The sequence below is a fragment of the Clostridium aestuarii genome (assembly GCF_026735135.1).
GTDB lineage: Bacteria > Bacillota > Clostridia > Clostridiales > Clostridiaceae > Clostridium_H > Clostridium_H aestuarii.
On sequence record NZ_JAPQER010000002.1, the window covers coordinates 1 to 115343 of the forward strand.

104 protein-coding genes, 2 tRNA genes, 2 rRNA genes, 1 other RNA gene, 2 pseudogenes and 1 riboswitch (1 of these 112 running past the window's edge) are annotated in these 115343 nt (G+C 28.5%); of the genes and pseudogenes, 105 read left to right on the forward strand and 6 right to left on the reverse strand.

Annotated features, from left to right (window positions below):
* The 47 genes from OW763_RS04155 to spoVAE form a co-directional block, all read left to right on the forward strand.
* A 23S ribosomal RNA gene (locus tag OW763_RS04155) occupies nt 1-85 on the forward strand; the annotation flags it as partial.
* A gap of 91 nt (nt 86-176) precedes the next feature.
* Nucleotides 177-251 (forward strand) — tRNA-Asn (locus OW763_RS04160).
* Nucleotides 252-381: 130 nt separating this feature from the next.
* A 5S ribosomal RNA gene (gene rrf / locus OW763_RS04165) occupies nt 382-498 on the forward strand.
* Nucleotides 499-507: 9 nt separating this feature from the next.
* Nucleotides 508-584, forward strand: a tRNA-Ile gene (locus OW763_RS04170).
* A gap of 102 nt (nt 585-686) precedes the next feature.
* Nucleotides 687-3053: a U32 family peptidase gene (locus OW763_RS04175; RefSeq protein WP_268039825.1), complete on the forward strand. Its 2367-nt coding sequence runs from the start codon at nt 687-689 to the stop codon at nt 3051-3053.
* A gap of 58 nt (nt 3054-3111) precedes the next feature.
* Nucleotides 3112-5469: an endonuclease MutS2 gene (locus OW763_RS04180; protein ID WP_268039826.1), complete on the forward strand. Its 2358-nt coding sequence runs from the start codon at nt 3112-3114 to the stop codon at nt 5467-5469.
* A gap of 27 nt (nt 5470-5496) precedes the next feature.
* The gene (locus tag OW763_RS04185) at nt 5497-5952 is read left to right on the forward strand and encodes a 2-thiouracil desulfurase family protein (RefSeq protein WP_268039827.1); all 456 of its coding nucleotides are present in this window, start codon (nt 5497-5499) and stop codon (nt 5950-5952) included.
* Nucleotides 5953-6019: 67 nt separating this feature from the next.
* Complete coding sequence (locus OW763_RS04190; protein ID WP_268039828.1) at nt 6020-6850, forward strand: hypothetical protein; 831 nt, start codon at nt 6020-6022, stop codon at nt 6848-6850.
* Nucleotides 6851-6863: 13 nt separating this feature from the next.
* On the forward strand, nt 6864-7685 hold the full coding sequence (locus OW763_RS04195) for a hypothetical protein (RefSeq protein WP_268039829.1): 822 nt from the start codon (nt 6864-6866) through the stop codon (nt 7683-7685).
* Nucleotides 7686-7763: 78 nt separating this feature from the next.
* Nucleotides 7764-8366 carry a 50S ribosomal protein L25 gene (locus tag OW763_RS04200; protein ID WP_268039830.1) on the forward strand — a complete coding sequence of 201 codons (603 nt, stop codon included), beginning with the start codon at nt 7764-7766 and terminating at the stop codon, nt 8364-8366.
* 179 nt (nt 8367-8545) lie between these two features.
* A complete protein-coding gene (locus OW763_RS04205; RefSeq protein WP_268039831.1) occupies nt 8546-10288 on the forward strand; it encodes a phospho-sugar mutase in 1743 nt (580 codons plus the stop codon).
* 160 nt (nt 10289-10448) lie between these two features.
* Nucleotides 10449-11522 (forward strand): tetratricopeptide repeat protein, encoded by a 1074-nt coding sequence (locus OW763_RS04210; RefSeq protein ID WP_268039832.1) that lies wholly within the window; start codon nt 10449-10451, stop codon nt 11520-11522.
* Nucleotides 11523-11638: 116 nt separating this feature from the next.
* Nucleotides 11639-12556, forward strand: coding sequence for a UTP--glucose-1-phosphate uridylyltransferase GalU (gene galU, locus OW763_RS04215; protein ID WP_268039833.1), 918 nt, complete (start codon nt 11639-11641; stop codon nt 12554-12556).
* A gap of 268 nt (nt 12557-12824) precedes the next feature.
* Nucleotides 12825-14666, forward strand: a complete 1842-nt coding sequence (locus OW763_RS04220; RefSeq protein WP_268039834.1) for a polysaccharide biosynthesis protein — start codon at nt 12825-12827, stop codon at nt 14664-14666.
* Nucleotides 14667-14712: 46 nt separating this feature from the next.
* Nucleotides 14713-15816: a DegT/DnrJ/EryC1/StrS family aminotransferase gene (locus OW763_RS04225; protein ID WP_268039835.1), complete on the forward strand. Its 1104-nt coding sequence runs from the start codon at nt 14713-14715 to the stop codon at nt 15814-15816.
* A gap of 35 nt (nt 15817-15851) precedes the next feature.
* On the forward strand, nt 15852-17168 hold the full coding sequence (locus OW763_RS04230; protein WP_268039836.1) for a nucleotide sugar dehydrogenase: 1317 nt from the start codon (nt 15852-15854) through the stop codon (nt 17166-17168).
* Nucleotides 17169-17225: 57 nt separating this feature from the next.
* Nucleotides 17226-18326 carry a Gfo/Idh/MocA family protein gene (locus OW763_RS04235; protein WP_268039837.1) on the forward strand — a complete coding sequence of 367 codons (1101 nt, stop codon included), beginning with the start codon at nt 17226-17228 and terminating at the stop codon, nt 18324-18326.
* Between the two features lie 41 nt (nt 18327-18367).
* Complete coding sequence (locus OW763_RS04240; RefSeq protein ID WP_268039838.1) at nt 18368-19108, forward strand: N-acetyltransferase; 741 nt, start codon at nt 18368-18370, stop codon at nt 19106-19108.
* 29 nt (nt 19109-19137) lie between these two features.
* Nucleotides 19138-19842 carry an acylneuraminate cytidylyltransferase family protein gene (locus tag OW763_RS04245; RefSeq protein WP_268039839.1) on the forward strand — a complete coding sequence of 235 codons (705 nt, stop codon included), beginning with the start codon at nt 19138-19140 and terminating at the stop codon, nt 19840-19842.
* Nucleotides 19835-20881 carry an N-acetylneuraminate synthase gene (gene neuB, locus OW763_RS04250; protein ID WP_268039840.1) on the forward strand — a complete coding sequence of 349 codons (1047 nt, stop codon included), beginning with the start codon at nt 19835-19837 and terminating at the stop codon, nt 20879-20881. The genes OW763_RS04245 and neuB overlap by 8 nt, the downstream gene beginning before the upstream one ends.
* Before the next feature lie 25 nt (nt 20882-20906).
* Nucleotides 20907-22055 carry a UDP-N-acetylglucosamine 2-epimerase gene (gene neuC / locus OW763_RS04255; protein WP_268039841.1) on the forward strand — a complete coding sequence of 383 codons (1149 nt, stop codon included), beginning with the start codon at nt 20907-20909 and terminating at the stop codon, nt 22053-22055.
* 85 nt (nt 22056-22140) lie between these two features.
* Complete coding sequence (locus tag OW763_RS04260) at nt 22141-23121, forward strand: methionyl-tRNA formyltransferase (protein WP_268039842.1); 981 nt, start codon at nt 22141-22143, stop codon at nt 23119-23121.
* A 35-nt stretch (nt 23122-23156) separates the two neighbouring features.
* Nucleotides 23157-24206 carry a nucleotidyltransferase family protein gene (locus OW763_RS04265; protein WP_268039844.1) on the forward strand — a complete coding sequence of 350 codons (1050 nt, stop codon included), beginning with the start codon at nt 23157-23159 and terminating at the stop codon, nt 24204-24206.
* Nucleotides 24207-24226: 20 nt separating this feature from the next.
* On the forward strand, nt 24227-25222 hold the full coding sequence (locus OW763_RS04270) for an NAD-dependent 4,6-dehydratase LegB (protein WP_268039845.1): 996 nt from the start codon (nt 24227-24229) through the stop codon (nt 25220-25222).
* 51 nt (nt 25223-25273) lie between these two features.
* Nucleotides 25274-26377: a LegC family aminotransferase gene (locus OW763_RS04275; RefSeq protein ID WP_268039846.1), complete on the forward strand. Its 1104-nt coding sequence runs from the start codon at nt 25274-25276 to the stop codon at nt 26375-26377.
* Nucleotides 26378-26394: 17 nt separating this feature from the next.
* Nucleotides 26395-27846: an oligosaccharide flippase family protein gene (locus tag OW763_RS04280; protein WP_268039847.1), complete on the forward strand. Its 1452-nt coding sequence runs from the start codon at nt 26395-26397 to the stop codon at nt 27844-27846.
* Nucleotides 27847-27866: 20 nt separating this feature from the next.
* Nucleotides 27867-29591, forward strand: coding sequence for a capsular polysaccharide export protein, LipB/KpsS family (locus OW763_RS04285; protein WP_268039848.1), 1725 nt, complete (start codon nt 27867-27869; stop codon nt 29589-29591).
* Between the two features lie 21 nt (nt 29592-29612).
* The gene (locus tag OW763_RS04290; RefSeq protein ID WP_268039849.1) at nt 29613-31094 is read left to right on the forward strand and encodes an O-antigen ligase family protein; all 1482 of its coding nucleotides are present in this window, start codon (nt 29613-29615) and stop codon (nt 31092-31094) included.
* Between the two features lies 1 nt (nt 31095).
* Nucleotides 31096-32460, forward strand: coding sequence for a glycosyltransferase family protein (locus tag OW763_RS04295; RefSeq protein ID WP_268039850.1), 1365 nt, complete (start codon nt 31096-31098; stop codon nt 32458-32460).
* Nucleotides 32461-32473: 13 nt separating this feature from the next.
* Complete coding sequence (gene wecB, locus OW763_RS04300; RefSeq protein WP_268039851.1) at nt 32474-33532, forward strand: non-hydrolyzing UDP-N-acetylglucosamine 2-epimerase; 1059 nt, start codon at nt 32474-32476, stop codon at nt 33530-33532.
* A 25-nt stretch (nt 33533-33557) separates the two neighbouring features.
* Nucleotides 33558-34649, forward strand: coding sequence for a glycosyltransferase (locus OW763_RS04305; RefSeq protein ID WP_268039852.1), 1092 nt, complete (start codon nt 33558-33560; stop codon nt 34647-34649).
* Between the two features lie 11 nt (nt 34650-34660).
* On the forward strand, nt 34661-35692 hold the full coding sequence (locus OW763_RS04310; RefSeq protein WP_268039853.1) for a glycosyltransferase family 2 protein: 1032 nt from the start codon (nt 34661-34663) through the stop codon (nt 35690-35692).
* A 17-nt stretch (nt 35693-35709) separates the two neighbouring features.
* Nucleotides 35710-36888 (forward strand): DegT/DnrJ/EryC1/StrS family aminotransferase, encoded by a 1179-nt coding sequence (locus tag OW763_RS04315; RefSeq protein ID WP_268039854.1) that lies wholly within the window; start codon nt 35710-35712, stop codon nt 36886-36888.
* Nucleotides 36889-36992: 104 nt separating this feature from the next.
* Entirely contained in the window at nt 36993-38243 is a 1251-nt protein-coding gene (locus OW763_RS04320) for an O-antigen ligase family protein (RefSeq protein ID WP_268039855.1), read from the forward strand.
* Between the two features lie 23 nt (nt 38244-38266).
* Entirely contained in the window at nt 38267-38920 is a 654-nt protein-coding gene (locus OW763_RS04325; protein WP_268039856.1) for a sugar transferase, read from the forward strand.
* Nucleotides 38921-38949: 29 nt separating this feature from the next.
* The gene (locus tag OW763_RS04330) at nt 38950-39657 is read left to right on the forward strand and encodes a WecB/TagA/CpsF family glycosyltransferase (protein ID WP_268039857.1); all 708 of its coding nucleotides are present in this window, start codon (nt 38950-38952) and stop codon (nt 39655-39657) included.
* 109 nt (nt 39658-39766) lie between these two features.
* Nucleotides 39767-40882 carry a glycosyltransferase gene (locus OW763_RS04335; protein WP_268039858.1) on the forward strand — a complete coding sequence of 372 codons (1116 nt, stop codon included), beginning with the start codon at nt 39767-39769 and terminating at the stop codon, nt 40880-40882.
* 3 nt (nt 40883-40885) lie between these two features.
* On the forward strand, nt 40886-42445 hold the full coding sequence (gene murJ, locus OW763_RS04340; RefSeq protein ID WP_268039860.1) for a murein biosynthesis integral membrane protein MurJ: 1560 nt from the start codon (nt 40886-40888) through the stop codon (nt 42443-42445).
* A gap of 38 nt (nt 42446-42483) precedes the next feature.
* Nucleotides 42484-43056 carry a nitroreductase family protein gene (locus tag OW763_RS04345; protein ID WP_268039861.1) on the forward strand — a complete coding sequence of 191 codons (573 nt, stop codon included), beginning with the start codon at nt 42484-42486 and terminating at the stop codon, nt 43054-43056.
* A 167-nt stretch (nt 43057-43223) separates the two neighbouring features.
* Entirely contained in the window at nt 43224-43859 is a 636-nt protein-coding gene (locus tag OW763_RS04350) for a cyclodeaminase/cyclohydrolase family protein (protein ID WP_268039862.1), read from the forward strand.
* A gap of 35 nt (nt 43860-43894) precedes the next feature.
* Complete coding sequence (locus tag OW763_RS04355; RefSeq protein WP_268039863.1) at nt 43895-45655, forward strand: Eco57I restriction-modification methylase domain-containing protein; 1761 nt, start codon at nt 43895-43897, stop codon at nt 45653-45655.
* Nucleotides 45656-45852: 197 nt separating this feature from the next.
* A complete protein-coding gene (spoIIAA, locus tag OW763_RS04360) occupies nt 45853-46188 on the forward strand; it encodes an anti-sigma F factor antagonist (protein ID WP_268039864.1) in 336 nt (111 codons plus the stop codon).
* A 14-nt stretch (nt 46189-46202) separates the two neighbouring features.
* Nucleotides 46203-46631, forward strand: a complete 429-nt coding sequence (spoIIAB, locus tag OW763_RS04365; RefSeq protein WP_268039865.1) for an anti-sigma F factor — start codon at nt 46203-46205, stop codon at nt 46629-46631.
* A 58-nt stretch (nt 46632-46689) separates the two neighbouring features.
* A complete protein-coding gene (sigF, locus tag OW763_RS04370) occupies nt 46690-47442 on the forward strand; it encodes an RNA polymerase sporulation sigma factor SigF (protein WP_268039866.1) in 753 nt (250 codons plus the stop codon).
* 103 nt (nt 47443-47545) lie between these two features.
* Nucleotides 47546-48001, forward strand: coding sequence for a stage V sporulation protein AC (gene spoVAC, locus OW763_RS04375; protein WP_268039867.1), 456 nt, complete (start codon nt 47546-47548; stop codon nt 47999-48001).
* A gap of 24 nt (nt 48002-48025) precedes the next feature.
* A complete protein-coding gene (spoVAD, locus tag OW763_RS04380; protein ID WP_268039868.1) occupies nt 48026-49042 on the forward strand; it encodes a stage V sporulation protein AD in 1017 nt (338 codons plus the stop codon).
* A gap of 1 nt (nt 49043) precedes the next feature.
* Nucleotides 49044-49406 carry a stage V sporulation protein AE gene (spoVAE, locus tag OW763_RS04385; RefSeq protein ID WP_268039869.1) on the forward strand — a complete coding sequence of 121 codons (363 nt, stop codon included), beginning with the start codon at nt 49044-49046 and terminating at the stop codon, nt 49404-49406.
* A 36-nt stretch (nt 49407-49442) separates the two neighbouring features.
* Here spoVAE and OW763_RS04390 read toward each other — a convergent pair whose 3' ends face one another.
* Together OW763_RS04390 and hpt are read right to left on the reverse strand one after the other, a co-directional pair.
* Nucleotides 49443-52097 (reverse strand): transglycosylase domain-containing protein, encoded by a 2655-nt coding sequence (locus OW763_RS04390; protein WP_268039870.1) that lies wholly within the window; start codon nt 52095-52097, stop codon nt 49443-49445.
* A gap of 147 nt (nt 52098-52244) precedes the next feature.
* Entirely contained in the window at nt 52245-52772 is a 528-nt protein-coding gene (hpt, locus tag OW763_RS04395) for a hypoxanthine phosphoribosyltransferase (protein ID WP_268039871.1), read from the reverse strand.
* Nucleotides 52773-52909: 137 nt separating this feature from the next.
* Here hpt and hflX point away from each other — a divergent pair, with 137 nt between their 5' ends.
* The 18 genes from hflX (at nt 52910) to OW763_RS04485 (ending at nt 70631) form a co-directional block, all read left to right on the forward strand.
* The gene (gene hflX, locus OW763_RS04400; RefSeq protein ID WP_268039872.1) at nt 52910-54697 is read left to right on the forward strand and encodes a GTPase HflX; all 1788 of its coding nucleotides are present in this window, start codon (nt 52910-52912) and stop codon (nt 54695-54697) included.
* A gap of 31 nt (nt 54698-54728) precedes the next feature.
* Entirely contained in the window at nt 54729-56006 is a 1278-nt protein-coding gene (locus tag OW763_RS04405) for an amidohydrolase (RefSeq protein ID WP_336296882.1), read from the forward strand.
* A gap of 72 nt (nt 56007-56078) precedes the next feature.
* Nucleotides 56079-56615, forward strand: a complete 537-nt coding sequence (locus OW763_RS04410) for a hypothetical protein (RefSeq protein WP_268039874.1) — start codon at nt 56079-56081, stop codon at nt 56613-56615.
* A 132-nt stretch (nt 56616-56747) separates the two neighbouring features.
* Nucleotides 56748-56969 carry a hypothetical protein gene (locus OW763_RS04415; RefSeq protein ID WP_268039875.1) on the forward strand — a complete coding sequence of 74 codons (222 nt, stop codon included), beginning with the start codon at nt 56748-56750 and terminating at the stop codon, nt 56967-56969.
* A gap of 77 nt (nt 56970-57046) precedes the next feature.
* On the forward strand, nt 57047-57943 hold the full coding sequence (locus OW763_RS04420; protein WP_268039876.1) for a nucleotidyltransferase domain-containing protein: 897 nt from the start codon (nt 57047-57049) through the stop codon (nt 57941-57943).
* Between the two features lie 106 nt (nt 57944-58049).
* A complete protein-coding gene (gene pdxR / locus OW763_RS04425) occupies nt 58050-59453 on the forward strand; it encodes a MocR-like pyridoxine biosynthesis transcription factor PdxR (protein WP_268039877.1) in 1404 nt (467 codons plus the stop codon).
* Nucleotides 59454-59469: 16 nt separating this feature from the next.
* Nucleotides 59470-60144, forward strand: a complete 675-nt coding sequence (locus OW763_RS04430) for a HEAT repeat domain-containing protein (protein ID WP_268039878.1) — start codon at nt 59470-59472, stop codon at nt 60142-60144.
* Between the two features lies 1 nt (nt 60145).
* Complete coding sequence (locus OW763_RS04435; RefSeq protein ID WP_268039879.1) at nt 60146-60793, forward strand: YigZ family protein; 648 nt, start codon at nt 60146-60148, stop codon at nt 60791-60793.
* Between the two features lie 268 nt (nt 60794-61061).
* Entirely contained in the window at nt 61062-61802 is a 741-nt protein-coding gene (locus OW763_RS04440) for a YebC/PmpR family DNA-binding transcriptional regulator (protein WP_268039880.1), read from the forward strand.
* A 350-nt stretch (nt 61803-62152) separates the two neighbouring features.
* Nucleotides 62153-63781, forward strand: coding sequence for a vanadium-dependent haloperoxidase (locus OW763_RS04445; RefSeq protein ID WP_418921793.1), 1629 nt, complete (start codon nt 62153-62155; stop codon nt 63779-63781).
* A gap of 364 nt (nt 63782-64145) precedes the next feature.
* Complete coding sequence (locus OW763_RS04450; RefSeq protein WP_268039882.1) at nt 64146-65648, forward strand: sodium-dependent transporter; 1503 nt, start codon at nt 64146-64148, stop codon at nt 65646-65648.
* A 1-nt stretch (nt 65649) separates the two neighbouring features.
* A complete protein-coding gene (locus OW763_RS04455; protein ID WP_268039883.1) occupies nt 65650-65757 on the forward strand; it encodes a MetS family NSS transporter small subunit in 108 nt (35 codons plus the stop codon).
* 119 nt (nt 65758-65876) lie between these two features.
* Nucleotides 65877-65984, forward strand: a riboswitch (TPP riboswitch).
* Between the two features lie 78 nt (nt 65985-66062).
* Nucleotides 66063-66722 carry a thiaminase II gene (tenA, locus tag OW763_RS04460; RefSeq protein WP_268039884.1) on the forward strand — a complete coding sequence of 220 codons (660 nt, stop codon included), beginning with the start codon at nt 66063-66065 and terminating at the stop codon, nt 66720-66722.
* Between the two features lie 6 nt (nt 66723-66728).
* Nucleotides 66729-67481: an ABC transporter ATP-binding protein gene (locus OW763_RS04465; RefSeq protein ID WP_268039885.1), complete on the forward strand. Its 753-nt coding sequence runs from the start codon at nt 66729-66731 to the stop codon at nt 67479-67481.
* Entirely contained in the window at nt 67478-68221 is a 744-nt protein-coding gene (locus tag OW763_RS04470; protein ID WP_268039886.1) for an ABC transporter permease, read from the forward strand. The genes OW763_RS04465 and OW763_RS04470 overlap by 4 nt, the downstream gene beginning before the upstream one ends.
* A complete protein-coding gene (locus OW763_RS04475) occupies nt 68218-69231 on the forward strand; it encodes an ABC transporter substrate-binding protein (protein WP_268039887.1) in 1014 nt (337 codons plus the stop codon). The genes OW763_RS04470 and OW763_RS04475 overlap by 4 nt, the downstream gene beginning before the upstream one ends.
* 55 nt (nt 69232-69286) lie before the next feature.
* Complete coding sequence (locus OW763_RS04480) at nt 69287-69568, forward strand: ATP-binding protein (protein ID WP_268039888.1); 282 nt, start codon at nt 69287-69289, stop codon at nt 69566-69568.
* A 166-nt stretch (nt 69569-69734) separates the two neighbouring features.
* A complete protein-coding gene (locus OW763_RS04485; RefSeq protein WP_268039889.1) occupies nt 69735-70631 on the forward strand; it encodes an MBL fold metallo-hydrolase in 897 nt (298 codons plus the stop codon).
* 171 nt (nt 70632-70802) lie between these two features.
* On the opposite strand, the gene OW763_RS04490 is transcribed toward OW763_RS04485, so the two are convergent.
* Nucleotides 70803-71552, reverse strand: a complete 750-nt coding sequence (locus tag OW763_RS04490; protein ID WP_268040628.1) for a VCBS repeat-containing protein — start codon at nt 71550-71552, stop codon at nt 70803-70805.
* A pseudogene (locus OW763_RS04495) lies at nt 71550-71996 on the reverse strand (staygreen family protein); the annotation flags it as partial. The gene OW763_RS04490 and the pseudogene OW763_RS04495, both read right to left, overlap by 3 nt.
* 226 nt (nt 71997-72222) lie before the next feature.
* Here OW763_RS04495 and OW763_RS04500 point away from each other — a divergent pair.
* The 21 genes from OW763_RS04500 to OW763_RS04600 all read left to right on the forward strand — a co-directional run bounded on the left by OW763_RS04500 (nt 72223) and on the right by OW763_RS04600 (nt 91937).
* Nucleotides 72223-72864 carry a hypothetical protein gene (locus tag OW763_RS04500; protein ID WP_268039890.1) on the forward strand — a complete coding sequence of 214 codons (642 nt, stop codon included), beginning with the start codon at nt 72223-72225 and terminating at the stop codon, nt 72862-72864.
* Between the two features lie 177 nt (nt 72865-73041).
* Nucleotides 73042-73644 (forward strand): Holliday junction branch migration protein RuvA, encoded by a 603-nt coding sequence (gene ruvA / locus OW763_RS04505; RefSeq protein WP_268039891.1) that lies wholly within the window; start codon nt 73042-73044, stop codon nt 73642-73644.
* Nucleotides 73645-73656: 12 nt separating this feature from the next.
* A complete protein-coding gene (ruvB, locus tag OW763_RS04510; protein ID WP_268039892.1) occupies nt 73657-74652 on the forward strand; it encodes a Holliday junction branch migration DNA helicase RuvB in 996 nt (331 codons plus the stop codon).
* 24 nt (nt 74653-74676) lie between these two features.
* Nucleotides 74677-75702, forward strand: coding sequence for a tRNA preQ1(34) S-adenosylmethionine ribosyltransferase-isomerase QueA (gene queA, locus OW763_RS04515; RefSeq protein ID WP_268039893.1), 1026 nt, complete (start codon nt 74677-74679; stop codon nt 75700-75702).
* Nucleotides 75703-75777: 75 nt separating this feature from the next.
* Nucleotides 75778-76908, forward strand: coding sequence for a tRNA guanosine(34) transglycosylase Tgt (gene tgt, locus OW763_RS04520; protein ID WP_268039894.1), 1131 nt, complete (start codon nt 75778-75780; stop codon nt 76906-76908).
* Between the two features lie 21 nt (nt 76909-76929).
* Complete coding sequence (yajC, locus tag OW763_RS04525; RefSeq protein ID WP_268039895.1) at nt 76930-77223, forward strand: preprotein translocase subunit YajC; 294 nt, start codon at nt 76930-76932, stop codon at nt 77221-77223.
* Nucleotides 77224-77278: 55 nt separating this feature from the next.
* Nucleotides 77279-77656, forward strand: coding sequence for a TIGR04086 family membrane protein (locus OW763_RS04530; protein ID WP_268039896.1), 378 nt, complete (start codon nt 77279-77281; stop codon nt 77654-77656).
* A gap of 72 nt (nt 77657-77728) precedes the next feature.
* Complete coding sequence (gene scfA / locus OW763_RS04535; RefSeq protein ID WP_003375041.1) at nt 77729-77866, forward strand: six-cysteine ranthipeptide SCIFF; 138 nt, start codon at nt 77729-77731, stop codon at nt 77864-77866.
* Between the two features lie 60 nt (nt 77867-77926).
* A complete protein-coding gene (gene scfB / locus OW763_RS04540) occupies nt 77927-79297 on the forward strand; it encodes a thioether cross-link-forming SCIFF peptide maturase (RefSeq protein WP_268039897.1) in 1371 nt (456 codons plus the stop codon).
* An 89-nt stretch (nt 79298-79386) separates the two neighbouring features.
* On the forward strand, nt 79387-80652 hold the full coding sequence (gene secD / locus OW763_RS04545; RefSeq protein WP_268039898.1) for a protein translocase subunit SecD: 1266 nt from the start codon (nt 79387-79389) through the stop codon (nt 80650-80652).
* Between the two features lie 5 nt (nt 80653-80657).
* The gene (secF, locus tag OW763_RS04550; RefSeq protein WP_268039899.1) at nt 80658-81524 is read left to right on the forward strand and encodes a protein translocase subunit SecF; all 867 of its coding nucleotides are present in this window, start codon (nt 80658-80660) and stop codon (nt 81522-81524) included.
* Between the two features lie 129 nt (nt 81525-81653).
* Entirely contained in the window at nt 81654-82535 is an 882-nt protein-coding gene (locus tag OW763_RS04555; protein ID WP_268039900.1) for a DHH family phosphoesterase, read from the forward strand.
* A gap of 11 nt (nt 82536-82546) precedes the next feature.
* The gene (locus tag OW763_RS04560; protein WP_268039901.1) at nt 82547-83065 is read left to right on the forward strand and encodes an adenine phosphoribosyltransferase; all 519 of its coding nucleotides are present in this window, start codon (nt 82547-82549) and stop codon (nt 83063-83065) included.
* 168 nt (nt 83066-83233) lie between these two features.
* Nucleotides 83234-85420: a RelA/SpoT family protein gene (locus tag OW763_RS04565; protein ID WP_268039902.1), complete on the forward strand. Its 2187-nt coding sequence runs from the start codon at nt 83234-83236 to the stop codon at nt 85418-85420.
* A 136-nt stretch (nt 85421-85556) separates the two neighbouring features.
* Nucleotides 85557-86006, forward strand: a complete 450-nt coding sequence (gene dtd / locus OW763_RS04570) for a D-aminoacyl-tRNA deacylase (protein WP_268039903.1) — start codon at nt 85557-85559, stop codon at nt 86004-86006.
* 25 nt (nt 86007-86031) lie between these two features.
* A complete protein-coding gene (locus OW763_RS04575; protein WP_268039904.1) occupies nt 86032-86637 on the forward strand; it encodes an MBL fold metallo-hydrolase in 606 nt (201 codons plus the stop codon).
* Nucleotides 86638-86649: 12 nt separating this feature from the next.
* Nucleotides 86650-88077, forward strand: coding sequence for a coproporphyrinogen III oxidase (locus OW763_RS04580; RefSeq protein WP_268040629.1), 1428 nt, complete (start codon nt 86650-86652; stop codon nt 88075-88077).
* Nucleotides 88078-88184: 107 nt separating this feature from the next.
* Complete coding sequence (gene hisS, locus OW763_RS04585; protein WP_268039905.1) at nt 88185-89438, forward strand: histidine--tRNA ligase; 1254 nt, start codon at nt 88185-88187, stop codon at nt 89436-89438.
* Between the two features lie 76 nt (nt 89439-89514).
* On the forward strand, nt 89515-91299 hold the full coding sequence (aspS, locus tag OW763_RS04590; protein ID WP_268039906.1) for an aspartate--tRNA ligase: 1785 nt from the start codon (nt 89515-89517) through the stop codon (nt 91297-91299).
* A 64-nt stretch (nt 91300-91363) separates the two neighbouring features.
* Nucleotides 91364-91545, forward strand: a non-coding RNA gene (ssrS, locus tag OW763_RS04595) — 6S RNA.
* 119 nt (nt 91546-91664) lie between these two features.
* Entirely contained in the window at nt 91665-91937 is a 273-nt protein-coding gene (locus OW763_RS04600; protein ID WP_268039907.1) for a metal-sensitive transcriptional regulator, read from the forward strand.
* A gap of 40 nt (nt 91938-91977) precedes the next feature.
* On the opposite strand, the gene OW763_RS04605 is transcribed toward OW763_RS04600, so the two are convergent.
* Together OW763_RS04605 and OW763_RS04610 are read right to left on the reverse strand one after the other, a co-directional pair.
* On the reverse strand, nt 91978-92415 hold the full coding sequence (locus tag OW763_RS04605; RefSeq protein WP_268039908.1) for a threonine/serine exporter family protein: 438 nt from the start codon (nt 92413-92415) through the stop codon (nt 91978-91980).
* A complete protein-coding gene (locus tag OW763_RS04610) occupies nt 92412-93188 on the reverse strand; it encodes a threonine/serine exporter family protein (RefSeq protein WP_268039909.1) in 777 nt (258 codons plus the stop codon). The genes OW763_RS04605 and OW763_RS04610 overlap by 4 nt, the downstream gene beginning before the upstream one ends.
* Nucleotides 93189-93439: 251 nt before the next feature.
* Between OW763_RS04610 and glyA the strand changes: the two genes are divergently transcribed.
* The 19 genes and pseudogenes from glyA to fliM form a co-directional block, all read left to right on the forward strand.
* Nucleotides 93440-94675, forward strand: coding sequence for a serine hydroxymethyltransferase (gene glyA / locus OW763_RS04615; protein ID WP_268039910.1), 1236 nt, complete (start codon nt 93440-93442; stop codon nt 94673-94675).
* Nucleotides 94676-95111: 436 nt separating this feature from the next.
* Complete coding sequence (gene nifJ / locus OW763_RS04620; protein ID WP_268039911.1) at nt 95112-98624, forward strand: pyruvate:ferredoxin (flavodoxin) oxidoreductase; 3513 nt, start codon at nt 95112-95114, stop codon at nt 98622-98624.
* Between the two features lie 185 nt (nt 98625-98809).
* Nucleotides 98810-100399 carry a sodium:neurotransmitter symporter family protein gene (locus OW763_RS04625; RefSeq protein WP_268039912.1) on the forward strand — a complete coding sequence of 530 codons (1590 nt, stop codon included), beginning with the start codon at nt 98810-98812 and terminating at the stop codon, nt 100397-100399.
* 147 nt (nt 100400-100546) lie between these two features.
* Nucleotides 100547-100975 carry a hypothetical protein gene (locus OW763_RS04630; RefSeq protein ID WP_268039913.1) on the forward strand — a complete coding sequence of 143 codons (429 nt, stop codon included), beginning with the start codon at nt 100547-100549 and terminating at the stop codon, nt 100973-100975.
* A 379-nt stretch (nt 100976-101354) separates the two neighbouring features.
* Nucleotides 101355-101654, forward strand: a complete 300-nt coding sequence (locus tag OW763_RS04635; RefSeq protein WP_268039914.1) for a DUF1292 domain-containing protein — start codon at nt 101355-101357, stop codon at nt 101652-101654.
* Nucleotides 101655-101724: 70 nt separating this feature from the next.
* The gene (locus tag OW763_RS04640; protein WP_268039915.1) at nt 101725-102366 is read left to right on the forward strand and encodes an HAD-IB family hydrolase; all 642 of its coding nucleotides are present in this window, start codon (nt 101725-101727) and stop codon (nt 102364-102366) included.
* Nucleotides 102367-102379: 13 nt separating this feature from the next.
* Complete coding sequence (locus OW763_RS04645; RefSeq protein ID WP_268039916.1) at nt 102380-103195, forward strand: aminotransferase class IV; 816 nt, start codon at nt 102380-102382, stop codon at nt 103193-103195.
* A 40-nt stretch (nt 103196-103235) separates the two neighbouring features.
* The gene (locus OW763_RS04650) at nt 103236-104048 is read left to right on the forward strand and encodes a transcription antiterminator (protein WP_268039917.1); all 813 of its coding nucleotides are present in this window, start codon (nt 103236-103238) and stop codon (nt 104046-104048) included.
* Between the two features lie 107 nt (nt 104049-104155).
* Nucleotides 104156-106183 carry a PTS sugar transporter subunit IIABC gene (locus OW763_RS04655; protein WP_268039918.1) on the forward strand — a complete coding sequence of 676 codons (2028 nt, stop codon included), beginning with the start codon at nt 104156-104158 and terminating at the stop codon, nt 106181-106183.
* Between the two features lie 176 nt (nt 106184-106359).
* Entirely contained in the window at nt 106360-108294 is a 1935-nt protein-coding gene (locus OW763_RS04660; protein WP_268039919.1) for a flagellar assembly protein A, read from the forward strand.
* A gap of 15 nt (nt 108295-108309) precedes the next feature.
* Nucleotides 108310-108762 (forward strand): chemotaxis protein CheW, encoded by a 453-nt coding sequence (locus tag OW763_RS04665; RefSeq protein ID WP_268039920.1) that lies wholly within the window; start codon nt 108310-108312, stop codon nt 108760-108762.
* Between the two features lie 10 nt (nt 108763-108772).
* Nucleotides 108773-109258, forward strand: coding sequence for a chemotaxis protein CheD (locus OW763_RS04670; RefSeq protein WP_268039921.1), 486 nt, complete (start codon nt 108773-108775; stop codon nt 109256-109258).
* Nucleotides 109259-109314: 56 nt separating this feature from the next.
* On the forward strand, nt 109315-110367 hold the full coding sequence (locus OW763_RS04675; protein WP_268039922.1) for a protein-glutamate methylesterase/protein-glutamine glutaminase: 1053 nt from the start codon (nt 109315-109317) through the stop codon (nt 110365-110367).
* Between the two features lie 10 nt (nt 110368-110377).
* A pseudogene (locus OW763_RS04680) lies at nt 110378-111146 on the forward strand (CheR family methyltransferase).
* Between the two features lie 13 nt (nt 111147-111159).
* Complete coding sequence (locus tag OW763_RS04685; protein WP_268039923.1) at nt 111160-113241, forward strand: chemotaxis protein CheA; 2082 nt, start codon at nt 111160-111162, stop codon at nt 113239-113241.
* 12 nt (nt 113242-113253) lie between these two features.
* Nucleotides 113254-113859 (forward strand): chemotaxis protein CheC, encoded by a 606-nt coding sequence (locus OW763_RS04690; RefSeq protein WP_268039924.1) that lies wholly within the window; start codon nt 113254-113256, stop codon nt 113857-113859.
* A 15-nt stretch (nt 113860-113874) separates the two neighbouring features.
* Nucleotides 113875-114234, forward strand: a complete 360-nt coding sequence (locus OW763_RS04695; protein WP_268039925.1) for a response regulator — start codon at nt 113875-113877, stop codon at nt 114232-114234.
* 24 nt (nt 114235-114258) lie between these two features.
* A complete protein-coding gene (locus tag OW763_RS04700) occupies nt 114259-114660 on the forward strand; it encodes a chemotaxis protein CheW (protein ID WP_268039926.1) in 402 nt (133 codons plus the stop codon).
* A 20-nt stretch (nt 114661-114680) separates the two neighbouring features.
* Nucleotides 114681-115343, forward strand: partial view of a flagellar motor switch protein FliM gene (gene fliM / locus OW763_RS04705; RefSeq protein ID WP_268039927.1) — the 5' portion only. 333 nt of this gene lie beyond the right edge of the window; the window shows 663 of its 996 coding nt (coding positions 1-663); the start codon lies at nt 114681-114683; the stop codon falls past the right edge of the window.

Sequence of the window (115343 nt, forward strand, 5' to 3'; positions counted from 1 at the left end):
GAAGACTACCAGGTTGATAGGTCGGAGGTGTAAGCACGGTAACGTGTTCAGCTGACCGATACTAATAGGTCGAGGGCTTGATCAAATAAATATCACTGTGTAATTTTGAAAGAATAATTTCTTTCAAGGTAAGAGAAAATAGTTAGTTGTTAACTTTAAACTCTTAACTAAAATGATCCGCGATAGCTCAACGGTGGAGCACTCGGCTGTTAACCGATAGGTTGAAGGTTCGAATCCTTTTCGCGGAGCCATTTTAAAAAATGAATAAGTTAAAAGGAAACTCAGCTATGAGTTGAGTAAAAAACAAACAAATGAAACTCATTCAGCAGATCTGAAGAGTATCATATTTCTAAGAAATCAAAGATTTCAAGAACTATGATATCTGGTGGTTATGGCTTGAAGGTAACACCCGTTCCCATTCCGAACACGCAGGTTAAGCTTCAAAGCGCCGATGGTACTGCATTGGAGACGATGTGGAAGAGTAGGTCGCTGCCAGGTAAATCATATGGATCTTTAGCTCAGCTGGTTAGAGCAACCGGCTCATAACCGGTAGGTCCGGGGTTCGAGTCCCTGAAGGTCCACCATTTTAAACAGTCCTAATTGGGCTGTTTTTTTATTGTCAACTATTGACTAACTTTGATATAATGTATAATTAGGTGTAAGAATGGACTAAGGAGAGATAATAGATGAAAAAAATCGAGTTACTAGCTCCAGCAGGAAGCATGGAAAGTTTATATGCAGCAGTGCAAAATGGAGCAGATGCAATATACGTTGGAGGAACAAAGTTTTCAGCAAGAGCCTATGCTTCAAATTTTGATGAAGAAAATATGATTGAGGCAGTAGAATATTGTCATCTATATGATGTGAAAATTTATGTTACGGCTAATATCTTAATAAAAGAAAATGAAATTAGTGAAGCTATGGATTACATAAAATTTTTATATGAAATAGGAGTTGATGCTTTAATAATTCAGGATACAGGACTTGCAGAACTTATAAAAAGAAATTTTCCTGATTTTGAAATTCATGCATCAACTCAAATGACAGTTCATAATCCAGAAGGAGCATTGTTACTAAAAAAATTAGGGTTTTCAAGAATAGTACTTTCAAGAGAATTGTCTTTGAATGAAATTGAATATATATCAAAAAATTTAGGTGTGGAAACAGAAATTTTTACGCATGGTGCTTTGTGCATATCCTATTCAGGACAGTGTCTCATGAGTAGTCTAATAGGCGGAAGAAGTGGAAATAGAGGTAAATGTGCTCAACCGTGCAGACTTCCTTATACATTAATAAATAGGGATATTATGAAAGAAAAAAAAGGATATATATTAAGTCCTAAAGATATATGTACATTAGAAAATATTAAAGAGATAATAGAAAGTGGAACATCTTCTTTAAAAATAGAGGGAAGAATGAAGAGACCAGAGTATGTTGCTGGTGTTGTATCTGCATATAGAAAGGCTATAGACGAATTTTATGGTAGTAAACAATTAAAATCAAGTATGAAAAATTTTAATGTTAATAAGGAAAAGAAAAAGTTGCTTCAGCTTTTTAATAGAGAAGGTTTTTCAAGTGCTTATTTATTTGGTAATATAGGTAAAAATATGATGGCGTATAATTTTCCTAAAAATACAGGTGTTAAAATTGGTGAGGTGAATAAGGACTTAGCTCTTAAATTAGAGGAAAATTTAAGTGTTAAGGATGGAATTAGATTTGGTAATGATGGATTTGTAGTTTCTAAAATCATAAAAGATTGTGAAAATGTAGATGAAGCTTATGTAGGTGACGAAGTTAAACTAAAGCCTACTAAATACAAAATAGGTGATATACTATATAAAACTTCAGATATAAAGCTTTTAGAGAACCTTAGTAAGACATATAGCAATATATACGAAAGAAAAAATGGTTTAAATTTAATTGTGAAATTTAATGTGGGAGAACCATTAACATTAAGAACTTACTACAAGGATAAAGATTTTGAAGTGATTGGAGAGGTAGTTCAAAAAGCTTTAAAAAAACCTTTAGATAAGGAAAAAATAATTAAAAACCTAAATAAAACAGGAGATACAGCATTCCAATTCATAAATATTGATTTTGAGAGTTTTGAAGAAGGGTTTCTACCTGTGTCGTTAGTTAATTCTATGCGTAGAAAATTATTACAAAAAATAGTGGAATATATAATAAATAAAGATAAAAGAAGTATGCAAAAAGGTTTAAATTTGAACTTGAGTAGTAAAAAAGAAAAAAGAGATAAAATAGATAATCCTTTAGTTATAGTTACTACAAAAGATCAGTTAAAAGCAGTACAAGAATATCAAATAGAGAATATAGCAGTAGAATTATTTATGAAAGAGTGTGATATAGATATTACTGAAGTTAGGTGTAAAAATTTATATATAAAAACTGCTAGCATAATAAAGAATGAATTTGAAAGTGTATGTAATATTATTGAAGAAAATCTATCGCATATAAAGGGTATAGTTACATGTAATTTAGGTATAATAAAAAGATTTAAAGAAAAAACAAAAATAATAGGTGATTATAAACTTAATATATTTAATAGTTATAGTTTAGAGTTTTATAAGGATATGGTAGACACTGCTTCTATCAGTCTAGAGTTGAATAAAAAAGAAATAAGCAATTTAATGAGGAAAGCTGTTATTCCATGCTTATTAATAGTTTATGGAAAAACAGAACTTATGATTAGTGAACATTGTCCAATAGGAAGTATGTTTGGAAATAAAACTAATAACAATATTTGTAGTAGAGAGTGTGAAAATGGGAATTATGTACTTAAAGATAGAATTGGAGAAGAATTTCCACTAAAAATGGATAAATACTGTAGAAGTCATATATATAATTCTTCAGCTATTAATTTAATTCCTAACTTTGAAGAAATTAAGAAGTTAAACATTGATTTTCTAAGATTGGATTTTACAGATGAAAATTATGAAGATACATTAAAAATAATGAACGCATTTAAAGAGAAAAAATATGAAGGCGATTTTACAAAATATACAAGAGGACATTTTAAAAGAGGGGTAGAATAGGGGTAAAGTTGATATTTTGTAAAATGAAAATAAAACAATAAAAAGGTGGTTGAAATAGGTGAACGAAAGAGCTTTAAGAGTTTTGGAGTTTAATAAAATAAAAGAAGATTTAAAGAGGTATACTGTTACATCAGCATCAAAGGATATTATTGATGAACTTCAACCTTATGATAATATTTTTGAGGTTACAGAACATTTACAGGAAACTAAAGAGGCATTTGAATTATTAATAAAGAAAAGTGCGCCTCCTTTCGAAGGTATGTATGATGTTAGAGAAGGAATAAGTAGAGCTGAAAAAGGATTCATGCTTATGCCTGTTCAGCTTCTTAGAATTGCAAATCTATTAAGATGTGCAAGACGGTTTAAGTTATATATAAGTCATAAAGAAGAAGAGGAGTCTTATAGAGTTATAGAAGATATTTGTGAAGGACTTGTTGCTATAAAAAGTCTTGAGGATGAAATATTTTCAGCTATTATTTCAGAAGAGGAAATTTCAGATAAAGCAAGTTCTACTCTTTTTAATATAAGAAGAGCCTTGAGAGACAAAACAAGTTCAATAAAATCTAAAGTTAACTCACTAGTAAGAACGTATTCACAGTACCTTCAAGAAAATATATATACTATAAGAGGAGACAGGTATGTACTTCCTGTTAAAGTAGAATATAAAGGAACAGTTCATGGACTTGTACATGATCAAAGTTCTTCAGGAGCTACTCTTTTCATAGAACCCATGAGTTTAGTTAATCTTAATAATGAAATAAAGGAATTAAGACTTAAAGAAAAGGCTGAAATAGAAAGAATACTTCAGGATTTATCGGAAAAGGTTTATGATAATATAGTTATTGTAAAAAATAATTCTAAAATACTTTGGGAACTTGACTTTATATTTGCAAAAGCAAAATATGCTGGAAGTATTAATGGTATATGTCCTGAAATTAGTCAAGAAGGATATTTTGATATTATACAAGCAAAACATCCATTAATAGATACCAAGATAGTAGTAGCTAACGATATTTATTTAAATAAAGGAATATCATCAATAGTTATTACGGGACCTAATACAGGTGGAAAAACAGTTACATTAAAAACAGTTGGTTTATTACATATTATGGCAATGAGTGGGCTTATGATACCGGCAGGGGAAGGCTCTACTATAAGCTTTTTTAAAGAGGTATTTGCTGATATAGGAGATGAACAGAGCATTGAACAAAGTCTTTCAACTTTTTCATCTCATATGAATAATATAGTAAACATTATTGATAATGCAGATGAAAAATCCCTTGCTTTATTTGATGAACTTGGTGCCGGAACTGATCCTACAGAAGGAGCGGCGCTTGCAATTGCTATACTTGAAAACTTACGACAGAGAGGAAGCAAGGTTGTTGCTACAACACACTATAGTGAACTAAAAGCTTATGCTTTGAGAATTGAAGGAGTTGAAAATGCATCTGTTGAATTTGATGTAGAAACTTTAAGACCAACATATAGATTGCTAATAGGAATTCCAGGTAAATCTAATGCTTTTGAAATTTCAAAAAGGCTTGGATTACCAAATTATATAATAGAAGAAGCTAAGAAAGGAATTTCACGAGATACACTTCAATTTGAAGATTTAATCCAAAATCTTCAAGATAAAAATATAAAAGCACAAAAGGAAGTAAGAGAAGCTCAAGGTGTTAAAGAACAAGCCGTTAAACTTAAGACAAAATATGAAGAAAAGTTAACTAAGTTTGACAAAATCAGAGAGAAAGCAACAATAGAGGCTCAAAAGGAAGCTAAAAAAATTATAAAAGAAGCTAAAGAAGAATCAGATAAAATAATGAAAGACATAAGAGAACTTGAAAAGATGGGATACTCTTCTGATGTGCGTCAAAAATTAGAGGAAAACAGAAAAAAATTAAAAGAAAAATTAGAAAAAGTAGAAATTGATATTACTAAACCAAAAGAAAATGAAAAACCTTTAGAGAAGGTGTATGAAGGACAGGAAGTTTATCTTACAACTTTTGATAAAAATGTTATAGTACTTTCAAAACCTAATAATAAAGGTGAACTTCAAGTTCAAGCAGGAATTATGAAAATAAAAGTAAAACTCAAAGATCTTTGTGAAATAAAGAAGAATAAAGTTGAGAAAAAAGTTGCGAAGAAAAAGCAAATTAACTTGAATTTAAAACAGGTATCTTCTTCAGTAGATTTAAGAGGAATGGATTCGGAAGAAGCTATTTATGAAGTAGATAAATATTTAGATGATGCTTATATTGGTGGACTTGGAGAAGTTACTATAATTCATGGCAAAGGTACAGGAATACTTAGAAATGTTATAAACGATATGCTAAAAAAACATCATCATGTTAAGAGCTTTAGAGCTGGTGAATACGGAGAAGGAGGAAGCGGAGTTACTATAGCTGTACTAAAATAAATTCAAGATTAGAAAGGATGTAATATCTTGATAGTTATAAGTGCTTGTCTTTGTGGAGTTAATTGTAAGTATAATGGAAAAAATAATTTAAATGAGGAAATATTAAAATTTTTACAGGAAGGAAGAGCTGTGCTTATTTGTCCAGAACAAATGGGGGGTCTTGAGACTCCAAGAATACCTCATGAAATCTGTGGAGGGGATGGAGGCGATGTATTAGATGAAAAAACAAAAGTTATAAATCCAAAAGGTGGAGATTCCTCTTTACAATTTATTAAGGGTGCTCATGAATCTTTAAATATTGCAAAAAAAGTAGGGGCAAAAGTTGCTATTTTAAAAGCAAAAAGCCCTTCTTGTGGATGTGGTGAAATATATGATGGTAACTTTAGTGCTACTAAAATAAAAGGAAATGGTGTGACAGCAGAGTTGTTTTTAAGAAATGGAATAAAGGTGTATACTGAAAAAAACTTTCATAGTTTAAAATAAAATATTGTAGTTTCTCATTAGCAAACATATGTGTAATGGATTACAAAATTGGTTAGGAGGAATTTAGATGAGTATATATTCTGTAATACCAAGGGAGCTTTATGTTGTAGTAAAAGAGTATATGAGTAGAAAAGAATTCGCTAAAATTTCTGAGGGAATTGAATATAATAAAAAAGTGTATAAAGAAATTATATTTACCCCTAGTAAAAGAATGGTTGAGGAGTTTAGGGGATGTTTATATATAGATGAAAATAATGATACAGTAACTGATAAATCAATACAGATACAACTTTCTAAGTTAACGTATTATCTGAATGTTTTTTGTAATGAAAAAAGTAAATTATACATAAAAAAAGCACTAGAAAATGATGATGATATAAAGAATCAAAAAAATGATTTTTATGAAATAAATAAAGCTTTAGAAGCTTTAAATAGTGAAGGATTAAAAGGCATAGAAAAAGTAGAAGATATAATGGAAAAAATACTAGAATTAAGAATTAGAAGCAATGATAGAATAAAGGAATTATTATTAAAAGTAGATGAATATAAAAAAGATAATGATATTTATAGTGAAAGTATATTATATGAATTATGTCCAATTTATAGAGAAATTTTAATGATAAATTTTAAAAAAGTAAAATTAATAGAGTCTGGTAAAAAGTATTACGATAGTATAAAAATAAGCTGTAAAAAAAGAAAGAAATGGTTCGATATTTTTACTGGTAAAAGTAAAAATATACCTTTTATGAAATTATCTAATATTATAGGTGGATATGAGAAAATATTAAGTACATATGCTCCAATATTAAGTATGCATGAAAATCAGTATGAAAAGTTTTTGATAAAAAGAGAAAAAGATAATATAGATGCTAAAATGAAATTAATTAGAATCAAATAAAGGAGAGGTTAATATGGATATATATTCAAAGCCTTCAGAAAAATTATTAGAAAAAATTAAAAATTATTTAGAAAAAGATGAAACTGAAAGTGTATCTAAAGAATTTTTATATGAAGGCAAAATGTATAGACAGGTAATTATAACTAAAAAGAATGTAAAAAGGATAAATACAGAATTTTTGTATATAGATGAAGATGAAAATGTTATAGATGATATTGAAATAAAAAAACAACTTTCAAGACTTTCTTATTATTTAGATGTGTTTTTTAATGATAAGAGTGATCTAAATATTAAAAAAGCATTAAAAAGTGAAGAAATAAAAAATAGGGAGATAAAGGATCTAGAGGATGTAAGTCAAAGTTTAGATGTGCTTTATAAAGAGAATATAGAGGAAGCAAAAAAAGTTAGAAATATTACAAATCATATGATAGAGTTAATTAAAAAACATAACGAAAAAATAGAAGATGTAAATTTAAAAGCTGATAATTATATAAAAAAAGGCGAAGTGTTTAGAGATGAAATTATTACACCGTTATATAATATATACGAAGAAGGAATATTATTAAATTTAGATAAAGCTAAGCTTTTGGTTCAAGGTAAAACAGAATATGATATTGTAAAAAAAATAGTAAGCAAAAAAATGGTGTTTAAACTTTTTAATAAAAGAGTTAGAAAGTCGTTTACAAAGATTATATATACAATGGAATATTATAAAAGACTTGTAAATAGATATGAAAAGGCGTTAGACATGAGTATGGAACAATATAAAGATTATATTAAAGAAAGTCATGAAAATCAGATAGAAAATAGAGTGAAATTAATTAGAAATAAATAAAAATTATATAAAATAGTTTCAAAATATGTATATTATTAGTCTTTCTGTTAATACTAAAAAGGTATAGGAGGGATAATAATGGAAAATTTGAAATGCCAATTAAGAAACAAAAATAGATCACATTATCCTAAAAAGAAAAGATTAAAGGGAAAAATACCTGGAATTCTTTATGGAAAAGGAATGGAAAATATATTATTTGAGATAGGAGAATTAGAATTAAACAAAGAGATTGCTATACAAGGTGAGCATGGTACTATTAATTTAGAAATTAATAATCATAATCATAAAGCCTTAATAAAGGAACTTCAACGAGAAGCAGTAAATCATAATATAGTACATATTGATTTACAAGAAATAGATAATAAAGCTAAAGTTCATACAGAAGTACCTCTAATATTTACAGGAGAAAATTTAGTTAAAAAAGATGGAGGAATAATTCAAAAAGAAAAAAATAGTGTTAAGGTTCAAGGTAGATATGAAAATATTCCAAAGGCTATAGAAGTTGATATATCCAAAATGAAAGTTGGAGATGTTTGTAGAGTAGCTGATTTAGAAATTTCAAGTGAAATAACTTTTGTCGATGATATTGATACTGTGATTTTAGCAATAAGCAAATATAATACAAGTGCATTATCAGAAGAAGAAAAAGAAGAGGTTAATGAACCAACAGAAGAAGATTAATATATAATTGTAGCTTTATAAAAATTAATTATAAATTTATATTTTGTAATAAAATAAAAGACTATAAATGCAATAATTTTTGTATTTATGGTCTTTATTTTTATTTTATGAATAAATAGTATGGATATTTTTGGAAAAATATAGTATAATATTTTTAAATTTACATTAGGAGGTAAAAAATGGGATACAATAAAAGATATAATATGTGGTTAAATTCAGAACATATTGATGACAATACAAAAGATGAATTAAGAAATATGAAAAATGAAAAAGAAATAGAAGATAGATTTTATAAAGATTTAGAATTTGGAACAGGTGGACTTAGAGGAATTATAGGAGCAGGTTCTAATAGAATGAATATATATACGATTGGTAAGGTTACTCAGGGATTGGCTAATTATTTGAGAGATAAATACTCAGGAAAGTCTATTTCAGTGAGTATTGGATACGATTCACGAATAATGTCTAAAGAATTTTCAATGGCATCAGCTTTGATATTATGTGCAAATGATATCAAAGTAAATATTTTTGAAGATTTAAGACCAACTCCTATGCTTTCCTATGCTATTAGACATTTAAAGTCAAAAGCAGGAATTGTTATAACGGCTTCACATAATCCAAAACAGTATAACGGATATAAAGTATATGGAGAAGATGGTGGACAGGTTACGGATAAAGCTGCTAAAGAAATAATTAGTTTTGTGAAAGAAGTTGATGACTTCTCGAAAATAAAATCAATAAATTTAGATATAGCAAAAGAAAAAGGGCTGTTAAATATAATAGGAGATGAAGTGGACAAGTCCTATATACACAAAGTTAAAGAATTGACCATAAGAAAAGAGCTAGTTAAAGAAAATGCTAATGATTTAAAGGTAATTTATACTCCGATTCATGGTACAGGAAATATTCCTGTCAGAAGGGTTCTAAAAGAACTTGGATATGAAAATATCTTTGTAGTTAAAGAACAAGAGCTTCCTGATGGTAATTTCCCTACAGCAGAGTATCCTAATCCTGAAGAACCTAAAGTATTTAATATAGCATTAAAAATGGCAGAAAAAATAAAACCAGATATTATATTTGGTACGGATCCAGATTGTGATAGAGTAGGTGCGATTGTTAAAGATAGAGATGGAGAATATAAGATTTTAAGTGGAAATATTATGGGAGCACTGCTTACAGAATATATTTTAATGTCTCTTAAAGAGAAAAAAAATCTACCACATAATGGTGTTGTTATAAAAACAATAGTTACTACAGAATTAGCATCTAAAATATGTGAAAAATATGATGTTGAAATAATAGATGTGTTGACTGGTTTTAAATATATAGGAGAAAAAATAAAGGAGTTTGAAGAAGAAAAGGATAAAACTTATTTATTTGGATTTGAAGAAAGCTATGGGTATTTAGCTGGAACTTTTGTAAGAGACAAAGATGCTGTTATTGCTTCAATGCTTATATGCGAAATGGCATTATACTATAAGAAAAAAGGTATGAACTTATATGATGCTCTTATGGAATTGTATAAAAAATATGGTTTTTATACAGAAAAACTTTTTTCGATAAAGCTTGAAGGAAAAGAAGGAAGAGAAAAAATAAATAATGTTTTAGAATACTTAAGACATGCTATGAAACAAGAAATTAATGAAGCTAAAATAGTAACAAAAATAGATTATAACTTGAGAAAAAAGAAAGATTTAATTACTCTTACAGAACAAGAGATAGATTTACCAAAATCTAATGTACTTAAATTTATTTTGGATGATAATTCTTCGTTTGTAGTTAGGCCTTCTGGAACAGAACCGAAGATAAAAATATATATGTCGGTTGTAGGAAACAGCCTTGAAGATTCAAATGAAAAAATGAGCCAATTTGAAAAAAATATTACTAACATTATTAATGTTGCGTGTAATATTAATAAATAATATATTGAACCAATAATAATAACTGCAGTATAATAATATGCTGCAGTTATTATTATTTAAAGATTTACTTACAAAAAACAGTTTTTTTTATTATAATGAAAGGTAGCAAGTAAAGAATAAATGCTATAAATAAAATTGATAAGGTTGGTGAATAAGTATTATGGATATTAATACTCAATTTAAAAATAAACTTTCTAATTTGTTTTTTTTACAAATAAATAAGGAAAGAGCAGGTTGCATATTTAAAACAAATATATTTGAAGATATATACATGCCAATTGCTGCAGAAAGCATAGTAAATAAAATAAAAGATGGTGAAAATATTGAAAGTATTCCTGTAGTGTTTTTTATTGAAGGAATGACATATGTGTTAGGGGCAGATGAGAAATTTAAGTATAATGAAAGTTACAAAAAATTAATAAAAACATTTCCTGAAAGTGAAAAATTTATAAAAGGAAGAATTGCAGAAAGAATTAAAGATAATAAATTTGAAGATGCGTATATAATGCTTAAGGGGCTAAATAGGATAGAAAATAATAAAGAATATTATAATAAACTAATAATGCTTGCAGAAAGTTTAAGAACTAAAAATGAAGCATACATTGAAGAGGAACTAGTAGTAATTGATGAAGCAAAGAGCATAGAAAATTATGCTGAACCATATTTTTATGAGGCACATATAAAACAAGAAAAAGGTGATTATAACGGTGCATTGTTTTCTATAAATACATATATATCAAAAGGTGGAGAGGAAACTATAGAAATAACAGAATTTAAAAATTCTCTAAAAACTATAGCAAATTATGATGAAGCTAAGCAATTAGTTTATGAGGAACCTGAAAAGGCTTTGACTATTCTTATACCTTTATTAGAGGAATTAGGTGATAAAGCAGAGATATATTTTCATATTGCTGTGGGATATAGGATTTTAGAAAATTATGATAAAGCTATATATTATCTAGAAAAGTCTTTAGAAATAGATAGTTTCTATCCGGAAGTTTTTAATGAATTAGGAATAAATTATGCATCCCTTGAAAATTTTGAGAGTGCTATACATTATTTTAGAAAGGTATTTGAAGCTACCAAATCAATTGAGGTTTGTACTAATTTAGTTATGTGTTATCTCAATATAGGTGATAATAAACAAGCTAAAATTCATTTAGATATTGCAAAAAAAATAGATCCAAAGGATGAAATACTTCTTGAGTTAGAAGAAATATTAAAAAAGGCTTAAATAAACATTAAATAATTTATTAAAATTGTAGATATGAGGCATAATAAAATGTGTGTGCGTAATATATTTAAAATAGTACTGTTATGAATAGTTATGTTTGAAGGGAGATATACTTTATGAGAGTAAAGAAGGCTATAATACCTGCAGCTGGATTAGGAACAAGATTTTTGCCTGCAACTAAAGCTCAGCCTAAGGAAATGCTTCCAATCGTAGATAAGCCTACAATTCAATATATTATAGAAGAAGCAGTGCAATCAGGAATTGAAGAGATATTGATAATAACAGGAAGAAATAAAAGAGCAATTGAAGATCATTTTGATAAATCCATAGAACTTGAAAACCAGCTGGAGGCTAAAGGAAAAAAAGAACTTCTGAATATGGTTACGGATATATCTAATATGGTAAATATATACTATATAAGGCAAAAAGAACCTAAGGGGCTAGGGCATGCTATCAATTGTGCTAGAACTTTTGTAAGAGATGAACCTTTTGCAGTAATGTTAGGTGATGATGTCGTAGATAGTAAAGTTCCGTGTTTAAAGCAATTGATTGAATGTTTTAATGAATATAAAACTACTATTTTAGGAGTGCAAGAAGTACCTAAAAATGATGTTAGTAAGTATGGAATAGTTAAGGGGATGCATATAGAAGAGCAAGTTTATAAAGTAAAGGATCTTATTGAAAAACCTAAACTTGAAGAGGCACCTTCAAATATTGCGATATTGGGAAGGTACATAATAACACCTCAGATTTTTAATATACTAAGCAATACTGAACCTGGAAAATCTGGAGAAATACAACTAACAGATGCTTTGAAAACATTAATTAAACAGGAGGCTATGTATGCATATAAATTTAATGGAAGAAGATATGATGTTGGAGATAAGTTAGGATTTCTAGAAGCTACGGTTGAATTTGCACTAAAAAAACAAGAATTAAGAAAAAAATTTATGAAATATCTAATTACAATAAAAAATAATCCTGAATTTGTTGAACTATATTCTGAATTGTACAATGAAATAAATAAAAAATAATATATATTTGTGATATAATAAACATGTCTTGTGTAAAAAAATAAGTTTTTACAAGACATGTTTATTTTTTTTAACATCTACTAATAGATAACAAATTTATAAAGTGAAATTTGTTATTAATATGTATAATATAAGAGATGGGGATATTAACTTCTAAATATTAAAAGTGGATATTTAGAAAATGATTAACAAAAAGGATTGAATAATTTTTAAAATGATGTAAAATGATTTAGGACAGAAAAATAACAAACTTTAAGGGTGTGGTAGCATGAGAGAAAATAAAAGATTTTTAGTATATGATATAATTTTGGTAGCGCTTTCATTATATTTTGCGTTATTGTTAAGATTTGATTTTATTATTCCTAAAGAATATATTGTGTTTTTTAAAGTATCTATTATTCCGGTAATTTTAATAACGATTGTTTGTAATAAAATTTTCCATTTATATAATTTTATGCTTAAATATGCATCAATAGATGAACTGGTTTCGATTATATATTCTGTTTCATTATCAAATATAATTTTTATATTATATAGTTATTTAATTAGTCATAAAATATTAAAATTTGGTCATTATCGTTTCCCATTTACAGTGCATATAATATATTGGCTTTTATGTGTAATTGCTTTAGGAGGAACAAGATTTGTATACAGAATAATATCTAGATATAACAAAGTTGGAGATGCTAATAAAAAAAATGAAGTTAAAAGAGTATTATTAATAGGGGCTGGTGATGCCGGTGCAATGCTTATTAGAGAAATAAAAAAACATGAAGAATTAAATTATGATATTGTAGGTATTATCGATGATGATGTATCTAAAAAGGGAAAAGTTATAAATGCAATTAAAGTAATAGGAAATAGAAAAAATATAGTTAGTATATGTAAGGAAAATGAAATTAAAGAAATATTTATTGCTGTTCCGTCTATCCCTTTTCAGGAACGAAAAGAGATATACAATATATGCAAAACGACTAATTGTAAATTAAAAACTCTTCCTGGAATATACGAGATAATAAATGGAAATGTTAATATAAGTCAGTTAAGAGATGTAGAAATTAATGATTTACTTGGAAGAGCACCAATTAAACTTAATAATAAAAATATAAATAAATATATAAATGAAAATGTTGTATTAGTAACTGGTGGAGGCGGATCTATAGGCTCAGAATTATGTAGGCAAATAGTTAAGTTTAATCCTCAAAAACTAATAATACTTGATATATATGAGAATAATGCTTATGAACTTCAAATGGAATTACAAAGAAAATATCCAGATTTAGATTTAGAAGTTATAATTGCATCTATTAGAGATTTTAAAAGAATGAAAGAAGTTTTTGAAGAATATAGGCCTTGTGTAGTTTTCCATGCAGCTGCTCACAAACATGTACCGCTTATGGAAAATAATCCACAAGAAGCGATTAAGAACAATATAGTAGGTACATATAATGTAGTTAAATGTAGTCACCTTTATAATGTTAAAAGGGTTGTGCAAATAAGTACGGATAAGGCTGTAAATCCTACTAATATAATGGGAGCAACTAAGAGATTTTGTGAAAAAATAATTCAAGCTTTTGATAATGAAAGTAATACAGAATATGTAGCAGTTAGATTTGGTAATGTGCTTGGGAGTAATGGGTCAGTTATACCACTATTTAAGCAACAAATTAAAGATGGTGGACCTGTAACTGTTACTCATCCAGAAATAAATAGATTCTTCATGACTATACCTGAAGCGGCACAGCTTGTGATTCAAGCAGGAGCAATGGCTGAAGGAGGCGAAATATTCGTACTCGATATGGGTGAACCTGTTAAAATTGTGGATTTAGCTAAGGATTTAATAAGACTTTCTGGGTTAAAACCTGATGAAGATATTAAAATTGAATATACTGGATTAAGACCAGGAGAAAAATTATATGAAGAACTTTTAATTAATGAGGTAGCTGTTACATCAACTGAGCATGAAAAAATATTTGTAGAAAAGCCTAAACAATATAATATTAAGTATATTGAAGAATCGATAGAACAATTTAAAGAAATACTTAATAAGGATGTAGATGATATTGTTAGACTTATTTCAGAAAAAGTCCCAACATATAAAAGGAAATAATATATTAAGATAAACAATATAAAAATGCTGAAAGGGAGAGATGACTTTGAAAATAAATTTATTAGATTTAAAGGCTCAATATGATACAATAGAACATGAAATCAATAAAGTGGTAAAAGAAGTTTTAGAATCAACTCATTTTATAATGGGACCTAATGTGAAAAAATTAGAAGCAGAAATTGCTGAATATACTGGAACTAAATATGGAATAGGTGTGGCAAATGGAACAGATGCATTAATGCTCACTTTAAAGGCACTTGGAATAGGTGAAGGTGATGAAGTAATAACTACACCATTTACGTTCTTTGCTTCTGCAGAGACTACATCAGTTGTTGGAGCTACACCTGTTTTTGCTGATATAGAAAAGGATACATTATGTATAGATTGTGATAGCATAGAAAAAAATATAACAAAAAAAACTAAAGCAATTATTCCTGTGCATATTTTTGGACAAATGTGCGATATGGATAGAATTATGGAAATTGCTGAAAAGCATAACTTAGTAGTAATAGAAGATGCTTGTCAAGCTATAGGAGCACAATATAAAGGTAAAAAAGCAGGTTCAATAGGTCACGTGGGATGTTATTCATTTTTCCCAACAAAAAATTTAGGTGGCTATGGTGACGGTGGAATGATTGTAACTAATGACGATGAGTTAGCTGAAAAAATAAAACTACTAAGAGTTCACGGCAGCAAGGTTAAATATCATCATGAAGTTATAGGTCACAATAGCAGACTTGATGAAATACAAGCAGCTATACTTAGAGTTAAATTAAATTATATAGATAAATGGAATGATGCAAGAAAAGAGCATGCTCATATTTATAATGAACTTCTAAAAGATGTAGATGTTCAATTACCAACTGAAAGAGAAAATTGTAAGCATGTGTATCATTTATATACAATTCAATCTTTGAAAAGGGACGAACTTGCAGCTTATTTAAAAGAAAATGGAATAGCAACAGGAATTTATTATCCTATACCAGTACATTTTCAAAAGGTATATGAGTATTTAAACTATAAAAAGGGAGATTTAAAAAATGCTGAAGATGCTTGTGAAAAAACATTTGCTCTTCCATTGTATCCTGAAATGACAAAAGAACAACAAGAATATGTTGTATCAAAAATAAAAGAATTTTTTGAAAGATAAACATACAGAATTTCTTATATTTAGGAGGAAATATTATGTCACAGTTAAAAGAAGAACTTTTATCAAAATTTCAAAATAGAACTGCAAAGCTTGGAGTTGTAGGTTTAGGTTATGTAGGATTACCTCTTGCAGTTGAAAAAGCTAAAGCCGGGTATGAAGTTATAGGGTTTGATGTACAGGATAAAAAAGTAGAAATGGTTAATGAAGGACATAATTACATAGGAGATATTATAGATAGTGATTTAGAAACTTTAGTTAAAGAAGGAAAATTAAAAGCAACAACAGATTTTTCTTTTGTGAAGGATGTAGATGCAGTTGCAATAGCTGTTCCAACTCCTCTTGATAAATTTAAACAACCAGATGTATCTTATGTTATTGCTTCTACAAAAAGTGTTGCGGAATATCTACATAAAGGAATGTTAGTAGTACTTGAAAGTACTACTTATCCAGGAACTACTGAAGAAATAGTAAGACCTATTTTAGAGGAATCAGGTTTGAAATGTGGAGAAGAGTTCTTTTTAGCATTTTCACCAGAGAGAGTTGATCCAGGTAATAAGCAATTTAAAACAAAAAATACTCCAAAAGTAGTTGGAGGATGTACGTCAGAATGTACTGAAGTTGCAGCAGCACTTTATGCAACTGTTTTAGAAGGTGAAATACATCCAGTTTCTTCACCAGCTGTTGCTGAAATGGAAAAGATACTTGAAAATACATTCAGACATATAAATATAGGACTTGCAAACGAAATGGCTGTACTTTGCAAAAAAATGGGTATAGATATTTGGGAAGTAATAGATGCAGCAAAGACAAAACCATACGGATTTATGGCATTCTATCCAGGTCCAGGTCTTGGAGGACATTGTATACCACTAGATCCTTTCTACCTAACATATAAAGCTAGAGAATTTGATTATCATACAAGACTTATCGAAACCGCAGGAGAAATCAATGATTTAATGCCTGAATTTGTAGTAGATAACGCTATGAAACTTTTAAATGGACATAAAAAATCTCTAAATGGTTCTAAAGTTCTTTTAATGGGAGTAGCTTACAAAAAAGATATAGATGATATGAGAGAATCTCCAGCACTTAAAGTAATTGAACACTTAGAAAAAAATGGTGCTGAAGTAATATATAATGATCCTTATGTACCAGAATTTAAACATAACGGAAAAGAATATGTATCTGTAGAATGGGAAACTGCAATAAAAGATGCTGATATTGTAATAATAACTACAGACCATACAGACTATGACTATGAAGAAATAGTTGAAAATGCTAAATTATTATATGATACTAGAAATGCTACAAAGGATGTTAAAAATAATAGACAAAAAATAAACAAACTTTAAAGTTAAATAGGATAGACCTTAGGGTTTATCCTTTATTATAATTAAGGAGTGATTGTGATGCAAAAATTGAGATTTGCTATAATTGGATGTGGAAGAATTTCTTACAAACATATTGAAGGATTAGTATATAATAGAGAAGAAGCTGTGCTTGCAGCTACTTGTGATGTAGATATAACTAAAGCTGAAGCTAAAAAAGAAGAATACATGGAAAAAATGCAAGAACAACTTGAAGTAAATGTATACAAGGATTATAAAGAAATGTTAGAAAAAGAGAAAATAGATGTAGTAACGATAGCAACGGAAAGTGGATATCATCCAGAAATAGCAATATATTGTATGAATAAAGGAAAACATGCAGTGGTTGAAAAACCAATGGCTCTTTCCATGAAAGATGCTAATGAAATGATAAAAGTAGCTAGAGAGAATGGGGTTAAATTATCAATATGCCACCAAAACAGATTTAATAAACCAATTCAACAGCTTAGAGAAGCTATTGAAGAAAATAGATTTGGAAAATTAATTAATGGAACGGCAAGAATACTATGGAATAGAAATATGGGATATTATGAACAAGCTCCTTGGAGAGGTACTTGGAAGCTTGATGGTGGAACTCTTATGAATCAATGCATACATAATATTGATCTTCTTCAATGGATGATGGGAGGAGAAATTGATACTGTATATGCACAATGTGATACTTTTATAAGAGATATTGAAGCTGAAGATTTTGGTGCTGTAATTATACGCTTCAAAAATGGTTCTATAGGCATAGTAGAAGGAACTGCGTGTGTATTCCCTAAAAACTTAGAAGAAACATTAAGTGTTTTTGGACAAAAAGGAACTGTATGCATAGGGGGTCTTGCTGTTAATAGAATAGAAAACTGGAGATTCGAAGACAATAAAGATAGTGAAGAAGATATATTAAAAGCTCAAGAGGGAGATCCTGATAGTGTGTATGGAAGTGGACATGTACCATTATTTAAAAATGTTATAGATGCAATAAAAAATGATACTGAACCGTTAATAAGTGGAAAAGAAGGTAAAAAAGCCATGTCAATAATTCTTGCTGCATACAAGTCAAGATTAACTGAGATGCCTGTAAAATTCCCATTAGAAGATTTCTCTACTTTAGATATGGAAAAAGAATTATCTAAATAGAAACTATAGCTTTTAAGTACGGATAAAATGGAGGAAAAAATATGAACTATATTTCTAAAAGTTCTAAAATAGGGAAGAATGTAAAAATAGGACATTTTGCTGTTATTGAGGATAGTGTAGCAATAGGAGATAACTGTATTATTGGACATAATGTAGTAATCCATGAAGGAAGCAAAATAGGAAATAATGTTAGAATAGATGATAATACTATAATAGGAAAAACTCCTATGAGAGCTGTAAATAGTATATTCAAAGACGATGAAGAATATACACCTTGCAAAATAGAAGATGAATGTTTAATTGGAGCAGGTACAATAATCTACTGTGGATGTACTATAGGAGAAAAAACTCTTATTGCAGACTTGGCTACCATAAGAGAAAATGTTAGCATTGGAGTTAAAACAATAATTGGAAGAGGAGCTACGGTTGAGAATTTTTGTAAAGTAGGATCTAATTGTAAAGTACAAACTAATGTTTATATAACAGCTTATTCAGAAATTGAAGATTATGTTTTTATAGCCCCTTGTGTTGTTACTTCAAATGATAATTATGCTGCTCGCTCTAAGGAGAGATTTAATAATTTTAAAGGAGTAACTATAAAAAAAGGTGGAAGAATTGGTGCTGGAGCAGTAGTGTTGCCAGGAAAAATTATAGATGAAGATGGATTTGTGGCAGCAGGCAGTGTTGTAACAAGAGATGTAAAAAAAGCTGAAATTGTTGTAGGAAATCCAGCCAAAAAATTTAGAGATGTACCACAAGAACAATTATTAAAAAATCAATAGCCCAAATATAGAAGGGAAGACATATTGTTATGTATAAGGATAAAAAAATTCTAGCTATAATTCCAGCTAGAGGAGGGTCAAAAGGAATACCTTATAAAAATATAATGGATATTTGTGGTAAACCGTTGATAGCATATACTATAGAAGCGGCAAAAAAATCTAAATATATTGATTATACAATGGTTTCAACAGATGATAGTAAAATAAAAGAGGTTTCTTTAAAACATAAAGCTAGTGTTCCATTTTTAAGACCTGAACAAATATCAAATGATTCTGCAAAATCAATAGATGTAGTTATACATGGAATAAATTTTTTAAGTGAAAAGGGAGAATGTTTTGATTATGTTATTCTACTTCAACCAACTTCTCCCCTTAGAAATTGTAATGATATTGATAATGCAATAGAAGTTCTTATGAATAGTAAAGAGGATTCTCTGATAAGTGTGTGTGAAGTAGACGAAAATCCTGCTATTATGAGAACAATTAAGGATAATAGATTAGAGCCTATAATAGAATTTACTGGTGATAATTTGAGAAGACAGGAATTACCTAAAGTATATATCTTTAATGGTGCACTGTACATAAATAAGGTAAGAATGTTATTAGAGGAAAAAAATTTCTTTAATGAAAAAACTTTGCCATATATAATGAAAAGAGAAAAATCTGTTGATATAGATAGTATGTTGGATGCAAAATTAGTAGAACTTATTTTAAAGGAGAATAGTGATGATTAAAATAGGGAGTAGAATTATTGGTAATAATTCACCATGTTTTATAATAGCTGAAGCTGGAGTTAATCATAATGGAGATATAAAACTTGCTAAAAAACTTGTGGATATGGCAGTATATGCAGGAGCAGATGCAGTTAAATTCCAAACTTTTAGAAGTGAAAAGCTAGTAACAGGTTATGCTAAAATGGCTAAGTATCAAAAGGATAACATAGGAATTGAAGATAGTCAGTTTAATATGTTGAAAAAGTTAGAATTATCATATAGTGAGTTTAAAGAACTTAAAAAATATTGTAAAGATAAAGAAATAATTTTCTTATCAACACCTTTTGAATTTGAAAGTGCAGATTTTTTAAGTTCTATTGGAATTGAAGCTTTTAAGATAAGTTCGGGTGATTTAACTAATATTCCATTATTAGAGCATATAGCTGATATGAATAAGCCAATAATTTTATCCTCTGGAATGGCTGTGTTGGGAGAAATTGAAGAAGCACTTATGTGTCTAAAAAATAAAGGAATAGATGATATTGCAGTGCTTCATTGTACATCAAATTATCCAGCAGCTCTTGAAACAGTAAATTTAAAAGCTATGAATACTATAAAAGAAGCTTTTGGGGTAGTTGGTGGGTACTCAGATCATACGGAGGGAATCACAATACCTATTGCTGCAGCAGCTTTGGGAGCAAATATAATTGAAAAGCACTTTACTCTAGATAAAAATATGGAAGGACCTGACCATAAAGCTTCTTTAGAGCCAGAAGAACTTAAACAGATGGTTGATGGAATCAGAAGTGTAGAAATTTCTTTAGGAAATGGAGTAAAGAGGTTTAGTAAAAGTGAAATCAGTACTATGCAGGTTGCTCGTAAGAGTATAGTAGCTTTTAGAAATATAAATAAGGGTGAAATAATAAAACTAGAAGATTTAGATTATAAAAGACCAGGAGATGGACTTAGTCCTAAATATTATAAGAGTTTAATAGGTAAAAAAGCTAATAAAAATATTAATAAAGATGAACAATTAACTTTTGGTGTTTTTGAAGATTAACAATTTATAGAGAGGTTTGGAATTTATGAAGAGAAAAATTGCAGTTGTAACTGGAACTAGAGCTGATTACGGTATATATTATTCAGTTCTTAAAGAAATAGAAAAAAATCCTAATTTAGAATTACAATTAATTGTTTGTGGTATGCATCTTTGTCCAGAATTTGGAATGACAGTTAATGAAATTGAAAAAGATGGTTTTTTTATAGCTGAAAGAATAGAAACTATTTTGGCTTCAGATACAGGAGCTTCTATGGCAAAGTCTATTGGGTTAACTATTATGAATATGACTCAAAGCTTAGAAAGACTAAAACCAGAAATTCTATTAGTATTAGGAGATAGAGGTGAAATGCTTGCTGCGTCTATTACAGCTACTCATATGAACATTCCTGTAGCACACATTCATGGTGGAGAAGTTACAGGAACAGTAGATGAGTCTATAAGACACGCTATTACTAAACTTTCTCATATACACTTCCCTACAACAGAAGATAGTAGAGAAAGAATTATAAAAATGGGTGAACAAGAAGAAAATGTATATGTAGTAGGAGCACCTGGTATTGATTATATTAAGAATACTGAATATATTTCAAGAGAAGAAATGTTAAAAAAATTTAATTTGGAAGATAGTAAAATTTTTATAATGACTCAACACCCAATAACTACAGAAAGAGATTTAGTAAAATGGCAGATAGAACAAACGCTACAAGCAGTAGTAGAGTGTGGTGTGCAAACAATTATTTCATACCCTAATAGTGACAATGGTGGAAGAGAAATAATAAAGGTAATAGAAGAATACAGAGAAAAATATGATTTTTTAAAGGTTTTTAAAAACCTTTCACAAGTTGAATATTTGAGTCTTTTAAATATTGCTGATGCAATGATAGGAAATTCTTCTTCAGGAATAATAGAAGCGTCTAGCTTTAAGTTGCCAGTTATAAATATCGGTACAAGACAAGAAGGAAGACTTAGGGCTTGTAATGTAATAGATGTTGGATATGAAAAAGAAGAAATACTAAAAGGAATTAATAAAGCACTATATGATGATAAGTATAGAGAAGAATTAAAGTCATGTGTTAATCCTTATGGAGATGGCAAAGCTGGGGAAAGAATAAGCAAACACTTGGATGAAATTGAAATCACTAGAGAATTAATTCAAAAAAGAATAACGTATTAAAATAAGGCTTTGTTATTTTAATTACAATAACAATGTGAGTATATATAAATAAATTAGTTCTATGAGAAGGAAGTGTATTAAGCTTATGAAAATTTTATTTTATGGAGATGGTCCATGGGCGCAACTATCTTTAATAAAAATATTAGATGCAGAAGATATAGAGGTAAAAGGGGTTATACTAAGATATAGTTCACAAGATCCAGTGCTAAGAGAAATTGGTGAGAGTGCAGATATTCCTGTTTATGTTGAAAAGAATGTTAATAGTGAGAAATTTGTGAAATTTGCAAAAGAATTAAATCTTGATTTAAGTATATCAATGTCTTTCGATCAAATAATAAAAAAAGAACTACGCGAAACTTCTAAAAATGGATTTATAAATTGTCATGCAGGTAAATTACCTAACTTTAGAGGAAGGAATATCCTTAATTGGGCTCTAATTAATGATGAAAAGGAAATTGGAATAACAGCTCATTATATTGATGATGGAATAGATACAGGAGATATAATTTCACAAGCAGTAATTCCTATTGAAGAAAAAGATACATATAATACCCTATTGAAAAAAACACATAAAAAATGTCCAGAAGTTTTATTAGATGCTGTATATAAAATCAAAGAAAATAGAGCCGATGTTATAAAACAAAGCCATATAAAAGGTTCATATTTCTCTTATAGAAGAAATGGTGATGAACTGATTGATTGGAACTGGACAAGTAGAAAAATACACAATTTCATTAGAGCTTTGGCAGAACCGTCTCCAGGAGCTCAGACTTATTTAAATGATGAAAAAATATATATTTGGGAAAGTGAAGAACAAGATTATTCTAAATATATTTCTACTCCAGGAGAAATAATAGGAAGAGTAGAAGATGGTATAATTGTGAAAACTGGAGATACAGCAATAAAAATCAAAAAGATTTCAAACAATATAGATGAGGAAAAATATATTCCTAGTATTCCAGTTGGACGAAGGCTAGGTATAGATTTATATAAAAAAATATTTGAATTGCAAAATAGAATAGTTGAATTAGAAGAAAAGTTAACAGATGCTGAAAATAAAAAATAATGAATCAGTAAAAATAATAAAGTGTAGGTGGTTTGGTGAGATTTTCAAATGATGCATACTGTATAAATTTCAGTTCCACAATAAAGAATGCTATGGAATGTATAGATAAAAATTTAACTGGAGCTGCTTTAGTAGTTGATGAAGAAAAGCATGTTCAAGGAATTATTACAGACGGTATTATAAGAAGAGCAATACTTAAAGGAAATAGAATTGAGGATAACATCAAGGAAATTTACAGCAAAAAATTTAAATTTGTAAGTAAACTTACAAGTAAGAAAAAAGTTAAGGAGTTAATGCTAAAATACAAAATAAGGCAGGTACCACTTTTGGATGAAGAAGGCAAGCTAATAGATTTATATTTTTTAGATGATATAATTTCGTATGAGGAAAAGAACAACTATGTATTTATACTTGCTGGAGGACTTGGAACTAGACTTAGACCTCTTACAGAAGATGTTCCAAAACCAATGCTTAGAGTAGGTAAAAAACCTATATTAGAAAGAATTATAGAGCAATTTAAAGAATATGGATTTAAAAATTTTATAATTTCTATTAATTATAAAGGAGAAATTATTGAAGAATATTTCAAGGATGGCAAGGAATTTAATGTTAATATTGAATATGTAAGGGAAACTAAGAAATTAGGAACAGCTGGTTCTATAAAATTAGTAGAAGAAAAGCTGAATAAGCCTTTTATTGTTATAAATGGTGATATATTAACTGGTGTAGATTTTGATTCTCTTTTAAATCATCATGTAGAAAATAAATTTGATATTACTGTTGGATCAAGAAATTATGAGATGAAAGTTCCATATGGTGTAATGGTTACCGATGGTTTACAGATAAAATCATTAGAAGAAAAACCAGTGTATAAATTTTATATTAATAGTGGAGTTTATGTATTAAGTGAAGATGTTGTTAAATACATACCTAAAAATAAAGAATATAATATGACTGATCTTATAGAAAATATTATTGAAAACAATGGTAAATCAGGGGTGTATCAAATTACGGAGTATTGGTCAGATATTGGTCAGATGGAAGATTTTAAAAGAGCAAATGAAGATGTTAAGAAATTTTTCTAATGTGAAGGGAGTATAAATTTATGAACTGGAAGGGTAAAAAGGTTTTAGTAACAGGATCGGAAGGATTTATAGGAAGTCATTTAACTGAGAGATTAGTGAAACTAGGTGCAGATGTTACAGCACTTGTACAATATAATTCTTTTAACAATTGGGGATGGATTGATACTTTTGATAAAAATGTTAAAGAAAGTTTAAATGTTATAACTGGTGATGTAAGAGAATATGATAATGTGAAAAGAATGGTAAAAGGACAGGAAGTTATAATGCATCTAGCTGCACTTATAGCTATACCATATTCGTATTTATCACCAATGGCATATGTAAGAACGAATGTAGAAGGAACTACTAATGTTTTAGAGGCGTGTAGAGAAGAAGAAAATATAGAAAAAATTATACATACTTCAACAAGTGAAACATATGGAACTGCATTGTATGTTCCTATAGATGAAAAACATCCTATGCAGGGTCAATCACCTTATTCAGCTTCAAAAATAGGAGCAGATAAGATGGCAGAGAGTTTTTACAAATCTTTTAATTTACCTATAGCTACATTAAGACCTTTTAACACATATGGTCCAAGACAATCAGCAAGAGCTGTAATACCAACAATAATTTCTCAAATTCTTGCTGGGAAAACTGAGATTAAATTAGGAAGTTTAACTCCAACAAGAGATTTTAACTATGTAAAAGATACGGCAGAAGCATTTATTAAAGTAGCTGAAAGTGATAAAACTATTGGTGAAGTAGTAAATGCAGGTTCAAACTATGAAATAAGCATAGGAGAATTAGTGAAAAATATAATTAAACTATCAGGTAAAGATGTTAAGATAATTTGCGATGAACAAAGAATGAGACCGGAAAAGAGTGAAGTTAATAGATTGTGGGCTGATAATACAAAAATCAAAGAATTGACGGATTGGACTCCAAAATATACACTTGAGGATGGACTTAAAGAAACAATAGAATGGATTAAAAATAACATGCAGTACTTTAAAACAGATATTTATAATGTGTAAAGAAAAGTGCTTTGCACTTTTCTTAAATTTTTTATTAGGGGAGTGAGTAAAATGATACCTTTATGTATACCTGAAACAAGAGGAAATGAATGGAAATATGTTAAAGAATGTATAGATACAAACTGGGTTTCTTCAGTAGGAAGCTATGTAGATTTATTTGAAGAAAAATTTGCTGAGTATGTTAAAGCAGAAAAAGCTGTTGTTACAATGAATGGTACGGCGGCACTTCAGCTTGCACTTATAACTTTAGGTATTGGAGAAAAAGATGAAGTTATAGTGCCATCTATGACATTTATATCTCCAGTAAATACTATAAAATATGTTGGAGCAGTACCAGTGTTTTGTGATGTTTGCAGAGACACTTTTGTTATGGATGCAGAAAAAATAGAAGAACTTATAACACCAAAAACTAAAGCTATAATTCCAGTACACATTTACGGACATCCTGTTGATATGGATAAAGTTATGAAAATTGCAGAAAAATATAATTTATATGTTATAGAAGATGCAACAGAAGCTTTAGGTTCTACATATAAAGGTAAAATGGCGGGTACTATAGGACATATAGGTACTTACAGCTTTAATGGGAACAAGTTAATTACAACTGGAGCAGGTGGAATGCTTGTAAGTGATAATTTGGAATATGGTAAAAGAGCAAAATATTTATCTAATCAGACTAAAACAATTTTAGATAATAAAGGTTGTTACCATGAAGAAGTTGGATATAATTTTAGAATGCCAAATCTTTTAGCAGCTTTTGGTGCTGCTCAGCTTGAAAATGTAGAAGAATATTTAAAAACTAAGAGAGAAAATGCAGCTTATTATAATCAATTACTAAAAGGCGTAAAGGGAATAACTATTTCTTCAGAAAAAGAATGTGTTAAAAATTGCTATTGGTTATATTCTGTATTAGTTGAAGATGATTACGGTATAAGCAGAGATGAACTAATTGCAAAATTCGAACAAGAAGAAATTCAAACAAGACCATTCTTTATGCCTGTACATGAAATGCCTCCATATAAAGAATGTAAGCATGGAGATATGAGTGTAACTAAGGAAATATGCAGCAGAGGGATTAATCTGCCAAGTTCAGTTTCTTTAACAAAAAAACAGATAGAAGCAGTATGTAATGTTATAAAGAAATACAGCAAGTAAAATATTGAGGAGTATATATGATCAAAGAAATAACATCAAAGTTATATAAAAATAAACTAGTAAAAAGCGGATTTTGGTATACTATAGGAACTTTGTTTTTACAGGGAATTTCGTTTTTAACTGCACCTATATTTATTAACATATTAACGACATCTGAATATGGAGTTGTTCAAAAATATAACGCTTGGTTTGCAATATTTACTATTGTCGTAAGTTTAGGGCTTGTATCAAGTGTAAGTAGATCAAAATTTGATTTCGAAGATAAATATGATGATTTTCTAAGTTCGGTGTTACTACTTGCTAGTATAGTTTTTGTAATATGTTTAACTATAGGTATGCTGTTTAGAAATCAAATTGCAGGGGTGTTGTTTAATAAAGGCATTGCTCAGATTACTACAGAAGATACGGTGTTAGTATTATTTTTAATAATTCAAGGTTTTTTTACTTTTATAATTAATTTTTGTAATACTAAATTTACTGTATTATACAAGTATAGAGAATATCTTTTTGTAGCAATAACTAGTGCCTTAATGAATGTAATAGTGTCAATTATATTTATTAAAAATTTAAGTTGTAGTAGATATATGAGTAGAATTGGTGCTGTGGTTTTGGTGAATGTATTATATGGTATGTTTTTATATGTTTTCACCATAAGAAAAGGTAAAATATCTATAAATAAAGAATATTGGAAATATGCATTAGGAATATCTATACCATTAATTCCTCATGTCTTATCAGCTGTAATACTTTCATCATTTGATAGAATAATGTTAGGAAATATGATAGATGATAAAGCAGCAGGTATATATAGCTTTGCATATACTGTTGCAGGTATATTATATGTAATTTGGACAGCTTTGAATAAGGCATGGGTTCCTTACTTTTTTGAAAATATGAAAAAAGAAAATTTTAATGACATCAAGAAAAAATACAAGAATTATATTATGATATTTTCTTTAATAACATTTATGATGATTTTTGTATCACCAGAAATAGGGAAAATTATAGCTTTTAGGTCTCCAAATTATTGGAGAGGTCTTAATCTTATTCCAATTATATTATTTTCAAATTACTTTGTATTTTTATATAGTTTACCATCTAACTTGGAATTTTATATGAAAAAAACTTACTTAATTTCAATAGGAACTATAAGTGCAGGTATACTTAATATAATTTTAAACTATATATTTATTCCCAAACTAGGATATATAGCAAGTGCATGGACTACGCTTATATCATACATAGTGCTTTTTATATATCATTATATTATGGCTAATAGAATGCACAGTAAAAAAATTTTTGAAGCCAAATATTTTGGGTTGAGTATAGTGTTCATGTTGTTTGTGTGCGGAGTGTTTTATTTTATAAAGGATAATTGGTTAATAAGATATATTTTTGTTTTGCTAATTTTTAGCATATTAGCATATAAATCTAAAAATTTTATAAAAACGTATTTAAGACAATATTAATAAACTAGGAGAAGATAATTATGGCGAAACTCGTTTATACTAATTCTAAAAAAACGGTGGTATTTAAAGATAAAGAAATTAGTATAGATACCTATATTGATGATATAGACATAGACAGAGAAGTCTTTTCATACCTTGAATTTCTTGAAAGCCAAGAAATTCAAGGTATGAAGTTAGAAGATTTTTATTTATACGATAATATAACTATGTATTATTTTGAAAGGCATCCTATTTATGAAAAATTAAAAAGGGTTTTTTTATGCTTTTTAATATTAGAAAATGTAATAAAGAATATTGATGAAAACATAGATGTAGAAACAGATAATGAGATTTTATTTTATATTAGTGAAAAAATATTTAATTTAGATACTAAAAAAATAGTTGATGAAAATTCTGTATATAAGAAGAGAAGTTCAAAGATTAAATTAGCATTTAAGCTGTCTTTAAGAATATTTAAAGGTATAAAGGGTTACTTGAAATTTAAAATTAATTTTAAAGGTAGAGAAAATTTCCTTTCAATTTCTAATACTATGAATATAAATAAAGTAAAACTTAACGGTAAGGATTCTGTAATTGATACTCAATTAGGTATAGTTATTGATAAATTAGAGAATAAATATAATATGTTTAATATACAATGTTTATTTAATTTTGATTTAATCGATAAATCTTTAAAATATGAATACGATTATATACCTTTTGAATTTTTTGTTTTAAATAAAAAATTAAATAAAAGTAAGTATATGGATAAAAAATTAATAAAGAATAGTTTAGATAAATTATCTTTACTTAATTTTAACTATAACGAATATGATTTAAAAGATGTTGTGTTTAAATATGTTTTTCAAGACATAAAAACTAGATATATAAATGATATAATAGAGATGTCTGCTGCAAGAAATTTAATAAGAAAACATAAAATTAAAAAGTGTATAGTAGTAGATGAAGGGGATAGACCAAGAGAATTTATAGTGGCTGCGAATATAGAAAATGTCAAAACATATGCTGTTCAGCATGGAATTATAAATTCAATGTCTCCAGCATATATAATAAATTCTAAGTATAAAGATATAATTATACCTAAATATACATTTGTATGGGGAAAAAAATATAAAAGAATTCTAGTTAATAATACAAATATTTATGATGATAAAAATGTTATAGTAGTTGGACAGAGTAGGACAGATTTATTGAAGCAATATAATACTCAAAAACAAAATAAAGATAGAAAAATAAAGATTTTATACGCTACCCAATACTTTAGAGATTTATTAGAGAGTGCAACGGAAATTTTATTTGAAGCACTGAGTTTGATGGATGAGGATTATGAAATTGTAATAAAGCTCCATCCAGCAGATTCGTATTATGAAATATATGAATCATTTATAAAAAAATATAATATTAGAAATGTTAGGATAGTAAAAGATGGGGATTTATATGAACTTATAAGTTGGTGTGATGTTGTTGTTAGTGTCCATTCAACTGTTGTTGTTGAGGGTGCCATGTTAAATAAACCCTCAGTATGTATATTACTGCCTAAATATAATGATGCTGGTAATTTTGTTAGAGATGGTGTGTCCATAGGAGTTAAAGATAAATATAGTTTAAAAGAAAGTTTGGAAAATATTAAAGAATATAAATTTGATGAAAAATTTAAAAAATATATAGAAGATAATTTTTATAAAGTCGATGGTAAGGTTACAAATAGAATAGTGAAGCTTATTAATAATACAAAGGATGAGTAATTACTATATCGGAGGTAATGTATGGAATTTATAAATGAATGTAAAGAATATGTAAGTTATTTAAAAAAGTATTTATTTTTAATATTGGGATTGTATATTTTGTCTGAAATATATATTTTTGTTAAGATAGGTAAGAGTAATATTTTTATGTTTTTAAGCAGTATATTTATTATTTTATTTATATTATGTAGTTTGTTTTTATGTTTTAAAGATTTTAGGACAACCATAAAAATATATATATTGTCAATTCCTATTATACCTATAATTCTTTACATATTTTTCAGATTGAATATGTCATGGATTGGTAATGGAGTATATTGGATTTATCTTGCGGTATTTGTGATTAATGGAGTTAAAGCATTAAGAAAAAACGAATTGGATTTTTCAAAAATATCAATAAAAAGAGGAAAATATAGAATATATGGGATTGTTTCTTTGATTCTTATAGGATTAGCGATTATATCCTCAGGACTGAGTATAAATAAATTAGAATCCTTTAGTTTAATAGGTGTGTCCTTGATATCTATGGTTATTGTAAGTGCGTTTATTTTGAGCTATAAAAATATGGATATGAATTTTATTAAAACAATTATAGCTTATTTATGTATAGGAGTTGCAATTTCATCTATTCCAGATATTGTTGTAGCAACATATAGTTTGATTTTTTCAGGAAAAAATCAACATTTATATGGAGTGCTAGGAAGTAACTTTATGTTAGGATATACAATAATGGTATTACCTTTTATATTGTTATATGCTGTTAATAAAAAGGTATGTACAAAATATAATAGCTTATTTAAGCTTTTACTATTAATAGAAATCATTAATTTATCTACTCAAATGTCAAGAGGAATAGTAATTGCTGTATTTATATGTTTTATTTTTGTGATGATGTTGGATAAAAAGAATTTTATTAAATATGTATTAGTGGGGGCCGTTGTTTTTAGCTGTCTTGGTTATAATGTTACTCATAGATGGGAGTTTAATGAAATAAGGCATGAAATAAAAATAGATGGAATCGAAGGTATAGTAGGAGAAGGAAAAGGAATTTTTAAAAAATTAATGGAGCAAACTAAAAGTAGAAGACCTATATGGACTATTGCTTTAGGTATGGTAAATGATAAACCATATTTTGGAGTTGGACCAGGACAGTTTAAAAATTATTACTTACAATATGGTGGAAAGCCTTCAAGAATGTATATAGATGCGCATAATATAATTTTAAATGTGGCTACAGAAGTGGGATTAATATTTACACTTGTGTTATTTGCTTTGAGTGTTAGTATTTTTATTAAAAGTTTTGTGTTTGGATGGAAAAATAAAAAGTATAGACATATACTTTTCCCAGGTGCAATTGGAATGGTAGCTTTGTTTTTATATGGTAATATAACTGGGCAAGCATTTATTACATCAAGATATCCAATAAGTATTGTACCAACTTTTGTATTTACTATAGTCAATACTATTTTAATAAAAACTACTAAGGAATTTGTGGGGGAATAATATGAAAAACATATTGATGATTGCATATTACTATCCGCCTAAAGGCGGAGCAGGGGTACAGCGAACAACTAAATTTGCTAATTATCTTAATAAATTAGGTTACAATGTAAATGTCTTGACAGTAAAGGAAGAAGCTAAAGGTATTGTTGACAAATCATTAAATAAGGATATTAGTGAAGGAATAGATGTTTATAGAAGTGATATAAAAGAAATTAATTTGATGAGTAATATGTTAAATGTTTTAAATAAAAAAAATTCAAATAATAATATTTCTGCAAAAGATAATAATATAACTACTGTTGATAAGAATAGCTTAAATACTAAAATGAAGAAGACTATAAAAAATATTTGTAAAAGTATGTTTTTTAATGTTTATAATATGATGTGTATACCAGATGATAAAAAAGGGTGGATTGATTTTGCAGTAGATGAAGGAAGAAAGATAATTAAGTGTAAAAAAATAGATTTTATTTTCACAACTTCAGGTCCGTATTCTTCGCATATAATTGGCTATAAATTGGCAAAAGAATTTCCAGTTAAATGGATAGCTGATTTTAGAGATCCATGGGTAAATAATCCCTTTGTAAATAATAATTTTGTTGTTGAAAGTATATATAAAAAATTAGAGAAAAAAGTTGTTCAAAAGGCTGATAAAGTTATTAGTGTAAGTCAACCTATTGTAAATGAGTTTTTAATAAGATATAAAAATGAAGATAGAGATAAATTTCATGTAATAACTAATGGATATGATGAAAAAGACTTTAAAGATTTAAATTTAGATTTAGCGTATAATAATGAAAAATTTTCTATACTGTATAATGGAACTCTATATGGAAAGCGTTCACCAAAAAAGATTTTAGAATCTATTGATAATTTAATAGAAACTAAAAAGATTGATAAAAATAAAATACAAATAAAATTTTTAGGTCAAATAGGTAATGAACATAAAGGAATAGTAAATTATTATAAAGATAAGTACCCTGATATCATAAAGAATCAAAGTTATGTTCCACATGAGGAAAGCCTGAAGGAACTGAGTAGAGCTAATTCAGTATTACTTATCATAGATGAAGGGAAAGGCAGTGAAGGCATATATACAGGTAAAATATTTGAATATATACGAACAGGTAAACCTATATTAGGGATTGTTCCTGATGGGGTAGCAAAAGAGCTTATATATGATACTAATACAGGTTATACTGCATATCCTTCTAAACAAGATGAAATACAAAAAATGATACATAGTGCGTATAGAGATTTTATTAATAAAAGCAATTTTATAAAACCTGATTTTGATAAAATTAAACAATATAGTAGAGAAAATCTTACTAAAAAACTTGTTGATATTATAGAACAAATAAAGTAAGGAAGTGAAAACAATGAAAATAATTACTATCATTGGAGCAAGACCACAGTTTATAAAGGCTGCAGCTGTTTCAAAAAAAATTAGAGAAAAAAATCAAGAAATAATTATACATACAGGACAGCATTATGATGAGAATATGTCTAAGGTGTTTTTTGAGGAACTTAATATACCATATCCTGATTATAACTTAAATGTAGGTTCAGGGGATCATGGAGCTCAGACAGGAAGAATGCTTGAAAAAATAGAAGAAATTCTTTTAAAAGAAAACCCAGATTGTGTTTTAGTATATGGAGATACTAATTCAACTATTGCAGGATCATTAGCTGCTAGTAAATTGCTTATACCAGTTTCGCATGTTGAAGCAGGACTTAGAAGCTTTAATATGAATATGCCTGAAGAGCAAAATAGAATATTAACTGACCATATATCAAGATATTTGTTTGCACCCACAGCAACAGCTGTCGAAAATTTAAATAATGAAGGATTAAAAAATAATGTTTTTAATGTTGGAGATGTAATGTTTGATGCAATTCTACACTTTGAAAATATTGCTAAAAATAAAAGCAGTATTTTAAAGGAGTTAAATTTAAAAAATAAGGAATATATATTAGCTACAATACATAGAGCAGAAAACACTAATGATATAAACAGAATGAAGAGTATAGTAGAGGCTTTAAATGAAAGTGGAGAAAAAATAGTATTGCCACTTCATCCAAGAACTAAAAAATATATTAAAGAATATAATCTAAAATTTAGTAGCAATATTAAGATTATTGATCCTATAGGATATTTAGATATGATAATGCTGGAAGCAAATAGTAAAAAAATAGTTTCAGATAGCGGTGGAGTTCAGAAAGAAGCATTTTTTATGGATGTGCCATGTATAACTTTAAGAGATGAAACTGAGTGGATAGAAACAGTTAAGAATGGATGGAATATACTTGTAGGTGCAGATAAACAAAAAATAAAAAATGCTATTTTGAGTTTTGCTCCTACTAATAAAAAATTAGATTATTTTGGAAATGGAAAAGCAGCAGATAAAATTATAGACATACTTGAGAAAAATATTTAGAGAAATACAATCGGAGGTATAAATAGTGGTGAAATTATGTGTTTTAGCAGATGCAGATAGTATCCATACAAGAAAATGGATTGATTATTTTTCAGAGTTAAATTATGAAATCCATTTGATTTCAATGAGAAAGACTCACTATAGATATTCAGATAATGTAAAAATATATATTTTAAAGCCTCCATTTAATAATAAATTAAGTTATTTTTTATTAATAAATAAGGTTAAGAACATAATAAATAAGGTAAAACCTGATATTTTACATGGTCATTATGCTACTAGCTATGGAATGCTTGGAAAGATGTCAGGCTTTCATCCATTTATAGTCTCAGCATGGGGAAGTGATATCTATGAGTTTCCTAACCGAAATAAGTTAAATGAAAAAATGTTAAAAAGTATTTTAAATAGTGCAGATGCAGTTTGTTCTACAAGTAATAATATGTCTTTAGAAATGAAAAAATACTATGATGGAGACATTATTATAACGCCGTTTGGAGTTGATTTATCTAAATTCAAACAAACAGATTCTATACTTAATAAAGATTATATAACAATAGGAGTAGCTAAAAATTTAAAACCAATATATGGTATAAATTATTTAATTGAAGCTTTTTCTGAGGTGAAAAATGAATTAAAGCATCTTAAATTTAGGCTTTTAATTATTGGAGATGGCAGTGAAAGAACAAAGCTTGAAAAACTTTGTGAAGAAAAAGGGGTTAGTTCAATAGTAGAGTTTACAGGAAATATTGATAACGACAAGATACCTGAATATATTAACTTAATGGATATTGTCTGCATTCCTTCTTTGAGTGAAAGTTTTGGAGTTGCAGCTGTTGAAGCCTGTGCATGTGGAAGACCAGTTATAGCTTCTAATGTGGGTGGACTTAAAGAAATAGTAATTAATGGGTATAATGGATATTTAGTTAAAGCTGCAGATGTAAATGATATAAAAGAAAAAATTAAGTTAATTCTATCGGATAGAGATAAATTAATAGAGTTTTCAAATAATGCTAGATTATTTGTAGAAGATAACTATAATTGGAGTAACAATAGAGAAATAATGAAAAAACTTTATGACAAATTCACAAATAATAAATTGTGTGTAAATGAGAATTAAGGAGTGGTAAAGTGAGGAAGGATAATAAAAATACAGTATCTGTAGTTATTCCTTGCAGAAACGAAGAAAAATATATTGGTGAATGTTTAGAAGCGTTTATGAAACAGACATATCCTAAAGAATTGTTTGAAGTTTTAGTATGCGATGGATTTTCAGATGATAAAACTAGAGATATAGTGAAGAAATATGGAAAAAAATATAACAACATTAAACTTATTGATAATAAAGGGCTTTCAGCACCAAAAGGTATGAATGCTGGGATTAAATACAGTAAAGCTGATATTATTATTATATTTGGCGCACATGCTTATCCTGATAAGGATTTTATAAAAAATAATGTTGAGGTACTTCAAAATAATGAAATAGGATGTGCCGGAGGACCTATTAAAACTATAAGTGAAAATGATGTAGGTAGAGCTATTGCGCTAGCTATGAGTTCACCTTTTGGAGTAGGAAATGCATTATTTAGATATGCTAAAAAAGAAATGTATGTTGATACCGTAGCTTTTGGTGCATATAAAAGAAGTGTTTTTGGTTCTATTGGATATTTTGATGAAGAATTAGTAAGAAATCAAGATGATGAACTTAATTATAGAGTTTGTAAAGAAGGATATAAAATATTATTATCTCCTAAAATAAAATCTACATACTATAGTAGAGGTTCCTTAAAAAAATTGTGGAAACAATATTATCAATATGGTTTTTGGAAGGTTAGAGTAATGCAAAAACATGGAAAAACAGCGTCTATAAGACACTTAGTTCCTATGAGTTTTGTTATTACAAATACTTTAGGGATAATTTTAGGAATATTTTTCAAACCTATATTGATTTTATGGTTGATAGAGATTATTATGTATTTAGCATTAGATACTATGGCTTCGATTAAATTAGTTAAAAATAAATTTAAACTTATAAGATATATACCATTTATTTTTCCTATATTACATATTAGCTATGGATTAGGATTTATAAACGGATTGATGGCATTTTATGTTTTCAAATCAAGTAAATTAGTAGAGAAAAATACTAAAATGTCTAGATAAATTAGGAGGAATAAAAAATGTCAAAAACAGAGCCAAGAAAAGAATTTTTACCTTATGCGTTACCTTTAATTGAAGAAGATGAAATAAATGAGATGGTAGACACATTAAAATCAGGGTGGATTTCTAAAGGACCTAAAACAATTGAATTTGAAAAGCAGTTTGCTGAATATGTAGGAGTAAAACATGCTATAGGAACTAATTCAGCAACAGCAGCTCTTCATTTAGCTTTAATAGCTGCAGGAGTTGGAGAAGGTGATGAAGTAATAACAACACCTATGACATTTGCATCAAGTGCTAATACTATAATTCATGTAGGAGCAACTCCAGTATTTGTAGATATTGATCCAGATACGTATTGTATAGATGCTAATAAAATAGAAGAAAAAATTACAGATAAAACAAAAGCTATAGTACCTGTACATTATAGTGGACATGCATGTGATATGGATAAAATAATGGAAATAGCTCAAAAACATAATCTTTTTGTTTCAGAAGATGCAGCACATGCTGTTTATACTCAATATAAAGGTAAGATGATAGGTGGAGGCATAGGAGATACAGCTTCTTTTAGCTTTTATGCTACTAAAAACCTTGCTACTGGAGAAGGTGGTATGCTTACAACTAATAGTGATGAAATTGCAGAGAAAGTAAGAGTAATGAGTCTTCATGGAATGAGCAAAGCAGCATGGAATAGGTATGGAAAAGGTGGTTCTTGGAGATATGATATAGAGTTTCCAGGATTTAAATATAATATGACAGATATGCAAGCAGCACTAGGAATTCATCAATTAAAGAAATTAGATAGAATGCAAGAGAGTAGAAGTGAAATAGCTTCTATGTATAATGAAGCATTTGGTGATATGCCTGAGATAATTATACCTAAAATAGCTGAATATACAAGACCTTCATGGCATCTATATGTAATTCAAGTTAATGATGAATTATTAAGTATAGATAGGGATAAATTTATAGAAGAGCTTGGAGAAGAAAATATAGGAACAAGTGTACACTTTATTCCTGTTCACTTACACCCATATTATAAGAGAACTTTTGGATATAAAGAAGGAGATTTACCAGTTTGCGAAAAAATGTTTAATAGAATCATTTCTATACCATTATATCCTAAAATGACAAAACAAGATGTTGAAGATGTAATTTATGCTGTTAAACGAATAGTTGAAAAATATAGAAAATAGTACTTAAAATTTAATTTGTAAAACTAGCACGCAAGTAAGCGTGCTAATTTTATGATGAATAAAAAATATAATTATGGCTACTTAATGAGTTAGAAGGAGATTATATGAATAAAAAACAAACATTTTTAAAATATATAATGGTTATATATATAATTTTGATGGCACTTCTTCCAAGTGATTTTAGAATTAAAGGTATACCGTTGAGAGGAGATATTATTTTTGGTTTATTGGTTGTTATATATTTAATGATGCTTTTTGTAGTAAGAGAAAGTAGAAAAAATTTTATATATGGTATAATAGATTTCTTTAAAGATTATTTAAGTATGTTTATGGTTTTATTATTTATTATTATGTGTATATCTATAAGTTACGCGGTAGATAAAAAAATAGCATTGAGTGAAAGTATAAGGTTTCTATCATATATTGTGTTTTATTTTATAATTAAATATGAAATGAGTAATGAAAAAATACTTGAAAGTATACTAAAATCTTATATATATGTTTGTTCGATAGTAAGTGTTTTAGGTATTTTGCAGTTTTTCACTAAAATAGGTCTTAGTGAAAAGTTCATATATTCAACTGGGGCTTTTAAAGTAAGAATAACATCAACTTTAGAAAATCCTAATAGTTTAGGTGCTTTTTTAATTTTAGCAGTATTCCCAATGATAATGCTGACTCTATATGAAACTAATAGAAAGAAAAAAGTTAGGTATATGTGTATATCTATTTTATTATTTACAAACATAATACTTACAGGTTCAAGAAATGCGTGGTTAGGATTTTTAGTAGGAAGCATAGTGATGATAGTAATATATAACTGGAAATTTATTGTACCATTTATTTTAGCATCAATAACATCATTATTTATTCCTATGGTAAGAAATAGAATAAAAGATTTTGGAAAAATATCTCAGGATGGTAGAGTTAATTTGTGGAAAATTGCTTTTGAAATGATAAAAGATCACCCTATTATAGGAGTAGGCAATGGTAACTATTATAGTTTACATGGAGAATATGTTAAAAAATATCCTCAATTTGACTACAATCATCATGAATATTTTCCAGTACATAATTCGTATTTAAAAATACAAAGTGAACTTGGTATTTTTGCAAGTATGTGTTTTGGAGGATTAATAATATCAATATTGATAAAAACAAAGCAGTTTATTAATAATTGTAATAATATATTTTTTAAAGCTTTTTATAAAGGATTTTACATATCCATATTTTCTTTTTTAGTAATGAATATGGCAGATAATTTATTTTTTGTACCAAAAATAACTGTGTATTTTTGGATTTTAGTGGCTATATCACAAGCGATGATTTATAATAATAAAAGAGAAAGCATAATATAATCAATTAGGTTATAGGAGGAATTATGAAAGCAAAAGATATAAAAATAGATAGAAAAAGAGATATACAATCAAAGCAGATACAATTTATTATTAAAAGAATAATGGATATAATTTTGTCATTAATAGGAATACTGATTTTAATACCACTTTATTTAGGTATTATTATATGGATTAAATTAGATTCTAAAGGACCTGCAATATTTAAGCAAGTAAGAATAGGAAAAGATAATGTTCCTTTTGTTATATACAAATTCAGAACTATGATTATAGATGCTGAAAGTAGAAAAGAACTTGCAGTTGATAGTGAAAATATTGAAAACTTTGTTTTTCAAAGTAAGAATGACAATAGAATTACTAAAGTAGGTGCTTTCCTTAGAACAACTAGTCTTGATGAAATACCGCAATTGTTTAATGTATTGATTGGTAATATGAGTCTTGTAGGTCCAAGACCAGAAATACCAGATGTAGTTAAATTTTATCCAGATCAATATAAGCAAAGATTGATTGTTTTGCCTGGAATAACTGGGCTTGCACAAGTTAGTGGAAGAGGAGAGATTGAGCTTGGAAAAACTATTTATTATGATCTAAGATATATTAAAAACTTTTCTATATGGCTTGATATAAAGATTTTGTTTAATACAGTTTTAAATGTGTTTAAACGAGAGGGTGCATTTTAGGTGTGCTTTAAGGGAGATGAATTATATAGATGTTTACACGAATTTTAGGTTATAAAATATTTAGTGGAACTAAAAAAGAATTACTTGGATATATAAATGATTTTGATAAGGTAAACATTATTTCAGGTAATCCCGAAATTTTATATAGTGGAATTAAAGACGAATTTTTAAATAGTGTTTTTACTGAAAAAAATTCTATTATAATACCTGATGGAGTGGGCACTGTATTAGCTTCAAAACTTGTTAAAAACCCTGTTAAAGAAAAAATTGCAGGAATAGAGGTAATGGAAGAAATATTAAGTAAATGTGAAAAAGAAAACAAGAGAGTATATTTATTAGGAGCTAAAGAAGAAGTATTGAAAGAATGTATAATAAATTTAATAACAAAGTATCCCAAATTAGTAATTATAGGAGCTCATAATGGGTATTTTGATTTAAATAATTGTGAAGATATAATTAATGATATAAGAGAAAAAAATCCGTATGCATTATTTATAGCCATGGGATGTCCAAGACAGGAAATATTTATAGCAAATAACATTAAGCATCTTCCATGTAAAGTTTTTATGGGAGTTGGAGGAAGTTTTGATGTTTTTGCAGGAACGGTAAATAGAGCACCTAGGTGGATGATAAATTTGGGATTAGAATGGCTTTATAGAGTAATTAAAGAGCCTTGGAGAATAAATAGATTGGGTGCTATACCTAAATTTCTATGGAAAGTACTTTTTTATAAATAACAATAATAATGAAAAAAGATGAGCAATAGGCTCTTCTTTTTTAGCTTTAGTTTCTAGTGAAAAATTTATATATTACATCCAATAGTTAAAATGGGAAGGATGATAAACGATGAAAGTTTTACATATTATAACTGGAAATGATAACGGAGGAGGAGGAATGCATGTTTTAAATATATGTAAATATTCCAACAACTTCAACAATATTCTTGGATGCATTGGTGAAGGATATTTATATAAAAAAGCTAAAAAAGAAAGGGTTAACACTATATTATTTGGAAATAAAATTAATAATAAACAAGTTGTAGAGTACATTAATGAAAATAAAATAGATATTGTTAATTTTCATGGAGCAAAGGCTTTCCTTATACATAGAGTTTTAAGAAACAAAATAAAAGCTTTTACTTTAGCTACTGTACATAGTGATTATAGATATGATTTTATGAATAATAAAATTAAACATTTATTATTTACACCTTTAAGCAAATATGGGCTTAAATCCTTTAATAATTATATGTGTGTATCAAATTATATTAAAAATATTTTAGAAGAAAATAATTTTTTAGGAGATAAATGTGTTGTAAATAATGGAATTAATTTAAATAACATTGAGATAACAAAAACTAAGGAAGAAATAAGAAAAAAATATAATATACCTGAAAATACTTTTATCTTTGTAATAGTGGCAAGGATGCATCCAGTAAAAAATCATAGTGGATTAATTAATGCATTTTGTAAATTTAGAGATACGGTTGGTGATGCAAAGCTAGTGGTTGTAGGAGAAGGTGAACTCAAAGAAAAACTTAAAAATCAAGTTATTCAATTAAAAATAGAAGAAGATGTAATTTTTACTGAATTTGTAGAAAATCCTATTGATATTATCAATGCTAGTGATATTAGCATGTTAACTTCTTTTAATGAAGGAGGCTCTCCACCAATAGTTATTCTTGAAAGTGGTGCTGTGAAGACTACGGTTATTTCTTCTAAAGTTGGCGACATTGAAAAAAACTTTAATGATAAAATGATATTTATAATTGATAATAATTCTGAAGAAGAAATTTATAAAAAAATGAAGGAAGCTTATTTAAAAAAAGATGTTATTGGGATAATGGGACAGGAGCTTTGTAAAGAGGTAACAAGTAATTATAATATAGAGAAATTCTGTAATACATATTATTCATTTTATAAAAAAATAATTGAAATTAATAAATCTAAAAGTGGAGTGTAATATATGCAGGATAAGAAGATTATAAAAAGTTCCTTTGTGATAATAGTACTAATTATTTTGGGGAAAATCATGGCATTTGTAAGAGATGCTCTCATTGCTTCAAAATTTGGAACTACATACATTACTGATATATATATGTTTTCTTTAGGTGTTGTAATGCTTCTTACAACTGTAGGATATGGATTAACTACAACACTTATACCAATACATACAGAGAATATAGAGAACAAAAGTCAACAAGAAAGAAATGTTTTTGTAAGCAATATTCTAAATATATCAGCTATATACACTATAATATTTGTAACTATTTCAATAATTTTAGCACCATATGTAATTTATGTATTTGCTCCAGGTTTTAGAGAAAATGCTGAAGTGTTTAATAATTCAGTATACATATTAAGAGTGATGTTTACATCGTTATTTTTTGTGTGTATACAAAGCATAATTACAGGTGTTCTTCAAGCACATAAAGAATTTAGTGCTCCAGCAGCGATGGCATTTGTATCAAATATCATATATGTTATATATTTGATTTCACTAAGCAATAAATTTGGTATCAATGGATTTGCAGTGGCTACGGTTACAGGATTTGCAGCTCAATTCTTAATAAATATACCTAAATTTAAAGAGTTAGGTTATAAATATATTTTTGTTATAAATTTTAAAGATGAAAACATAATACGACTTGTTAAATTAATGCTTCCTGTTATAATAAGTACGTCTATAATTCAAATTAATTTGTTTATAAGTAGATACTTTGCAACTACTATTTATGAAGGAGCTGTGGCAGCTTTAGATTTTTCAAATAAGATAAATATGCTTGTATATGAAGTGTTTGCAGTAGCTATATCTATGGTAGTATATCCAACACTTTCTAGTTATGCTGCTAAAAAAAGCAATAAAGAATATAAAAAAGCTCTTATTAGAGCTGTGAATGTAATACTTTTAATAATGGTTCCTGCTAGTATAGGAATTTTGATATTAAGAGAACCTATTATAAGTATTATTTTTCAAAGAGGAAAATTTGATGAAAAAGCTGTAAAAATAACAGCAAATGCATTAATGTTTTATACTCCTGCTATGGTAGCTTATGGAGTTAGAGATATATTATATAAAGCTTTTTATTCTTTACAGGATACAAAAAGCCCTATGATTAATAGTTTTTTAGGTATTATTATAAATATAATTTTAAGTTTAATATTTGTAAATAGTATGCAGGTATCAGGATTAACTTTAGCTTCTGCTACTTCAGCTGTAATTACTACATTAATATTAATTATTATATTAAATAAAAAACTTAACGGAATAAATATAAAATATTTTTTCAAAGTGTTTTTGAAAGTGATTGTTTCAGCGTTAACAATGGGATTTATTATAATTAATGTAAGAAACATATGTTTTTCTAAAATAGGTTTTAATTTTAAAGGAGACATAATATCTATTATTATATGTTTTACAATAGGAGTTTGTGTTTATTTTATGTGTATCTATGCTTTAAAAGTTGATGAATATATTTATATGGTGGAATTAATTAAGAAAAGATTGGTTAAGAATAAAAGCTAATATACGTACGCATACTAACAAAGAAGGAGTGTGATGGTATGCAGTTTTATGATGTGATTGAAACTAGAAAAAGTATAAAAAAATTTAGGGCTAACACAGAATTAGATAGAGGAAAAGTAATGAGAATGATAGATGCTGCTATGAAGTCTCCATCATGGAAAAATGAAGCATCTTGTAAATTTATTTTAGTAGATGATGATCAAAAAAAAGATAGAATTGCTTTAGCTATACAAAATAAAACTAATGAAGCGTCTCAATCTATTGTGGATGCACCTATGTTAGCAGTAGTAGTTGGAGAACCAGAGGTTTCAGGGTCAATAGAAGGAAAAGAATATTATCTTGTAGATGGTGCGATAGCTATGGAACATTTTGTATTAGCAGCAACAGAAGAAGGATATGGAACTTGCTGGATAGCCGCTTTTAATGAAAGAAAAATAAAAGAAATTTTAGGAATACCAGATAACCTTAAAATTATAGCATTAACACCAGTAGGAGAAATCGAAGAAGAAAAACCTCATAAGCCTAAAAAAGATGTAAGAGATTATGTATTCTTAAATGAATGGAATAAAGCTTATACAGATCAAAATGTAAAAGTTTTAGTTCGTCACTAATCAAGTGTTTATTTAAGAGCCATACAGGACTATTCTTGTGTGGTTCTTTTATATGTATAGTTTCTATTGAAAAGGATTTATTATTGACAACAAAAAAACATGAATTTAGAATATAATATATATTGTTTTTATGTATGGTATGAAAAAATGATGAAAGGAGTAATATAATGCAAAAAAATCTAATGATAAAAGATTATATAAAAAAATTGTCTTCAAAAGATCCAGCACCAGGTGGAGGAAGTGCGGCTGCTTTAGTAGGAGTTGTTTCAAGTGCATTGACAGCCATGGTATTTAATTTAACAGTTGGAAAAAAAGTATACGAAGAATATAATGAAGAAGAAAAGAATTTAATAAGTAATTCATTATTAGAGGTAGAAAAGTATAATAATGAACTAATGGAGGTTATGGATAAAGACGGAGAAGCTTTTTTAGGGTTGATGGCTGCATTTAGAATGCCTAAAAATACAGATTCTGAAAAAGCAGAAAGAGCTAAAAGCATAAATATGGGATATAAAAATGCTTTGGAAGTTCCTTTGAATTTGGCAAAACAACTTTTAAAATTATATGATAATATTCTGATTTCTAGTCAATATGGAAACAAGAATGTTATATGTGATGCTGGAGTAGCAGCTATTTTACTTAGTAGTGCAATTGAAAGTGCTATATTAAATGTTAATGTTAACTTAAAAGGAATTAAAGATGAAAATTATAAAAATGAAGTAAATAAAGAGTGTATTAATATAATGAAACAAGCTTTATTGAAAAAAGAAAAAATAATGAACATAGTTAATTTTAAAATATAATCTATGCTATTATACTTGCTTTGGAGAGATGAAATATGTTTAACTTTTTTTGTGAAAAAATCAATGAATTATATAATATAATTAATGCCCCTATTGACAAAATGTTTAAAATAATGGCTTTAGATAAGTATAAAAACATGTTCAATAATAAAGAAAATAATTTTTCTAAGACGTATATTAAGTTTATGGAGAAAGAAAAAGGTAAAAGTTCAGGAATAGTATATACGCCTTATGAAATAGCGGAATATATAGTTGAAAATACAATAACTATAGAAAATATAGTACAGAATCCATATTTGAAAATTTTAGATCCAGCTTGTGGGTGTGGTAATATATTAATTCCTTGTTTTCAATATTTAAAGAAGCTTTATGAAAATAATTTTGAGTTGATAAATAATAAAAACAACACTAATTTTAATAAATATAATATTGAAGAGCATATAATTAACAATAATTTATACGGATTTGATATGGATGATACAGCCATAAAAATACTTAGTATAGATTTATTTAGCGAAGCACAATATTTTCAAAAAGATAATTTGACAAAGAAAGACTTTTTGATTGATGAAGATGTTAAAAAATTTGATATTATTGTTGGAAATCCTCCCTATATAGGTCATAAATCTATAGATAAAGATTATAGTGCCAAACTTAAAAAAATGTATAAGAATATATATAAGGATAAAGGTGATGTATCATACTGCTTTTTTCAAAGTGCATTGAATAACCTCAATAAAAAAGGAAAGCTTGCTTTTATAACTTCTAGATATTTTATAGAAGCGCCTAGTGGAGAAGAATTGAGAAAAATACTTAAGGAGGTTTGTTCGTTATATAAAATAGTAGATTTTTATGGAATAAGACCTTTTAAAAAAGCGGGAATAGATCCTGTGATTATTTTCCTTAAAAATGATCAATATGAAGGGGAAAATATTGAAATTATAAAACCTATACATAATATAAAGAAGAATAAAGATAAATTTTATAATTCTTTGTTCTTTAATAATGAAAACTATTATAAGAAATTTAATATAAACAAGAATATTTTAAATAATAAAGGGTGGATATTAAGAGATAAAAAAGAAAGGGAGATTATATCAAAAATAGAGAAAAAGAGTTTTACTCATTTATTTAATATATGTGAAAGTTTTCAAGGAATTATTACCGGATGCGATAAAGCATTTGTTGTTAATGAAGAAATAATAAAAGAAGAAAATTTAGAAATAGATATTATAAAACCATGGATAAAAAGTAGTTATATAAATAAAAGGGATGTAAAACAAAAAGATAATTATTTAATATATTCAGATAATATTGTAAATGAACAAGATTATTCTAATATAATTAACCATATAAAAAAACAAAAAGAAAGACTTATGCAAAGAAGAGAGTGTAAAACAGGAGCAAGACAATGGTATCAGCTTCAGTGGGGAAGAAGAAAAGAAATATTTGAAAAAGAGAAAATAATATTTCCATATAAAGCTAGTACAAATAGGTTTGTTTTAGATAAAGGAAAATACTTTAGTGCTGATGTATATGCTCTTGTATTAAAGGAAAATGTACCGTTTACATATGAATATTTATTAGCCTTATTAAATAGCAAAGTTTATGAATTCTATTTTCAAACATTTGCTAAAAAGTTAGGTGATGATATGTTTGAATACTATCCTAATAATTTGATGAAGTTATGCATACCGACAATAGGTAAAAAAGAGAATCTTTGCAATGAAGAAATTTATGAATTATTTGATTTTAATGATGAGGAAATAAATATAATAAAAGAATATACTAAATAAAATCGGCAGTTAAAATGTTATAAAATCATACATATAGGGAAACATATATGTATGATTTTTTATATTTATGGTATAAAACAATATTTTTATGGTAATAATATTACTGTTATATTAAAAAAATATTAGAAAAAGAAGGAAAATAATCAAAATTATAGAATAAGATTAGTAATGATATTTTATAAAATGGGAGGGATAAAATGAAACTTAATTTTAAAAATAAAGGAGATAAGTTAATAGTATATATGATTGGAGAATTAGATCATCATAGTGCAGAAGAAGTAAGAAATAAAGTTGATGATAGGGTTGAAAGAGAAGGATGTAATAAATTAATAATGGATTTTTCTGGTGTTACGTTTATGGATAGTTCAGGTATTGGAGTAGTGATAGGGAGATATAAAAAATTATCTTCAAGGCACGGGAGATTATCTGTTACCAAGGTTAATGGAGCAGTTAAGAGAGTTTTTGAATTATCAGGAATGTTTAAAATTATTCCTTTATATGATAGTGTTGAACAAGCATTAGAGAATATTTAGCGGGGGGATATATGATGTGTGATAACAAAATGAAAATAGAATTCTTGAGTAAATCAGAAAATGAAAGCTTTGCAAGAGTAGCTGTAGCTGCGTTTATATCTCAACTAGATCCTACAATAGAGGAGATTACAGATGTTAAAACAGCAGTTTCTGAAGCCGTTACAAATTCAATTATTCATGGATATTCTAATAAAGATGGGAAAGTGATTATTGAAGCTAAACTATATAATGATGAGGTTACCGTTATTGTAGAAGATAATGGCATGGGAATAGAAAATGTAGACCTTGCTATGCAACCTTTATATACTTCACGACCTGATTTAGAGAGGTCAGGTATGGGATTTACAGTTATGGATACTTTTATGGATGAACTAGAGGTAGAATCAAATAAGAACAGTGGAACTAAGATAGTAATGAAAAAAAGATTTAAATCATTAGATTAATTTTAATGATTTTATGTTATGGGGAGGAGGAAAACCTTACAAATGGTTTATGAATATTATGAGTGGGGAATTAGCTAATAGAAGTCCAAACTATAAAGAAAATTTGGAACTGCTAAAGAAGTGCAAAAATGGAGATAAAAGTGCATTGGATAAACTTGTTAAAAATAATATGCCTTTGGTAGCAGTAATAAGTAAAAAGTTTTTAAATAGAGGATATGAGTATGATGATATTTTTCAAATTGGATGTATGGGATTAGTAAAAGCTATAAATAACTTTGATGCAAAATATAATGTTCAGTTTTCTACTTATGCCGTACCTATGATTATGGGAGAAATCAAAAGATTTTTACGTGATGATGGTTTGATTAAAGTAAGCAGGAGTATAAAATCTAATGCTAAAAAATTGCATTATGATAAAGAAAAATTAACTAAGAAACTTAGCAGAAATCCATCTATTGAGGAGCTATCAGAATATTCTGGTATCACAGTTGAAGAAATTTTACTTTCAACAGAAGCAGTAGCTGAACCTAAGTATTTATATGATACAATTCATCAAGATGATGGGGCACCTATTTTTCTTATAGATAAGGTTAGTAAAAACAAAGATGAAAATAAGCAAGTAATTGATAAAATTGCACTAAAAGAAGCTTTAAATAAATTAGATGTGAGATCCAGGCAAATAATAGTATTAAGATATTTTAAAGATATAACTCAAGTTGAAGTTGCTAAAATGCTTGGAATTAGTCAAGTTCAAGTTTCCAGAATTGAAAAAAAAGTTTTAAAGGTTATGAGAGAAAAATTGAGTGGATAGGATACAAACTAATTGTATCCTATTTTTATGTTTAAAAATCAAATTATTGCAAACAATAATTATGAAATAATTTTACAAAAAATATGTTGAAAGGTTAATAAATATGAAAAAAATTAAAGAAGAAAAAATTAAAAAAAAGTTTAAAGATATATCTAAAAAAGAAAGACCAAAGTCAAAGCTACTTAGAGATAGTATTCGTGCGTTTATAGTAGGCGGATTTATATGTGATATTGGGCAAGTATTTAGTAATTTATATACTTATTTAGGTTTTCCTAAAGACCAAGCAGCTGCATATGTTTCAATAACAATGGTTTTTATAGGAGCATTTCTCACAGGAATTGGAATTTATGATAAAATAGGTGACTTTGCTGGTGCAGGTTCTGTAGTACCAATAACTGGATTTGCAAATTCTATAGTTTCTCCAGCAATAGAATTTAAAAAAGAAGGTTTGGTATTTGGGATAGGGGCTAAAATGTTTACAATAGCGGGTCCAGTTTTGGTATATGGAATAGGTTCATCAGTTATTGTTGGAATTATATATTACTTTTTAACTTTATAAGGCTAAAAAAAGTGGGGTGTTATTATGACAAAACGAATAGGAAAGCAGACTGTAAGACTTGACAGTAAACCAAGAATAATTAAAACTACTAGTGTGGTAGGGCCTAAAGAGGGTGAAGGACCATTGAAAGATTATTTTGATATTATTTTGCAAGATGATTTAGATGGTAAAAAAAGTTACGAAAAGGCTGAAACCAGTATGATATATAGAGCGGTTACAGAGACTATAAAAAAAGCCAATCTGAAAGAACAAGATATACATTATTTAATAGCGGGAGATCTATTAAATCAACTTTCTGCATCTAATTTTGCTGCAAGAGATATGGATATACCTTTTTTAGGCCTATATGGAGCATGTTCAACTATGGCAGAATCTTTGAGTATTGCATCTATGATTATGGATGGAGGTTTTGCAGATCATGTAATAGCAGCAACGTCTTCACATTTTTCTTCAGCAGAAAGACAGTTTAGAGTTCCTCTTGAAATGGGAAGTCAAAGAACACCTACAGCTCAGTGGACTGTCACGGGTTCAGGTGCTATGCTTTTAGGAAAAAAAGGGGATTTGCCATATACTACATATGTTACAGTAGGAAAGATAAAAGACTATGGTGAAACTGATACTAATGATATGGGATCTGCAATGGCTCCAGCTGCAGTGGATACTATAAAACAGCATTTCCAAGATACTAATAGAACTCCTAAAGATTATGATTTGATTGCTACTGGAGATTTAGGCAGTCTAGGCAAAAAGATAACACAGGAATTATTAAAAGAATATGGGTATGATATGTATAATAATTATATTGATTGTGGAGATGAAATATTTGATAATGAAAAGCAGAAAACTAATTGTGGGGGAAGTGGGTGTGGGTGCTCAGCAGTAGTTGCTTGCGGATATATATATAAAAATATATTAAAAGGAAATTTAAAAAGGGCTTTACTTGTTTCAACAGGAGCTTTAATGAGCACTACTACGTCTCTTCAAGGGGAAAGCATACCAGGAATTGCCCATGCGGTATCTATAGAATTTGGAGGGAAGTAATATGAATGATTATATTATGGCTTTTTTAATTGGAGGAAGTATATGTGTTATTGGTCAAATTCTCATGGACAAAACTAAGTTAACACCAGGTAGGATTTTAGTAACATTTGTTACATCAGGAGTAATACTTGGTGCATTAAATATATATGATATTGTAATAAAATATGGAAAAGCAGGGGCTAGTGTGCCTTTACCGGGATTTGGATATACATTAGCAAAATCAGTGATGAAAGAGGTGGATTCGGTAGGATTTTTAGGAGTTTTTACAGGAGGAATAAAAGGAACAGCTGGAGGGGTAAGTGCAGCAATAGTATTTGGATATATAATGGCAATAATATTTAATTCTAAGACTAAAGGAAACTAAAAAATAAAAGGAAGCTTTTAAACTTCCTTTTATTTTTTAGTTATTTAAATTAGTATTAGTATTTTCTTCAACATTATTTTCAGTTAAATTAGGCTTATTATTGGAACTAGTTGTATCATCTTCAGAAGTACCACCTTCAACATCAGTTTCAGTATTATTTTTATCACTATTTATATTTTCATCTTCAGTATCGGAGTTATCGTTATCCTTATCGTCTGTACTAGTATTGTTTTCATTCTCTGTATTAGTATTCTCAAGGTCTGTACTGGTATTGTTTTCATTATCTGTATTATTGTTCTCATCTTCTGGAATAGAAGGTGTTTCACGTACTGTATCATCGTATTCTTTTGGTAATACATAGTGTTGATCTCTTAGTGTAACGCTAGGAATATAATCTCTTTTTATAAATACTCTAGATTCAATTAATTCTGATGGTGTAGATGGTGTAGCTAATTTATTATTATTTTTATTTATTTTACCTTCAACATGTATATTGTCAAGAGTAGCTGGTACAGTTCCTTTAATAAATAATTCAGTGTACACAGTGCTACCTCTTGGATCTTTGTAAGATAATGCAGTAGGAAGAAGTCCCGAAATTCTATCTACTGCTGCACTTGTTATACCAGATGGTGGAGTAATATCCTTAACGTCAAGACCTTTTACAGCTTCATTCATAATTTTACCAAAGATATAGGCAGCATCACTACTGTAAATTCTTTGATGATTTTTATTGTCTATCCATACAGAACCAGAGTAGTATGGAGTAAGACCGCAAAACCAAAGATTTCTTAAATTAGATGTTGAACCTGTTTTACCACCAATTGGTACATTACTCTTATAGCTGAGTTTTGCACGGTATCCAGTACCACCTTGTATAGGTTCTTTTAACAAGTCATACATAATATAGGCAGCTTGTGGTGATAAAACTTTTCTAGTCTCTATTTTAGATTCTAATAAAACTTTACCTGTATTATCTACAACTTTAGTATAAAGTCTTGGTTCAGTATATAAACCATTATTACCAAAAACTCCATAAGCATTAGCCATAGTATAGGTATTGGTACCATGGTGTAGTTCACCAAGAGCTAAAGCTGACATGGAATTTTTATCAACATTATCTAACGTTAGTCCAAATTTCTCACCATATTTAGCTCCTATATCTAATCCAATTTTGTCTTCTAATTTTACAGCGAATATATTTACTGAAGCCTTTAAGCCATTTCTTAAATTTAAATATCCAGCATATCCAGGAGGTGAATTTTTAGGATCCCATGGTTTTCCACCGTTATATTTTCTACCCATTGCATCAGGTAGTGGTGAATCTTCAAGTACAGTAGCAGCAGTGGCTATCTTAGTGTCTATGGCAGGACCGTATACAGTTAAAGGTTTAATGCTAGAACCACATGGAATAGTAGCATTAATAGCTCTATTATAAGACATAGCTGGTTGTTCTCCACGTCCTCCAACTAATACTTTTACTTGACCAATATGGTAATCAACTAAAACTGCAGAAGCCTGAGGTTCTATTAATCCTTTTTCATTTTTTTTGGAAGATACTCTAAGATTACTATTATCATCTAAAATCTTTTGAGTGGATATTTGTAAATCTCTATCCATTGTGCTATAAATTTTTAAGCTTCCATTAACTAGTAAATTATCAATTTCATTATCACTATAATTATATTTCTCCTTTAAATCATTTCTAACGCTATTTACCACAGGTCTTGAAAACCATTCAAAATTATATTTGTCATCACTTGCAGAGGGCTTTCCAATAATCGATTTACCTAGAGTGGCGATAGTTTCGTCTGCAGTTAGAGATGCTCTTCTTACATTTAGTTCTTTAGTAGCATCATTATGTTGTTGAGTAGTTATACATCCATTTTCTAACATTTTTTTCAAAACTGTTCTTGTTCTATTTTTATATATTTCAGGATTTCTTCTTGAAGTTCTAGAATATGGATAATATACTGATGGACTTTTTGGTAGTCCAGCTAAGAACGCACATTGAAGAAGAGTTAAGTTTTTAGTGGTGGTATTAAAATATTGTTGAGAAGCTGCTTCAACGCCAATAGCTCTTCCACCCAAATAAATTGTATTTAAATAAGCTTCCATAACAGCTTTCTTGCCAATCATCTTTTCAAGTTTAGGAGCTAAATAGATTTCTTGAACTTTTCTTCGTACTTTTTTTTCCAATTTGGATTTTGAATTTAAATTTTTAGTATTAGTATCGAAAAGAGTGTTTTTTAATAACTGCTGAGTAATAGTTGATGCACCTTGAAGACTTTTTTTGCCAGTTACTATGTTTTTAACATCTATAACAAATGCTCCAATAATTCTTTTAGGATCGATACCTTTGTGTTCAAAAAACCTCTCATCCTCTATACTTATGAAAGCATTTATTAAATTTTTAGGCATATTTTCATACTTTATTATACTTCTCTTCTTTTCTGTTATAATGGTATCCATATAATTGCCTTTGTCATCATAAATTTTAGAAGGTTCATTATATGCGACAATTTGGTTAATGTTTAAGTCAGGTGCAGTTTTTATCATTGCTAGTGCAATTCCACCTGCAGCTACAGTAGCTAATACCCCTAGTATTAAAATAATTAATAATATAAGTTTAAGAGCTTTGAACTTTTTCTTCTTTTTCTTTTTATTAGTTCTACTCTTTTTATTCTCGGGCATATGTAATCCTCCTTAGTTGAATAATGTTTTATTAACTTAAAATATTATAACATATAATTAAATTATACACTAATCTTTAAAATTTGATGATTTTTATTATAAATAAAAGTACTATGCTTTTAGCATAGTACTTTTAAATGTTCATAATTAATTTTCTTCCCAATTGAATACATAAGGTATGTTTCTGTAGTAATCTCCATAATTTAGTCCATACCCTACTACAAATACATCTGGAATTTCAAAACAACAATAATCAGGTTGTAAATCAACTTTTCTTCTTTCAGGTTTATCTAGTAGAACACAGCTTTTAACATCTTTTGCACCTAAAGATTTCACATGATTAAGTACAAATTCCATAGTTATTCCAGTATCAACTATATCATCTACTATAAGTACATCATAATCAGTAATATCATCTGGAATATCATTTACAACTTTAACATTACCAGAAGTTGTTTCACCATTACCGTAGCTTGAAGTTGTCATAAACCCTATTTTTGTAGGAACAGTAATATGACGAACTAAGTCAGCAGTATATATAAAGCTTCCTCTAAGTAATGAAAGTACGTAAAGATTCTTACCTTTATAATCAGATGAAATTTTAGCACCTAATTCTTTTATTCTTTCTTGTATTTGTTCTTCGCTTATAAGAATGTTTCTCTTTTTATTTTCCATTGTAATCCTCCAAACTATAGATATTTACAATATCGTTTTTATAGTATAAAATTATATGAAAGTTGTCAAGTATTATAACGAATAATACGTATGAATTATGTAAAAATATAATAAAAAAAGAAGAAAAGAGGAGAAAAATGATACAAGGGAATATTGACGGAGTTAGAAAATCAGTTCTAGATAAATTAGAAAATATTTTTAGCAATAAAGTAGATAAAGATAATATTTTTGATGAAGAATTAATACAAACTATATGTTCCATAACTGAAGAAATAAATAAAGAAATAAGTATTGCAGTAGATAGAAAAGGTAGAATAACAAGTATTGCAATTGGAGATAGCACTACTGTAGAAATGCCTATTATAGATATAAAATATAAAAAATTATCTGGTATTAGAATAATCCATACTCATCCAAGTGGGAATTCAATGCTGTCAGCTTTAGATATGTCTGCACTTTTAAAAATGAAGTTAGACTGTATGGTAGCTGTTGGTGTAGAAGAGGGGAAATGTAAAGAAATAACGATAGGTTTTTGCGGAGTTAAAGATAATATTTTAATTCCTGAATTAGCAGGACCTATGGATATAGAAGATATGAAGAAAATTAATATAATTAATATTATTAATGAAATAGAAAATAATATTAAACTTAATGAAGTTTATGAAGATGATACCGAAAAAGCTATTTTAGTAGGTATAGAAAGCACAGAAAGTTTAGAAGAATTAGAAGAACTTGCTAAAGCATGTAATGTAAATGTAGTAGATAAAGTATTACAAAAAAGAAATAAAATAGATAGTGCCTTTTTTATAGGTCAGGGGAAAGTAGAAGAAATTGGTATGCTAAGGCAAGCACATAATGCAAATATTATAATTTTTGATGATGAGCTTTCAGCATCTCAAATTAGAAACTTAGAAACATTTATAGGAACTAAAGTTATTGATAGAACTATATTGATATTAGAAATATTTGCAAGAAGAGCAAGAAGTAAAGAATCAAAAATACAAGTCGAACTTGCACAACTTAAATATAGACTTCCAAGGTTAACTGGACTTGGAACGGTTTTATCCAGAACAGGAGCTGGTATAGGAACAAGAGGTCCTGGAGAGAAAAAGCTTGAAATAGATAAAAGACATATAAAAGAAAGAATTTATGATCTTACACGAGAGTTGAAAAAAATTAAAAGAATAAGAGAAATTCAAAGAGAAAAAAGAACAAAAGAGAATATTCCTAAAGTTTCTTTAGTAGGTTATACAAATGCAGGTAAGTCAACTTTAAGAAATAATTTATGTGAATCAGCTGCACCTAAAAATATATTTGAAAAAGAAAAGGTGTTTGAAGCAGATATGTTATTTGCCACTCTTGATGTAACAACTAGAGCTATAGTTTTATCTGATAATAGATTAGTAACATTAACTGATACTGTAGGATTTGTTCGCAAACTTCCACATGACTTAGTAGAAGCTTTTAAATCAACTTTAGAGGAAGTAGTTAATTCAGAGTTACTTTTACATGTAGTAGATGCTTCATCTAATAATGCTTTTGAACAAATTGATGCTGTAAATGAGGTTTTAGAAGAATTAGGAGCAGGCGATAAACCTTTAATTCTTTTACTAAATAAAGTTGATAAAGTAAATGAAGAAGAATTAGGTGAGTTTAAAGAAAAATATAAAGATTTAAAATGCATAGAAATTTCTGCTAAAGAACAAATTAATTTAGACATAGTTTTAGATGAAATTTCTAAAAGTTTACCTAACAAACTAAAAAAAATAGAATATTTAATTCCATATAATGATCAAGAGAAGGTTGCATTACTTCATAGAGGAGCAAAGGTTCTTGAAGAAGAATATAAAGACAATGGAACATATATATTAGCTATGGTTGATGAAGAAATATTTAATAGATGTGAACAATATATGATTATGTAAAATATTAACAAAAGGGATGATTAGTTTGAAAATGTTAATAAAAAATACATTTATAGTTACAATGGATCAAGAAAAAGGAAATATAGAAAAAGGATATATATACATTGAAGATGAAAAAATAAGAGAAGTAGGCATTGGAGAATATAATGAAGAGGTTAAAGGAATTAAAGTAATAAATGGAGAAGGGTATTGTGCTATGCCGGGTCTTATAAACTGTCATACGCATGCTTCAATGACACTTCTAAGAGGATATGGTGAAGGACTTCCTTTGATGAAATGGTTAAATGAAAAAATATGGCCAATGGAAAGAAAGTTTGAAGAGAAACATATAAAAATTGGTACTGGAATAGCTTGTATAGAAATGTTAAGAAGTGGAACAACTACATTAAACGATATGTATTTTATGATGCCTGAAGTTATGAAGGGTATGGAAAATTTTAATATGAGGGCAATGTTAGGAACAACTATTATTGGTCAGAATTGGGAAAAACAATTAAGTGATGCAATAGATTTAAAAGAAATAGTAAAAAAGAAAAATAACAGAGGATTATTGACAACAAGTTTTGCACCACATTCTCCGTATAGTTTATCTTTTGAAGCATTAAGAGAAGTTGCACAAGCCGCTAAACAATACAAAGAAAATATACATATACATGTATCAGAAACTACAGATGAATTAGATATTGTTAAACAAAAATATAATATGACACCTGTAGAGTTGATGGTTAAAACTGGTATTGCTGATAATAAAGTTACAGCAGCTCATTGTGTTCATCTTAATAATAAGGATATTAAGATAATAAAGGAAAAAGATATAAGCGTCATTTATAATCCTCAAAGTAATATGAAGCTAGCTAGTGGAACTCCTAGAATAATCGAAATGTTAGATGAAAATATTAATGTTTGCTTAGGAACAGATGGAACTTCAAGTAATAACAATCTAAATATGTTTGAAGAAATGGAAACAGGAGTAATGCTTCAAAATTTATTTTACAAAGATGCAACTAGAATAAGTTCAGAAAAAATGTTAAAGATAGCTACAATAAATGGAGCTAAGGCATTAGGTCTTGAAAAATTGGGCGTTTTAAAAGAAGGATATTTTGCAGATATTATAATGATAAATTTAAACAAACCTAATTTAATACCATGTCATGATATATATTCAAATATTGTTTTTTCAGCAAATGGAAGTGAAGTTGAATATGTAATTATTAATGGGAAAATTGTTATGGATAATGGTGAATTTGTTGATATTGATGAAGAAAGAATATTATATGAAAGTAATAAATTTTTTAAAGAATCTATATAATTTATAGTATAAGCAAAAGTTTTGACGTGTTATAAGTACTTCATTTTTATTATTTAAATATTAGGAGAGGATATGAAAAATAGTAATAAAAAAAATGATGATAAATGTAATATAGATAATAAAGATGCAAACGTACATAATAAAAATGACAATAAAAATAACAATTTGAATAGTGAGTATTTAAAAGAATTGATAACTAAACTTAATGATATTAATGATGAGGAAGACATAAGGGATAACATAAATGAAGTATGTGATAATAATATTAAATGTGTAGCAGAAAAGTTAGCAGACATAAATATAATAAGAAGAGAACTTACTAAACTAAGATTAAATCCTGCTAAAATAACATTTTATGAAAATGACCTTGTACCCTTATTAAGAATACTAGAAGTGTTGGGTTTATCATCAGAAAGATTATCTGTTGGAGCATCAAATTTGAATAGTATTCCTGTGAGTAAGGTTTCTAAAATTAAAAAAATGATAGAATTAGTATATGATATAAATGATCAACTTGAAGGTGTAATTGAAGTACTTGAAGATGAAATTGATATATTCTTAAAGATATATGAATGTGATTTAAAAAAAATAAATAGAAGGTGTAAATAAAATTGTAATTAATACAACAATAAAGATGTATTAATTACAATTTTTTATTATAAAAATTTATTTTATTTAGTTTATTTTTTATATAAAAGAAAATACTAAATTTAATATATTATTTAGTTAAGAGGTGCTTACATGGAAAAAGTGTGTCCTGTTTGTAATGAAATAAGAGAAATTAAACATATATGTAAGAAATGCAGAGAGAATATGGTGGATAAAGGAAGAACACAAGAGTATTTTGATGATTATAGTGCAGATGATCCAATAAATGATAAAGGAGATTATTGTGTTCATGTTTTTAAATGCACTAAATGTTCATCTATAGAAAATGTAAATATAAAAAAAATAATAATTTAATAATTAATTAAAAATATTTAAGTTGTACTTAAATGGAAAGATTATTATAATAAAATATATTAAAAGGGGGTTATAACATGGTAAAAACTATTCAAAAATATCAGAATGCATTTAATTTGCTTATAGATAGATTAAAAAACAATGAGTCTGTTTTAGCTGTTATGGTATTTGGAAGTGTTATTACAGGTGATTTGTGGGAAGAATCTGATATTGATTTATTTGTTATATCAAAAGATAATATTCAAGAAATAAAGAATATTTATACTGAAGATCAAGGGGTACCTGTTCATATTAAACTTATGAACAAGGAAAAATTAATGCATCTTCATGAAGATTCTTTAATTGGAGGATTCATTCATAGAATATTTGTATCGTCTAGGTTAGTTTTTTCGAAAGATGAGGAAGTAACAGTAAGGTACAATACAGGAAGGTATTATCCAGATATAGATAGAGAAAAATGGAATATGGTTTATTTGGGAAAGGTACTGAAAAATATGAGCATTTGTAAAAAATATTTGACTAATGATAATATATATATGTCATATAATTCAGCAGTTAAATGCGTTCAAGAATTTTCCAAACTATATGTTAATGCATCTGGACATATGATAAGTAAAGATGTTATGACTATGGCTATGAATTTAAACGATGAATTTAAAGAACTTGTTGATAAGTTGTTTTTTAACATGGATAATAAGGTGCAAACTATAAATGATATGATAGAATTTTTTCAATATAATATTGAAAAAGATTTAAAAAAATATACAAGCCTTTTATTAAGATATATGAGAGAAAAAAATTGCCTGTTAAGTTCAGAAAATATAAAAAAAGATGAACTTTTTAAAAATTATAAGGTGGATTTTGAAAATATTCTAAATGAACTATGGAATAGAGGAATTATAAAAAGAGGAAGTCGAGAGTATAAAGACGGGTTCAATAATACATTATTTAAAGAAAAAGTATATTTTATTTAAATAAATTTGGCATGTATTTCTAAAAGAACTGAATGTATGCCAAGTTTATTATAATTGAGGAAATCATATAATTAATGATAAAAACTTTGGTAAAAAGGTGATTAAAATGAAAAAATATAAGTTTAATTTCAAAGGTGAGTTTCCAAAGTATATTCAAATATCAAGACACATTAAAAAATTAATAAATTCTAAAGTAATAAAAGAAGGTGATAAATTACCTTCAATTAGAGGATTATCAAATTTATTAGGGGTGAATACAGTTACCGTTGTCAATGCGTATAAGCGTCTTGAAACTGAAGGATATGCATTACAAAAAATAGGGAGTGGAACTTATGCTAAAGGAAAAGTAGAAAATAGAAATTTTTTGAAAGAATACTCTAGTATATATAAAAAATTAAGTGGTGGTTCTTTGAAAGATTATATAGATTTTACAGGTGAGACAACTTGCAGTGAGTTTTTTCCTGTTAAAACTTTTAAAGAGGCATTAAATAATGTGTTGGATAGGGATGGAGCAGATGCTTTTACATATCAAAATGCTTTAGGATATGAAGGATTAAGAGAAAGCATTAATATCTATTTCTGGAAAAAAGAATTGGATAGTGAAGATATAATTATAGTATCAGGAGCACAGCAAGGAATAGACATAGTATCTAAGGCAATAATTAATGTTAATGATAATATTGTTGTAGAAAAGCCAACTTATAGTGGTGCACTAAATGTCTTCAAGTGGAGAAGAGCAAATATTTTTGAAATAGATATGTTTAAAGATGGAGTTGATATGTCTTTTTTTAAAAAAATACTTAAAAAAAATAAAATAAAATGTTTTTATGTTATGAGTTATTTTCAGAATCCAACTGGATATACTTATAGCATAGAAAAAAAGAGAGAAATATTGAATCTTGCTGAGGAATATGATTTTTATATAATTGAGGATGATTATTTATCTGAACTTATTTATGATAATGATATTAAATACCAAAGCTTTAAAAGTTTGGATATTAATGATAGAGTAATATATATAAAAAGTTTTTCAAAGATATTTCTACCAGGTATAAGAATGGGATATGTTATACCACCTCTAAAATTTAGTGAAGCGGTTCAGAATTCAAAAATAAATACTGATAGAACAACTTCAAGTTTAATGCAGAGAGCATTAGATTTATATATTAGAGAAGGATATTGGAAGAAACATATAAAGAAGTTAAACAACTCATATAAGATAAGGTATGAATATATGGAAGAAATTCTTAATAATGTGCTAAAAGATAAGATTATATTTAATAGCCCAGGAGGCGGACTGAATTTTTATATTAAAATACGAGATGAAATAAATATGAATTGTGTAGAACTTTTTAATAGATGTAAAAAAGAAAAAATAATTATAACTCCGGGAGTGCTTTTTTACAAAAACAATATAGAAGGAGAAAAATATTTTAGAATAGGTTTTTCTCAAACAGGTGTAAAAGAAATTAAAAAGGGAGTAGAAGTAATTGATGAAATTCTGAAATAAAAGGATGAATTGATAAATGAAAAAAGGGCTTGTAGAATTTAACTGGAATAATGTAGATAAATATACTGATGAAGAGATAACATACTTTCTATTTGTAGAAGGTAAAGGTATCAATACTATATGTAAAATAAGAGGACTGGATAGAAGTGAAGTACAGAATCATATTATTCAAGGTAAAATTAAATATAGATTCTTAGCTAAAAGCCAAAATACTAAGGAATTTTTTAAAACATTATCAGAAGCAGGAAAGCAGGACAAGATTACAGTATTAAACTCATTAGATAAAGAAAACAAAATAAGGATTATAAAATTTATAAGACAAAATTATGCGGATATGTACCCTAAAGATAAGGAATTAGGCGTTTGGATTTTAGGAGAATTGAGAGAAATAGAAGGTTTAGATATTTTGATAAAAGCTTCTGTACACAAATTTGTAAATATTAGACGGATGTCAGTATCAGCTATGGGAAAGCTTGAAAATGAAAAATGTGAAGTTGCATTAATTAGAGCACTAGATGATGATAATCCTCAAGTTGTAATGTATGCAATAAAAGCTTTATATAAAATAAAAAGTGTTAAATCTATAGATAAAATACAATATATAAAGAAGAGTGCACAAAAAAAATACTTAAAAGAAGCTGCAGAAAAGTATTTAACAGATTTAAACTTATACAAAATGGGAGTGACTTAAAGTGGGATATTTTACAGTTAAGAATGAAGCAAGTGATCAGTTTGTAGAAAGAAAGTCTACTTTTATAGGACATGTTAAGAGAGTATATAGTGAAGAGGAAGCAAGAGCGTTTATTAATGAAATAAAAAATAAACATAAAGAAGCAAGACATAATGTGTATGCATATGCAATTGGAAAAAACATGGGAATACAACGATATACTGATGATGGAGAACCTCAAGGAACAGCAGGAGTTCCTATGCTAGAAGTTATAAAAAGAAAAGGTATTACAGATGTTGTAGTAGTTGTTACTAGATATTTTGGTGGAATCCTTTTAGGAACAGGAGGATTAACAAGAGCTTATTCTAAAGGTGCAGTTATATCAATAGATAAAGCTGGTATAGTAGAAAAAGTAGAAGGATTACATTTAAATATTACTATTGATTATGATTTGATTGGTAAGGTTCAATATATTTGTGGACAAAATTCATGGTACATAGAAGATATAGAATACACTGATAAGGTAAAATTGCTTATTTTAGCCGAAGCAGATATTGTTGAGAAGATAAAAGCGAAAATTATGGAAGTTACGGCGGGAAAATGTGAATTTGATGAAGAAAATAAAGATTATTATTTTAAGCTTGAAACTAGATTGTATGAAGACAATTAATAGCTAATGGGTAGTGCTAGTATTAGTGTTAACGTTAGTGTGAAATTTGAATTTAGAATACTATATGTGCTATAATGTTAATCGATTGTCTATAAATTGATCAATTTTTGTAGTTGAAAAGTAAAAATAAAACAAATAATATATTCATATAAACTGTTTTATTTTGAACTGTATTGTTTGTTTGTGTTTAAATGTATTTTTATTCTGCGAAAGTTGTAAATATATTGCATGGTTTTAAATAAAACATATAAAGTTAGGGGGAGTTCTTATGTCAGGACATTCAAAATGGCATAATATACAAGTTAAAAAAGGTAAAAACGATGCTAAAAGAGGTAAAATATTCACAAAAATAGGTAGAGAACTTATGTTAGCCGCTAGAGATGGTGGTTCTAGTCCAGATATAAATGCTAAATTAAGAGATGTTATAGCAAAAGCAAAGGCAGCAAATATGCCGGGAGATACAGTTGAAAGAGCAATTAAAAAAGGTGCGGGCGAGCTTGAAGGGATAAGCTATGAAGAAATAGTTTATGAAGGATATGCACCTGGCGGAGTTGCAGTAATGGTAAAAACACTTACAGATAACAGAAATAGAAGTGCTGCAAGTGTAAGATATAAATTTGATAAATATGGTGGTAATTTAGGTGCAAGTGGATGTGTATCCTATATGTTTCAAAGAAAAGGTCAAATAGTAATAGAAAGAACAGAAAAAACAGATGAAGATGAGTTAATGATGGTAGCATTAGATGCTGGGGCAGAAGATTTCAATGTAGAAGAAGAGGTATTTGAAATTATAACAGACCCAATAGAATTTTCATCAGTTCGTGAAGAACTTGAAAAAGCAGGATATGAGTTTGTAGAAGCAGATATTACTATGATACCAGATATGATGACATCTGTTGATATGGAAACAGCTCCAAAAACTCAAAAACTTATAGATATGCTTGAAGATGATGATGATGTTCAAGATGTCTATACAAATGTTGAATTCCCTGATGAGTTTGAAGGTTAAGAAATGTTGAATTCCCTGATGAGTTTGAAGGTTAAGAAATGTTAGTGTTCTACAATAATTAGCAGTTAAAAAGTATAAAGATATATGTTTTTTAATCATTCTATGATGATATGAGACACTTCTAAATGTATGTATAAAAATTACTACATTTAGAAGTGTTTTTATTTTATCTAAAATTAAATATATGTAGTTTGTATTACATTTTAAAATTAATAAATATTGTTACATAAGGATGTAACTTTTTAATAGCATAAGTACATATCTTATATTATATAGATTTTATAAGGAGGCAAAAAGTGTTGAACAAATTTATTGAATCAAAGGTAGCAAGTACAGAAAAGGATAATAATATAGTAAGAAGTAGAAATGTTCAAAACAATAAAATAGAAAAAAATGAAACTTGTGAAAATAATACAAGTAAGAAAGAAAAATCAGATGAAAATCTTAAATTAAACAAATCTTGTGACATTGGACCATTAACACCTATTCAGTGCAGTGAAAAAGCATATAATATTCGTACAGATGCAGCTGGTTTTCAAAAGGATCTTCCTATGCCAGGTCATCCTTGTAATGGAGATTCAGGATTATACCCCAATAAAATTGCAAATTATTCTAAAGCGTTGCCCCATAATGAATTAGGTGAGGTAAATATGAGTGCCTACAATATATGGCTTAAGGCTTTAACAACGGGTAATCCTGAAATGTTTGAAAATATACCTTTGGGCGGTGTTAGAAAATTTGCTAATCCTCAGGGGGCGTATGCATTTGATTTGGAAGGACCTAATTCTCATCACTTAACTATGCCTGTACCACCTAACTTTAGTAGTGCATGGATGGCTAGTGAGATGGCTGAGGATTATTGGAGAGCATTGACACGCGATGTACCTTTTATAGAGTATAATACAAATTCACTTACTGATGAAGCTGCTTATGACATGTCGAAATTTTCAGATTACCGTGGACCAAAACATAATGGAATGGTTACTACAGAAACGTTATTTCGGGGAAATACGTTAGGGGATTTAGTTGGGCCTTATATTTCTCAGTTTTTGTGTCAAAATGTTCCGTTTGGTTCTAAAACTCTTGTGCAGCAATATCGTACTACAGTAGCTGGAAAGGACTATATGACTTCATATAATGAATGGTTAAATATTGAAAATGGTGTTCTTCCTAGTAGCTCAGGTGTATTCGATCCTAAACCTCGTTATATTCGTAATGGTAGAGATTTAGGAGAATGGGTTCATGGAGACTTTACTTATCAAACTATTTTAAATGCTTGTTTGATTTTGTTAAGTTTTGGAGAAAAAGCACTATGTTCAGAAAATCCTTATTTATGTTCAAAAACACAAACTGGTTTTATCACTTTTGGAGCAGCTTATATTTTAGATTTAATTGGGAAATCAGCAAGGATAGCACTAGAATCTGCTTGGTTCCAAAAATTTTTAGTTCATCGTCGATTACGCCCAGAGGAATTTGGAGGACGTGTTCATAATAAATTAATAGGAGATGCTAGTTATCCTATTAATTCAGAATTGTTAAAATGTAAGGCTATTTCTAAAGTGTTTAATAAGTATGGAACATACTTATTGCCTATGGCGTATCCAGAAGGTTCGCCTACTCATACATCATATCCAGCTGGGCATGCTTGTATTGCTGGAGCAGGTGTTACCATGCTGAAAGCCTTCTTTAATGAAGATTTTATTATACCTAATTCAGTTGTAGCTAGTGCTGATGGGTTATCATTAATTCCTTATTCAGGTAAACCTTTAACTATAGGTGGTGAACTAAACAAACTTGGTTCTAATCTTTCTCTCGGTCGTGATACTGCAGGTGTTCACTGGCGTTCAGATGGAATAGAAGGATTAAAAATAGGGGAAGCTGTTGCCATTGGTATTCTTCATGATTTTAAGAAAACTTACAATGAAGATTTTAAGGGATTCTGTTTTACAAAATTTGATGGAAATACAATTAGAGTTTAAAAAATACTTGACACTAAAAAAAATACATGATATCATTATGAAAAATTATCAAACAGGAGAAATATTATGAATTATAGAATAAATACACTAATTTCAAAATTAAATAATGAACTCTTATTAGCTAACTTAAACTAGCGATTGTATATATAGATAGGTAAATACTACCATAGATACAATCGCCGAAAAAGGTGCATTGTATCTATGGTGGCTGATATTTGTGTTGGAATAAATTAAGTCTCATAGGTAAACTAAGGGACTTTTTGTTATATCCTAGGTAAAAAAGTCCTTTAGCGTAAACTAAGGGACTTTTTTATTTTATAAATAATAATACTTTTAATTTAGATAAATTTTAGGAGGGGTAAAAATGAAAAAATCTAGAGAACAATGGGGAACTAAGGTAGGCTTTATACTTGCAGCTATTGGTTCAGCCGTAGGATTAGGGAACATATGGAGATTTCCTTATGTAGTGTATTCAAATGGTGGAGGAGCTTTTTTAATACCATATTTCTGTGCAATATTTACAGCTGGAATACCTTTATTAATTCTTGAATATGGAATGGGACATAAATTTAGAGGGTCAACACCTCTTGCAATCGCAAGAGCAAATAAAAAGTGGGAATGGCTTGGATGGTGGCCAATAATTAGTTCAAGTATAATTTTATGTTATTATTCAATGATTTTAAGTTGGGCCATAAAGTATCTAACATTAAGTTTTACAAAAGGATGGGGAGCTGATCCTAATAAATATTTTTATAAAGATTTCTTAAAATTATCATCATCTCCTTTTGAGTTTGGAGGTATAGTAGTTCCAATATTAATAGGTATAATTTTAGTTTGGGCTGTTAACTGGATGATATGTTACAAAGGAATAAAAGGTGGTATTGAAAAATTAAGTAAGATATTACTACCAACTTTATTAGTAATTATGATAATTATAGTTATAAGAGGTGTAACTTTAGAAGGTGCATCAGTAGGATTAAACAAATTATTTACACCAGATTGGACAAAAGTAAAAGATCCTAAAGTTTGGATTGCAGCTTATGGACAAGTGTTTTTCTCATTAAGTATAGCAACAGGAATAATGATGACTTATGCAAGTTATTTGCCTAAAAAAACAGATATAAACAATAGTGCATTTATGACTGCTTTTGCAAACTGTGGATTTGAATTCTTATCTGCTATTGGAGTATTTGCTATACTTGGATTTATGGCAAATAGTCAGGGGGTAAGTATTGATAAAGTTGTATCAGGCGGTATTGGACTTGCATTTATAGCGTTCCCAAAAGTATTTTCAGTTATGGGAGCCTGGGGAAATGTTTTAGCGGTGCTATTCTTTTCTTGTTTAGTATTTGCGGGATTAACATCAGCAGTATCGTTAGTTGAAGCTATATCTTCATCTATAATTGATAAAACAGGTTGGGAACGTAAAAAAGTAGTGTCTGGTATGTCTTTAGTTGGAGTTTGTATAAGCACAGTATTTGCAACTAGAGCAGGACTTTATCTACTAGATATTATGGATAATTTTATAAACAATTATGGAATAGTAGTTGTAGGGTTATTAGAAGCTATTTTAGTAGGATGGATAATTAAGGCAAAAACAATTCGTAATCATACAAATTCAATTTCTTATTATAAAATAGGAAAGTGGTGGGAGGTAATTATTAAGTATATCACTCCAACAATTTTAACTTATATGTTAGGGAAGAGTATTATTACAGAAATAAGTAAACCATATGGTGGATATAAATTATCAAGTTTATTGGCATATGGATGGAGCATAATATTAATAGGTATTATAGGAGCCATAATAATTAGTAAAAAACCATGGAAACAAGAGATTAAATGCGAAGAAGAGGAGGTAGGTTAAAATGACGAAAAGTGCAATGGTATTTTTTATTATAGGGGCAGTAGTACTTTGGGGAGGACTATTATGTACTCTAGCAATTGCAATTAAAAATGAGAGAGCTTCAAAATAGTTTTTATAATATAATGTAGTATATCCATTTTATGTTGACGATATCATTATATTGTAGTAATATTAATTTGCAGAAATAAATCGAATCAATAAGAAAAAAGTTAAAATATGAAATTATTAAAATAATCCCAGGGGGGCTGGTTGTGCTAGCTGAGAGTAAGAACGAGATTCTTAGACCCTATACCTGAACTGGTTAATACCAGCGGAGGGAGAGGCGTTATATATTTAAAAATATAGGTACAAACCTCTTTGGGGTTTGTACTTTTTGTTATTTTGTAGCAAAACATGAAATTTAGGAGGACTTAAATGAAATTTTCACAATGTTTATATGAAAATGTAAAAGAAATTTGGAATTCTTATTATGAGCATCCTTTTGTAAAAGGAATAGGTGATGGTACTTTAGAAGTGGATAAATTTAAATACTATATGATTCAAGATTATCTTTACCTACTAGATTATGCTAAGGTTTATGCTTTAGGTGTAGTTAAAGCTGATACAGAAGAAAAAATGCAAGGATTTTCTAATATGGTTAGTGATACATTAAATGGTGAAATGAAAATCCATCGTTCTTATATGAAAAGGCTTGGAATTACTCAAGAAGAAATTGAAAATACTGAAATTTCACTTGCTAATATATCCTATACTCATTATATGCTTGCTGTTTCTCAAACTGGTACTTTAGCAGAACTTTCAGTTTCATTACTATCTTGTATGTGGAGCTATTTAGAAATTGGAAAATATTTAAGCAAAATACCAGGTTCTACAGAACATGAATTCTATGGAGAGTGGATAAAAGGTTATATTTCCAAAGAATATGAGAAATCGACTCAATGGGTTTTAGACTTAGTGGACGAGCTTACTAATGGTATATCTGAAAAGGAAATAAAAAAATTAACAGAAATATTTATAAATACTAGTAAGTATGAATATATGTTTTGGGATATGGCTTATAACAAGGGGATGTAATTTTTTATGCTAAAATTTTGTAATGTTGATTTTAAATATGACAATGATTTAAAACCTCTTATAGAAGATTTGAATTTTCATGTTAATAAGGGTGAATTTGTAAGTATAATAGGTCCAAGTGGTTGTGGAAAAAGCACTATATTTAGATTGATTTGCAGCCTTGAAAAAGCTTTTGGTGGAGATGTCTTTGTTAATGGAAGTAACATTAATAAATTGAAAGGGTATATAGGCTATATGCCTCAAAAAGATTTGCTAATACCTTGGAGAACTATTTCTCAGAATGCTTCTTTGCCAATGGAAGTAGGTGGTAAAACATCAAAGGAAGCCAAAAAGAAAGCAGAAGAGTATCTAGATGTTTTTGGCCTTGATAAATACAAAGACAAATATCCAAAGGATTTATCTGGTGGTATGAAACAAAGAGTTTCTTTTATTAGAACATTGCTTACTGGATCAGAGCTTATGCTTTTAGATGAGCCTTTTAGTGCATTAGATGCAATAACTAAAATTTCTATGCAGGAGTGGCTATTAACTCAGTGGTCCACTTTGAAAAAAACCATAGTATTTATAACGCACGATGTGGAAGAAGCTTTGTTTTTATCTAATAGAATATTTGTTGTTTCTGAAAAACCGATAACTAAATTAAAAGAAGTGACAGTTCCAATTGGTTATCCAAGAAATAGACATATGTTAAATAAAACTGAAATATTAAACATAAAAGAAGAGCTTGTAAATGAATTGAAACAGAGGATTGAATTATGAGAAAGTATAAATCATCAATAATTGTGAGTATTGTGTTTTTTGGAATATGGGAAGTTATTGCAAGATATATAAATGCTATGTACATATTACCTTCTCCAAGCAAGATTTTAGAGAAAATTTGGATATTAAAAGAGCCTTTATTTTTAGTTCATCTTCCAGCTACATTATTAGTTACCTTTATAGGTCTTTTAGTGTCAGTAGGTTTGGGGGTTTCTTTGGCTGTAATCATGAATTTAAGTGAAAAAATTCAAAAGGCAATATATCCTATTGTAGTAGTAACTCAAACTGTACCAATTACTGCTATAGCTCCAATATTTGTGCTTTGGTTTGGGTATACAATTTGGAGTAAAATCATAGTAACTATACTTATTACGTTTTTCCCTATAACTGTAAATGTGTATGATGGGCTTCGCTCTACTAGGAGAGAGATGGAAGAATTGTTAATTACTTATGGAGCCAGTAAAAAGGATATATTTATTAAATTAAAAATTCCTTCTGCTTTGCCATATTTTTTCTCTGCATTAAAAATATCTGTGCCTCTTAGTGTAATAGGTGCTGCTATTAGTGAGTGGCTTGGAGCTCAATCTGGTCTTGGATATTTTAGTAAGAGAATGATGACTCAGTTAGATGGTGCAGCTGTTTTTGCTCCAATAGTAATTTTATCTTTTGCTGCAATAATATTTGTTTTTATAATCAATGTTTTAGAAAATAAAATAGTTAAATGGAGGAATGAAGTATGAGAAAATTTAAATTTTTACCAGTGTTATTAGTAATAGTATGTTTTTTAGCTGCAGGCTGCTCTAATAAACAAGCTAATACAGAAGCAGAAGCTTCAAATAAATTAGAGGATGTAGATGTAGTTCTTGATTGGTATCCAAATGCGATACATAGTTTTATATATGTAGCGATGGAAAAAGGATATTTTAAAGAAGAAGGATTGAAGGTTAATATTAAATTTCCTGCTAATCCAACAGACCCAATGTCACTACCAGCAGCAGGAAAGGCTGATATAGGAATGTATTATCAACCTGATATAGTAATGGCAAGAGTTAATCAAAAGGTTCCAGTAAAATGTATTGGTTCTATAACTAAAACACCATTGAATGTTGTTATTTCTTTAAAAGATAAAAATATAAACACTCCAAAAGAATTATCAGGTAAAACTATTGGATTCTCAGGAAATCCTTTAAATGTAGAATACGTTAAGACTATGGTAGAGGCAGATGGTGGAGATCCAAATTCAGTAAAAATAATAGATGTAGGATTTGAATTATTATCATCAATGACTACAAAAAAAGTTGATGCAACTACTGGTGGACTTATAAATCATGAAGTGCCTGTTTTAATTCATCAAGGACATGAAGTAAATTATTTTGATCCAGCTCAATATGGAGTACCTAACTATTATGAAGAAGCTTTTGTTACAAGTGAAACAACTTTAAAGGAAAAACCTGAAACTTTAAAGTTGTTTATGAAAGCTTGTAAAAAAGGATTTGATTTTATGAAAGAAAATCCAGATGAAGCATTAAATATATTATTAGCAAATCAACAAAAGGATAGTTTCCCTCTTATAGAAGAAGTAGAAAAACAAAGCATGGATGTATTGCTTCCTAAAATGGAAATGAAAGACAAACCATTTTTAAAGCAAGAAAAGAAAGTTTGGGAAGATAATATAAATTGGTTGTATGAAAGAGGGCTTATAAAGGAAAAACCTAAAGCAGAAGATTGCTACGTAAACCTTTTGGATTAGCAATTTTCACAATTAAAAATAGTTAAAGATTTTTGAAATGAGACCTAGATATCGGATGTTAAAAAACTTATATCTAGGTTTTATTATGTTTAAAAATAAATTTATGATAGGAGACACATGTCTTGATGATGAACAGCAAAGTTATATAAAGTTCATCTTGAAAAATTCAAATCAAATTGAACACTATGTCATATTGCTTAACAGAATTTCAAAAACAGAATCAGGATTATCATTTTCTTTAAAGAAAGTGGATATGGAATCATTTATTGCAGAAGTTAGCAGTGAGTTAACTGCTCTGGCAATATCAAAACAAATAAAGGGTCAATATTATTTTTAGTTATTTATCATATAATTTGATTTTGTTATTATGATTGATAAATGATATATTTAAATTATATATTTAAATTATATAATATTTAGTAAATGGTATAAAAAATAGTGTCTATTTATATATATTAGCGGTAGATTGACAAAATACAAAGGAGAAAAAATGGAGGAAGTATATGAAAATAAAAAAAGTAAAGGGAAATACATTTTGTATTGATACTGGAATGACATATATACCTTTTTATAAAATTAATGATGAAGAAATTATTATGTTGGATTCAGGATGGGCACAAGGAGAGCGAGAAAAAATTGATGAATTTTTAGAAAAAAATAGTTTTAAAGTAGTTGGTATAGTATGCAGTCATGCACATATAGACCATATAGGAAACAATACACATTTTAAGAATAAATATAATTGCATTATTGTGATGCCAGCCTATGAGGCTTTTATTTGTAGTTCAATGGTAAATCTTAAACTTTATTATAGGAATCAGACATTATCATATGTAACAAAGCATTTTGGACATATGGTTTGCGAAACAGATATTATTATTGCTGATAATCAAGACAGTATATATGTGCACGGTATTAAATTTAAAATTCTTCATACTCCCGGACATAGTCCAGCTCATATATGTATTATTACTCCTGATGATGTTGCATATGTAGGAGATGCGCTTATAAGCTATGAAGTTATGGAAGGAGCAAAAATGCCTTATGCTTTTATACTTAAAGAGGACTTAAAAAGCAAAAAAAAGCTTTATGAATTAAAGTGCAGTAAATATATAGTAGCACATAAAGGACTGTATAATGATATTACAAAACTTATAGCTGATAATATAGAGTTTTATAAAAATAGAGCGACAAAAATATACAATCTGATAGATGGTGCTATGACAATAGAAGATATTATGAAGAGTGTTATTAAAAATTGGAATATTAGTGTAAAAAACATATATAAATATGAAGCAATAGAGAGAATATTAAGGCCTTATATTCAATATTTGAATGAAACTGGAATGATTGAGTTGATTTTACAAGATGGATTTCTTAAATACATAAAAAATGTTTAGCAATTAAAAAAGTATGGTAGTAATGTAAAAGAAAGTAAAGTTTGCTTATAAAGAAGAATAAACGAATAAAATTTCTTAAGAATTTTGAAGCTTGAGAATTTTTATTCGTTTATAGGAAAATTGTTATTGAACAAGGGTTAAAGTTATTTCTTCATAATAATTAGGCAAATATTATAGATTAGTTCCAGGTATAGCTACAAATTGATTGAGATTGACAGCAACAAATCTTTGACCATTCCAACGAAGATGTGTCTGGACAAAACCTAAAGTATCAGCATTATATATTCCAATAATTCTTTGTATTGAGTATAAATCATAAACACCATTTCTTTGAAAATCTATAGGGTAAAGTTCATTTATAGCAGATACCTGACCACAAATAGGTGATTTTAGCGTACCATTTTCATTGTAAATTTGCATAAGATAGGAATCCCCTTTATTTCGAATATCAATTGTAAACTTTTTATTCAGAGTTTTACTTATTACTTCAACCTGATAATTATCTTTATAGATTACATCGTAAAGATAGTAATCATTGAATAGTTCAAAATCAAAGAGTTTTTGAGTTTGATTATTAAGGAAGGAGTATACATAGAAAAATCCGTAACCGCCGCTTCCACCTGAATCGATACTTATTAAAATATCGTTTGCTTTGTCACTAGTAAAATTACCTAGAAAGATTGTTGGATTGTATCCGGAATTAATTTTTAATAAAATAGTATATAAATTTTTGGTTTTTCCATCTCTAATTACAACAGTAATATTATCTGCAAAGATTCCTTCAGGGCCATCTGGTTTGTTGCCATACAAAGATACTTTATCTGGTATTTTGTCACCATTTACATCGCCAAGTTTGGTGTCAAGCAAATATTTGTTTTGAAAAAAAGAATTTGGTTTTCGTGTTTTATGTGAGTTGCTTATGGTATAGTCTGAAAAAGTTCCCCAGTTTTCTATTCTGTTAAAATATGGATTAATGGAGTTAAAGTAAATTATTATTGGAGCATTGTCTAATTCAGGGTGAATACTAAAAAATTTTTTATCACCATATCTAATAGCTTCTAGAGCTAATGGCAATTCTCGTCTAAATATCGAGTTGCGTATAGCTGTTGTAGCTGATCCTAATTTACCATCTACATATAAGTATACATAAAAAACATATTTTTTTTCTATTTTAATCCACTCACCAAGAACTTCATCTCTCTTAGGACTAATCATATCATAAGCATATTTTAATCCAATGGTTAGAAAAAGTTCAGCAGTTATGTCAGAATGGGTAAGGGTATAGCGCCTAGATATAATAGGTTTTATAGGGGTAATTCCTTGTCTAAAATCCACTGAGAGTTTTTTAGGATTTAAGCTATTCATTTTATCCCTTCTTCAATAATATTTTACATAAAAATATTATATGAACGTTATGAGGAAGATGTTAACAAGTTTTTATTGGAGCATATTAGTCTGTAAAAATATATTTAGAAATTGAGTGGATAGAAGTAATATTTAAGTAAATATTTTTGATTAGTTAAAAACTAAAACTAGTTAGTGAATAATAAATGAAAAACTTGACCATAATATCTCTTAAAGGAGTGATATTATGGAAAATAAGAAAAAACTTTCAATGGCATTTATTGTACTCATGGCATTTACATTTATATTTGGGTATTATATAGGAACATATAAGGAAAGAAAAATAAACATTAACAATAACGACAAAACTGATAAAATAACTATAGATGTTAGTGGAGATGGTTTATCCCAAAGGGATAATTTGAATAAAGTTATTTCTAGTGAAGCTGAAATATTATTTGAAGTAGAATGTAATAATGAGGATGGATATATTATAGAAAGAAAAAGAAAAGCACAAGAAGAAAATATTTGTGGAAAAAATGGTATTCAGATTGAACAAAAATACAGTAATCAAAGATATAAATTAAAAAACATAACATCTTCACAAGTTGAAGTGATAAGAAAACCACTAAAATATAAGCCTAATAGATATGCACTTATTACAGAAAAAAATATAATTGTAATATGTAAAAGTGATGATAATGGAAATGTCTTTGATAATGAAGGAAATATTATAGAAAAAGAAGGTACTGGATTTAATGTCTATAACTTAGGAGTACAAGATATTAATAATATAATAAATGGAGATTCATCTATGCAGTTTGAAACTATTGAAAAATTGAATGATGGCATTAAAGATTTTGACATAAAATATGAAATACAAGAATAATTGTATTTCATATTTTTTATTTTAAGCGACTAAAGTAAACAAAATGACTAAATTTAGTGTAAACGACTAAACTATAGGAATATATCGTAATATAAATGTTATGATTTCTTGATAATTTGAGAGTAAAATGGTAAAGTATTATATGATTGAAAGTTAGTTATTTTGGGGGTCATCAATTTGTATGAATATATTAAAGGTATATATATAGGTATAAACAAAGATTATATAATACTAGAGAATAATGATATAGGGTATAAAATATATACATCAGGAAGTACTATGGCTAAAATGCCTAATATTAATGAAGTAGTTAAAATTTATCTTCAACAGATAGTAAGAGAAGATTTTATTGGGTTGTATGGTTTTTTAACTGAAGAAGAAAGAGATATGTTTAATTTACTTTTAACTATTAATGGTGTAGGGAGCAAGGCAACTTTATCGTTGCTATCTATAAGTAACATTAATAATCTTAAGTATGCTATTCTATCCAGTGATTATACTACTCTTACCAAGGCGCCAGGTATAGGGAAGAAAATAGCTCAAAGAATAATTTTAGAGCTTAAAGATAAATTAGGTAAATTAAGTGAAGGAGATATTCAAATTTCTGAAGAAATATCTGAAAAATTACAAAAGACAGATAGGAAACATGAAGAAGCATTACTTGCTCTTATATCTTTAGGTTTTTCTGAAAAAGAAGGAGAAAAAGTACTAAAAACTATAGATATGAATGGAAATTTAGAGGAAATTATTAAGGAAAGTTTAAAACATTTAATGAATTGAGGGGAATAATTTATGGAGGATAGAATTATTTCTGCTTCTTATAAAAATGAAGATAATGATATAGAATATTCATTAAGACCTAAAAGTTTAAATGAATATATAGGTCAAAAAAAAGTTAAAGAAAAGTTAAATATTTTTATAAAAGCAGCACAAAAAAGAAGAGAAGCACTTGATCATGTTCTTTTATATGGCCCACCAGGACTTGGAAAAACTACTTTAGCTAATATTATAGCAAGGGAAATGGGCGGTAACTTAAAGATAACATCAGGTCCCGCAATAGAAAGAGCAGGAGATTTAGCAGCTATACTTACAGGACTAAGCGATTATGATGTGTTGTTTATTGATGAAATTCATAGACTTAATCGAGCGGTAGAAGAGATATTATATCCAGCGATGGAGGATAATGCTCTTGACATAGTTATAGGCAAAGGTGCTGCTGCAAAATCTATAAGATTGGATTTGCCTAGATTTACTTTGATTGGTGCTACAACTAGAATAGGACTTTTAACATCTCCTTTGAGAGACCGATTTGGAGTGTTAAGTTCTATGGAATTTTATGAGGAAGAAGAACTAAAAGAAATTATATTAAGATCATCAAAAATTTTAAGAGTTGGGATTAAAGAAGATGCTGCTTTTGAAATAGCTAGAAGATCAAGAGGAACTCCAAGAATAGCAAATAGAATTTTAAAGAGAGTTAGAGATTATTGTGAAGTTAAGGGGAATGGAACAATTGATATTGAAACATCAAAAAATGCTTTAGAGCTTTTAGAAATTGATGAAGAAGGATTTGACAGAATAGATAATAGAATACTAGAAGCTATAATAGATAACTTTAAAGGCGGTCCTGTTGGATTAGAAACTTTAGCTTATTTTATAGGTGAAGAATTAGATACTATACAGGATGTTTATGAGCCATATTTACTTCAAAAAGGTTTTATAATTAGAATGCCAAGAGGAAGAAAAGCTACAGAAAAAGCATATAAGCATTTAAAAAGAATAAATAAATAAAATTGCATAAGAGGAGTGGACATATTGAAAGTTAAAGATTTTGATTATTATTTACCACAAGAATTAATTGCTCAACATCCAGCAGAAAAAAGGGATAAATCAAGATTAATGGTTGTAGATAAGAATACTGGAGAAATAGAGCATAAAATATTTAAGGATATAATTGATTATCTTAAACCAGGAGATTGTCTTGTACTTAATAATACAAGAGTTCTTCCAGCAAGACTTATTGGAGCGAAAGAGAATACTGGTGGCAAGATAGAGTTCTTACTACTTAAAAGAATTGATGAAAAAAAATGGGAAACTTTGGTCAAACCAGGTAAAAGAGCAAAAATAGGAAGTAGATTTGAATTTGGAGATGGTAAATTAAAAGCTGAAGTTAAATCTATGGGAGAAGACGGTAGTAGAATAGTAGAATTTGAATATGAAGGTATTTTTGAAGAAGTTTTAGATGAATTAGGACAGATGCCTCTTCCACCATATATTACTGAAAAATTGGAAGATAAAGAAAGATATCAAACAGTTTATTCAAAAGAACCGGGATCAGCAGCAGCGCCTACTGCTGGATTGCATTTCACAGAAGAACTTATGAAAAAGGTAAAAGAAAAGGGTGTTAAGATTGCTTTTTTAACTCTTCATGTAGGGCTTGGAACTTTTAGACCTGTAAAGGTAGAAAATATTCAAGAACACCATATGCATTCTGAATATTATACTATGTCAAAGGAAACAGCAGATACTATAAATGAAACAAAAGAAAATGGAGGTAGAATTATTGCAGTTGGAACAACCTCTTGTAGAACATTAGAAACTATTGGGAATGAAAATGGAAAGGTAAAAGAACAATCTGGATGGACTGATATTTTTATATATCCAGGATGTAAATTCAAAATAATAGACGCCTTAATTACTAATTTTCATTTACCACAATCAACACTATTAATGCTAGTAAGTGCTTTTTCTAGTAAAGAAATTATCATGAATGCTTATGAAAAAGCTGTAAGTGAAAAATATAGATTTTTTAGCTTTGGAGATTCAATGATTATAAAATAAGAATGTTAGAAACTAGCACACAGATAACGTATCTTAGTACATAGAATCTAAATAAGAGTTGAAGGGAGAAAAAAAGTGTTTAAGTTACATAAAAAGGAAGGAAATGCTAGACGAGGAGAGTTTATAACACCTCATGGTACAATACAGACACCTGTATTTATGAATGTTGGTACTTTGGCAGCCATTAAAGGTGCTGTATCAACTATGGATTTAAAGGATATAAGATGTCAGGTGGAATTATCAAATACTTATCATTTACATTTAAGACCAGGAGATAAAGTTGTAAATAAACTTGGTGGTATACATAAGTTTATGAATTGGGACAGACCAATACTTACAGATTCAGGTGGATTTCAAGTATTTTCTCTAGCAAAGTTTAGAAAAATAAAAGAAGAAGGAGTTTATTTTAGGTCGCATATAGATGGAAGAAAGATATTTATGGGACCAGAAGAGAGTATGCAGATTCAAAGCAACTTAGCGTCTACAATAGCTATGGCCTTTGATGAATGTATACCAAATCCTTCTCCAAGAGATTATGTTGTAAAATCTGTGGCAAGAACAACGAGATGGCTTGAAAGATGTAAAACTGAAATGGATAGGTTAAATTCTTTAGATGACACTATAAATAAAAAGCAAATGCTGTTTGGAATAAATCAAGGTGGAGTTTATAAAGATATAAGAATACAACATGCTAAGGAAATTGCAAAACTGGATTTGGATGGTTATGCAATAGGAGGGCTTGCTGTAGGAGAAACTCACGAAGAAATGTATAAAACAATAGAAGCTGTGGAACCATATCTTCCTTCAAATAAACCTAGATATTTAATGGGAGTAGGTATTCCAAGTAATATTTTAGAAGCGGTAGAAAGAGGAGTTGACTTTTTTGACTGTGTTTTACCAGCAAGAAATGGAAGGCATGGACATTTGTTTACTAAATATGGTAAAATAAATCTAATGAATGCAAAATTTGAGTTGGATGATAGACCTATAGATGAAGGTTGTCAATGTCCAGCATGTCAACATTATACAAGAGCATATATAAGACATTTATTTAAAGCAAAAGAAATGCTTGCCATGAGATTGTGTGTTCTTCATAATTTGTATTTTTACAATAAGCTTATGGAGGATATAAGAGATGCACTAGACGAAGGAAGATTTAAAGATTTTAAAGCTCAGAAACTAGAAGAATGGGGTGGAAGAGCTTAAAAGATGGAGGGAGGTGAGAGCATGCCACAAAATGCTAGTATTATTTCAACAATAATACCATTTGTCCTTATGATAGCAATATTTTACATAATAATTTTGGTGCCTGAAAAAAAGAGAAAAAAGAAATATGCTGCTATGGTAGAAGGATTAAGAGTGAATGATAAAATCATGACAAAAGGCGGAATTATAGGAAAGATTACAAGAATTCATGATGACTTTGTTGTGTTAGAATCAGGTCCAGATAAATCTAAAATAAAGCTTAGCAAAAATGGTATAGCTTCGGTTTTCGATGAGACTTTAAATGAAGAAAAATAAAAGGACTTACTGTAATAAAACATCCTCTATCTACATAAATATTAGTAGATAGGAGGTGCTTTTATTGGGGGAAAAAGGAGACATAATATATATTGGTGAAGGATTAGTAAGAGGATTTTTTTTGACTTTAGTATTATTACTGGTATATGCTGTTGCAACATCGTTTGTAAATGCAAATACAGTTGTTGATTCTATATATAAAGTAGTAATAACTGCATTAGGTGTTATGTATGGAACTGTATACGCTGTAAAAAAGATAAAAAGAAAAGGGTGGCTAACAGGATTAATAGTTGCATTATTATATATGTTAGTTATTTATGTTATATCAGTAGTTAATGGTAGACAATTTACTATATCCGCATATGGAATACTTAGAATTGTTCTTGCTATTTTTGTAGGAATACTTTCTGGTATGCTGGGAATAAATATGTAAAATTACTTTATTTAAATAAAAATATATGATATACTTTACAAGTAATTTGATAATAGAATTGGAGGAATAGACATGAAGCATATAAAAACTATAAACAAAAAAAATATAAAAGAAAGTTTAAATAAACCAGGATGCAAAGAATGTGCAAATTCTTGCCAGTCAGCATGTAAAACATCTTGTACAGTTGCAAATTTAGCTTGTGAAAATTAATATAAAAATTAAGCAGTAACTTTGGTTACTGCTTTATATTTGTTTAAGGAGGAAAAAAAATTGGCATTAATTCATAAATTTATTCAAGACGGTGAATATTTCATAATAGATGTAAATACTGGATCTGTACATATTGTAGATGAGATTGTTTATGATCTACTTAACGATGATAGACTTTTATCAAAAAAAGAACTTATTGAGCAATATAAGGACAAGTATAAAAAAGAAGAAATAGAAGAAGTATATGATGAAATAAAGGAACTTGTAGATGAAGAATTACTTTATTCAAAGGATTTGTATGAGGATATAGCTAGGAAAAATGAAGATACTCCTAACTACATAAAAGCTTTATGTTTAAATATAACTCATGACTGTAATTTAAGATGTAAATATTGTTTTGCAGATGAAGGTGCTTACCATGGAATGAGAAAAGTTATGTTACCTCAAATTGGAAAAAAAGCGCTTGATTATGTAATAGAGCATAGTGGACCTAGAAGAAATATAGAGGTTGATTTATTTGGTGGAGAGCCAATGATGGCTATGAAGGAAATAAAAGAAATTGTTGCTTATGCAAGAGAACAGGAAAAAATACATAATAAAGTTATAAGGTTCACGATGACTACTAATGCTACTTTGCTTAATGATGAAATAATGGAATACATGGATAAAGAAATGGGAAATATAGTATTAAGTATAGATGGAAGAAAAAATGTAAATGATAATGTAAGAATAAGAGTAGATGGAAGCGGAACTTACGATAACATTTTACCTAAAATAAAAAAAATGGTAGAAAAGAGAGATAAGTCAAAGTTATATTATGTAAGAGGTACTTTTACAAGAGCAAATTTAGATTTTTTTGAAGATGTAAAACATTTTGCAGATTTAGGATTTAAAGAAATATCAGTAGAACCAGTAGTCCTTCCAAATGAACATCCTTTGTCTATAAGAGAGAAAGATTTACCAGAAATATTTGACAATTATGACAAACTATATAAAGAAATGTTAACAAGATACAGAGAAGGAAGAGAATTTAAGTTTTATCATTTTAATATAGATCTTCAGGGTGGACCATGTGTATATAAAAGAATATCTGGTTGTGGTGCTGGACACGAATATATAGCAGTAACACCGGATGGAGATATATATCCATGTCACCAATTTGTAGGGAATGAAAAATTTAAAATGGGTACTATTTTTGATGAGGATGATAAAATAAATTGGAATATATCAAAAGAATTTAAAGCTGCCCATATATATAACAAGCCAATGTGTAAAGAATGTTGGGCGAGATTTTATTGTAGCGGAGGATGTCAAGCTAATAACTATAATTTCAATAATGATATGCATGTTCCGTATGAAATTGGATGTGTAATGCAAAAGAAAAGAATTGAATGTGCAATAGCTTTAAAAGCTAAAATGATGGAGAAATAATCATATAATTGCATGATATTGACTAGTAATTTTAAAAGTAATATAATTAGTATAATTATGACTACAAAATGCGGCAAAGGGGGATTAAAATGAGGAACTCAAGAAACAGTAAGTCTAATAAATCTAAGAGTACTGTAATGTTCATCTTGGTATTATTGATTGTTGGTGCATTAGCTTATACAGGAGCTTTTGGAATTAACAATATTTTTGGATATAGAGTAAAGTCTTTTGAACAAGCTATAAATAAAGGACTTGATCTTCAAGGTGGTATTTCTGTATTGGAAGAACTTCAAGCTGAAAATATAGATAATGAAACTATTGAAAGAACAAAAGAATTATTATCTATGAGAATTAACCCAGAAGGTGTAAAGGAAATATCAATTACAAGAGAAGGTAGTAACAGAATAAGAATAGAAATACCAGGAGAATTTGATGCTAAAAAAGTTTTAGAAACTATAGGTAAAACTGGTAAACTTGAGTTTAAGGGACCAGATGGAAAAGTTATTTTAACAGGTAAAGATATTAAGAATGCTAAAGCTTATTTAGATGAGATGAGTAAGCCTACAATAAGTCTTGATCTTAATCAAGAAGGAACAGGTAAATTTGCTGAAGGTACTCAAAAGTTTTTGGGTAAGGAGATAGGCATTTACATGGATGGCGATTTGCTTACTAATCCAACAGTTCAAAGTGTTATAACAAATGGTAAAGCTACAATTACTGGAAGTTCAAGCTTGGAAGAAGCAAATCGTAAAGCAAACATAATAAAATCAGGTGCTTTGCCTGTTACTCTTGAAGCAGTTGAATTTAAAACAGTAGGAGCAACTTTAGGTGCAAATGCACTTCCATTAAGTATGAAAGCAGGTGCTATGGGAATAGGGTTAGTGCTGCTATTTATGTTAATTTATTATAGAGGTCCTGGAATAATGGCAAGTATAGCGTTAGTATTTTATGTTGTAATAGTTCTTTTAGCATTTTCAGTAACAGGAGTTACATTAACGTTATCAGGTATAGCAGGATTCTTGCTTACAGTTGGTATGGCGGTAGATGCTAATGTTCTTATATTTGAAAGAATTAAAGAAGAAATGAAAATAGGAAAGACTATAAAAAATGCTACAGAAACAGGATTTAATAGAGCATTATCTTCTATACTTGACTCAAATATAACAACTATTATTGCTGGTATTGTTTTGTATTCATTAGGGTCAGGTTCGGTAAAAGGATTCGCACTTACACTTATGATAGGTATAGTGCTTAGTATATTTACTGCTCTTACAGTTACAAAATTCTTACTTAAATTGGGAACTGAAATGGGTTTGTTAAGTGATGCTTCTCATTTTGGTGTTAAAAGGGGGTAAGTAATATGCTAAAGATTATAGAAAAAACAAAATTATGGTTTGCAATATCATTAATTATAATAATTATAGGTATGGGTTCTTTAGTGACTAAGGGATTAAATTTTGGTATAGATTTTAAAGGTGGTACTTTAGTTACCATAGAAATGGGAAAAGATTTTAACCAAAAACAAAAAGAAGATGTTGAAAAAATTATTAAAAAATATGATTCTGATGCAATAACTAACATAGCAAATACAACTCAACTAGACATAAAAAGTAATAAATTGGATAGTGACGATGTAGATAAAGTTTTTAAAAAAATAAAAGAAACTTACAAAAAAGAAGATATAGAGTTGATATCTCAGAGTAAAGTAGGACCTTCTATTGGTACTGAGTTAAAGCAAAAAGCAGTTAAAGCTATAATAGTTGCAGCTGTAGCAATGCTTATATATATAGCTATAAGATTTGAATTTAAATTTGGTATAGCAGCTATAGTTGCGTTAATACATGATATTTTAATAACTTTAAGTGTGTATGCTGTCTTTAAAGTTCCAGTGAATTCACCATTTGTAGCAGCGATGCTTACAATATTAGGTTATTCTATAAATGATACTATAGTTATATTTGATAGAATAAGAGAAAACACGAGGAAGATGAGAGGGAGAAAGATAGAAGAAATTGCTAATGCAAGTATAAGTCAAACATTGACAAGATCTATAAATACAGTTATAACTACTTTATTTACAATAGTGGCAGTTAATGTGTTTGTACCTTCTGTTAGAGAATTTACTTTCCCTATTATAATTGGTATATTATCAGGAGCCTATTCATCAATATTTATAGCAAGTCCTGTTTGGGTAATGTTAAAGAAAAATGTAAAAAAAGCATTATAATCAATATTATAAATTTAATCTGGAGTGAAAGCTCTGGATTTTTTTTATTTGGAAATAAAAAAAATTTGTAATAATTAAGAATTTAACTTATAATATAATTTGCTTCCTATAAACTTTGGAGGAATATATATGAAAAAATATCTTAATTATAAAAATTGTGTCAATTTAATAAATATGCATGATTCATCTCTTTTAAAGGGAATAGATGAAGCAATTAAAAGAATTGCAAAAGCCGTTAATGAGAGAGAAAAAATAGTTATTTATGGTTCCTGTGATGTTGATGGTATAGTAAGTGTTTCACTACTTATCTTAATGTTAAAATATTTAAATGCAGATGTTGAATATTATATACCTGATAGTATTTATGAAGATAAGATTTTTAATGCAGATGTAATAGAAAATCATATTAAATTATTAGGTGCAAGTCTTATTATAACGGTAGGCTGCGGTATGAATTCTTTTAAAGAGGTAGAATTATGTAAAAAATTAAAAATAGATACAATCATTACTGATTGCCATAAATCAAATACATTAATACCTAATACTATAGTAATTAATCCTAAGCAAGATGAGTGCGAATATCCATTTAAAGAATTAAATGCTGTGGGAATAGCTTTTAAACTAGCTTCTAGTGTGGCAGAACATTATCATGTACAATGTATTGAAAAATATTTGGACTTAGTTGCAATTGGTATAGCTTCAAGTAATGTACCTTTGGTTGGAGAGAACAAATTTATGATAGAAAAGGGCATGGTTTGTTTATCGAATACAAACAATTATGGTATTAATGCAATAACTAAAATTAATAATATAGTTACCATTGATTATGCTGCTTTAACAAAATTGGTTAATATTGTTATGCCTAGAGTGAATGCAGTTGGAAGAATGGATGATGCTAAAATAGCTGTAGAACTATTTACAACAACTGATTATGAAAGGGCAGAAAGAATAGCAAAATATATAAACAAGACAATTGAATATGATTATAAAAAAATTAATTATAAATATTAGGGGGAATTTAAGTGGATTTAAAAGAAAGCATAAGAGTTATTGAAGATTTTCCAAAAGATGGAATAAGTTTTAAAGACGTTACTACACTTTTAAAAAATGGTGAAGTATTTAAGGAAACTACAGATAAGTTAGTTGAATATTTAAGGGATAAAAATATAGATATAGTTGTTGGACCAGAAGCAAGAGGATTTTTATTTGGTGCTCCAGTTGCTTATGCATTAGGTGTTGGATTTGTTCCAATAAGAAAAGAAGGAAAGCTTCCAGGTGAAACTATATCAGTTGAATATGACTTAGAATATGGAACTGATATTATAGAAATGCATAAGGATGCAATTAAACCTGGACAAAGAGTTGCAATAGTAGATGATTTGTTAGCAACAGGTGGAACTGTAGAAGCAGCTGTTAAGCTTATTGAAAAAGCTGCTGGAGAAGTAGTAAGTATAGATTTTGTTATAGAGTTAACAGATTTAAAAGGAAAAGATAAGTTAAAAGGCTATGATGTTATATCTTTAGTACAATATAATGTATAATATTTAAATAAAAAAATGCTTACTGAGAAACAGTAAGTTTTTTTATTAGTCAAGTTTATCTCATATTCAATAAGGTTATTATTGCAAATTTCTATAGCGTATTATATAATATTTATAAAAAATCATGGCTGGTTAAAAACCAGCTTTTAATTTTGGGAGAGTATTTGTATGCTTGATGATTTATTAGAAAAGATATATAAAAATTGTAATAATGTTGATAAAGAATTTATTAATAAAGCTTATAATTATGCTAAAAACGCTCATAAAACTCAAAAAAGAATCTCAGGTGAACCGTATATAGTTCACCCAGTTCAAGTTGCATGTATTTTAGCAGAAATGGGTCTGGATGAAAATACTATTGCTTCGAGTTTATTACATGATGTTATTGAGGATACAGAATTTACATTCAAGGACATAGAAAAAGAATTTAATACTGAAGTAGCTAATTTAGTTGAAGGTGTAACTAAATTAGGTAAAATTCAGTATAGGACAAAAGAAGAGCAGCAAGCTGAAAATGTTAGGAAAATGCTGTTAGCAATGACTAAAGATATAAGGGTTATACTAATTAAGCTTGCTGATAGACTTCATAATATGAGAACGTTAAAGTACATGTCTGTTGACAAACAAAAAGAGAAAGCTAAGGAAACTCTTGATATATATGCACCACTTGCCCATAGACTTGGTATTTCAAAAATAAAATGGGAACTTGAAGATTTAGCATTAAGATATATGAATCCAAACCAATATTATGAATTGGTTAGAACGGTAGCAGAAAAAAGAAACGAAAGAGAAGAATATATAAGAAAAATAATAAATGAATTGAATATGAAGCTTTTGAGTGCGGGGATTGAAACTGATATTGGTGGAAGACCAAAGCATTTTTATAGTATATACAGAAAAATGGTTATAAAAAATAAGATGATAGATCAAATATATGATTTAACAGCTGTTAGAATTTTAGTTAATGATGTAAGAGACTGTTATGCAGCATTAGGTATAGTTCATACAATGTATAAGCCTATACCAGGAAGGTTTAAAGACTATATAGCTATGCCTAAGCCTAATATGTACCAGTCGCTACATTCAACTGTAATAGGACCTCAGGGGAAGCCTTTTGAAATTCAAATAAGAACTTATCAAATGCACAATACAGCTGAGTATGGAATTGCAGCTCATTGGAAGTATAAAGAAGGCAAATCTAATGAGAATGAGAAAGATTTTGAAACAAAATTAACATGGCTTAGAGAAGTAATAGAATGGCAAAGAGAAACTTCTACTCCAGAAGAATTTATGGAAAACTTTAAAATAGATATGTTTTCGGATGAAGTTTTTGTTTTTACACCTAAGGGGAAGGTTATTAATCTTCCATATGATTCCACACCTATTGATTTTGCTTATAGAATACATACTGATGTAGGACATAAATGTATAGGCGCAAAGGTTAATAGTAAAATAGTACCGCTAGATTATCATTTGAAAACTGGTGAAATAGTGGATGTTTTAACTTCATCTTCACCAAAAGGACCAAGTATAGATTGGCTCAATATAACAAAAAGTAATCAGGCAAAAACGAAAATTAAAGCATGGTTTAAGAAAGAAAAAAGACATGAAAACATTGAAAAAGGAAAAGAATTAATTGATAAGGAATGTAAGCGACAGGGAACTAACTTTGGAAAAGTAGCAAAAGGAGAGGTGTTGGAAAAACTATTAAAAAAATATAATATTAATAGTTTAGATGATTTATATGTTGCTGTAAGTATTGGTTCATTAAACCCAGCATCTGTGGTGAACAAATTAATATCATTTTCTAATGGTAACCAGCAAGAAAAAGAAGAAACCAATGTAGAGGAATTAAAAGAACAATTAAAACAAACAGCTAAAGCATATAAAAAAGATAAGTCTCCAGGGGTTAAAGTTAAAAATATAGATAATGTACTTGTTAGATTTGCAAAATGTTGTAATCCTGTACCAGGTGATCGCATTATTGGATATATTACAAAAGGAAGAGGAGTATCTGTTCATAGACAGGATTGCCAAAATATAAACAATTTGATTTTAGAAGATAGTAGTAGAATTATAGATGTAGCATGGGAAAATCAGCCTTCAAGGAAGTCTGAGTATATTACAGAAATTGAAGTTAGAGCAGAAGATAAACAAGGATTACTTACAGGATTGATGGAAGCAATTATAGAGACAAAAATTGATTTATATGCTATAAATGCTAAAACAATTAAATCTAAAGTTGTAATAGTTACTATAAAGATTAGAGTATCAAATATTGAAAGGCTAAAAGAAGTAATGAGAAAAATGAGAAAAATAGATGGAGTTATAGCAGTATACAGAACTAAAAATTAATTATTTAAGTTCTGTATACTGCAGTTTAAAGTTTAGGTATATAGTTTATATCAATTTTAAAAGCTATTACAAAAATAGATTTTTAGAATTGATAACTAGCCATTGCATCCTAAATTTAAAAGTTGGAGGTGTAAAAATGAGAGCTGTAGTTCAAAGAGTAAAATCGTCTACTGTAACTGTAGATAATCAGGTTATTGGTAAGATTGAAAATGGTTTTAATGTTTTATTAGGAATATCAAAAGATGATACTATAGAAGATGCTAAATATTTAAAGGATAAGATAATAAATCTTCGTGTATTCGAAGATGAAAATGGTAAATTGAACAAATCTTTAAAAGAGGTAGGTGGAGAATTGTTAATAGTTTCCCAATTCACTTTATATGGAGATTGTAGAAAAGGAAGAAGACCTAATTTTATGCAGGCGTTAGGAGGCGAAGAATCTGAAAAGCTTTACGAAAAATTCGTGAATTTATGCAGAGAAGATTTAGGAAAGGTTGAAACAGGAAAATTTGGAGCAGAAATGTTGGTAGATATAAAAAATGATGGACCTGTTACTTTGATGATAGATAGTAAAAAGAATTTTTAATTTAATATGGAAAGGAAGGGTAATGATGAATATTAAAAGAATTCCAGTAGGAATGTATGCTGCTAATTGTTACATTTTAATAGATGATGAAAGAAAAGAGGCATGTATTATAGACCCAGGTGGAGATGCTGAACTATTAATAAAAGAAATTAATAATTCAGGTATAGAGGTTAAGTTTATATTACTAACACATGGACATATGGATCATACAGCTGCTGTTGAAGAAATTAAACAAAAATATGATTTGCCAGTTTATATTAGTAATAAAGATAGAGAACTTATGGGAAAAGAGCCAGGTCTTTTCGGTCAAATGTGGAAAATTACTAAAGATGATAAAACAATAAATGATGGAGAAATATTAAAAGTTGGAAATTTAGAAATAAGATGTATTGAAACAGGAGGGCATACTCCAGGAGGTATGTGCTTTTTAGTAAATGATGTTATGTTTACTGGTGATACATTGTTTCAGGCGTCTATAGGAAGAACAGATTTTCCAGGAGGAGATTTTGATCAATTAATTAATAATATTAAGACAAAATTAATGATTCTTCCTGATAATATTGTTATTTTACCAGGTCATGGATCAGAAAGTAACATAAAATTTGAAAGAGAAAACAATCCATTTCTATAAAGAGAGGCTAATATCATGGTAAGAATCAAATTAAATAACTTGAAATATAGATATGATGTTTATCATATGTTTAAACTTTTCTATGAACTTATGAAGATTGAGTTTGTAGAGCATGAATATGATTTTCAAGTTAATATAGAAACAGATATAATTTCAATAACTAGCAAAGATAATGATTTTAAAATTTATAAAATCAATTCTAATGAAAAGTTTAATGATGAAATAAAGCGTTCGGTTTTTAAATATTTTGAAGAAAGAACTGGTAAAAAACTTCCTTGGGGAATTTTGATTGGAATAAGACCTACTAAAAGAGTACTGGATATGATGGATAAAGGTAAAAGTGAAGATGAGATCATAAATACATTGAAAGAAAAATTTTTTACCAGAGAAGATAAAGCAAAATTATGTGTGTATATTGCAAAAATTGAGAAAGAAAAGGTAAACAAAGATCCAAAAACTATAAGTATTTATATAGGTATGCCATTTTGTCCAACAAGATGTTTATATTGTTCTTTTACATCAAATCCAATCAATGCTTGTAAAAAGGTGGTTATACCTTATATAGAAGCACTATGTTATGAAATAGAAATGATAAAAAAATTTATTGATGAAAAAAAATTAAATATTGAATGTGTTTATTTTGGAGGAGGAACGCCAACATCAGTAAATGAAGAGCAATTTGAAAATATAATAAGTCGTATTTATGAAAGCTTTGTTAAGGATAGGAATGTTACTGAATTTAATGTGGAATGTGGACGTCCGGATAGTATTACTGAGGTTAAGTTAAAATCTATGAAAAAATATGGTGTTAATAGAATAAGTATTAATCCTCAGACAATGAATGATGATACCTTAAAAACTATAGGAAGAGTGCATACGGTACAGGATGTTATAGATAAATTCAATCTAGCAAGGCAAGTTGGTTTTGATAATATAAATATGGATATAATAGTTGGTCTTCCAAATGAAGATTTAAAACATGTAGAGAATACATATAGAGAAATATTGAAACTTAAGCCAGACAGTTTAACTGTACATGGAATGTCCGTGAAACGGGCTTCAAGGCTACATGAACAATTAGTTACAGGTACAATAAAATTAAGAACTCAAGATGAGTTAAATAAAATGTATGAAAAAACATCTGAACTTGCTAAAGCGTTAAAAATTAAGCCATATTATATGTATAGACAAAAAAATATGGTAGGTAATATGGAAAACATAGGGTATGTATTACCTTCAAAGGAAGGAATATACAATATAGAAATAATAGAAGAGAAGCAAACTATTATAGCATTGGGTGCTGATGCTGTTACAAAAGTTGTGTTTTTAGATGAAAATAGGATAGAAAGATTTGGCAATGTGAAAGATGTAAGAGAATATATAAAAAGAATAGAGGAAAAAGTTCAAAAGAAAATAGAACTTTTGGGAACATTGTATTAAAGTTTAAAGTATAGAGTTTACAGTTTAGGATTTACGGTTTATAATTTATAGTTAGTGAATAGTGCCAATGAAATGGCACTATAATTAGTTAAAGGAGTGTGAAAATAATGGCTATTAAAGCTCCAAAAGGTACTAAGGATTTATTACCTATGGATTCATATAAATGGCAGTATATAGAATCAAAATTAAGAAATATAGCTGCTGAATATGCATGTAAAGAAATTAGAACTCCAATTTTTGAATATACAGAGTTATTCTTAAGAGGAGTTGGAGAAACAACTGACGTTGTTCAAAAGGAAATGTATACATTTAATGATAAGGGTAACAGAAGTATAACTTTAAAAGCAGAGGGTACAGCACCAGCAGCCAGAGCCTTTATTGAAAATGGATTATTTAATGAAGTTCAACCAATGAAAATGTTTTATTTTACTCCTGTGTTCAGATATGAAAATGTTCAAAAAGGAAGATTAAGACAGCATCACCAATTTGGTGTAGAGGTTTTTGGTTCTAAAGAAGCTTCACTAGATGCTGAAGTTATAAGTCTTGCTATGAGAGTATTTAGAGGATTTGGAATAAAAAATTTAGAGTTAAATATAAACAACATAGGATGTCCAACATGTAGAGCTAAGTATAATGAAGCCTTAAAGGAATATCTTAGATCGAGATATGATGAATTATGTGATATATGCAAAAGTAGATTTGAAAGAAATCCTATGAGAATATTAGATTGTAAAAATAAAAAGTGTAAGGAAATAGCAGCAGAAGCTCCAATAATCTTAGATTATGTATGTGATGAATGTGATGAACATTTTGAGATGTTAAAGAAATGTTTAGAAACTCTTAATATAGAATATAAAGTGGATCCACATATAGTTAGAGGATTAGACTATTATACAAGAACCGTATTTGAAGTAATAAATAATGATATTACTGTTTGTGGTGGAGGAAGATATAATGGCCTTATTAAAGAAATTAGTGGTAAGGATATTCCAGCAGTAGGCTTTGGTATGGGAATAGAAAGATTGCTTCTTACAATGCAGGAAAATAATATAGAAATACCAAAACCAAATCATGTTGATTTATATATTGGTTCAATGGGTGATGCAGGCAAAATTGAGAGCTTAAGATTGGCTAATATTTTAAGAGAAAAAGAAATTAAATGTGAATGTGACCATATGTCTAAATCTGTTAAAGCTCAAATGAAATATGCAAATAAGTTGGAAGCAACATATACAATGATTTTGGGAGATAATGAGATAAATGAAGGAAAAGCAAGGCTTAAGAGAATGGAAGACGGTCATCAGTTTGATGTTAACTTGAAGGATTTAGACTCAATAGTTAAAATAGTAAAGGGATTATAAAATCAAGATTAGAGTTTAAACAAAGAGATATATTGAAGTTTTAATTTCTAAACTGATAATAAAAGGAGGATTAACTATGGCAGAAGCGTTAAATGGACTTAAAAGAACCATAATGTGTGGTGAACTTAGAGAGTCTAATATAGGACAAAAACATGTTGTTATGGGCTGGGTTCAAAGAAAAAGAAATTTAGGTGGATTGGTTTTTGTAGATTTAAGAGATAGAACTGGTATGCTTCAAGTTGTATTTGGAGAGGAAATAAATAAATCAGCTTTTGAAAAAGCGGATTTAGTTAAATCTGAATATTGTATAGCTATTGAAGGTGAATTAGTAAAAAGGGAATCACCAAATAAAAGTTTACCTACAGGTATGGTAGAATTAAAAGGAGAAAACATAAAAATATTATCAGAATCTCAAACTCCCCCTATATACATAAAAGAAGATTTAGATACTGATGAAATGGTAAGATTAAAATATAGATATTTGGACCTTAGAAGACCAGATATGCAAAATATATTTAAAATAAGACATAAGGCTGCTAAAATAGTAAGGGATTTCTTGGATGAAAATGGATTTTTAGAAATAGAAACTCCAATGCTTACAAAAAGTACACCTGAAGGTGCAAGAGATTATCTTGTTCCAAGTAGAAACTATCCAGGAATGTTTTATGCATTACCTCAATCACCACAATTATTTAAACAATTATTAATGGTATCAGGGTTTGATAAATATTTTCAAATTACAAAATGTTTTAGAGATGAAGATTTAAGGGCTAATAGACAGCCAGAGTTTACACAAATAGATATGGAACTTTCTTTTGTAGACATGGAAGATGTTATTGAGTTAAATGAAAGATTTCTTAAAAAAGTATTTAAAGAAATATTAGATGTAGATGTTAAACTTCCTATACAAAGAATGCCTTATAAAGAAGCTATGGAAAAATATGGTTCAGATAAACCGGATTTAAGATTTGGTATGGAGATAAATGATATTACAGAAGTAGTTAAAAATTCAGAGTTTAAAGTTTTTAAAGGTGCTATAGAAAATGGTGGAAGTGTAAGATGTATTAAGGTTCCAAATTGTGCTGACATGGGAAGAAAACAAATCGATAAATTAGGAGAATTTGTTAAAACATTTAAAGCAAAAGGTCTTGCTTGGATAGCATATAAAGAAAATGAAATCAAATCTCCTATAGCAAAATTTTTAACTGAAGAAGAAATGCAAGGTATATTAAAAGAAGTAGATGCAAAGGTTGGAGATTTAATTTTAATTGTAGCAGATAAAAACAGTGTAGTATTCCAATCACTTGGCGCTTTAAGACTTGAAATGGCTAAAAAATTAGAGATATTAAAAGACAATAGAGAATTTAGATTTGTATGGGTTACTGAATTCCCATTAGTATCTTATAATGAAGAGGAAGATAGATATCAAGCTGAACACCATCCATTTACAATGCCTATGGATGAAGATATACAGTATTTAGAAACTGATCCAGGAAAAGTGAGAGCTAAGGCTTATGATATCGTATTAAATGGTGAAGAACTTGGTGGAGGTAGTATTAGAATACATGATACGAAGCTTCAAGAAAAAATGTTTGAAGTGTTAGGATTTACTAAAGAAAGTGCTTGGGAAAGATTCGGTTTCTTGATGGATGCATTCAAATTTGGACCACCACCACATGGTGGATTAGCTTATGGGTTTGATAGACTTATTATGTTCTTATCAGGAACTGATAATATAAAAGATGTTATAGCATTCCCTAAAAATCAAAATGCATTCTGTCCTTTAACAGAAGCACCAAATGTAGCCGATGGTAAACAATTAAAAGAATTAGGATTGAGTTTAGCAGAAAAAAACAAATAATATATTAAGATAGATATTCAAAAAACTTAAAATAAGTAGTATAATAAAAGTATAGTATTAATAAAAGTTCCTACTGTATTTGTAGAATGAGTATATATTGACCCAACACTTATAGAAAAGGGAATCTGACTCTTTTTGTGAAATGAAGCTTTAATAGCAATTAAAGAACAGGAAACAAAAAGGAGATACCCACCTGTTGATGAACAGGTTCAACTATAACTTATTCTACGGTATGGTAGGGGTTTATTTTTTTTGTAACAATATTATTACATTGTGTTTCATTGAACTTATAAAAAAGTAGTGTTATAATAAAAAATAATTACCCGGTATAGGTATGAAATATAAAGAGTAGGAGAAATATATTTATGGAGAATAAAAATGATAGTAGAAAAAATATTAAGGTAAGGCTTAGACGAATAGAAGGGCAAGTTAAAGGCATTGAAAAAATGATGGATAATGAAGCTTGTTGCAAAGAGGTTTTAGTTCAGGTAGCAGCAGTTAGAGCTGCAATAAATAAAGTAGGAGCATTAATCTTAAAGGATTATGCAGAGCATTGTATGGTATCTGAAGAAGATAAAGAGGAGTATGGGGGAAAAATAGAAGAGTTAGTATCTACTTTAACAATGTTTATGAAATAATTATTAACAAAAAAGGCAATGATATAAATATATCATTGCCTTAAATATTTTTAGAATTTTTAAGAGTGATAATAACTTTTGTTATAGATGCTACTAATATTGTAGCTACAGCTATAGCAAATGCATTACTTAGAGTTTCAAGACCTATAGATAAAGATTTATCTATGTTTCCCTTGGTGGATTCAAACATAGTATAATACATGCCGCAACCTGGAACTAAGGGTATAAATGCGCAAATTAAAAAAGTAGTTACAGGAGTTTTTAAAATTCTTGCCATAACTTCTGAATATACACTAATTGAAATAGAGGCAATAAAAAATGCTAGCATCTTTGAAGGAGAATAATTAAGAACAAGTAAATAAAAGAACCAACCGACAGCCCCACCTATTGAAGCAAAAATTAAATTTTTACCTCTAATATTAAATAATATAGCAAAACCAAGAGTTGCGATTAAAGCATATATAGAATTTAATATCATTGAATTATACCCCCTGTAAAGTGAAACCAGAATTTTATGACAATTCCTGTTCCTATTGCAATAGCGATAGCTATAAAAAATGCTTCAGTAGCACGAGATACACCGGATACTAAGTCGCCTGCAATTGTATCTCTAATGGCATTTGTAATAACAAGTCCTGGAACAAGAAGCATTATAGAACCTATTATGATTTTATCTTTGCTTTGTCCTATGTTTAAATGAACGCTTATTAAAGCTATTAAAGCTGAAGCAGCGCCTCCTAAAGAATTTATAAAAAACTCATTTATATTTAATCTGTTTAAAAAGCAAGATATAATTTTTATAACTGCTCCTATAATTAATGCAACAAAAAAATCTTGAATGCTTCCACCAAAAAGCAGGGTGAAAAAGCCAGCAACAAAAGATGCAGCAAGTATAAGTATTTTATTATTATAGCTTGTCATATTATCAATGGTATTAAGTCTATTTTCAATATAATCTAATGAAAGAGAGCTTTGAGCTATAGCTCTTGATAAACTATTTACTTGAGAAATTTTTTCTAAATTTATAGTTCTATTATGGATTCTTTTAATTAAAGAAAGGATTTCACCTTTTTCATCGGTTATAGAAATCATGATTCCTGTAGGTATTACAATTGCATTAACTTGTCTAACATTAAAGGCATAACAAATTTTAATCATGGTTTCTTCAACTCGGTATGTTTCACCACCATTTTGAAGTATAATTCTTCCAGCTTCAGCTGCAATATGGATGATTTTATTATTTTTATTCATAATAAAGAATCCCTTTCCCCCAATTTTTTGTATCTTAAATTACAAAGTCATTATAACATAAATTAATTGTAGATAGATATTAAATTTTAATAATTAAAATTTGATATTATAGGGTATCCTACTTTAATAAAATAAATTTGGAAATTTTAATATAGTGAAACAAAATTATCATATTATATGCTAGGTACAGTTGATATTATGTTATTAAAATTTTATAATTTAATAAATAGATTAAATAAGGAGGTCATAAAATGGATTTTAGCAATTTAAGAATTATTGACCCAGATATTTATAATATTATTGAGGCGGAAAATCAAAGACAAAACAATAATATTGAACTCATTGCTTCAGAAAACTTTACAAGTAAAGCAGTAATGGAAGCTATGGGATCGCAGCTTACAAATAAATATGCAGAAGGGTATCCACAGAAAAGATATTATGGAGGATGTATTGAAGTAGATAAAGTTGAAAATTTAGCAAGAGATAGAATGAAGGAATTATTTAAGGCAGAACATGCCAATGTACAACCACATTCAGGTTCTCAAGCTAATATGGCAGTTTATTTTTCTGTGTTAGATAAGGGTGATACAATATTAGGTATGAATTTAAGTCATGGGGGACATTTAACACATGGAAGCCCTGTTAACTTTTCTGGTGAATTATTTAATTTTGTACCTTATGGAGTAAATAAAAAAACAGAATTAATTGATTATGAAGAAATTGAAAGATTAGCATTAGAACATAATCCTAAAATGATAGTAGCTGGGGCAAGTGCATATCCAAGAATAATAGATTTTGAAAGAATAAAATCAATATGTGATAAAGTTGGAGCATATTTTATGGTAGATATGGCACATATTGCAGGATTGATTGCAGTTGGAGAACATCCTTCACCAGTACCATATGCTGACTTTGTAACAACCACAACGCATAAGACTTTAAGAGGACCTAGAGGTGGAGCTATACTTTGTAGAAAAAAATATGCAAAGGATTTAGATAAAGCAATTTTCCCAGGAATACAAGGTGGACCACTATTACATGTAATTGCAGGTAAAGCTGTTTGTTTTGGTGAAGCACTAAGGGATAATTATAAAGATTATATTAAACAAGTAGTAAAAAATGCAAAGGCTCTTGAAAGAGAATTTAAAAAATATAATTTTAGATTGATTTCAGGAGGAACAGATAATCATTTGATTCTTATTGATTTGAATAATAAAAATATAACAGGTAAGGAAGCAGAAAAACTTTTAGATAGTGTAGGCATTACAGTAAATAAAAACACAATACCTTTTGAAACAAGAAGTCCTTTTATAACTAGTGGTATAAGAATAGGTACTCCTGCTGTTACTACAAGAGGATTTAAGGAAGAGGAAATGAAAGAAATAGCGTACTTAATAAATTACATTATAGAAAATAGAGAAGATAATTTAAGTATAGTAAGAAAAAAGATAGATAAAGTTTGTGATAAATATCCATTATATGATTGATAAATTTATATGAGTTAAAATTTAATGTTTAAGCTTTGTTATATATAATATTGATAAGGAAAGTGTTTAAATATTTAAAATTTATTAAAAATTCAAGTATAAGCCTAATAAAGTCTATTTTTCATCAATAATCAGTGTAAATTAATGAAACAAGCAGTTTACACAAAGGCAAGTAAATGGTAAAATAAACAAGTTGGTAAGACCATATGATTTAATCAATAATACAAATAAAATACAAACAATTGAAATTTAAAGTGATTATTTTTGCAAGATAACAATGTTGGGGATAAGAGATTAAGTATTGGTTAAACTAAAAAAAGCAATTTTAAGTTAACTGTTTTTGCGTTTATTAAGTATCTTGCTATAGAGTTTAAATGTTTAAATATAGCAAGATATAATATATAAACAAACAATACAAAGAAAAGAGGGTATACAAATGGCAAAAATGAAAACAATGGATGGTAATACTGCTGCGGCATATGTCTCATATGCTTTTACTGATGTAGCAGCAATTTTCCCAATTACACCATCATCACCAATGGCAGAACATGTTGATGAATGGGCTGCACAAGGCAAGAAAAACATATTTGGTCAAACTGTAAAGGTAATGGAAATGCAATCAGAAGGAGGAGCTTCAGGGGCAGTACATGGTTCGCTCCAAAGTGGTGCATTAACAACTACTTATACAGCTTCTCAAGGACTATTATTAATGATTCCTAATATGTATAAGATTTCAGGAGAACTTTTACCAAGCGTATTTCATGTGAGTGCTAGAGCACTTGCGGCTCATGCATTATCAATATTTGGTGATCATTCAGATGTAATGGCTGCTAGACAAACTGGATTTGCTTTACTTGCTTCAAATAGTGTGCAAGAAGCAATGGATTTAGGTGCTGTTTCTCATTTAGCATCAATAGAAGGAAAAGTACCTTTTGTACATTTCTTTGATGGATTTAGAACATCACATGAAATTCAAAAAATTGAATTATTAGACTATGATGATTTATCAAAAATAGTAAACAAAGATGCTATAAAAGCATTTAGAAATAATGCATTAAATCCAAATCACCCAGTAACTAGAGGTACAGCTCAAAACCCTGATATTTACTTCCAAGCAAGAGAAGCTGCCAATAAATTCTATGATGCATTACCTGCTGTAGTAGAAAGATATATGGGAGAAATAAATAAGTTAACAGGAAGAGATTATCAATTATTTAACTATTATGGAGCAGAAGATGCTGATAGAGTTATTATAGCAATGGGTTCTGTATGTGATCCAATAGAAGAAACAATTGATTACTTAAATAAAAGAGGAGAAAAAGTAGGTTTAGTAAAAGTTCATTTATTTAGACCTTTCTCAATAGATCATTTTATGAATGCTATACCAAAAACAGTTAAGAAAATATCTGTTTTAGATAGAACTAAAGAACCGGGTTCAGCTGGAGAACCATTATACCAAGATGTTATGACTGCATTCTATAATGCTGAAATTAAACCAGTTATAGTTGGCGGAAGATATGGTCTTGGATCAAAAGATACTACTCCAGGACAAATAGCAGCTGTATTTGAAAATTTAAAAAATAATAAGCCTAAAAATGGATTCACATTAGGAATTAAAGATGATGTTACAAACACATCATTAGAAACTATTGAAGGAATAGATGTATTACCAGAAGGAACTACTGCTTGTAAGTTCTGGGGCTTAGGATCAGATGGTACTGTTGGAGCTAACAAGAGTGCAATCAAGATAATAGGTGACTATACAGATATGTATGCACAAGGATATTTTGCATATGATTCTAAAAAATCAGGTGGTGTTACAATTTCTCACTTGAGATTTGGTAAAAACCCAATAAAATCACCTTATTTAATAGTTTCACCAAACTTTGTAGCATGTCATAACCAATCATATGTATATAATTACGATATATTACAAGGGTTAAGAGATAACGGTATATTCTTACTTAACTGTATCTGGACACCAGAAGAAGTTGAAGAAAAATTACCAGCTAACATAAAGAAATACATTGCAGAACATAATATTAATTTCTATACACTTAATGCTGTTAAGATAGCTCAGGAAATTGGTCTTGGTGGAAGAATTAACATGATTATGCAAGCTGCTTTCTTCAAGTTAGCTAATATAATACCAGCTGAAGATGCTGTTAAGTACTTAAAAGAAGCAGTTGTAACTTCATATGGTAAAAAAGGTGAAAAGATAGTTAATATGAATCATGCTGCTATAGATAAAGGTATTGAAGCAACAGTTAAAATAGAAGTACCAGCATCATGGAAAAATGTTGTAGATGATTCTAAAGAAGAAAAAGATGTTCCAGAATTTATTAAAAATATTTGTCAACCAATGAATGCACAAAAAGGAGATAATCTTCCAGTAAGTGCATTTGAAGGAATAGAGGATGGAACATTCCCACAAGGAACTGCAGCATATGAAAAGAGAGGAATTGCTGTTAACGTACCAGAATGGCAAGCAGAAAATTGTATCCAATGTAACCAATGTTCATATGTATGTCCTCATTCAGTAATTAGACCAGTTCTATTAACTGAAGAAGAATACAATAACAAACCAGAAGGTTTTAAAGCTGTTGAAGCTAAAGGAATTAAGGGCGAAAAAGTATATTATTCAATGGCTGTTAGTGCATTAGATTGTACAGGATGCGGTAGCTGTGCAGAAGTTTGTCCAGCACCAGCAAAAGCACTTCTTATGAAGCCTGCTGATACTCAAGCTAAAGAACAAGCTAATTGGGATTATGCACAAAAATTAAGTGTTAAACAAAACCCAATGAATAAGTATACTGTAAAAGGTAGCCAATTTGAAAAACCATTATTCGAATTTAGTGGAGCTTGTGCAGGATGTGGAGAAACTCCATATGCTAAGCTTATAACTCAATTATTTGGGGATAGAATGATGATAGCTAATGCTACTGGATGTTCATCTATCTGGGGTGGTTCTGCACCTACAACACCATATACAGTTAATGAAAAAGGTCAAGGACCAGCTTGGGCTAACTCATTATTTGAAGATAATGCTGAATATGGAATGGGTATGTTCTTAGGAACTGTTCAAATAAGAGAAAGAATTGCTCAATTAGTAGATGAAGCTCAAAATGAAAATGTTAGTGATGAGTTAAAAGCTGTTTTAAATGAATGGAAAGAAAATATGTTAGTTGGAGAAACTTCAAGAGCTGCTGTTGAAAAAGTATTACCATTACTTCAAGCAGAAGCTGGAAAGAGTGCTGTAACTGATGAAATCTTAGAAAAGAAAGATTATCTAGTAAAACAATCTCAATGGATATTCGGTGGAGATGGTTGGGCTTACGATATCGGATACGGCGGTGTTGACCATGTTCTTGCTTCAGGCGAGGATGTAAACATATTTGTATTTGATACAGAAGTTTACTCAAATACAGGTGGTCAATCTTCTAAATCAACTCCAAAATCAGCTATAGCTAAATTTGCAGCTGCAGGTAAGAAGACTAAGAAGAAAGATCTTGGTATGATGGCTATGAGCTATGGATATGTATATGTAGCACAAATAGCAATGGGAGCTGATAAGAATCAAACATTAAAAGCAATAAAAGAAGCAGAAGCATATGATGGACCATCATTAATAATTGCTTATGCACCATGTATAAATCATGGACTTAAAGTTGGTATGGGATGTAGCCAATTAGAACAGAAAAAAGCTGTTGATTGTGGATATTGGGCACTTTACAGATATAATCCAGATTTTAAAGAAGAAGGAAAAAATCCATTTATGCTAGATTCTAAGGAACCAAAAGGATCATTCAAAGATTTCTTATTAGGTGAAGTTAGATATGCTTCATTAAAGAAAATACATCCTCAAACAGCAGACGAATTATATGAAAAGACAGAAAAAGATGCTATGGAAAGAATTGAAAATTATAAAAAACTTGCACAACAAAAATAAAAAATAACGTAATACTTAGGAGAGGTTTTCTAATATAAGAAAACCTCTCTTTTTTACATAAAATGTAAATGAATGAAGGAAAATCGAAGTTGCATTTGTTAGAAAAGTTTGATATTATAAAAGTTAAATTTACTTATATTTTTATTATTGTATTAAATTGGAATAATTAAAAAGGAGGCAAATTTGTGAAAAAAAGAGAAAATTGGGGGTCAAAAATAGGTCTCATTTTGGCAATGGCGGGTAATGCAATTGGACTTGGAAACTTCTGGAGATTTCCTTATGTAGCTGCTAAAAATGGTGGTGGAGCATTTATGCTTCCATATATTGCAGCTTTGTTCTTATTAGGTATTCCTATTGTGTTGATTGAATGGATGCAGGGGAGATATGGTGGAAAACATGGTCATGGTACTTTAGGGTATATGATTTACCTTCAATCTAGAGAAAAATTAAAACCCAAAAAAGCTATAATTTTAGGTTCGATTTGTGGAATGATAGTAATCAGTGTTACAGTTCTTCTTAATTCATATTATAATCATATTATAGGATGGACGCTTGGATATAGTATATTTTCGTTAAATGGTAAGTTAATGGATCCAGGTGTGTCAACAGGTCAGTTCTTTGTTAATTATGTTACTAATCCAAGTTTGGTATTTATATTTTGGATAATAAGTTTAGGATTTTTAGCCTTCGCAGTTACTAGAGGTATACAAAAAGGTATAGAAGCATGGGCTAAAATTATGATGCCTATACTCTATATTTTTGGGTTTATACTTATTATCAAATCGTTAACTATTGGTTCACCTGTAAAACCAGAGTGGTCAGCATTAAAAGGATTAAATTATTTATGGGCGCCTAGATGGGCAGAATTGAATTGGCAGTCAACGCTTGCTGCATGTGGTCAAATTTTCTTTACGTTATCAATTGGTATGGGTATTATACAAAATTATGCATCATACATTAAAGAAGATGATGATATAGTTTTATCAGCTCTTACTACATTAAGTTTAAATGAATTTGCTGAAGTGATTTTAGGTGGTACAATAGTTATCCCTATATGTTATGCGTTTTTAGGAGCGGATGGTTTAAGTCAGAGTATTGGATTAACATTTATGTCACTTCCTAATATTTTTAGAGTAATTGGTGCAGGAAGATTTATTGGATTTTTATGGTTTTTACTATTGTTCTGTGCAGGTATAACTTCTGCTATAGCTATGTATAATTATTTAGTTGCTATTATAGAGGAAGATATAGGGTTTTGTAGAAAGAAAGCTTCTTTGGTGGTTTTTGCATTATATATAATTGTTGGATTACCAGTGGGACTTGAACAACTTGTAACAAAGGATGCGACTTTTATATATTTTACAGAGATTGATAACTGGGTTGGAAACTATTTGCTAGTTATAATGGGACTTATAGAGGTAATTGTAACAGGATGGATTATGAAAGATTCTTTCTTAGATGAAGTTAATAGAGGAAGTTATTGGAAAGTACCTAAGTGGGTATATAATGTATTAATTAAGTTTATTACTCCAATAGTAATGGTAACTGTACTAATAGGTTCAACAAATGACTATATAAAACAAGGATATTTTAAATTAATTCCAGATTTTGTAGCAGAAACTCCAAAATTAATTCCTTGGGTTAATGGTGCAAGAATAGTACTCTTGTTAGTGTTTATTTTTGGATTTATAGGTACGTATAAGTCTATAAAAAATGTTTATGGAGAGGAAATAAGAACAAATACAATAAAGATAACAAATACTAAAAATTCATAAATAAGTAAATTTTTAATTAGGAGGGGTGAAATGTCAAGTGGGGCAATAGCTTTTATGGCAATATTTTGGACGTTTATATTAGGATCTTGTGCTGTTACTTTAATTTCTATATCAAAGTATCAGAAATAGGAAATAGTAGGTGACAATATGAAAAAAGCTGAGTTGGATTTAGAAAGAGCAAAAAAAATAAAAAAAATAGCATTATTAACAACTATAATGGCCGCTTTGTTTTTGGCGTTATCTCCCCAATATTTCGGTGCTTTATTACCTATTTTGTTTATTGTACCTATTTTTATGGGAATACATGGAATTAAAGCGGGAAAAAAAAGTGGAATGTATCTAGGAATGGGAATCATACCTATATCGTTAGCAATTAGTGTTATGTGGATAAGATATTTTTTTAGTATTTTTGGAAATTTATATAAAGAATTAAATAACATGAGTTTTATATATAATATATCCATTAGCACATCAAAATTCTTCTTAACAGCTTCAGTTTTAATGAGTTTTGCTTTGTTTACTGTATGTATAGCAGTTTTTTTAGAAATAATAAGAAATAGAAGTGTTTTTAAATAATAATGGATAAATTTAATTTCATATGGTATCAAATTACTAGTTTATAAAATATATAATTTCATAAAATAATAATAGGCTATAAAATATATATTTATTAATTAGTATAATGAAAGGAGATAAGATATTATTATGAGAATGAGAAATATGACTATACGAGCAATGAGAAGAATGAACAAAATGACAAAAGGAATGAGAAAAATTATCAAGAATATGAGAAAATGACATTAATAATATATGAAAATATGCAGATGAATTCTGCATATTTTTTTCTGTTTATTAAGAATTTGCAAAAAATGCTTTTATTATTATGAATTTAGGGTTAAAATAAAAATATTACTGTTGTAATTAACATTAAAAATAAAACTTAGGAGGTACAATAATGGATAAAGAAAAAACACATGATTGTGAATGTGAAGAAGGAAAATGCGGTTGTGGATGTGAAGAACATGAAGCACTTATTGTAGAATTAGAAGATGAAAATGGAAAAGTGGTTCCATGTGAAGTAGTAGATGGATTTGAATATAAAGGTAATGAATATGCTCTTCTACAACATCCAGAAGAGGATTCAGTATATTTATTTAAAGTTGTAGGCGAAGGTGAAGAAGGCGAATTAGTTATACCTGAAGATGATGAGTTTGATGAAGTTACAGCATACTATGAAAGTTTGATAGAAGAATAAAATGATGGAAAGTCGCTGCATAAGCATCGGCTTTTTTGATATATATATATATTACATTAGAGGTGATAAAGTGGAAAAACTCGCTATATTTGATGTGGATTATACTCTTACCAAAAGAGAAACTCTAATTGAATTATACTTATTTATGATGAAAAAAAATCCTAAACTTATAAAATATATACCTAGAAGTTTAAAAACAGTATTTTTTTATCTATTTAAAATATATGATGCTAAAAAGGCAAAAGAGTGTTTTGCTAAATTTTTAGTAGGAATTAACCAAAAAAAAATGAAAGAATTAGTAAAAGAATTTTATGAGAAAAGATTAAGTGCAATTTTATATAAAGATGCCATAGATACTATTAAAAAGTTAAAAGACGAAGGATGCAAAATATTCTTAATATCGGCTTCACCTGAAATATATTTAAAAGAATTATATAACATAAAAGAAGTGGATAGAATAATTGGTACGAGGTTGAAATGTAAAAACGGTATATATACAAATGCCATTGAAGGTGAAAATTGTAAAGGGGAAGAAAAAGTTGTAAGACTTAAAGAAGTTTTAAAAGAAGAAAACATAGAAGTTGATTTTGAAAATTCTTATATGTTCTCAGATTCTTTATCAGATCTTCCATTATTTGAATTAGTAGGTAATCCATATCTTATAAATTATAGAAAACACCATGATAAAATTAAAATATTAAAATGGAAATAAGAGGTATAGGAAAATGAATGAATGTTATAGAGAAAAATTTATCTACAATAACGAAGTTAAAAAAAGTAAAGAATTTAATCAAGATGTTTTATTTCTAGGTAAATCACTTTATGAGGTATTAAGAATAATGGAAGGTGTTCCGTTGTTTTTAGAGGATCATTTAGAAAGACTGAACTATTCAGCAAAGGTTACAAACTTAGAGCTGTGGATGGATAAAGAAGAAATTAAAGATAAAATTATTGAACTTTGTAAAGTGAACAATATAGTAACAGGAAACATAAAGATAATATTTAATTTTAATGGTAATCAAAAAAATTTTTTAACATATTTTATAAGGCATTGTTATCCCACAGAAGAAATGTATAACAAAGGTGTCTCTACTGCTTTATATCATGCAGAAAGAGAAAATCCTAATGCAAAAGTAATAAATATGAATCTGAGAGAGGCTACAAATAAAGTTATAAAAGAAAAAGGGGTTTATGAAGTAATATTAGTTGATAATAATGAAAGAATAACTGAAGGAAGTAAATCTAATATTTTTATGATTAAAAATAAGTGTGTTTATACTTCTCCGGTAGATGAAGTCCTTCCAGGAATAACAAGGAAATATATTATAAGAGTTTGTGAAAGATTAGGACTTAAAGTCATAGAACATCAAATAAATTATAAAGAAATAAATGATTTGGATGCTTTGTTTATATCTGGTACATCACCAAAAGTTCTTCCAATAGTTAATGTTGATAATGTTAAATTTTCTTCGCAGAATGAAGTGCTTTTAAAAATTATGAAAGGTTTTGATGAAGTTATAGAAAGTTATATAAAAATTTAACTATTAAGCTTTAATTGTTAATATTCTTAGGGGTGATTTAATGAATATAATAAAAAAAGTATTAAATAATAACGTTGTTATAGCAAATAGTAGTAAACAAGAGGTTATTTTAGTAGGAAAAGGTATTGGATTTGATTTTAAAAAAGGTATAGAGGTACCTGAAAACAGAATAAAGAGTATTTTTGTTAAACAAGATGAAAATAATTATGAAAGAGTACTTAATAGTATTGACAATGAAGTTGTTGGTATTTCAGAAGAAATAATATCATTAGCTGAAAAAATATTAAATACTAAATTAAATTCAGCTATACATATATCTCTTCCTGACCATATAAATTTTGCTATCAAAAGAATAAAAAAAGGAATGAAAATTGAAAATCCTTTTATTAATGAACTAAGAGCACTATATTCTAAGGAGTATGAGATAGCTAATAATGCCATTAATATGATAAATGAAAGGTTTAATATAGAATTACCAGAAGATGAAGCTGGATTTATATGTATGCATATTAGAGGCGGTATTACTAACCAAGATGCTAGAAAATCTTTGGCTCATACTAAAAAAATCGGAGAAATAATGAATTTAATATCAAAACTTCTTAGAAGTAATTTTGATAGAAATTCTTTTGAATATATAAGAACGTTAAGTCACATAAATTTTATGATAGAGAGAGTTAAGAGTAAAGAACCTATTAGAAATTATCTTCTTGAGAGTATAAAAAAAGAATTGTATTATGAATTTAATATAGCAATAAAGGTTGCATTGAAAATCGAAAATGTGTTTGATATAAAGGTTCCAGAAGATGAAATAGGGTATATAGCTGTTCATCTTAAGAGACTTTCGGAGGTCTAAGCTGTGTTACTATTGAATTAGGTACAAGTTTTAAAGCAAGGATATTAATTCTACGTTTTTTAGCTTGTGTTTTTTTATATAAAAAATAAGAGAAAGGAAAGACAAAAATGGCTCAAAACAAGAAAAATATAGTATTTTCTATACTCCAAAAAATTGGTAAATCTTTAATGCTTCCAGTATCTGTTTTACCTGCAGCTGGAATTTTATTAAGGCTTGGGCAAGACGATTTATTAGGAAAATATGGTCAAATATTTAGATATTTAGCTACAGCAGGTGGAGCAGTTTTTGAAAATCTTCCAATGATTTTTGCAGTAGGAGTAGCCATAGGGTTTTCAGGGGGGAAATCAGTTGCAGCTTTATCAGCAGTAGTAGGCCAAGTTATATTACAAAGTGTGCTTGAAGCTGCAAGTGAGTATGGAATAAAAATGGCAGCTCAGACAGCAGCAGAAGCACAAAATGTTAGCTTGGATATATTTGTTAAAACATCAAAATATTCTGAGATTGTTAAAGTGAATCAAATTCATATAGGGGTTTTTGGGGGAATTGTAATAGGATTATTAGCAGCAGTATTATATAAAAAATATCATAGGATTAAATTGCCTCAAGTTTTAGGTTTTTTTGGTGGGAAAAGATTTGTACCAATAATAACATCAGTTGCAGCAGTAGTTTTTGCTATAATAGCAGTAATTATTTGGCCGCCGATTCAAGTACAAATAAATATATTTGCAAATTGGGCTAGTAATTCAGTATTAGGACCTGCGTTTTATGCTGCTGGAAAAAGATTGCTTATTCCAGTTGGACTTCATCATATATATTATCCGGTGTTTTTATATGAATTTGGAGAATATGTTGTTAATGGAGTTAGCTATTTTGGAGATTCAACCAGATATTTTTTAGGAGATCCAACGGCTGGAGTATTTATGGCAGCGGAGTATCCAATATTAATGTTTGCTCTTCCAGGAGCTGCAGCGGCTATAATAGCAGCGGCTAATAAAGAAAACAGAAAAAAAGTTACAGGCATGATGCTTTCAGCAGCTTTTGTATCGTTTTTAACAGGTATTACAGAACCGATTGAGTTTTCTTTTATATTTATTGCACCAATGTTATTTATATTCCATGTATTTGCAGCATTTATTTCAGGAATAGTAACAAGTATATTAAATATAAGATTAGGATACACGTTTTCAGCATCAGCTATAGATTACATATTAGGATTTAAATTTGCTGAACATCCGTGGTTAATATGGCCAGTAGGGATAGTATTTTTTGTACTTTATTTTGTTGTGTTTTATTTTTTTATTAAAACAAAAGATATTAAAACACCAGGAAGAGAAGAAAATGAAGATCATGATATTATTCCAATGAATATTAGTGGAAATGCTAAGACTATAAAGATATTAGAGGCTATAGGAGGGGAAAATAATGTAGAAGGGTTAGATTCATGTATAACAAGGCTTAGGTTAAATTTAAAAGATACTTCTAAAGTAAATAAAAAAGCTTTGAAATCATTAGGATCAGCAGGTATTTTTCAAACAGCAAACAATATTCAAGTGATTTTTGGTACGGAAGCAGAAAAAATAAAAGATGATATTCAAGCAATAATTGATAATAAGAATTTTTATAAAAAAAATGTTAATGATGAAGAAAGTTTAGAAGAAAAAAATAGCATTTCCAAATTGTTATTTGCTGAAATAGAAAATCCAATAGATGGAGAAATTGTTTCATTAGATAAAGTTCCAGATGATGTTTTTGCTGAAAGAATATTAGGAGATGGATTTGCTGTTAAGCCAGAAGACAATAGAATTTACTCACCAGTTGATGGAGAAATTTCGGTTATGTTTCCTACTAAACATGCTGTGTCAGTTAATAGTTCAGAAGGATTAGAAGTTCTAGTTCATGTAGGAATAGATACTGTGAAGCTAAATGGAGAAGGATTTACTACTTATGTTAATCAAGGTGATATTGTTAAAAAGGGGGATTTATTAATTTCTTTTAATAAGACTTTAGTTGATAAAAAAGCAAAATCATTAATAGTACCTGTTATAGTAACTAATATGAATAAAGTTAAAGAAATCAATGTGAAATATGGCAATGAATTGAGAGGAAAAAAAGTAGCAGAAATTGAAATGGAGTAGATATTATATAGAATATAATTTTTATTTGCAAAAAAGTACCTATAATAAAAGTGCGTTGTATTTTTATTACTTTATGAATATAAAGTATGGGAATAAAATGCCGATAAATAATTAAAATAATATAATATTGTGATATGATTTTGTTATAGATAAATTTTTTGATTAAATAGATAGGAGTGAATTCTTTGAAAAAAGCGGTGTTTACAGCAAAAACACTAGAGGAGTGCCTTGAAACAGCAAGTATAGAGTTGAAGATTTCAAAGGAAAAAATTAGGTATGAAATACTTGAAGAAAAAAAAGGTTTTTTTAACAAAAAAGTGACTATTAAAATTATAGAAGAAAAGAAAATAAAAAAAGTTAAAAATGGAACTATAAAAACTGAAGATGGAAAAATAATTGTTAAAAATCCTGAAGAAAATGGAAGAGCAGCGACTATAACACCTTCAAAGTCAGTAAAAATTTTAGTAGATGGTACAAAAATAAAAAATAGAAAAGAAGTTTTTGAAGATAGCAAAATAGAAATTGTTTTTGATGAAAATCTTGCGGAAAGAAGGACGAATATAAGTATAAGTCCAGACAAAATGAAAGCTTATATAACAATTAAATTTATACCTGAAAATGTTTATAAATTAAAAGATTCACAACAAAGTTCAGATTTGGTTGTGGAAATTGAAATTAAAGAGCAAAAATTTCCTAGTGCATATACCAGTAAAGAGATAAAAAAAGAATTAATCACAAAAGGGGTAAAATTTGGTATAATAGAAGAAGCTTTGGAAAAATGTATAAATACAGAGAATGTGGACAGCTTGCTTATCGCATGTGGAGAAGAACCATTAAATGGTATAGATGATGAAATTAAAATTAACTTTGATACTGGAAATAATAATAAAGAATTAGTAGCAGATCAAAAAGGAAAAATTGATTATAAAAGTATTGGTTACATTAGACCAGTTGAAAAAAATGATATTTTAGCGGTGAAAAAAGAAGGAATAGAAGGAAAAGATGGTATAGATATTAATGGAAATGTTAAGAAGCATAGGGTTGCTAAAAGGTATCAAATTAAAGCTGGTGAAGGCTGTGAGTTTAAAGATGAGAATACTGTAATTGCAGCTGTAAGTGGAAAACCATCTATAAAGGGAACAACTTTTTTTGTTCATAAAATACATGAGGTCAAAACGGATGTTGATTTAAAGACTGGTAATATAGAATTTATAGGAGATATAATAATTCATGGTAGCATCAAAGAAGGAATGCAGGTTAAAGCTGGATGCGATTTGATTGTAAATAAACATGTCGAAAGAGCTAAAACTTATTCAAAAATGGATACCATTATTGATGGTAATATAATAAACTCAACAATTAATGGTGGTGGAGAAAATATAATAAAATTAAATAAATTAAAAAGCCTAGAGGAACTAACTGCTATTTTAGAAAAATTAATAGAAACTATAGACCATGTTAAAACGTATAATATTTTAGGAAAAGAAGTTCATGATGGTGAAGTGGTCAAGGTTCTTATTGAGAATAAATTTAAATCTATAACTCAAATATGTTTAAATTACATTAAATTAGCTGAAATTGATGAAAATAGTGAAGATAAAAAAATCGCTATTATAATAAAACAAAAATTAATAGGAGCTGCTCCACTTAGTATTAAAAATTGTAATGAACTTAAAAGTTTGTTAAATATTGTTAAAGAAAATATAAAAATGGTAAAAGGAACATTATCAGTTCCAGTAGATGTAAAAATAGGTTATTGTCAAGAGTCAATTATAAATAGTTCAGGTAATGTAATGATTACAGGTAAAGGGGAATATGTTTCTAAAATAACAGCACATGCAAATGTAGAATTTATAAATCCTACAGCTATTGCAAGAGGTGGAATGATAAGGGCTCAAAATGAAATTAAATGTAAAAAAGTTGGGAGTGAAGGGGGCGTATCTACTAAATTGATTATTGGAAAGAACGGTAACATATGGGTAGAAATGGCTTATCAAAATACTTGTTTTGTTGTTGGGGGAAAGGAATACACTCTTGATGTTCCAAGTAAAAGTATTCATGCCTATCTAAACAAGGACGGAGAATTGATAGTAGATAAATTTGCACTATAGAGGAGGAAAGAGAGGATGAATGAAAAAGAAATAAAAGTGTTGATTTTCAGTATAAATGATCAATATTATGCAGCAGATATTATGGAAATTGAAAGAATTTTAGGATATGAAGAGCCTACACAGTTGCCAGATGCGCCTGAATTTGTGAAAGGTGTAATAAATTATCAAGGAAATATAATACCTATAATGAATTTAGCTAAAAAATTTAAAATTTCTCAAGGAAATGTTAACAATGATGCTAAAATAGTAGTTGCAAAACAGGAAAAAAATAGAATTGGTATAATTGTTGATGTGGTTTCAGAAGTTAGTGATGTCAAAACAGAAAATATTGAAGAAGCTCCTGAAATTATAGCAGGTATATCAAAAAGATATATTAAAGGGTTGATAAAAATAAGTGGAAAAATAATAATATTCTTAAATGTTTCTACTATATTAACTCAAGAAGAAAAAAAATTACTTTTGAAATAAGGTGTAGTTTATGGAAAACGAAATTAGAGTAGGTATTGCAGATTTAAATATTGCACTTCCACCTAAAAAACTTATAACAGTCGGATTAGGTTCTTGTGTGGGAATAGCAATTTATGATTCAATTCGTAAAGTTGGTGGGTTAGCTCATATAATGCTGCCTGATAGTACTCAATTTAATAAAGTAACTAATCCTATGAAATTTGCGGATCTTGCTATTCCGTTGCTTATGGACAAGATGATAAAAAAAGGAGCGGTAAAGAGAAATCTAAAGGCAAAGATAGCAGGTGGAGCTTCAATGTTTAATTTTTCAGATAAAAGTCTGATTATGGATATTGGAAATAGAAATAGTGTTTCTGTTAAAAAGGTTTTGAAGGAGTTCGCTATTCCCATTATTGCTGAGGATACTGGAGGAAATAAGGGGAGAACAATGGTTTTTAGTATCGAAAATGGTGTTGTTCAAATAAAGACCGTAGGAAAAGGGGTTAAAGAACTGTAACAGTTTACGGATTTTACGGATGTATTTATAGTTAAAGAACGATGAGGTGATGTAGTTTGAATAAAATTAAAGTTATTGTAGTTGATGATTCAGCGTTAATGCGGAAAATTGTTTCAGATATAATCAATTCAAGGGATAATATGGAAGTTATATCTACTGCTAGAAATGGACAAGATTTGCTTGAAAAGATAAATAAGGGAAAACCAGATGTTATTACATTAGATGTTGAAATGCCTAAAATGGATGGTATAACAACTTTGAAAAAGCTTAAGGAAAATAAATATAGTATCCCTGTAATAATGCTTAGTAGTATTTCCAAGAGTGGTACCGCTTTAACTATGGAATGTTTAGAAAATGGTGCTTTCGATTTTATACCAAAACCTTCAGGTGCTATATCACTTGATATAGAAAAAGTAGCAGAAGAATTAACAAGAAAAATCAAATTAGCTTATAGTAAGAATATCAGTAAAGAGAAAAATCTTTCTGTAAATTTAGAGCAGCGTTTTAATAGAAAGCCTATGAAAAGCGCAAATAGAAGAATACAAAAAATAAATGCTGTTGTTATAGGAGCTTCTACTGGTGGACCTAAAGCGCTATATAATGTTGTTACAAAGTTACCTGATAATTTAGGGGTTCCTGTTTTTATAGTACAACATATGCCTGTTGGCTTTACAAAAGCTTTTGCTGATAGGTTAAATTCAAATAGTGCACTAACGGTAGTAGAGGCAGAAGAAGGACAAAATATATCACAAAATGTGGTTTATGTTGCACCAGGTGGATTTCACATGGAAATTGGAAAGGATAAACAAATTCATTTAAATACAGAACCATCAATTTGGGGAGTTAGGCCAGCTGTGGACAAACTATTTATTTCAGCGGCTAAAGTCTATGGAAAACATCTTCTAAGTGTGGTTCTCACAGGTATGGGTAAGGATGGAGCACAAGGCACTGTTGAAGTTAAAGATAATGGCGGTATTACAATTTCAGAAGATAAATCTACGTGTACAATATATGGTATGCCGAGAGCTGCTTTTGAAACTGGCAAGATAGATGAAGTGATTCCTATTTATGAAATTGCAACTGCTATAATAAAAAATACAAAAGGATAGGAGGTAAATAATGGACTTAGAAGATTTCAAGAAATGGGTTTTAAAAGAATTCAAAATAGATTTATTTGCTTATAAATCCAATCAGTTACATAGAAGGATATTAAGTTTAATGTCCAGAGTGGGCGTTAGTTCAGTAGATGAATACATAAAGCTTTTAAAACAAGATAAAAACCAAAGAATAAGGTTTTTAGATTTTATAACGATTAATGTAACAGAGTTTTTTAGAAATCCAGAAATATTTGATGATTTAAGAAAAAAAAATACAAACTGAACTTATAATTAGAGAAAAAAATTTAAAAATTTGGAGTGCGGCATGTTCTATAGGAGCAGAACCATATTCTATTGCAATGATATTAGATGATCTAAAAACTATGGGGAGACATACTATTTTAGCTACTGATTTGGATGAAACCATATTGGAAAGAGCAAAAAAAGGTGAATATGTTGATTCAGAAATAAAAAACGTGAAACAAGATCAGCTAAAAAAATATTTTACTAAAGTTAATGATAAATATATTATTAATGCTAAAATAAAAAACATGGTAACTTTTAAGAAGCATGATCTTATACTTAATAATTATGACAAAAATTTTGATTTGATAGTTTGTAGAAATGTAGTAATTTATTTTAATCAAGAAGTTAAAAATGAAATTTATAAAAAATTTAGTTCGTCACTAAAAAAAGGTGGTCTCCTTTTTGTTGGTGCGACTGAAAGCATATATAATTACAAAGATTATGGTTTTGAAAAGGCTTCTACATTTATATATAGAAAGCTTTAAGGAGGGAAAAAAGATGGATACATCTCAATATTTATCAATGTTCCTTGAAGAATCGATGGATAATCTTCAAACATTAAATGAATCATTGTTGCAGTTGGAACAAGAACCAGAAGATATAGATAAGTTAAATGAAATTTTTAGAGTTGCGCATACAATAAAAGGTATGGCTGCAACTATGGGATTTAACAATATGGCTGAACTTACTCATAAAATGGAGGATGTACTTTCTCAATTTAGAGAAGGTAAGTTAAAGGTAACTCAAGAAGTTGTAACAGTACTGTTTAAATGTTTAGATACTTTAGAACAAATGGTGGACAATATATCTGAAGGTATAGATGAAACTATTGAAATTGAAGGGCTTATAAGTAGCCTGCATGCGATTACAAACGGAGAAAATATAAAAGAAAAGGAAATAGTAGAATCTGAACCAGATGAAATATCAGAAGTTGCAAATACAATTGAAAATGATTTCTTGGATATAGAAATGAACGAATATGACATTAATATAATAAAGCAAGCTTTAGAAAAAGATTTTAAAGCTCAGAAAATAAAGATAAATTTAGATGAAAGTACTCTTTTAAAATCAGCAAGAGCATTCTTAATTTTTAAATCTCTTGAAGAATTTGGAGAAATAGTTAAATGCATACCATCAGTAGAAGATTTAGAAAATGAAAATTTTGATTTTGAAATACAGCTTGTTTATTTAACACACAAGACAAGAGAAGAAATTTATGATATTTTAATGAATGTGTCTGAAGTTGAGAAAGTTATAGTCGATAATGTAAATGTAAAGACAAATAAGGTGAATGAAGATTTGCCAAAAGATAATTTGCCAAAACAAGAAATAAAGGAACAACCACAAGTTGAAGAAAAATTGGAAATAGAAGAAAAAATACAAATTCAAGAAAAGACTACCATTAAACCTAAAGAATCTAAGAAGAAACCTAAAGAAAAGAAACATAAAAAAGTACATCAATCTGTAAGAGTAGATTTAGAGAGATTGGATAAGTTTATGAACATGGTTTCAGAACTTGTTATTCATAGAACAAGATTGGAACAAATAAGTACTAATTATAGATCTACAGAGCTAAATGAAACTTTAGAACAAGTAGCTAGAACTACATCCGATTTACAAGATCTTGTTATGAAAATTAGAATGCTTCCATTAGAAACTGTATTTAATAGATTTCCAAGAATGGTAAGAGATTTATCAGTGGAATTAGATAAAGAACTGAATTTTATAGTAAAAGGTCAGGATACAGAACTAGATAGAACTGTTATAGATGAAATAGGTGAACCTCTAATTCACTTAATAAGAAATGCTGTAGATCATGGAATAGAAAGTAGAGAAGAAAGAACAGCTAAAGGTAAAGATCCTGCTGGGAAAATCAAACTTATTGCATATCAGGAAGGAACAAAGGCTGTTATAAAAGTAGAAGATGACGGAGCTGGAATTAATATAGAAAAAGTTCGTCAAAAAGCTCAAAAATCAGGAATTAATACAGAGGGAATGAGTGAAAATGATATAAAAAACCTTATTTTTGCTCAAGGACTTAGCACCAATGATAGTGTAACGGATGTATCTGGAAGAGGCGTTGGAATGGATGTTGTTAAAACAAAAATCAGCTCTCTTGGTGGAACAGTAGAAGTTATAAGTGAAGTTGACAAGGGGTCAACATTTATTATAAGATTACCATTGACACTTCAAATTATCCAAGCACTTCTTGTTGATGTTGGAAGTGAAACAATGGCTATTTCATTAGGATATATAGATAGGGTTATAGATTATGATGAAAGTAAAATAATGAGAAGTGACAATAAAGAAGTTATAATTTATAATGAAAATGTAATTCCGCTTATAAGGGTAAATGAAAAATTAGATATTGAGAAAGCTGACAGCAGTAGAAACTATATTGTAATCGTCAAAGTTGGAGAAAAAACAGTAGGGCTTTTAGTGGATGGACTTCTTGGACAGAGAGAGACGGTAATAAAACCTTTAGGCAAAACATTAAAAGGATTAAAAGAATATATAGGAGCAACTATATATGGTGATGGACTAGTTACTTTGATACTTGATGTTGCAGCCTTAATATAAGGGGGAAATATAATGAAATATCTTGAAATGACTCCGATGCAGCTTGATGCTTTAAGAGAAGTTGGAAATATTGGAGCTGGTAATGCGGCAACTGCAATGTCTCAACTATTAAATAAAAAGATAGATATGACAGTACCAGCAGTAAATATTTTACCATTCAATGATGTTTTTTCTGATGAAGGTACAGAAAATGTTGTTATTGGGGTTATGGTAAGGGTACTTGGCGATATACCAGGAAATATATTATTTGTAATGGAAAAAGAAACAGCATTTGATATTATTAAAATGCTCACAGGAATTGAAGAAGAACAATTAAGTGAAATGGGAAATTCTGTTTTATGTGAAATAGGAAATATTATAGCAACTTCATATATGAATGCTATAGCCAAATTTACTAATTTAGTTATAACACCATCAGTCCCAGCCGTTACATATGATATGATGGGTGCCATATTATCTACTACTTTTATTGAATCAGGCCAATTTGATGAACAAGTACTTGATATAGAAACTAGATTTTTACAAAATAATAAGACTGAAGAAATAGGTGGGCATTTTTATTATGTGCCTATGCCTGGATCTTTAGAAAAAATATTAAATATATTAGGAATAAATTAATGGAGGGTGTAAAACATGTCTAGAGTATTAATTGTTGATGATGCTGCTTTTATGAGAATGATGATAAAAGATATATTAGAGAAAAACGGATTTGAAGTAGTTGGTGAAGCTAGTAATGGTTTTAAAGCTGTAGAAATTTATAAAAATGAAAAACCAGATGTTGTTACAATGGATATAACAATGCCAGATATGGATGGAATTGAAGCCGTTAAAGCTATAAGAGAATTTGATTCAAATGCAAAAATAATTATGTGTAGTGCTATGGGACAGCAAACAATGGTTATGGATGCAATAAGAGCAGGAGCAAAAGACTTTATTGTAAAACCATTCCAAGCTGAAAGAGTACTTGAAGCTATTAGAAAGGCAATAGGCTAATATAGGAGTAGGGGGAAAATAATAATGCAAGTAGTTATATTTAAACTTGGTAATGAGCAAATTGCAGTAGAAACTGCAAGAGTTCAAAATATCACTGATATGATGAAAATAACAAGAGTCCCTAAATCTCCACAGTATATAAAAGGATTAATTAACTTAAGGGGAAATGTTATTTCACTTTTAGATATAAATCTGTTGTTAGATATTGATAAAAGAGAAGATGAAAAACAAGAAAATGTAATTATACTAAGAATGGAAGATGAACAGGTTGGTATAACAGTAGATGGAGTAGATGAAGTTTTAGAAATAGAAGAAGATATGATAGAAAAAGTTGATGAACAGAAAAAACTTTATATAAAAGGAATTATCAATTTTAAAGATAGGGTAGTAACTTTGATAGATATAGATAAATTGTTTGTAAATTAGTAAAGAAATGAGGGACAAGCATGGCAGACGTTTTATCACAAGGAGAAATAGATGCCCTTTTAGCTGCCTTGAATTCTGGTGAAATAAATCCAGAAGAACTGGAAAAAGAAGAAGAAAAGCAAAAAGTTAAACCGTATGATTTTAGAAGACCTCAAAAATTTTCAAAAGATCACATAAGAACCCTTGAGCTTATTCATGATAATTTTGCTAGAATTATTTCTAATTATCTGACTGCACAGGTGAGAACTAATGTTAAGGTAAAAATAGAAACGGTACAGCAAATAACTTATGAGGAATTTATTCACTCGGTGCCTAACCCTACTATATTAACTGTATTTAAAATGCCTCCTTTAAGTGGATCTATACTTTTTGAAACAAATCCTCAGTTTGTATATAGAATTATTGATGTTCTTTTAGGCGGCTCAGGGGTAGGCGAATATAAAACTCGTGAATTTACTGATATTGATAAAAATATTATTAAACAGGTAAATAAAGGGATGGTTTCTAATTTAAAGCTTGCATGGGAAGATGTATTGGAAGTAGAACCTGAAATAGAAGGATTGGAAACAAATCCAGCATTAAATCAGACGTTGGCTCCTAATGAACCAGTTGCTTTAATAACATTTACAGTAGAGATGGGTGGTACTAGTACATTTATAAATATATGTATTCCATATCTTAGC

What these genes read in the sequence shown, in the direction of transcription:
- secF (WP_268039899.1), top strand. Translation starts at nt 80,658, where the DNA reads ATGCTAAAGATTATAGAAAAAACAAAATTATGGTTTGCAATATCATTA.
- OW763_RS04190 (WP_268039828.1), top strand. Translation starts at nt 6,020, where the DNA reads ATGAGTATATATTCTGTAATACCAAGGGAGCTTTATGTTGTAGTAAAA.
- OW763_RS04670 (WP_268039921.1), top strand. Translation starts at nt 108,773, where the DNA reads ATGGAAAACGAAATTAGAGTAGGTATTGCAGATTTAAATATTGCACTT.
- spoIIAB (WP_268039865.1), top strand. Translation starts at nt 46,203, where the DNA reads ATGTGTGATAACAAAATGAAAATAGAATTCTTGAGTAAATCAGAAAAT.
- OW763_RS04245 (WP_268039839.1), top strand. Translation starts at nt 19,138, where the DNA reads ATGTATAAGGATAAAAAAATTCTAGCTATAATTCCAGCTAGAGGAGGG.
- OW763_RS04655 (WP_268039918.1), top strand. Translation starts at nt 104,156, where the DNA reads ATGGCTCAAAACAAGAAAAATATAGTATTTTCTATACTCCAAAAAATT.
- OW763_RS04260 (WP_268039842.1), top strand. Translation starts at nt 22,141, where the DNA reads ATGAAAATTTTATTTTATGGAGATGGTCCATGGGCGCAACTATCTTTA.
- OW763_RS04390 (WP_268039870.1), bottom strand. Translation starts at nt 52,097, where the DNA reads ATGCCCGAGAATAAAAAGAGTAGAACTAATAAAAAGAAAAAGAAGAAA.
- galU (WP_268039833.1), top strand. Translation starts at nt 11,639, where the DNA reads ATGAGAGTAAAGAAGGCTATAATACCTGCAGCTGGATTAGGAACAAGA.
- OW763_RS04270 (WP_268039845.1), top strand. Translation starts at nt 24,227, where the DNA reads ATGAACTGGAAGGGTAAAAAGGTTTTAGTAACAGGATCGGAAGGATTT.
- aspS (WP_268039906.1), top strand. Translation starts at nt 89,515, where the DNA reads ATGGCAGAAGCGTTAAATGGACTTAAAAGAACCATAATGTGTGGTGAA.
- hisS (WP_268039905.1), top strand. Translation starts at nt 88,185, where the DNA reads ATGGCTATTAAAGCTCCAAAAGGTACTAAGGATTTATTACCTATGGAT.
- OW763_RS04410 (WP_268039874.1), top strand. Translation starts at nt 56,079, where the DNA reads ATGAAAAATAGTAATAAAAAAAATGATGATAAATGTAATATAGATAAT.
- neuC (WP_268039841.1), top strand. Translation starts at nt 20,907, where the DNA reads ATGAAGAGAAAAATTGCAGTTGTAACTGGAACTAGAGCTGATTACGGT.
- OW763_RS04700 (WP_268039926.1), top strand. Translation starts at nt 114,259, where the DNA reads ATGCAAGTAGTTATATTTAAACTTGGTAATGAGCAAATTGCAGTAGAA.
- OW763_RS04610 (WP_268039909.1), bottom strand. Translation starts at nt 93,188, where the DNA reads ATGAATAAAAATAATAAAATCATCCATATTGCAGCTGAAGCTGGAAGA.
- OW763_RS04335 (WP_268039858.1), top strand. Translation starts at nt 39,767, where the DNA reads ATGAAAGTTTTACATATTATAACTGGAAATGATAACGGAGGAGGAGGA.
- pdxR (WP_268039877.1), top strand. Translation starts at nt 58,050, where the DNA reads ATGAAAAAATATAAGTTTAATTTCAAAGGTGAGTTTCCAAAGTATATT.
- OW763_RS04240 (WP_268039838.1), top strand. Translation starts at nt 18,368, where the DNA reads ATGAACTATATTTCTAAAAGTTCTAAAATAGGGAAGAATGTAAAAATA.
- OW763_RS04320 (WP_268039855.1), top strand. Translation starts at nt 36,993, where the DNA reads ATGAATAAAAAACAAACATTTTTAAAATATATAATGGTTATATATATA.
- OW763_RS04685 (WP_268039923.1), top strand. Translation starts at nt 111,160, where the DNA reads ATGGATACATCTCAATATTTATCAATGTTCCTTGAAGAATCGATGGAT.
- OW763_RS04605 (WP_268039908.1), bottom strand. Translation starts at nt 92,415, where the DNA reads ATGATATTAAATTCTATATATGCTTTAATCGCAACTCTTGGTTTTGCT.
- OW763_RS04645 (WP_268039916.1), top strand. Translation starts at nt 102,380, where the DNA reads ATGAATGAATGTTATAGAGAAAAATTTATCTACAATAACGAAGTTAAA.
- OW763_RS04665 (WP_268039920.1), top strand. Translation starts at nt 108,310, where the DNA reads ATGAATGAAAAAGAAATAAAAGTGTTGATTTTCAGTATAAATGATCAA.
- OW763_RS04565 (WP_268039902.1), top strand. Translation starts at nt 83,234, where the DNA reads ATGCTTGATGATTTATTAGAAAAGATATATAAAAATTGTAATAATGTT.
- yajC (WP_268039895.1), top strand. Translation starts at nt 76,930, where the DNA reads ATGCCACAAAATGCTAGTATTATTTCAACAATAATACCATTTGTCCTT.
- OW763_RS04350 (WP_268039862.1), top strand. Translation starts at nt 43,224, where the DNA reads ATGCAAAAAAATCTAATGATAAAAGATTATATAAAAAAATTGTCTTCA.
- ruvB (WP_268039892.1), top strand. Translation starts at nt 73,657, where the DNA reads ATGGAGGATAGAATTATTTCTGCTTCTTATAAAAATGAAGATAATGAT.
- wecB (WP_268039851.1), top strand. Translation starts at nt 32,474, where the DNA reads ATGAAAATAATTACTATCATTGGAGCAAGACCACAGTTTATAAAGGCT.
- OW763_RS04555 (WP_268039900.1), top strand. Translation starts at nt 81,654, where the DNA reads ATGAAAAAATATCTTAATTATAAAAATTGTGTCAATTTAATAAATATG.
- spoVAC (WP_268039867.1), top strand. Translation starts at nt 47,546, where the DNA reads ATGAAAAAAATTAAAGAAGAAAAAATTAAAAAAAAGTTTAAAGATATA.
- OW763_RS04275 (WP_268039846.1), top strand. Translation starts at nt 25,274, where the DNA reads ATGATACCTTTATGTATACCTGAAACAAGAGGAAATGAATGGAAATAT.
- nifJ (WP_268039911.1), top strand. Translation starts at nt 95,112, where the DNA reads ATGGCAAAAATGAAAACAATGGATGGTAATACTGCTGCGGCATATGTC.
- OW763_RS04420 (WP_268039876.1), top strand. Translation starts at nt 57,047, where the DNA reads ATGGTAAAAACTATTCAAAAATATCAGAATGCATTTAATTTGCTTATA.
- OW763_RS04290 (WP_268039849.1), top strand. Translation starts at nt 29,613, where the DNA reads ATGGAATTTATAAATGAATGTAAAGAATATGTAAGTTATTTAAAAAAG.
- OW763_RS04405 (WP_336296882.1), top strand. Translation starts at nt 54,729, where the DNA reads ATGTTAATAAAAAATACATTTATAGTTACAATGGATCAAGAAAAAGGA.
- OW763_RS04450 (WP_268039882.1), top strand. Translation starts at nt 64,146, where the DNA reads ATGAAAAAATCTAGAGAACAATGGGGAACTAAGGTAGGCTTTATACTT.
- OW763_RS04695 (WP_268039925.1), top strand. Translation starts at nt 113,875, where the DNA reads ATGTCTAGAGTATTAATTGTTGATGATGCTGCTTTTATGAGAATGATG.
- sigF (WP_268039866.1), top strand. Translation starts at nt 46,690, where the DNA reads ATGAGTGGGGAATTAGCTAATAGAAGTCCAAACTATAAAGAAAATTTG.
- OW763_RS04650 (WP_268039917.1), top strand. Translation starts at nt 103,236, where the DNA reads ATGAATATAATAAAAAAAGTATTAAATAATAACGTTGTTATAGCAAAT.
- secD (WP_268039898.1), top strand. Translation starts at nt 79,387, where the DNA reads ATGAGGAACTCAAGAAACAGTAAGTCTAATAAATCTAAGAGTACTGTA.
- OW763_RS04430 (WP_268039878.1), top strand. Translation starts at nt 59,470, where the DNA reads ATGAAAAAAGGGCTTGTAGAATTTAACTGGAATAATGTAGATAAATAT.
- neuB (WP_268039840.1), top strand. Translation starts at nt 19,835, where the DNA reads ATGATTAAAATAGGGAGTAGAATTATTGGTAATAATTCACCATGTTTT.
- OW763_RS04325 (WP_268039856.1), top strand. Translation starts at nt 38,267, where the DNA reads ATGAAAGCAAAAGATATAAAAATAGATAGAAAAAGAGATATACAATCA.
- OW763_RS04690 (WP_268039924.1), top strand. Translation starts at nt 113,254, where the DNA reads ATGAAATATCTTGAAATGACTCCGATGCAGCTTGATGCTTTAAGAGAA.
- OW763_RS04465 (WP_268039885.1), top strand. Translation starts at nt 66,729, where the DNA reads ATGCTAAAATTTTGTAATGTTGATTTTAAATATGACAATGATTTAAAA.
- OW763_RS04295 (WP_268039850.1), top strand. Translation starts at nt 31,096, where the DNA reads ATGAAAAACATATTGATGATTGCATATTACTATCCGCCTAAAGGCGGA.
- OW763_RS04500 (WP_268039890.1), top strand. Translation starts at nt 72,223, where the DNA reads ATGGAAAATAAGAAAAAACTTTCAATGGCATTTATTGTACTCATGGCA.
- OW763_RS04455 (WP_268039883.1), top strand. Translation starts at nt 65,650, where the DNA reads ATGACGAAAAGTGCAATGGTATTTTTTATTATAGGGGCAGTAGTACTT.
- OW763_RS04330 (WP_268039857.1), top strand. Translation starts at nt 38,950, where the DNA reads ATGTTTACACGAATTTTAGGTTATAAAATATTTAGTGGAACTAAAAAA.
- OW763_RS04485 (WP_268039889.1), top strand. Translation starts at nt 69,735, where the DNA reads ATGAAAATAAAAAAAGTAAAGGGAAATACATTTTGTATTGATACTGGA.
- OW763_RS04195 (WP_268039829.1), top strand. Translation starts at nt 6,864, where the DNA reads ATGGATATATATTCAAAGCCTTCAGAAAAATTATTAGAAAAAATTAAA.
- OW763_RS04415 (WP_268039875.1), top strand. Translation starts at nt 56,748, where the DNA reads ATGGAAAAAGTGTGTCCTGTTTGTAATGAAATAAGAGAAATTAAACAT.
- OW763_RS04285 (WP_268039848.1), top strand. Translation starts at nt 27,867, where the DNA reads ATGGCGAAACTCGTTTATACTAATTCTAAAAAAACGGTGGTATTTAAA.
- OW763_RS04200 (WP_268039830.1), top strand. Translation starts at nt 7,764, where the DNA reads ATGGAAAATTTGAAATGCCAATTAAGAAACAAAAATAGATCACATTAT.
- scfA (WP_003375041.1), top strand. Translation starts at nt 77,729, where the DNA reads ATGAAGCATATAAAAACTATAAACAAAAAAAATATAAAAGAAAGTTTA.
- OW763_RS04475 (WP_268039887.1), top strand. Translation starts at nt 68,218, where the DNA reads ATGAGAAAATTTAAATTTTTACCAGTGTTATTAGTAATAGTATGTTTT.
- OW763_RS04230 (WP_268039836.1), top strand. Translation starts at nt 15,852, where the DNA reads ATGTCACAGTTAAAAGAAGAACTTTTATCAAAATTTCAAAATAGAACT.
- glyA (WP_268039910.1), top strand. Translation starts at nt 93,440, where the DNA reads ATGGATTTTAGCAATTTAAGAATTATTGACCCAGATATTTATAATATT.
- OW763_RS04355 (WP_268039863.1), top strand. Translation starts at nt 43,895, where the DNA reads ATGTTTAACTTTTTTTGTGAAAAAATCAATGAATTATATAATATAATT.
- OW763_RS04600 (WP_268039907.1), top strand. Translation starts at nt 91,665, where the DNA reads ATGGAGAATAAAAATGATAGTAGAAAAAATATTAAGGTAAGGCTTAGA.
- murJ (WP_268039860.1), top strand. Translation starts at nt 40,886, where the DNA reads ATGCAGGATAAGAAGATTATAAAAAGTTCCTTTGTGATAATAGTACTA.
- hflX (WP_268039872.1), top strand. Translation starts at nt 52,910, where the DNA reads ATGATACAAGGGAATATTGACGGAGTTAGAAAATCAGTTCTAGATAAA.
- dtd (WP_268039903.1), top strand. Translation starts at nt 85,557, where the DNA reads ATGAGAGCTGTAGTTCAAAGAGTAAAATCGTCTACTGTAACTGTAGAT.
- OW763_RS04630 (WP_268039913.1), top strand. Translation starts at nt 100,547, where the DNA reads ATGAAAAAAGCTGAGTTGGATTTAGAAAGAGCAAAAAAAATAAAAAAA.
- OW763_RS04470 (WP_268039886.1), top strand. Translation starts at nt 67,478, where the DNA reads ATGAGAAAGTATAAATCATCAATAATTGTGAGTATTGTGTTTTTTGGA.
- OW763_RS04440 (WP_268039880.1), top strand. Translation starts at nt 61,062, where the DNA reads ATGTCAGGACATTCAAAATGGCATAATATACAAGTTAAAAAAGGTAAA.
- spoIIAA (WP_268039864.1), top strand. Translation starts at nt 45,853, where the DNA reads ATGAAACTTAATTTTAAAAATAAAGGAGATAAGTTAATAGTATATATG.
- OW763_RS04210 (WP_268039832.1), top strand. Translation starts at nt 10,449, where the DNA reads ATGGATATTAATACTCAATTTAAAAATAAACTTTCTAATTTGTTTTTT.
- OW763_RS04480 (WP_268039888.1), top strand. Translation starts at nt 69,287, where the DNA reads ATGTTAAAAAACTTATATCTAGGTTTTATTATGTTTAAAAATAAATTT.
- spoVAE (WP_268039869.1), top strand. Translation starts at nt 49,044, where the DNA reads ATGAATGATTATATTATGGCTTTTTTAATTGGAGGAAGTATATGTGTT.
- OW763_RS04315 (WP_268039854.1), top strand. Translation starts at nt 35,710, where the DNA reads ATGTCAAAAACAGAGCCAAGAAAAGAATTTTTACCTTATGCGTTACCT.
- OW763_RS04280 (WP_268039847.1), top strand. Translation starts at nt 26,395, where the DNA reads ATGATCAAAGAAATAACATCAAAGTTATATAAAAATAAACTAGTAAAA.
- OW763_RS04175 (WP_268039825.1), top strand. Translation starts at nt 687, where the DNA reads ATGAAAAAAATCGAGTTACTAGCTCCAGCAGGAAGCATGGAAAGTTTA.
- hpt (WP_268039871.1), bottom strand. Translation starts at nt 52,772, where the DNA reads ATGGAAAATAAAAAGAGAAACATTCTTATAAGCGAAGAACAAATACAA.
- OW763_RS04235 (WP_268039837.1), top strand. Translation starts at nt 17,226, where the DNA reads ATGCAAAAATTGAGATTTGCTATAATTGGATGTGGAAGAATTTCTTAC.
- OW763_RS04220 (WP_268039834.1), top strand. Translation starts at nt 12,825, where the DNA reads ATGAGAGAAAATAAAAGATTTTTAGTATATGATATAATTTTGGTAGCG.
- spoVAD (WP_268039868.1), top strand. Translation starts at nt 48,026, where the DNA reads ATGACAAAACGAATAGGAAAGCAGACTGTAAGACTTGACAGTAAACCA.
- OW763_RS04205 (WP_268039831.1), top strand. Translation starts at nt 8,546, where the DNA reads ATGGGATACAATAAAAGATATAATATGTGGTTAAATTCAGAACATATT.
- OW763_RS04635 (WP_268039914.1), top strand. Translation starts at nt 101,355, where the DNA reads ATGGATAAAGAAAAAACACATGATTGTGAATGTGAAGAAGGAAAATGC.
- OW763_RS04575 (WP_268039904.1), top strand. Translation starts at nt 86,032, where the DNA reads ATGAATATTAAAAGAATTCCAGTAGGAATGTATGCTGCTAATTGTTAC.
- tenA (WP_268039884.1), top strand. Translation starts at nt 66,063, where the DNA reads ATGAAATTTTCACAATGTTTATATGAAAATGTAAAAGAAATTTGGAAT.
- OW763_RS04345 (WP_268039861.1), top strand. Translation starts at nt 42,484, where the DNA reads ATGCAGTTTTATGATGTGATTGAAACTAGAAAAAGTATAAAAAAATTT.